The following is an 88,569-nucleotide window of genomic DNA, read 5'->3' on the forward strand; positions in this document are numbered from 1 at the left end:
CCACGGCCCGGCGGTGTGCCACCGCGTCGGCGCCGGCCTCGGCGAGCATGCCCCCCGCACCGGCCACGGTCGCCCGGGCGATCAGCGTGGCGAGCTGCGCGTCCAGACCCAGCTCCACCCCCGCATCCGCCATGGCCTCGGCGAGGTAGAACGCGTAGGCGGGGCCGGACCCGCTGACGGCCGAGAGCGCGTCCACCTGGTGCTCGGGGATCTCCACCACGGTGCCGGCAGGCGCCAGCAGCTGCCTGGCCCGCTCCATGGGCTCCGGCCCGGCAGCGGACCCGGCGGAGACGGACAGCACACCCCGCCCGAGGCGCGAGGGAGTGTTGGGCATGGAGCGGATCACGGGCTGGCCGGCGGGCAGTGCCGCCTCGATCATGGCGATGGACACGGCCGCGGCGACACTGAGCACCACGGCGCCCGGCGCCAGGGCGTCGGCGATCTCCCGGGCCAGGGGCACGATCCCCACCGGCTTGACGCCCAGGACCACGATGTCGGCGTCCCGGACCGCCCTCGTGTTGGCGTCGTCGTCCGCCCCGGGGGCGAGCGCGTCGATCCCGTGGCGTGCGCGGAGTTCCTCTGCCCGCTCGGGGCGGCGCAGCGTCGCGGTCACCCGCGCGGGGTCGAGGCCGGCTCCCAGCAGGCCTGCCAGGATGGACTCGTTCATCGATCCGCATCCCAGGAAGGCGATGCGCAGGGAGGTGTCGGAGGTCATGGCCCCATCCTGCCATGAGCGGTTAACAGGCTACTCACAGCCTGCTCGCGGTTTCGTCACAAGGTCGGGTCCTACGGTAGGAACTACCTCATGAAGGTGCGAGTGATGAAGAACCGGAAATTCCTGATCCGGTCGGCGTCGGTGGCAGCAGATGATTCCCCCAACATCTGCAGGTCCACCGGCGCCATCTCTTTTGACGGGTCATGTGCGGGCGCCCCCGTACCGGCACCCCTGTGGTCCCGATGATCGTGGTTCGAGCTGATGCCGCCCTGGCGGCTGTCGCCCCGGTGGCTGTCGTCTCAGTGGCGCAGGTGCGTCCGCGCGAAGCGGAGGGTCTCGGCGAGCCACTCCTCCCGCTCCCCGGCGCCGCGCGCCCGCCGGGTACTGACCTCCACCGCCACCACGCCGTTCCAGCCGGTGTCGGCGAGGTGACCGAGCGCCTCGGCGCACCGCTGCTGGCCCTGCCCGGGCAGGAGGTGCTCGTCCTTGCCGTTCGGCGTGCCGTCGGTGAGGTGCACATGCGCGAGACGGCTGCCCAGTCTCCGGATCTCCTCGTAGGAGTCCATCTCGGCGATCGCCGCGTGGGAGAAGTCCCAGGTGACGTGCTCGTACGGTTCGGGCACCGGGTTCCAGTGCGGAAGATACGCCTTGGCCTCGCGGCCCCGCACCTTCCACGGGTACATGTTCTCGACGGCGATCTCCACGCCGTACTCCTCGGCGATCCGGGTGATCCCCTCCGGGAACTCCTCGGCGTAGCCGGTCTGCCAGCGGAACGGCGGATGGGTGACCACGGTCCGCGCACCCACCTCCACCGCCATGGCAGCCGAGCGCTCGATCTTGGTCCACGCCTTGCCCCAGACCTGCTGCGTCAGCAGCAGGGTGGGCGCATGGATGGCCAGGATGGGCTGCTCGTACTGTTCCTTGAGCACGTTGAGCCGGCCGGGGTCCTGGCTCACCGCGTTGTTCGTGACCATCACCTCCACGCCGTCGTACCCGAGGTCCTGGGCGAATGCGAAGGTGTCCGTGACCGTGAGCGGGTAGACGGAGGCGCTGGAGAGTGCGACCGGGATGACGCCGGGGCCGGACGCGTCCATGTCAGACCCCCTCGGAGACGGGTGTACGCCGGATCACGTCGAGCTGGCTGTGCCCCACGCCCGCGCCGGTCAGCGGCTCCTCGGCGTCGAACATCTTGGTGTCGAAGCGCCGGAGCAGCAACCCCTCACGGAGGGCCCACGGGCAGATCTCCATGGACTCCACACCGAACAGTTCCAGGGCGCACTCGGCGACCAGGGCTCCGGCCAGCACCTGCGGGGCGCGCAGTTCGGAGACGCCGTCGAGGTTCGCCCGGTCGGCGCTGCTCATGGCTGCCAGGCGCTTGGTCCACAGCGTGAGGTCGGTACGCCGGAGCTCGCGGCGCACGAACGGACCCGCGGCCGACGGCGCAGCACCGGTGAGGCGCGCCAGCGACCGGAAGGTCTTGGACGTCCCCGCCACGAGGTGCGGTGACCCCAGGTGCGAGAACTGCGGCACGGCGTCGTTGAGCACCTCCCTGATGTAGCGGCGGAGCTTCTTCGCACTCTTCGCCGACGGCGGGTCCTCGGGCAGCCAGTCACGCGTGAGACGCCCGGCCCCGAGCGGCACGGACAGCGCCACCGCCGGCAGCTCGTCCGTGCCCATCGCCATCTCGAAGGAACCACCGCCGATGTCGAGGTTGAGGATCGACTCCGATCCCCATCCGTACCAGCGGCGTACCGCCTGGAAGGTCACCGCCGCTTCCTGGTCCCCGGAGAGCTCCTGGAGGTCGACGCCGGTCTCCGCGCGTACCCGGGCCAGCACCTCGCTGCCGTTGGCGGCCTCCCGGATGGCCGAGGTGCAGAAGGCCAGGAAGTCCTCGGCCCGGTGCCCGGACGCGAAGGCCCGTGCCTCCTGGACGAACCCCACCAGTTCGTCCTGGCCCTCACGCGAGATGTTGCCCGCGGCGTCGAGGTAGGTGACGAGCGAGAGCGGTTTCTTGTGGGAGGCGAAAGGCACCGGCCGGCCGCCGGGGTGCGCATCCACGAGCAGCAGATGGACCGTGTTCGATCCTATGTCCAGTACACCTAGCCGCATCGTTCCCGCACTTCCAGTTCTCGTCCCGCCATCATCGGTTCCGTCATCGAGGGGGTACGGGCTACTTGCCCGCCGCCACCTTCCGCTTTGCGGGCGCCCGCCGTGCGGTCTTCTTCGGCGCCGGGCCCTTGGCCCGTTTGTCGGCGCGCATCTCGACCGCCTGCTCGCGCGTCAGCCCCTCGATCGCCATGGACCCCGGGATCGTCACGTTGGTGGTGCCGTCGGTGACGTACGCACCGAAGCGGCCGTCCTTCACCACGATCGGCTTCTCGCTCACGGGGTCGTCGCCGAACTCGGCCAGCGGCGGGGTGACCGTGCGGCCACCGCGCTGCTTGGGCTGACGGTAGATCTCCTGCGCCTGCTCGAGGGTGATCGTGAAGATCTCCTCCTCGGAGCCGATGGAACGGGAGTCGCTGCCCTTCTTCAGGTAGGGCCCGAAGCGGCCGTTCTGGACGGTGATCTCCTTCTCGTCCTCGTCCGCGCCGAGCACCCGCGGCAGGTGCATGAGGCGGAGCGCCTCCTCCAGCGTCACGGTGTCCACGGACATGGACTTGAAGAGGGACCCCGTGCGGGGCTTGACCTTCGCGGGCTTCTTCGGCGGCTTCGGCTTGCCGTTCTTGTAGTACTCCACGGGCTGTGCGGCGAGCTCCTCGGCCGTCACCTCGGGGATCAGCTCGATCACGTACGGCCCGTACCGGCCGTCACGCGCCACGATGGTGCGGCCCGTCTCGGGATCGGTGCCGAGGGCACGCTCCTGCGAGGTCGGCGTCTCCATCAGCTCGATCGCCTTCTCGGCGGTCAGCTCGTCCGGTGCCAGGTCCTCGGGCACGTTGGCGCGCTGCGGTTCCGTGCCCTCCGGGGCGTCGGCGGGCAGCGGCTTCTCCAGGTACGGGCCGAACTTGCCCACCCGCAGCGTGATGCCCTCGGCGATCTCCACCGAGTTGATCCGGCGGGCGTCGATCTCGCCGAGCTCGCTCACGATGGTGTGCAGGCCGGTGTCCTTGCGGTCCCCGTAGTAGAAGGAGTTCAGCCAGTCCACCCGGCCCGTCTCCCCTCGGGAGATGCGGTCCAGGTCCTCCTCGAGCTCCGCCGTGAAGTCGTAGTCCACGTAGTCGGTGAAGTGCTCCTCGAGCAGCCGCACCACCGAGAAGGCGATCCAGCTCGGCACGAGGGCCTGACCGCGGGAGCTGACGTAGCCGCGATCCATGATGGTGGACATGGTGGCCGCGTAGGTGGAGGGACGACCGATCCCGCGCTCGTCCAGCACCTTCACCAGGGACGCCTCGGTGTAGCGCGGGGGCGGCGAGGTCTCGTGGCCGATCGCCTCGATCGCCGTCGCCCCCAGGGCGTCACCCTTAGCGACGTTCGGCAGGCGCGTGCCCTGGGCGTCGTCGTCGGCCCCGTCCTCGCCCCGGACGGCGTCGCGGCCCTCCTCGTAGGCGGCCATGAAACCGCGGAAGGTGATCACGGTGCCGGAGGCCGAGAACTCGGCGTCCCGCCCGTCCGCGCTGACCGCGCCGAGGCGCAGCGACGCCGTGGAACCCTTGGCATCAGCCATCTGGGAGGCGACCGTGCGCTTCCAGATCAGCTCGTACAGCTTGAACTCGTCACCGCGCAGGCCCTGTGCCACCTGGGCGGGCGTGCGGAAGGAGTCACCGGAGGGGCGGATGGCCTCGTGGGCCTCCTGCGCATTCTTCGCCTTGCCCTTGTACACACGGCGCGCCTCGGGCACGTACTCCGGACCGTACAGCTCCGAGGCCTGACGGCGGGCGGCGTTGATCGCCTGGTCGGAGAGCGACGACGAATCGGTACGCATGTAGGTGATGTACCCGTTCTCGTACAGGCGCTGCGCCACCTGCATGGTGACCTTCGAGCTGAAGCGCAGCTTGCGGGCCGCCTCCTGCTGCAGGGTCGACGTCGTGAACGGCGCGGCCGGACGGCGCGTGTACGGCTTCGTGTCCAGCGACCGGACCGTGAACGTGGCGCTCTCCAGCCCCGTGGCGAGCGAGCGCGCGGAGTCCTCGTCGAGGCGTACGGCGTTCGCGGCCTTCAGCTCACCGCGGTCGGAGAAGTCCTTGCCCGTGGCGACACGGTTGCCGTCGACGGCGACCAGCTTGGCCGGGAACGCGGCGCCCTTGCCGGTCTCCTTCGGCGTGAAGATACCGGTCAGGTCCCAGTATGACGCCGTCCGGAACGCCATGCGCTCGCGTTCGCGCTCGACGACGAGGCGCGTGGCGACGGACTGGACGCGCCCGGCGGAGAGGCCCCGGGCCACCTTGCGCCACAGGACGGGCGAGATCTCGTACCCGTACAGGCGGTCGAGGATGCGGCGGGTCTCCTGGGCGTCCACCATGGGGATGTCGACGTCGCGCAGCTCACCCATGGCACGGGTGACGGCTTCCTTGGTGATCTCGCCGAAGGTGAGCCGGTAGACGGGGACCTTGGGCTTGAGCACCTGCAGCAGGTGCCAGGCGATGGCCTCGCCCTCACGGTCCGCATCGGTTGCGAGGTAGAGCTCGTCGGCGTCCTTCAGTGCCGCCTTCAGCTCCGCCACGGTCTTCCGCTTCTCCGGGGACACCACGTAGTACGGTTCGAAGTCCCTCTCGAGGTCCACCGCGAACTTGCCCACCGAGGACTTCTTGAGTTCCGCCGGGAGGTCCGAGGGCTGCGGGAGGTCCCGGATGTGCCCCATGGAGGCAGCGACCTGGAAACCCTCGCCGAGGTACCCCGAGATGCTCTTGATCTTGCTCGGGGATTCGACGATGACGAGTTTCTTGCCGTGCTTCTTGTCCGTGGCCTTGGTGGGCACTTCACTCCTATATATGCGTGCAGCGAACGCGTGCAATGCCGCAGCAGGTGGAACGTGTCCCGGTCCGGACGCCCTGCCGGGCCTCATCTCACAGTATGCGTGATGGATACCTGCACAAGGGTAATCGCTGGGCTCAGCGGGCAGGAACCAGGAAACCCTCGCGGACGAGCTGCTCCACGTCCACCAGCAACCCCGAGACGAAGGCGGCATCGGGGCGCTCCAGGAGCATCGCGAGCGCCCCGGCGATCTGCCCGGCCGTGAGGTCGCCGTCGCACGCGGACACGAAACCGGCCAGCTCCGTGCTCAGCAGCGTGGTGCGCCGCAGTCCGGCCCCCTGCCGCAGCAGGATGACCCCCGGGTGCTCCGCCCCGGGCCGCTGGTGGCGTTCCTCGGTGACGTCGTCGGCCACGAGCAGGAACTCCTCGGCGATCCCGCTGCCGGAGGACGCCTGCTCCGTGTGGGCGGCCAGCCAGTCGCCCCGCTCGACGGCGGCCGCCAGGTGCGGGCCCACCGGCTGCTCGATCTCGTGGGTGATCTCCTCGAACGTGGCACGCACGAGCCCATGCGGGTCCCGCGGTCTGCGCAGCCACACCGAGCCGAACCCGATGCCCTCCACGTCACGGGAGGCGAAGTCGGCGAGATACGCGGCGAAGCTCGCGAGGTAAGCCGCCCGGTCGCGGTTCTCGGCGGCGTCGCGGAGCCACGTCTCGGCGTACTGCAGGGGGGTCAGCTGCTCACGCTGGATGAACCAGGCGTCGACGCCGCTCGGCACGAAGGCGCGGACCCGGCGGTCCCAGGGGGCACCCTCCGGGATCTCCCAGTTGCCCAGGATCTGAGCGGCCCCACCGGGTGCGAGGACGCCGGGCAGCCCGCCCACGAGCCCCTCCACGATCGCGTCCCCAGCCAGTCCGCCGTCGCGGTAGGTGTACGCCTGCTCCTGCGTGGCGCGCGGGGTGATCACGAACGGCGGGTTGGACACCACGAGGTCGAACTGCTCGCCCTGCACGGGCTCCAGCAGACTGCCCCGGCGCAGGTGGACCCGGGGACCGGGCGCCTGCGGGTCGATGCCCAGCGCGGGCGCGTTGAGCAGCAGGTTGAAGCGGGCGAAGGCCAGGGCCCTCTCGGAGATGTCGGTCGCGGTGATGTGGCGCACGTGCGCGAGCAGGTGGAAGGTCTGGATACCGCAGCCGGTCCCGAGGTCCAGGGCGCGGTCCGCCTCCGTGCGGATCACGGTCTGCGCGAGCGTGAGCGATGCACGCCCGATCCCGAGGACGTGGTCGTGCCGCAGGCGGCCCGGCCGCAGCTCCGAGCCGAGATCGCTGGACACCCAGAGGTTGCCGCCCACGTCGGAGCCGTACGGGCGCAGATCCACGGCGGCACGCCACCGGGCGCCGCCTGCGGGCAGGTCCGGCTCTGCTGATTCCGATACTGCTGTGGCCGACGAGCACCGGGCGTTCTCGCGCTGCGCGATCCTGTCAGGGCGGTCGGCCTCCGGCGTACCGACCCCGCCGGCTCCCACCTCCACCCGCTCGACGAGCCGCAGGCGCTCCAGGCCGGCCACGCCGCTCCCGGGGAAGGCTTCCGCGAGGTCCTCCTCGGGAAGCGTCTCGCCCAGGAGCCACAGCAGCACCGGGACGGCACGTGCCCTGTCCCCGCCGCGGGACCGGCCCTGTGCCTCCAGCAGCGCCGCGGCGAGTTGCCCCCGCCCGAGGGCGTCGTAGGCAGCACCGCCGAGCAGCTCCTCGACGCCGTCCACCGTGTAGTCCAGGGCCTCCAGCTCCCTGGCCAGCACCTCCAGCGCCGGCAGGTCCCGGCTCGACGGCGCGGTGGGGACGTCGTCGTCGAACTCGACCGCACCGCTCGGAGCCGGCATCACGCGGCGCTCGCTGCGGTGGCCTCGGCGTCGTCGGTCTCGCAGCCCTGCGGACACCGCAGGGTGACCGGGTCGGCAGCGCACGCAGCGCAGTAGAGGGTGAGGTTGCGGCAGGTCGGCTCGGAGCAGTTCTCGAACTTGTTGGTGGGCGTCCCGCAGCGCACGCACTTGCCGATCCTCACGGCGTCCTCGCTGAACTCGAGGTGCATCCGCTTGTCGAAGACGTAGAGCGAGCCCTCCCAGAGCCCTGCGTCCCGGTACCGCTCGCCGTAGCGCACGATCCCGCCGTCGAGCTGGTACACCTCGTTGAAACCGCGGGCGACCATCAGGCTGGAGAGCACCTCGCAGCGCACCCCGCCCGTGCAGTAGGTGACCACGGGCTTGTCCTTCAGTTCGTCGTACTTCCCGGAGTCGAGCTCGCGGACGAAGTCGTGGGTGGTGCGGACGTCGGGGACCACCGCTCCCCTGAACCTGCCGATCTGCGCCTCGAGGGCGTTGCGGCCGTCGAAGAACACGACGTCGTCCCCCGCCGCGCGCTTCGCGTCCACGAGATCGTGCAGCTCCTCCGGCGACAGGTGCGTGCCGCCGCCCACCACGCCGTTCCCGTCCACCTTCAGCTCACCGGGGGCGCCGAAGGAGACGATCTCGTCGCGGACCCTGACGCTCAGGCGCGGGAAGTCCTCGGCGCCGCCGTCGGACCACTTGATCCCCATGCCCCGGAACCCCGGGTACTCCCGCGTGGTCTTCACGTACTGCTTCACGGCCCGGACGTCACCGCCCACCGTGCCGTTGATGCCGTGCTCCGAGAGGAGGATCCTCCCGCGGAGCCCCCACTTCTCGCAGAGTGCGCGCTGCCACAGGCGGATCGCCTCGGGATCGGGCAACGGGGTGAAGGCGTAGTACAGGGCGATACGGTTGGTCGACACGGATTCAAGCCTACGTCGCGTCTCGAAATGGTCACTGTTACGTGCACCCCGTGACCTGCGCGGCACCGGACACCTAGGGTTCAGTCCATGAGCGAATCCGCAGACACCGACCTGTTCCGGACCTGGCTCGCGGGCTGGGCGGCCTGCCGTGGGTACACCCCCGAGGACCACGACAGCAGTGTCTCCGTGCTCCGGCCCGATCGGGGGGAGGAGACCGAGCATTTCCTCGTCGAACCCGGCACGGAGGTGTTCCGCGCACTCGCCGCGGAGACGCGTCAGGACCCGGCGCGGGTCCTGACGGTGGCCACCCACCGGATGCTCGAGCTCGTCGACGAGGCCGGACGCCTGGGCCTCAGGGTGGTCGACCGGAGGCAGTCCCTGATGCGCATGGACATGCACGGGCAGGACGTCGAGGATCCCCGTGCGCCCGAGGACGGCATCACCGTCGAGCGCACGCGGGAGGGCGCCTGCCGCCACGTCACGGTGCACGTGGACGGCGAGGTCGCGGCGCGGGGCTCCGTGTCGGTGGTCGGCGAGTACGCGGTCTACGACCGCATCGAGACGGAGGAACGCTTCCGGCGGAGGGGCCTGGGGACGTTCGTGATGCGCGCGCTCACCGCAGGGGTGCTGGAGGAGGACATCACCACCGGGCTGCTCATGGCGTCCGCCGACGGCCGGGCGCTCTACGAGTTCCTCGGGTGGCAGTACCTCGTCGACGTGTTCGTCGTCAGAGGATAAGCGCCTCCCCCGCCGCGGGTTGCAGCACGGCGGTGGCACAATCGACGCGTGGCCACGCAGGATGCACTGATCTCCCTGCTCGGGGGCGGACCCGACCCCGAGCAGCTGCTGCACGTCCGCGAGATCCCGGCACGAGCGGCGGAGCATTCCCCGTGGCCTGCATGGGTGCATCCCGAGGTGGTCGAGGCGTTCCTCACGCACGGGGTCCGCGAGCCGTGGCGCCACCAGGCGGCGGGAGCCACATCCGCGCACGACGGCGAGCACACCATCATCGCCACCGGGACGGCCTCCGGGAAGTCCCTCTCCTACCAGCTGCCGATCCTCGACGAGATCCATCGCAGTGAGCTGGCCGGCCGGGTCACCCTGGCCCCGAGCGGTTCCGTGGCCCTCTACCTCGCGCCCACCAAGGCACTGGCGGCGGACCAGCTGTCCGCCGTCAACGCACTGGACCTGCCCACCGTACGTGCGGAGACCTACGACGGCGACACCGAATCCGGTGCCCGCCGCTGGATCCGCGACCACGCCAACCTGGTGCTCGCGAATCCGGACATGCTGCACCACGGGATCCTCCCGAACCACACCCGGTGGGCGCGGTTCCTCCGCCGGCTCAAGTACGTGGTGATCGACGAGGCGCACAGCTACCGGGGGATCTTCGGTTCCCACGTGGCCAATCTGCTGCGCCGCCTGAAACGGATCTGCGCGAGCTACGGCGCCCACCCGGTGTTCATCGGGGCGTCCGCCACCTCGTCCGACCCGTCGGTGTTCTTCGGGCGGCTCATCGGCGCCCCGGCCCGCGCCGTCACCGAGGACAGTTCGCCGCACGGCTCCACCACCGTGGCCTTCTGGGAGCCGCAGCTCACCGGGACACGGGGCGAGAACGGCGCACCGACGCGGAGGACCGTCATCGCCGAGACCTCCGACCTGCTCGCCAATCTCGTGTCCGCGCAGGTGCGCACCATCGCGTTCGTCAAGTCCCGACGAGGCGCGGAGAGCATCGCCCAGACGACGCAGCGGATGCTCGAGGAGGTCCATCCCGGCCTGCCGCACCGCGTCGCCGCGTACCGCTCCGGCTACCTGCCCGAGGAACGGCGGGCGCTCGAGACGTCCCTGCGCAGCGGCGAGCTCCTGGGCGTCGCCAGTACCTCCGCCCTGGAACTCGGCATCGACATCTCCGGCCTCGACGCCGTCCTGGTGGCGGGATGGCCGGGTACGCGGGCGTCCCTCCTCCAGCAGATCGGCAGGGCCGGAAGATCCGGTCAGGACGCCGTCGCCGCCTTCGTGGCCGGTGACGATCCCCTGGACACCTACCTCGTCCACCACCCGGAGGCAGTCTTCGACCTCGCGGTGGAGGCCACGGTCATCGATCCGGCCAACCCGTACGTCCTCGGCCCGCACCTGTGCGCCGCAGCCGCCGAGCTGCCCGTCACCGAGCAGGACCTGGCACTCTTCGGTGCCACCGCCGAGGAACTGCTCGGCACGCTGTGCGCCCAGGGGTTCCTGCGGCGCAGACCCGCCGGATGGTTCTGGACCTACCCGCAGAGTGCTGCCGGCATGGTGAATCTCCGGGCGGACGGTGGTGGGCCCGTCAACATCGTGGAGGCCGGATCCGGTGCCCTGCTCGGCACCATGGGCTCGCCCCAGAGCCATTACCAGGCGCACGCCGGAGCCGTGTACGTCCACCAGGGCCGTACGTACGTGGTGCAGGAACTGGACGAGGAAGCACACAGCGCCGTGGTGTCCCGCGCCTACCCCGACTACTACACGCAGGCGCGGGACGTGACGCAGATCGAGGTGATCGGACGGGACGTCAGCACCCTGTGGGGTGGTGTCCTCGCGAACTTCGGGGACGTGAAGGTGACCACCCAGGTGGTGTCCTTCCAGCGGAAGGCCTTCTCCTCCAACGAGGTGCTCGGCGAGGAGCCGCTCGAGCTCGGGGCCAGGGACCTCTTCACCAAGAGCGTGTGGTTCGAGATCAGCCCCGGGCTCCTGGAATCGGAGGGGATCCTCGCCGACGAACTCCCGGGCGCCCTGCACGCCGCCGAGCACGCAGCGATCGGACTGCTGCCCCTGGTGGCGTCGAGCGACCGCTGGGACATCGGCGGGGTGTCCACCGCACTCCACGCGGACACCGGGATGCCCACCATCTTCGTGTACGACGGCCATCCCGGAGGGGCCGGGTTCGCGGAGCGGGGTTTCGAGGCCGCACGGACCTGGTTGTCCGCCACCCGCGATGCCATCGAGGCCTGCGAGTGCGACTCCGGATGCCCGTCCTGCGTGCAGTCGCCCAAGTGCGGGAACCGCAACAACCCGCTCAGCAAGGGTGGGGCCGTCGCGGTGCTGTCCCTCATCCTCCGGGAAGCGGGCGGTGCCACGGACCCGGTGAAGGTGGAGCAGTCGGCGGAGTAGCGGTCCGGGCCCGGCGCCGCGCATCGACGGCGCACCTCCGACGCGGATCACGGCGGCGGCCCGGCTCGTGCTGCGCCCTGTGCGTCCGGGGGGATCCCGGACGGGGGTACGACCCCCCGGATGACCGCCGTTCCGGGCCCGGTGGTACCGAGGGCGCACTCCTGGATCTCCGCCCCGTGATGTTCCGCCACCTCCTCGGCCGCGGCGCACGGGTTCCCGCCGGTGATCCCCCGCACGGCATCGGCCGCCGCCAGTGCGGCGAGATCGGCGGCCGTCGCGGCTTTCGACGCAGCCGAGGCCGCCTGCAGCAGGAGTGCCGCCGAGGCGATGAGTACGAGAGCCAGCAGCGCCAGACCCGCCATCAGCAGCGTCCCCGCACCCCGTTCGGTATCGGCCGGGGTCTTCTCCCCGCCCCGCTCCCCGTCCTCGACGCGCTTCCCCGGCGGTCCTCCGACCGCTGACCTCGCGTTCCCCTCACCCACCGTGCTCGTCCTTCCCGGATGCCGTCGCCTCGAGGGTGATCCCCAGGAGTCCGACGAGCGGCGTCTCCCCCTCGGTCCGCACCTCCACGGTGATCCACCCGGCAGCAGCTCCCACCCGGGTGCGGGCGCCGGATCCTGCCAGACGCTGCACCGTCTGCTCCACCGCGGCCATGCTCTCCCCGCGCATCGCCTCCCGGGCTCCGGCACGCGCGGCCTCCTCGATCCGGAGCTGGACCGTCCCCACGTGAGCGGTGCCCAGCAGCAGGGCGAGCAGGACGACCAGGGCGGGAAGCACCACGGCGATCTCCGCGGTGACCGCGCCCCGCTCGCCGTGATCCGCAGCGCGGTGGCCGGCGTCGACCGCCCCCGCCGTCCCGGGCCGATGGCGACCCCGGGAGGGACGAACACTGCCCCGTCCCGTGCCCGCCGTCGGGCGCTCCCCACCCTGGTCGCAGACCATCAGCCGAAGTTCAGTGCGGAGGAGATGAGGGACATCAGCAGCCCTCTGATCTCGCCGCTGGAGAGCACCGCCACGAGGAGCGCAGCGAACCCGACGGCAGCGAGGGTGGCGATCGCGTATTCCGCGGTGGCCATCCCGGCTTCCCGGTCCAGCAGCCCGCCCTGTCGGCGTCGGAGCGCCCGGACGGAGGAACGCCTGCGCCGGTTCTCGGCACGGCGGTCGGCGCGGTCGGCGGGATGAGGCTCCACGAGGCCGAGCTGCCGGACCTCCGGCAGCCGGGCACCGTGATGATCCTGCGCGGGATGGTGCCGTCCGATCCCGTGCGGTCCGGCCTCGCCGGTTCCGTTCCGCTGGACGAACGTGGTTCCACCGGTCTGCCTGGGCTGGGTCTGCGAGGACATGGGTTCTCCTTCGATCGATGTAGGACACCGGGTCCTACGGGTGGTGAGCGGCGGGTGCCGCGGACTCCACTGTGCCGAGCGTCTGCAGGCCTCCGGACACGGGAAGCGGCTAAGTGGATAACGCCCGTGCACATCCGTCCCGGGCGGGTCAGAGCGCGGGGAGGAGACCGATGACCACCGGGACCACGCCCAGGCAGATGAAGGCCGGCAGCGAGCACAGGCCGAGGGGCAGGACGAGCTGCACCCCGAGCGCCGCCGCCCGCCTGTCCACCTCGCGGTTGTGCCGACGCCGCACCTGGTCGGCCTGGGCGTGCAGGAGTCCCGCCGAGGGCGCACCGGTGGCCGTGGCGAAGTGCAACCCCTGCCGCACCTCCAGGAGGACACGACGCCCTGCATCGGGGCGACGGCGACCGGGTCCGGCACGGGTGGTGGACCTTCCGTCCCACTCCGAGAGGCCCACCTCCCAGGAGGAGTCCCAGGACGCCCCGAGGCGCCGCGCCGCGCAGACCCGTGTCAGGCAGACACCGATCCGCGGATCGCAGGAGTCGGCGACGAGGACGAGGGCGCTCTCCACGGTGGCCCCGGAGAAGAGCATGGCGGCCAGCAGATCGAGGATGAGCGGGGCATCGCCGATGCCGTGCCGCTCCTGGGCACCGGTGGGTCGTGAGGAGCTGCGCAAGCGGGCCGAGGGGGTCAGGAGAACGACCGCCGCGGAGGCCAGCAGTACGCCCACGACCACGCCGACGCTCGCGGCGCCACTCCCGTCGCATGCTGCCCGAGCCGGGTGGACCACATCCGGGCGATGACCATCAGCAGGATCCCGGCCGCGAGCGCGAGCCGGCCCGCACCGGTCCCCAGGAGGACGGTGAGGGGGTTGATCCCCAGTGCGAAGGCGAGGACCAGGCCCACGGCGGGGAGCCAGGCGAGGGGGAGCACCGTGGCTCGTGGCCCTGCCGGGGCCGTGGCCCGGGCGGGCGCGCCGCCCAGCCCGGCATCCGCCTGCCCCGCGTAGTGCTCCAGGATCCCGGCCAGGGGTGCGCCACTGCGTTCGGAGATCTCGAGGCAGGCGGCGAGGTCCGCCCAGAGTCGCGCCGTACCCCTGGTGAGAGCATCGGAGCCTCCCACCCCACCGGTGGGACCGGCGCTCTGGCGGAGTGCTTCGGGGACGCTCAGCCCGAGGTCCGCGGCTCGGCGGGCCGGGGCGAGGCGGGGGAGCACGGCGTTCCCGAAGGCGCTGCCGCTCGCCGCGTAGACGGTCTCGATGCCGGCCCACGGCGCACTCGGGGGCCGCCCCGCCTTCAGCAGGCCCGCGAGCTGATGGACGAACAACGGGATCTCGTGCAGATCGGTCCTTCCCGAGGCGCCCCGCCACCAGCGGTCCCGGGAGGACGGCGGCCGCGTGGGATGCCGCCCCGCGGGTCCGCCGGAAGCCCTGCCCCGGAGGGGGCCCTGCCGGGGCGACGCGGTCGGCCCCAGCAGCAGGAGGGCGGACGCGGTGACCAGGAGCGCGGAGACCAGCAGACCCGTCACGGATCCGTCCCCACCGCGCCCACCCGGGCCGCGAAGTCCTCCCAGCCCTCGGCGCGCTCACAGGTCGATCCCGTGTCCACGAGGACGGGCCGCCCCAGCAGCCGGTTCGCGGATGAGAGCTCCGGGAGGCTGATGCCCCCCCCCCGCCGCCCTGCTGCGCCCCTGACGACGTGGACCACGGCGTCGAGCGCGCTCGCCGCCTGCAGGGCCAGGGCCTCGGGGGACAGACCGGCCAGCGCTGCGAGGGCGGCCAGCCTCGCCGGGACGGCTTCGGCGGAGTTGGCGTGGAGGGTCCCGCCCCCGCCGTCGTGCCCGGTGTTCATCGCGGCGAGCAGTTCGCGGACCTCCGCACCCCGGCACTCGCCCACCACGAGGCGGTCCGGTCGCATCCGCAGTGCCTGCCGGACCAACTCGGTGAGATCCACCACGCCGGATCCCTCGAGATTGCCGTGACGTGACTGGAGACCGACCGTGTGGGGGTGTCCGGGGTCGAGTTCAGCGGCGTCCTCGACGAGGACGATGCGCTCGTGGTGCCCGGCGAGCCCCAGCAGCGTGGACAGCAGCGTGGTCTTGCCCGTCCCGGTGGCGCCGCTGATGAGGAAGTTCGACCGGCACCGCATCATCAGGGTCAGGGCCTCGGCCATGGGCGGCGCGATGGTCCTACGGTCGATCAGCTCGGCGAGTGAGAACACCCGCGGGCGCCGGATCCTGATCGAGAGCAGCGCCCCACGGGTGGAGAGGGGCGGAAGTCCCGCATGGATGCGCACCCCGTCGAGCCGCACGTCCACCGCCGGTGAACCGTCATCGAGACGGCGGCCACCGGCGGCGACGAGACGGACGGCGAGGGCCCGCACGTCCTCCTCGGCGGGGAAGAGCCGTCCGATACGTCGAGGACCCGCGGGTCCGTCCACCCGGACGTCGTCGGGTCCGTTCACGAGGATGTCGGTGACGGACTCCTCGGCCAGCAGGTGCTCGAGCGGGCCGATCCCCTGGAGCTCGGCCCTGACCCGGTCCAGCGCCGACAGCGTCCCCTCCGATCCCAGGAGCCTGCCGCTGGATCCCACCGCGTCGGCGAACGCGGCCCCCGTGGCCTGCACGTCACCGGCCAGCACCGCCCTCCGGACGGTGTCCACCATCGACGCGGCGGCGGGATCGCAGGATCCGCCGCGTCCGGGGGGACCATCCGTCCGCCGCGTCGCGACAACACCGAACGGCACCCCGGGGCCCGCGACGGAGGTCCCGGCGGCGGCCCGCAACTGACGCCGTGTGGGGACGGCAGGCACCTCGCCGTCGTTCATGCCGCCCCCGCCTCCGTACCGGCGAGGATCCCGCGGACCACCCTCCGCACTCCCCGCGGCAGAGGGAGATCGAGCAGGCGTCGTCCCGCCTCCGCCTGTGCCACGCCTCGTACGCTGGGCAGATACGCCAGCGGCCCCGCCTGGCCCAGCATCTCGGCGGCGAGCCAGGTGTCCAGTCCGTCGAGGACCGGCCCGCGCAGCACCACCGTGACGGGGAGGGCACCGAGGACCTGGAGGAGTTGTGCGGCAGCAGCCACTCCTCGCGGCCGAGCCGGGGCCAGGAGAACCACCCGGTCGCAGGCCGACAGCAGTTCCTGGTACAGCTGACCGGTGCCGCCCAGGTCGACGAAGCTCGCGGCGTAGGCTCCGCGGGCTGCTTCCAGGACGGCCCCGGCAGAGACCATGCCGTGCTCCCCCCAGCCGTCCGACCGGCGCTGATCCGCATGGGACAGCACGGCGAGTGATCCGACGGTCGGCAGCGCCGCAGCGAGCTGTTCCGCGCCGAGCGTCCCGCGGATGCCGCCCAGATCGTGCCAGCGCACACCGGGGTGCTCCTCGATCCCGAGGGCGAGGTCGAGCCCGCCGCCGTACGGATGGCCGTCCACCAGGAGCACGGCACCGGTACCGGCGGCCCGCTCGCGTGCGCACCAGGTGGCGAGCGTACTCACCCCGCTGCCACCGGCGGCACCGAGGAACCCCGTGACGGTCCCCGTCGCCGCCGGGCTGAGGCGTTCCGCGAGATGCTCCGCGAGCCAGCCGACGCCCTGCGGAAGGATCACCACGCTCGCAGCCCGGAGCGCCGCGGCACCGGCCCACGCCCCGGCCTGGTCATCGGCCGCACCGACCACGATCACCTCCCGGGACCCGTACACCGCAGCCGGCTGCTCCGCACCGACGAGGAGCACCACGGGGTCGAGCGCGAGGGCCTCGGCCGGACGGTCCGCGAAGACCGGTGGCACACCCACCGCCGCACAGGATCGCGCCACCTGGTCGCGCAGGAACTGCGAACCACCCACGAGGACCACCGGGCGGCGCCCGTTCGGCGTCCACGTCTGCTGCGTCATGGGTACAGCGTCCCGGGCGGCACGCCGAGGAGCACTGCGATACGCGGCTATGTGGACAAGCCGGGCGATTGCAGGAATGACACCGTCACCGCCCAGAATGTGCTCATGTACATCGCCGTGGGGTCAGTGCCGTCGGGCAGGGACGGCGGCACCGTGCACGCACTGCAGGCCCTGGATGCCACCGGCGAGCGCCCCGGGGATCAGGAGGTCCCGGGACCCGGGAACCTCCCGGCCGCCGTCGCCCGGGCCGAGCACCGCCGTCCGCGCTGGATCTGGGGCAGCACCCGGCCCGTGTACCCGGCCCTCCTCACCGCGGGGGTGACGGTGGACCGGTGCTGGGACCTCGAGCTGACCCGGACCATCCTCACGCACTCGGGATCCTGCCGCCCCTCCCCCTACATCGACGCGTTGCGCACCGCTGCCCCGCGGATCGACGGCGCCGACCCGCCACGACTGCTGCTCCCGCCCCCTCCGCCACCGAACCAGCAGTCCCTGTTCGAGGACCCCGCACGGACGTCCGGTCCTGCCCTCGAGGAGGTGATCGGGCAGTTCCGGGACCAGAGCGCCGCGATGGCGGACGCCGCGGAGCCCGGCCGGCTCAATCTCCTCGTCGCGGCCGAATCCGCCGGCTCGCTCATCGCCGCGGAGATGGAGCACTGGGGCCTGCCGTGGCGCCGGGACATCCATGAGGAACTGCTCGAACGCCGGCTCGGCCCCCGCCCACCGGACGGTGCGCGCCCGCGTGAGCTGGAGCGCCTCGTCGGTGAGCTCCGGGACGCGCTCGGGAACCCCGGGCTGAATCCGGACTCGCCTCAGGACCTCCTGCGTGCCCTCCACCGGGCGGGTGTCGAGGTGAGGACCACCCGGTCCTGGGAGCTGGAACAGCACCGGCACCCGGCGATCATCCCGCTCCTGGCGTACAAGAAGCTGTCCCGGCTGCTGAGCGCCAACGGGTGGAACTGGCTCGATGCGTGGATCCACGACGGGCGGTTCCGCCCTGAGTACGTGGTGGGCGGGGTGGTGTCCGGGAGGTGGGCGTCCCGCGGTGGAGGTGCACTGCAGATCCCCCGCGAGGTGCGCGACGCCGTACGCCCCGACGACGGGCACGTCCTGATCGTCGCCGACGCCGCGCAGCTCGAACCACGCGTCCTCGCGGCCCTGGGACGCGACGCCGCGCTCGCCACCGCTGCGCGGGGGAAGGACCTCTACCAGGGCATCGCGGACCAGGGCTTCGACGGGGACCGCGCGAAGGCCAAGCTGGCGATGCTCGGGGCGATGTACGGTGCCACGAGCGGTGAGTCCGGCCAGCTGATGCCCCGGTTGGCGCGCGCCTACCCGCAGGCCATCGCCGTCGTGGAGGCAGCGGCGAGAGCCGGCGGGCCCGGGGCGGCCGTGGGCAGCCACCTCGGCCGGGGTTGCCCGCCCGCCTCGGCGGAGTGGCTGGCACGGCAGCGCACGACGACGGCGGAGGAGCAACGCCGTGCGGACGGCGCCGCGCGGGCCCGCGGACGTTTCACGCGGAACTTCGTGGTGCAGGCGTCCGCCGCGGAGTGGGCGCTGTGTTGGCTGGCCGAGATCCGGCGGAGGCTCGCCGCAGGCCCTGTCCCGCAGCCGCGCAGCCGGATCGCCTTCTTCCTCCACGACGAGGTGGTGCTCCACGTCCCCGGGGAGTTCGCCGCGGAGGCCACCACCGTGCTGGAGGACGCGGCGCGTGCGGCCACGCGTCTGCTGTTCGGTGAGATCCCCCTCGATCTTCCGATCACCACGGTCGCCGTCGGGTCCTACGCCGACGCCAAGTAGACGGCCCACCCCACCCTGCGCACGGGTCCGGGCGGGGATGGTGGTACTTGTCCACACAGCGCGGCCCCCGCCCCCGCCGCTGCATCGGGGCGGCTACGGTGGCAGCACGGACGAGGGAGGGGAACCGACATGACCGTACTGAGGATCGACACGGACCGGTACGCCGAAGCGGCCGCGCTGACCGCGGCCGCGGGGCAGCAGCTGGCGGACGCGGCCGGGACAGCGGGCACTGCCCTCGGCGGTGCCCGCGGCATGGCGGGGGGGGACACGCCCGGGGCCGGCTGGTCCGCGTCCTACGACCCTGCTGCCCGCGACGTCCTGTCGGCCTGCCGCGACCTCGCCCTCGCCTCGGCGGACACCTCCCGGGCGCTGGATCTTTCCGCAGGCGCCTACCTCAGCGCCGAGCACATCGCCGCCGGGGGGCTCTCCGCGCTGGTCGGACCCCATGCGCCACGGTCCGTGGACGTCCCCGCCGCCGCCCTCCTCCCCTCCGCGGGCGAGGGCAACCCCGGGTGGCCCCCGCCCTGCTGGGACATCGTCGCGGGGATCGCCGGTGTGGTGTGGCCCTCGGGCGACCCCGCGCTCCTCCGCTCGGCCGCCCGCACCTGGGACGTACTCGCCGACGAGGTGGGGAGGGGCGTCGACGGTCCTGCGGCCTCCGCCCGGCACACTCTCGACGGGCTGCTGGCGGAGGATCTCCACCTCTACCGGGAGAGGAGCCTCGAGATCGAGGCGGCGGGACGCCTGGTGGCGGACGCATCGAGGGACATCGCCCGGGGATGCGGGTCCCTCGCGTCGGCGATCGAGGAGGCGCACCAGGAACTGCTCGACGAGACCCGCTCCTTCGCCCTCGAGTGCGGCACCCTCGTCGCGGTGGGCACCGCGCTCAGCCTGGTCACGCTCGGGGGATCGGCGGCCGTGACAACCCTGGTGGGAGCCGCCCGTACCGCCCGGATGGTGCTCCGCGTCCACGAGGTCCTGGCCCGCCTCGCCGCCCTCGCCCGGACCGTGTCGATCGTGGTGGCACGGTTCCCGGGGGCGGGCCGGCTGACGGCCGGGCTCCGCGTCCTCGCACCCCCGCGCCTCCTCGCGTCCTCGCAGGTCACCGCGGTGCGTTCCGCGGTGGCCTCCTGGTCACGGGCCGCCCTGACGTCACGAACCGCGTCCCGCCTGGCACCGGCCGTACGCATGATCCGTCCGCTGGGAGCGGCGGGACTCCGGGGCCTCGACTCCAAGGCCGTGCCGGTCGCCCGGCCCGGCCCCGCCGAGCTGGTGGCCGGCCGACTGTCCTACCAGGTCCGGCGCACCGTCCTCGGCTCCAGGGCGGTGCGCGGCAGTGAGACGGACCAGGCGTTCGCCCTGCTGCGGGCCTCCCCCCTCGGCAGCGTGCCGGCGGTCGCCGTCGCCGAACGGGTCATCAGGGGCAAGGATCGCGTGGACGCGGCAGAGGGCCTGCTCGCCCTCCCGGGAACCATCAGGAACCGCACGGCACCGTACCGGCCCGCACGGCTGTCGCCGGATGCGACGGGGCCCGGGCGTCTCACAGCGGGGCGGGGATCTCCCGCCCCGCATCCCCGGGCCGGGGCCAGCCGGGACCCTCGAACATCGACTCCAGCAGCATCGCCGTGAAACCCCAGACCACGGCCTCCGGCAGGATGAAGGCCGGCGTGCGGCTGGTCAGGCCGTTGCGCCGGACGACCGCCGTACGCCTCCGCCCGGGATCGAGCAGCGCGCTCACGGGAGCCCGGAACACGAGCTCGGACTCGGCCGTGTCCACGGCGTGGACGGCCGATTGCTCCGCCCACCAGCCGAGCACAGGGGTGACCAGGAAGTTGCTGACGGGCAACCCGATCTCGGGGAGCCCCCCGAGGACCTCCACCCCGTGTGGGTCCAGCCCCGTCTCCTCCTGCGCCTCCCGCAGCGCGGCCGCCGTCTCGTCGAGATCGTCCTCGTCGATCGCGCCTCCCGGGAAGGCGACCTGGCCCGGGTGGTGGTTCAGGGAACCGGCCCTCATCACGAACAGGAGGTCGAGGTCGCCGTGATCCGCCGTCCTCGCAGGGCCCCGTGCGGCGGACGGCGGGACCGCGCGATCCTGTGGCATGGCTGCGCGCTCCCCGAGGAGGATCAGCACCGCGGCCCGGCGCGCCGTCGCCGGATCCAGGACGGCGAGCTGCCAGCTGTCGCGCGCCGGGAGCGAGCTGCCGGGTCCGGCCATGGACTCCGCCCAGGCCCGCAACTCGTGATAGGCACCCACCGGACCCTCCGGACCGGACGGCACCGGCCCGGCCACCCGCTCAGGCACTGAGTCCGTGACTGGCTTCACGGAGCTCGGCGCGGGTCCGGCCGGCCCTCATGAGTTCCAGGAGTTCCTCGCGGCCCGGGGCCAGTTCGTACTTGAGGAGCTTGGCGGCCTTCATGGGGTCGGTCTCGCCCTCCCCGTAGGACGGGCACAGCGCCGCGAGCGGGCACACACCGCAGGCCGGTTTCCTCGCGTGGCAGATCCTGCGTCCGTGGAAGATGACCTGGTGGGAGAGCAGTGTCCAGTCCCGGGGTTCGAACAGCGCGCCCACCTCGTGCTCCACCGTCACCGGGTCGTCCGCCGCCGTCCAGCGGAAACGCCGTGCGAGCCGCCCGAAGTGTGTGTCCACGGTGATTCCAGGGACACCGAAGGCATTCCCGAGCACCACGTTGGCTGTCTTCCGCCCCACCCCGGGCAGCGTGACCAGGTCCTCGAGTCTTCCCGGGACCACGCCGTCGTACTCGTCGACCAACCGGCGGGACAGCGCGAGCAGGCTGTTGGTCTTGGCCCGGTAGAACCCGGTGGGGCGGATGATCTCCTGCAGCTCGGTCTCCTGCGCCTCGGACAGGGCACGGGCGTCGGGGTAGCGCTCGAAGAGGGCCGGCGTGGTGAGGTTGACCCGCACATCGGTGGTCTGGGCGGACAGCACCGTCGCCACCAGCAGTTCGAAGGCGTTCCGGAAGTCCAGCTCGGCCACCGCGTAGGGGTAGGTCCCGCCGAGGATCCGGCCGATCTTCCGTGCCCGTCGTTTCAGGGCGACCGGGGACTCGTCCCCGGTGCTCGATCTCCTGCCTGCCACGGGCATGGTTCCTCTCGGCGGTGCTTCCGGTACCGGCGGGTGCCGGCAGCGGGTGTCGCGTCAGTCGCGGGGGGCGCGTTCGATGTTGCCGAGGTCCCGCAGTACCCCCATGGCTCCCGTGCGCTTGTCCTGGACCAGGAACTCGTCCCCACGATCCTCGATGCCCACCTCCCAGTCGCCGGGCTCCAGTGTGAACACCTCGTGCCCGGTCTGCTCGTCGTACACCGGGCGGGAGGATCCGACAGCGAACCAGAAGGCCTCGACCACGGGTTCCTCGGCCGCCGTCCGGGTCGCCGTGATGGGCTCCTGCCGGACACGATCGGCCGTACGGTCGGGACCGGCGTCGGCGCGGTTGGTGTCCGGGCGTGCGTACTCCTCGGGTACCGCCTCGTGGACCCGGGTCTCGTCGGTCCTGGACACCACGGGTTCCACCGCGGTGGCGTCATCGGTCTCGAGCGCGTCGGGGATGCGCGAGGAGCCCTGGGCCGCGGACGAACCGCCGCCCACCCGTCCGTCGTGGCCGGCGGGGGAGGCTGCGTCCTGCGGCTGCTCCTTCGGATCGTCGTCCACCGGGGCCGGCCCGGCGCGCAGCCCGGACGGGCCCGCGCCGCGGCGCCGGCGCCGATCACACCGGCACCCCCTGCCCCGTACAGCCCGGCCCCGTTCTGCCGCACCCCGGCCGCTGCCGGATTCACCGGGCTCGCGTCCCGCCGGTCCGCGGGGACGCGGACGGCGGACGATGCCGTGGTCGAGGAAGCGGTGGTCGAGGGAACCGTGGAGGAGTCCGCGGGTGATCCGGCCGCCACCTTCACGGCGGGCTTCTCCGCGCGGGGACGGGGGCGTGCGGCAGTCATGGGACGGGCCAGCGGATGTGCGGGTACCTCCGGCCGGTCGATGAGGTCGTTCTTGAGCACCGGCAGGAACGGGGCCAGGACGGTGGCGGCCAGCATCAGGATCGCGCCGAGCAGGCACAGGAACGGACCGATGTGGAACACCATGACCGTCTGCAGGAAGAAGAACGTGGTGGCGAGGACCGCGGAGACGGAGGCGAACTGGTCCACCGAGAGCGAACCGACCCGGAGGCCGGCGGCGCCCAGGCGGCGGCCGGCGAGCAGGGCGAGCGCGGCCACCGGGACGAGGATCCCGATGCCGATGAAGAAGAGGGACGTGCTGTTCCAGAAGTTGCTGTAGAACACCAGACCGTCGACGTAGGGCAGGAGCGTCCCGATGAACAGGAGCAGCACACCTCCGCCGAAGATCAGCTCGCGGAGGGTGAAGGGACCGAGGACCGCCTCACTGGGACCGGCGGCAGCACCGGGTGTGCCCCCGGGCCCCGATCCCGTACCGGTCGAGGTGGATCGGGCGGAGGACGGTGAGCCCCCGCTGTCGGTGGGACGCTGCCACTTCGATGCTTCCGTCATTTTCTCTACTCCCGTTCATAGCGGTGGTTCCCGGCACCCCGCGATCGCCGGGACTTCTCCCGGCTCCCAGCCTAGTCACCGTGTCTGTGCTTCTCCATCACCGGGATCGTCGCCACGAGCCGCTCGCCGCACGATCGCGGCAGTTCATCCGGTTCCTGTGACGGCAGACACACCGGGCTCCCCCGGAGTGGATAGGCTTCCCCCAGCACACGGATCAGCGAACACCTCACGGAAGGGGTAGTACATGAGCACCCACCAGCAAGGCGATGCCTTCGAGAACCTGCTGCGCGAGGACCGCCGGTTCCCGCCGAGCGCGGAGTTCGCGGCCGCCGCGGTGGCCCAGCCCGCGCTGTACGAGGAGGCCCGTGAGCAGGGTGCGGAGTTCTGGGCAGGGCAGGCGAGGAAGCTGCTCACCTGGGACACGGATTTCACGCAGACACTGGACTGGTCGGACGCTCCGTTCGCCAAGTGGTTCGTGGGCGGCACCGTCAACGCCGCGTACAACGCCCTGGACCGGCACGTGGAGGCGGGGCGGGGGGACCGGGTGGCCATCCACTTCGAGGGTGAGCCCGGGGACACGCGCACCATCACCTACGCGGAGCTGACCGAGGAGGTGAAGCGGGCGGCCAACGCGTTCGAGTCCCTCGGGGTGCAGAAGGGCGACCGCGTGGCGGTCTACCTCCCGATGATCCCCGAGGCGGTGGTGACCATGCTGGCCTGCGCCCGCATCGGCGCCGTGCACTCCGTGGTGTTCGGCGGCTTCTCCGCGGACGCCCTGCGCAGCCGGATCGACGACGCCGAGGCCAGGCTCGTGGTCACCGCCGACGGCACCTACCGGCGGGGGGAGCCGCGTGCGCCCCAGCCCGCGGGGGCCGGCGCGCTGGCGCGGGCGGGCCACACGGTGACGAACGTCGTCGTGGTCCGCCGGAACGAGCAGCCGGTGGAGTGGACCGAGGGGCGTGACGTGTGGTGGCACGACGTCGTCGACGGCGCGAGTGCCGAGCACACCGCGGTGCCGCACGACGCCGAGCACCCGCTGTTCATCCTCTACACCTCCGGGACCACGGGAAAGCCGAAGGGCATCCTGCACACCACCGGCGGGTACCTCACCCAGACGGCCTTCACGCACCTGAACACCTTCGACCTCCGCCCCGAGACGGACGTGTTCTGGTGCACGGCGGACATCGGCTGGGTGACGGGGCACAGCTACGTGGCCTACGCGCCGCTCGTGAACGGCGCCACCCAGCTCATCTACGAGGGCACGCCGGACACCCCCCACCAGGGCCGCTGGTGGGAACTCGTGCAGAAGTACAAGGTCTCCATCCTCTACACCGCCCCCACGGCGATCCGCACCTTCATGAAGTGGGGGCGCGAGATCCCGCAGCAGTACGACCTCTCGTCCATCCGGGTGCTCGGATCGGTGGGTGAACCCATCAACCCCGAGGCCTGGATGTGGTACCGCGAGGTCATCGGCGGCGGGAACGTGCCGATCGTGGACACCTGGTGGCAGACCGAGACCGGCGCGCACATGATCGCCCCCATGCCCGGGGTCACCGCCACCAAACCCGGATCGGCACAGGTGGCGGTGCCCGGCATCGCGATCGACGTGGTGGACGAGCTGGGGAAGCCGGTGCCCGACGGCTCCGGTGGCTACCTCGTGATCCGGGAACCGTGGCCGTCGATGCTGCGCGGCATCTGGGGGGACCCGCAGCGGTTCAAGGACACCTACTGGTCGCGCTTCGACGGCATGTACTTCGCCGGCGACGGAGCGAAGAAGGACGACGACGGCGACCTCTGGCTCCTCGGCCGGGTGGACGACGTCATGAACATCTCCGGGCACCGGCTCTCCACCACCGAGATCGAGTCCGCGCTGGTCAGCCACCCCTCCGTGGCCGAGGCCGCCGTGGTGGGCGCGAGCGACGAGACCACGGGCGAGGCCGTGGTGGCCTTCGTGATCCTGCGCGGCTCCGCGAAGGACGACGACGACATCGTCACCACCCTGCGGAACCACGTGGGCAAGGAGATCGGGCCGATCGCCAAGCCGCGGAACATCCTGGTGGTCCCGGAGCTGCCGAAGACCCGCAGCGGCAAGATCATGCGGCGCCTGCTCAAGGACGTGGCCGAGGGCCGCGAGGTGGGCGATGCCACCACGCTCTCGGACCCGACCATCATGCAGCAGATCGCCGTCTCGCTCCGGAAGTGACGCCGGACGCACCCCGGGGGTGGAGCGCCCGGAGCGGCACGGCATGAGGAAGGCCCCCGCAGGTGCGGGGGCCTTCCTGGTTCCCGCTCATGCGGGAGACCTGCGGGGGGTCCCGCGAAGTGGGGAACCCGTGCTCGCGAGGGGTGTCAGCCGATCGTGGCGTCCACGGTGACGTCGATGTTGCCGCGGGTGGCGTTGGAGTAGGGGCACACCTGGTGGGCCTGCTCCACGAGGGAGTCGGCGGTCTCCTGGTCCACGCCACCGATCTCCGCGTGCAGGGCCACCGCGAGCTGGAAGCCGCCGGCGTCGGTGGGGTTGATGCTCACCTCGGCCGTCACCGCGGTGTCGCTGATCTTGGCCTTGCTGCGGCCCGCCACGAGCTTGAGGGCGCTGTGGAAGCAGGCGGCGTAGCCGACCGCGAAGAGCTGCTCGGGGTTGGTCGCACCACCGGCGCCGCCCATCTCCTTGGGAACGGCCAGGTCGACCGCCAGCTGGCCGTCGTCGGTGCGTGCCTCGCCGTTGCGTCCGTCGCCGGTCGCCGTCGCCACTGCCGTGTAGAGAGCACTCATGGTGTCGATCCTTTCGTCCCGGTGACCTCGGTGGCCGCCGTCCTTCAAGTAGACTAACTAGTAACTCTACCGTCGGCAAGTTCCTGCTCCGTCGGGCTCTTCGTCAGAATGGAGCATGATGTCCGCCCAATCCCCCGTCCGCGCCCGCATCCTCGATTCCGCCGGCCGCCTGTTCGGCGCCGACAGCATCCGCTCGGTCAGCGCCGACAAGGTGATCGCCGACGCCGGCACCACGAAGGTGACCTTCTACCGGCACTTCCGGTCCAAGGACCACCTCGTCGTGGCCTATCTGGACGGTCAGCTCGACGACCTGCGGGCCGCAGCGGAAGCACAGCGGACAGCGGGTGGCGACGCCTGCGCCGTCCTGCTCCGGCTCGCCGCGGCCAACGGGGAGATCGCCTGCCGACCCGGTTTCCGCGGCTGCACCTTCATCAACGCGGCTGCGGAGTACCCGGCGGACGGCGTGGTGCGGGACGCCGTGGAGCGGTACCGGACCTGGTTGCACGAGGTGGTGACGGGCCTCCTCGTCGAGCTCGGCGCGGACCACCCCGACGTGGTCGCGGATCAGCTCATCATGCTGCGCGACGGCGCCATGGTGCACGGGTTCATGGGCGACCCGGCCGCCGTCGCCGATGCCCTGGTCACCGCGGGCCGCGCGATCATCACCGCCCATCTCCCGGCGCAGCAGCACCCCTGAGGGCTCCCGGCCCGGAGCGGTCGTCCACCGGTGTGACGTTCGTCGTGATCGCTGGCCCGGGTGGGTGGGCGAGAGGACAATCTAGGCGTGTCCACTTCTGTTCAGCAGCCCCCCGTGTCGAATCCCAGGATGGCCCGCCGCGTCGCCGGCGCCTCCTTCGTGGGGACGGCTCTCGAGTCCTACGACTTCTACGTCTTCGGCACCGCCGCCGCCTTGATCCTCGGGCCGGTCTTCTTCCCGGAGCAGGACGCCCTCACCGCCACCCTGTCCGCCTTCCTCGTCTTCGCGATGGGCTTCGTCGCCCGCCCGATCGGGGCCGTCCTCTTCGGGCACCTGGGGGACCGGATCGGCCGCAAGCGCACCCTCATCTGGACCATCCTGCTCATGGGTCTGGCCACCGGATCCATCGGGCTGCTCCCGGACTACGACACCATCGGGGTGTGGGCTCCCGTCATCCTCACGGTGCTCCGCCTGCTGCAGGGGCTGTCCCTGGGAGGCGAGTGGGGCGGGTCGATCCTCATCGCCACGGAACACGCCGAACCCCGCAAACGCGCGCTCTACGCCTCGATCCCGCAGCTCGGGTCCCCCGTGGGCACCATGCTGGTCTCCTCGATCTTCCTCCTCCTCACCCTCCTGGTACCCGAGGTCATGACCGGCTGGGGCTGGCGCATCCCCTTCCTGCTCGCCTTCCCCTTCCTCGGCATCGCGATCTACCTCCGCCTCGCCATCGACGAGACCCCGATCTTCCGGGAGGCCACCCGCACCCGGGCCATCAAGCGGGTCCCGTTCCTCGAGGTCATCCGCTCCCAGCCCGTGGCCATCGTGGTGGCCACCGCCTCCGCCGTCCTCGGCATCGGCTCCTACTTCCTCATGACCACCTACACGCAGGCCTACGGCACGGACACGCTCGGGCTCTCCCAGGCCACGGTGCTCAACGCCGCCCTGGTGGGCTCGATCCTGCAGCTGGTCACCATCCCGTCCTTCGGCCTGCTGGCCACGCGGATCGGCTCCGCGAAGGTGGTGGCCGGCGGCGCGCTCGGCACGGCCCTGATCGCCTTCCCGCTGTACTGGGTGATCAGCGTCGCCACCGAGCCGATGTACATCGCGGCGATCATCCTGGGCGGCATCCTCCCGACGGCCAGCTGGGCGGCGCTCGGCGGGCTGATGGCGGACATCTTCAAGCCCGCCACCGCGTTCACGGCGCTCTCCTTCGCCTACAGCCTGGCCGCGATCGTGGCCGGCTTCGCGCCGTCGATCACCCAGCGCTTCGGCATCGCGACCGACGGCGCCTGGTGGCACCCCGGCGTCGTGCTGGCCACCATGAGCCTCGTCACCGTGATCGGGGCGCTCGCGGCCGTCCGTCTGCGCGCCCGGCTGGCGGAGTCGGAGGACCCGCTGGTCCGTACGGCATAGTGGGGGCATGAGCCCGGAGCGCACCCCCAGCATCCTCGTGGTCAACGGACCGAACCTGAACCTCCTCGGCACGCGGGAACCGGCCGTGTACGGCAGTGCCACGCTCGACGACGTCATCCGCCTCGCCACCGAGACGGCACGGGCGCACGGCTGCACCGTCACCGCGATGCAGTCCAACCACGAGGGCGTCATCATCGACGCCATCCACGCGGCACGCCCGGGGACGGACGCGATCGTCATCAACGCCGGCGCCCTCACCCACACCTCGATCGCGATCCGCGACGCGCTGGCCGCCGTCGCCCTCCCCGTGGTGGAGGTGCACATCAGCAACGTGCACCGGCGGGAAGAGTTCCGCCACGTCTCCTACATCTCCGGTGTGGCGGACGCGGTGATCGTGGGGGCCGGCATCGACGGCTACCGCCTCGCGGTGGACCATCTCGCATCGAGGCTCACGGCCGGAACCCCACCGCAGGGCGCATCCCCGGGAAAGTAGTACCCGAGCGCTCCGATGGGCGCCCGCACCCTCCCGGATAGGGCACCATGGTGCTATGACGGACATCACCCCCGCCGGCCCGGCCCAGCCGGCAGCACCTGACGCCCCCCTCCTCGAGGTACGCAACCTCGCGGTCACCTTCCGCACCACCCACGGCGAGGTCCAGGCGGTGGAGGATGCCAGTTTCACCCTGCAGCGCGGCAGCGCCCTGGCGATCGTGGGTGAGTCCGGGTCGGGGAAGTCCACCACCGCGATGGCCTGCATCGGCCTCCTGCCGGGCAACGGCGCGGTGTCCTCCGGCAGCATCCTGTTCGAGGGGCAGGAACTCGTGGGCCTGCCGGAGTCCCGCATGCGCTCCATCCGCGGCCGGGCGATCGGGCTGGTGCCCCAGGACCCGATGTCCAACCTGAACCCGGTGACCAAGATCGGCACGCAGGTCGCCGAGACGCTCCTGGTCCACGGCATGGCCACCAAGAAGAACGTCAAGCAGCGCGTCATCGAGGTGCTCACCGCCGCAGGCCTGCCCGACGCCGGTGAGCGCGCCAAGCAGTACCCGCACGAGTTCTCCGGGGGCATGCGCCAGCGGGCCCTCATCGCGATCGGGCTCGCCTGCCGGCCCCGCCTGCTCATCGCGGACGAGCCGACGTCGGCCCTGGACGTCACGGTGCAGCGCACCATCCTGGACCAGATCGGCAGCATGACCGACGAGCTCGGCACCTCGGTGCTGCTCATCACCCACGACCTCGGCCTCGCCGCGGAGCGCGCGTCCCAGCTGGTGGTGATGCACCGTGGCCGCGTGGTGGAGACCGGGCCGGCACAGCAGCTGCTCAACGATCCGCAGCACCCCTACACGCAGTCCCTCGTGCGCGCGGCCCCGAGCGTGGCCGCGGTCCGCCTGCGCCCCGGCACCTACACGAACGACGCCGGGACGCGCCTGAAACTCGCCGAGGCCGTGTTCGCGGAGCACGAGGCGGAGCACCACCTGTCGGCGGACGCCCCGGCACACACCCCGTCCGACACCCCTGCCCCGGAGGAGCAGGGGCAGCAGTCCACCGGCGCCCACGCGGCGTCGTCCTCCACCCGCCCGCACGCGGCGTCGTCCACGGCCGGCCCGGAGAGTGCACCCGCGAACATCGTGGAGATCCGGGACCTGACGAAGATCTACAAGCGCCGTGGCAGCAAGGAGGACTTCTACGCAGCGAAGAACGTCACGCTGGACGTCCCCCGCGGCCAGACGGTGGCGATCGTGGGCGAATCGGGTTCGGGCAAGACCACCACGGCCCGCATGCTGCTGAAGCTGATCGAACCGACCTCGGGCACCATGACCTTCGACGGGCAGGACGTGGCCACCCTGGACAAGGCGCGGCTGAACGACTTCCGCCAGCGGGTGCAGCCGATCTTCCAGGACCCCTACTCCTCGCTCAACCCGATGTTCACCATCGAGCGGATCGTCGAGGAGCCCCTGAACGCCTACAAGCGCGGATCGAAGAAGGAACGCGCCGCCCGGGTCCGGGAGCTCATGGACCAGGTCTCGCTCCCCCAGAACGCGCTGCGCCGCTACCCGGCGGAGCTCTCGGGCGGTCAGCGCCAGCGCGTCGCGATCGCCCGGGCGCTGGCGCTGCAGCCGGAGCTGCTCGTGTGCGACGAGCCGGTGTCCGCCCTGGACGTGCTGGTGCAGGCGCAGATCCTCAAGCTCCTCGGCGACCTGCAGTCCGAGCTGGGCCTGAGCTACCTGTTCATCTCCCACGACCTCGCGGTGGTGCGCCTGATCTCCGACTACGTCTGCGTGATGAAGGACGGCGAGCTGGTGGAGGCCGCGAGCTCGGAGGAGGTCTTCTCCAACCCCCGGCACCCGTACACGCGGAAGCTCCTGGCCTCCATCCCGGGCAACGAGCTGAACATCGAGGAGCACCTGGCGTCCTAGGAGGTCTCACCAGCCGATTGCATCGAAGGCGTCCTGCAGCTTCCTGCCGCGCTGCGGGTCGAGGGACGCAACCCAGGCGATCCGGCCGGCGAGGTGCTCGAGGAACCGGACCCGGCCACGGCGCTGCGACTCCGGCCCGTGCACGCGGCAGTTGTGGAGGATCGCCTTCAGGGCGTCGTATTCCTTCCGCGGTACGTTCGGATGGCGGTTCACGACGACGCCGGTGACCTGCTGACGCACGGAGGCACCGCGGATGCGCGTCTTCGGCGGATTCACCCGGTGCCCCTCGGCGGTGACGATGCGCTCCACGCCACGGACGAAGGCGTGGGCACGGCGCGCGAGGGACGCGGGACCGCTGAACGCGAGATCGTCGGCGTAACGCGTGTAGGTGGCCCCGGCCGCCTCCGCCCAGCCCTCGAGCCGAGCATCGAGCCTGCGCAGGCTCAGGTTCGCGAGAGCGGGCGACGACGGCGCACCCTGGGGCAGGTGCGGTGCCCGCAGCGCCTGCGTGAGCCGGGAGCGCTCCTCCGGCGTCCCGCCGTCGGGCATGGCGCGCAGCACCCGCTCGGGAACCGCGTGGGTGCATAGGCCGGTCAGCGTATGTGCCACGGCCTCCGGGTACCCCGCCCGCCGGAGTACTCCGAAGATCCGCCCCGGGGGCACGCTGGCGAAGAAGGAGACGAGGTCGAGCGCGATCACGACGTCGGACCCCGTGTGCGCGGCCGCGTGCGTGCGGGCGCTGCGGCCCGGGACGAACCCGTGGGCGGCACCGTGCAGCGGCAGGGGCGTGAGGATCCGGTCCAGCACCCTGCGCTGGACGGTGCGGAGCCTGATCCCCGGGATCTCCAGGAGGCGCGGGGTACGTCCTGGACGGACCTGCCACGCGTGGCGGTAGTGCCGGAGCGCGGGCTGCGGGGTGCGCTGGTTCCAGGACCGCGTGTCGGCGAACCAGTCCAGCTCCCCCGGGGTCAGCCGAAGTTCCCGCGCGAGCTCCCCGAGGTCGTGGGTGTCCGCCGGCGCGTCCTCGAGGAGGAAGTGGGACGGAGCGAGCGGGGTCCCCGCGGCTGCGGCCCTGGCGACGGCCTCCTCGAAAGCGGGCGCGCGCTCGATCCAGGCGGCGAGCTCGCGCGGAGCACCGGCCGGACGTCGGGGGTGGCCGGAGAGCACCGTGCGGACCAGCGGACCGAGCCAGCGCCGTCGTGCTCCCAGGAGGTCCGCCCCGGCCGCGAGGAGGTCCTCGCGCTGCCAGGTCGGTGCGTCGAGGAAGGCCCGCGCCAGCAGGCGGGCCATCCCCGGCCCACCCGGGGCAGGACGGCGACGGAGTATGAGTGCTGCAGGTGAGACGTCGGAGAGCCGCGGTGTCCTCGGCGATGGTGACGCCGTCGATGTCACCGGAGCGGGGCGCGGAGGATGCGGCGCCGCCGCGTCGGGAGCGTCGTCGCCGGGGCGAGGTGCGCCGGGGCGAGGTGCGGGGCTGCTCATCGGCTCCCCCTGGACCTCGTGGACGGTTGGGCAACCTGGGTGGCTGCTGGGCGGATCCCGGCCGACCTGTCCTGCTGTTCGGGCACTGTGCTGCGCGGAGCGCAGTCAGGTGCCCGAGGCGCCCTGTGCTGGTCGATCTGCGTGCCCCGGGGTAGCCCCGGAGAGGAACGCGCACCGCGTGCGTGCTCCGCCTCGGCCGGGATCCGTTCACGTCACCCTAGCAAGGTGCACCCTCACAGGTCACCGGGCGCCGCCCATGGGACAGGCACGGGCGCAGCCGTGCTGCAGATCCTCGGTGGCGTCCATGACGGTTCGGGTACGTGATCGGTCCTCGATCACCCGGCGCAGCCGTTCACGGGTAACGTCCAGGTGAGGGGGACGGAGCGGCGCAGGATCGTGTCCGGGATCCCCCGGCGTCCCACCCCTTCTCCCCGAGGAACACCATCCGTGCGCAGCCTTCCGACACTCATAGCCCTCAGCGCCGCCAGCGTGGTCCTCGCGGGCTGCTCCACCACCGCGGTGGGTTCCCCGGAGCCCGATGCCTCCGCATCCTCCTCCGTGACGGCGTCGCCGTCCTCGACCCCGGCACCCCCGACGGCGTCGCCCTCCACCGCTGCGCCGTCCTCCACCCCGGCAGCGCCGTCGACCACGCCGTCGACCACACCGCCCGGTACCCCCGTCCCGACGGCACCGGCCGAGAGCGTGCCCGGAACCGTCGAGCCCGCCCCGGCGCCCCCGGCCCCGGTGTCACCCCCCGCCCTGCAGCCCGAAGCTCCCGAGAGTTCCGTCCCGCCGGCACCCGCGGCGGAGTTCGCCGTCACTCCCGGCCAGGAATGGGGCGAGGTCACCATCTCCGTCCCGCAGGAAGCCTCCATCAGGGTCGACGGCAGCGGGTACCAGCCCGGGCAGGAGGTCACTCTCATCCTCGGGATCTACCAGAGCGACGGATCGGTGATGGATGATTAGATCGTCAATGCCGATGCCGCCGGGAACTACAGCACCGTGATCACCCTCCCCGCCGATCTCGAGCCGAGGACGTACGGCCTCCTGGTCATCATCTCGGACGGGAGGATGGGCGGGCCGGAGTTCGAGGCGTCGAAGCGCTCCGTGGTCATCGAGGTCGTCGCGCCCTAGCTGCACCGTGGCCGCGCATCACGGATCCGCCGTCGGGCCCTACGTCCGACGGCGGCCGAGGGGTTCAAGAGTGACGTGCAGGGGAGAACGGCGTCACCTCCACCCCACCCATGACGGAAGCGGCCATCCCCGTCACCGGGGATGGCCGCTTTCGTGCCCTACAGAGGACTACTTGCGGCGCGTCTTCGGATCCAGCGCCTCGCGGAGGGACTCACCGAGCAGGGTGAAGCCGAGCGCCGTGATCGCGATGCATGCTCCCGGCAGGAAAGCGAGCTGCGGGGCGATGGCGAGCTCGGACTGCGCGTAGGTGAGCATGCGCCCCCACTCGGCGGTCTGGGGCAGCCCTCCACCGAGGCCGAGGAAGGACAGCGCAGCGGCGTCGATCACGGCGGTCGCGAGCGGCAGGGGGGCCTGCACGATCACGGGGCCCATACTGTTGGGGAGCGGGTGGCTCATGGTGATCGTCCTGCGGCTGAGCCCCAGGGTCTGGGCGGCCAGGATGTAGTCCGCCCCCCGCTGGGACAGCATGGAGGACCGCAGGAGCCGCGCGAAGATGGGGACCTGCGACACACCGATGGCGATCATGATGGCGTACGCGTTCTGACCGAGTACGGCGGCGATGCTGACCGCGAGGAGCAGGTTGGGGACGGAGAGCAGGATGTCCACGAACCGCATGATGACGTTGTCCACCCAGCCGCCCAGCCCACCGGCCAGGACGCCGAGCAGCATGCCACCCGCCAGCCCCAGGGCCGTGGAGATGACGCCGATCAGCAGGGACGCCTGGGCGCCCCAGATGAGCTTGCTGAGCACGTCCCCGCCGAAGCGGTCCAGCCCCAGCGGGAAGCCGTCGAGCTCCCCGGGGCCCGGGATGGTGGTGGGGGTGATGGAGGTGCGCCCGGGGAGGTCGTTGCCGCCGTAGGGCGCGAGGAGCGGGGCGAGGATCGCGACGAGCAGGAAGACGCCGATGATGACGGCGCCGGCGATGGCCGCGGGATTCCTCCGCAGCCGCAGGAAGGCGTCCCGCCAGAGCCCGGTACCTCGGCCGGAATCGATGGCGGGGTCGTTCGGCGCGGCGGAGCCGCCGGCGGCGGGGGGCAGGATGGTACTCATTGCACACGCACCCTCGGGTCGATGACGGAGTAGGACAGGTCCACGATCAGGTTGATCAGGGCGTAGAGGATGGCGATGAAGATGATGAAGCCCTGGAGCACGGGGTAGTCCAGCCCGAAGATCGCGTCCCGCAGGAACCGGCCGATCCCGTTGAAGGCGAAGACCGTCTCCGTGAGCACCGCACCCGAGATCAGCAGACCCAGCTGGAGGCCGATGGTGGTGACCACGGGGAGCATCGCGTTCCGCAGGATGAAACTCCCCCGGATGGTGCGCTCCATGAGGCCCTTGGCACGGGCGGTGCGTACGTAGTCGGCGTTCTGCACCTCGAGCACGGAGGCCCGGGTGATGCGCACGATGATCGCCAGCGGGATGGTGCCGAGGGCGATCCCGGGGAGGATCAGGTGCTGCAGGGCGTCCCACGCGGCGTCGTACTCACCCGTGAGCACGCCGTCCAGCACGTAGAACTGGGTGTAGTGCGTCGCGTCGATCCTCGGGTTCTGCCGCCCGTCCGGCGGGAGCAGCGACCATTGGATGGCGAAGAGGTACTTGAGGATGAAGGCGAGGAAGAAGACGGGGACCGTGATGCCGATCAGGCTCAGCACCACGGAACCGTGGTCCAGGATCCGGCCGTAGTGACGCGCGGCGAGGTACCCCAGCGGGATGCCGATGCCGATGGCGAAGATCAGGGCCACGATGGTGAGTTCCATGGTGGCCGGGAACCGGGTGGCGAACTCCTCGAGCACGGGGCGTCCGGTGTTGATGGAGACGCCGAAGTCACCGCGCAGCAACCGGCCCATGTAGGTGAGGTACTGCACGGGGAGCGGGCGGTCGAACCCGTAGAGCTCGTTGACTCGGGCCACCGCCTCGGGCGTGGCCTTCTCCCCCAGCAGGGCCGTGGCCGGGCCGCCGGGAAGACTGCGGACCCAGAGGAACAGCAGGATGGACAGGCCGAAGAGGGTGGGGATGAGCAGCGCTATCCGCTTGCCGATGACGCGTAACACGGGTAGTCCTTCCGGATGGTCCGGCGATCACCGGACAGATGTAGTACAGCACGCCAGGAGCCGGCCCCCGGGTGGGGGCCGGCTCCATCGGTTCTGCGGCGCTGTTACTCGCTCAGCTCGATCTCGGAGAAGACCTCGTCGCTGACGGGGCTCGCCGGGTAGGAGGTGACGCGCGGTGCGAAGGCCAGCGAGGGGGCCGGGTGGGCCAGCGGGATGGCCGGGTTGAACTCGGCGATCTGCTCGTTGATGTCCTTGTACAGCTCCGTCTGCTCGCCGCGGTCGCTGGTCCCGCGGGCCTCGTCCAGGGCCGCGAACAGCTCGGGGTTGTCGAAACCGAACTCCGGCTTCTCCCGTCCGAAGAAGACGCCGATGAAGTTGTCGGTGTCGTTGTAGTCGCCGGTCCACCCGAGCAGGTGGAGACCGTGGTCGGCGGTGCCCTGGACCTGGTTCAGGTAGTCGGGCGACCACGCGGCGGGAGCCGGGTTGACCCGGATACCCACGTCGCTGAGCTGCGCCTGCAGGTTGGTGAAGACCTGCTCCGGCGTGGGCATGTACGGACGGGAGACGTTCGTGGGGTAGTTGAAGGTGATCTCGAAGCCGTCGGGGTACCCCGCCTCGGTGAGGAGCTCGCGCGCGCGCTCCGGGTCGAAGTCGTACGTGGTGACGTCCTCGTTGTAGCCGTCGACCACCGGCGGGATGAACTGCGAGGCCACCTCGGTACCCTCGGGCAGGGTCTGCGAGACCAGGGCCTCCTTGTCGATCGCGTGGGCGATGGCCTCACGCACCAGGGGGTCCTGCAGCTCGGGGATCTGCTGGTTCATGCCGAGGTACAGGATGGTGAACGGGTCGCGCGGGACGATGTTGTACCCGGCATCCTTGAGGGACTGCGTGTCCGCCGGCGCCACGAGGTCGTAGCCGTCGATCGTGCCGGCCTCGAGGGCCTGGCGGCGTGCCTGGGGGTCGTCGATGATCCGGAACGTCACGTCGCTGATCTGACCCTGCTCACCCCAGTAGTCCGGGTAGGCGGAGAGCTGCAGCTGCTCACCCACGGACCAGGAGTCGAACGTGAACGGCCCCGTACCCACCGGGTTGCCCAGGGCGTACTCGCTGAGCGAGGGGGTGTCCTCGGTGCCGCCGATCTCGTCCGCGGAGAACTCCTCCAGCGCGGTGGGGCTCTGCATGGCGAAGGCGGGCAGGGAGAGCGCCGCGATGAAGCCGGCGAACGGCTGCGCGAGGTTGATGGTGGCCTCGTTGTCGCCGGAGGCCTCGCAGGACTCGTAGACGGCGTCCTCGGGGCTGTCCGCGAAGCCGCGGAACAGCGAGTTGTAGTAGTAGGAGACCGTCTCCGCCTGCTGGATGCCGGTCCAGTTGTACCAACGGTCGAAGTTGTAGCAGACCGCCTCGGCGTCGAACGGGGTGCCGTCGTGGAAGGTGACCCCCTCCTTGAGCTGGAAGACCGTGGACAGTCCGTCCTCGGAGGTCTCCCACGACTCCGCGAGCAGCGGCGCCGGGTTGGCCGTACCGGGCTCCACACCCACCAGGCCCTCGAAGATCTGCCGGCTGACGCGGAAGGACTCGCCGTCGCTGGCGAAGGCGGGGTCGAGCGACTTCGGGTCCGAGGAGGCCGCGAAGACGAAGCTGGAGTCCACGGTGGACTCGCCCTCCGCGCCCGTGTTCTCCTCGCGCTCGCTCTGCACGCAGCCGCTCAGCAGAAGTGCTGCGATGGACATTCCTGCCGTGAGGGCGGCGCGTTTGCGCACAGAACCTGCGCCCTGCACTGCGGTGCCTCGGTTGGACATCATTACTCCCTGGTCAACGAGTGAATTCTGGCGGACGAACCGCTCTCCATGGGGTACCGCGCAAGGCAGCTCCACCATGTTCCGTGTGATGAGCGTAACTTCCGCCAGAAGCCACTTCGTTACTTTTGGGGCCAGGATGGTTACGATTTGGTCTCGAGAGTCTTCCGCCGGGCAGTTGTCACCTCCCGGAAACGTCGGTGTAACAGGGGGATCGATGACGGCCGGGACCAGCACCACCGCTGCACGCTTCCGGCGCTTCGCGGAGATCGAGGTGCGGGGCGTCTCACCGCTCTACGAGCAGTGGTGCCTGGGCATCAGTACCGATCCCGAGCTCCTGACCCTCCTCGACCACCTCCCCTCCCCACGGCGCCAGCCCAACCTGCTGCTCGGGGCCGCACGCCTGGCCGGGGTGCCGCTCGAGGACTACCGCTCCTTCCGGCGCTTCGTGCTGCAGCACTGGGAGACCATCCGCCGAACGCTGGAGACCCGGACCACGCAGACCAACGAGGCCGGCCGGTGCGCCGTCCTGCTCCCGCTCCTCACGCAGATCGGCGCTGCCGAGGGCAGGCCGCTGGCCCTGATCGAGGTGGGTGCCTCCGCGGGGCTCTGCCTCTACCCGGACCGCTACGCCTACCGGTACTCCCCCGGCCCCCACCTCGCACCGGCCTCCGGTTCACCCATGCCTGCCCTGGACTGCCGGGTGAGCGGACCGGCACCCCTGCCGAGCGCGCTCCCGGAGATCGTCTGGCGGGCGGGTGTGGACCTCAGCCCGCTGCGCGCGGACGTGCCCGACGACGTCCGCTGGCTGGAGGCGCTCGTCTGGCCCGGGCAGGAGCACCGCACCGAGCGGCTGCGCGCCGCCCTCGGCGTGGTCCGGAGGGAACCACCGCTGCTCGTCGAGGGGGATCTCAACGAGGAGATCGCGCCGCTCGTGGCCCGCGCACCGCAGGACGCCGTCGTGGTGGTGTTCCACACCGCCGTCCTCGCCTACCTCGACGCCGCGGGCCGGGCCCGCTTCGCATCCACGATGACCGGCCTCACCGGGCAGCGGGAGAGGCCGGTGCACTGGATCTCCAACGAGGGCGCGGGCACCCTGACGGGCGTGGCCGGAGCGCTCGGGAAGAGCCCCGGGGAACGGGACGGCTCGTTCGTGCTGCGGCACGACGGGCGGACGGTGGCCCGCACCGGGCCCCACGGACAGTACCTCGACTGGCTGCCCTGAGACGTCAGCCGCGCGTGCACCGACCTGCGGAGACGGGCTCGCTCAGGCCGGGGGCGCCCAGGGCGATGGGGCGCAGCTCCTCGAGGGAGAGTGCATAGCCCACCGGGGCGTCAGCCGTGGACTTCGCGAAGACCACACCGGCAACGCGTCCCTGCAGATCCAGCAGCGGCCCCCCGGAGTTCCCCTGCTGCACGTTCGCGGCGAGGCTGTAGACCTGGAGCGGCTGGGGGTCGGCGCCGTAGATGTCGTTCACGAGCACGGGCGAGAGACTCTGCACGCTCGCGGGCTGGATCCGGTAGGGACCACCTGCGGGATACCCGGCGAACGCCGCCGTCGCCCCGCTGTCCAGCTCCTCACCGAGCGGGAGCGGGGACGCCGGCAGGTCGTCGACGGCGATCACGGCGATGTCGCGGGCCGTGTCCAGCTGGACCACGCGCCCCTGCCGGGCTCCTGCTCCGGGCACCTCCACCACCGGCTGATCCACCCCGGCCACCACGTGGGCGTTGGTGATCACGCGTCCGGGGGCGACGACGAACCCCGACCCCGTCTGGTTCTGCCCGCACTGGAAGGCGGTACCGGTGATCCGGACCACGGAAGAGCCGGCTGCGGTGAGCTCCGGGGTGTCCACGGAGGCATCGGGGATCTGGGCGGGGACGGCGGGACCTACGCCCTCGAGGAGGGTGGGGATGCCGTCGTCCACCGCGATGCTCCGCAGCTGCGCCATCCAGGAGCGCACGGGGGCAGGGGTGGTGGAGTCGATGGCACGGATCACCTGCGACCCGGCGATCTGCTGCGACAGGAAGGGCGCCCCGAGGGTACCCACGCTGAACGCGAGCATGGAGAGCACGAGCGCTGCGACCACCACGTTGACCACCCCACCGAGGAGCCGGTCCACGAAGCGCAGCGGCGGGAAGTCGGACCACCTGCGGATCGACGCCCCGAGCGCGGAGCCGATGCCCTGACCCACGACGATCAGGACGATCAGGGTGCCGATCACGGCAATCAGGCGCCACGGGTTCTGCGGGACCCACTCGCTCACCAGCGGGATGGCGAAGAACGCCGCCACCGCACCGGCCACGAACCCGGCGATCCCGCCGAGGGTGACGAGGAAGCCGTTGCGGAGCCCGGCCACGAGATAGCCGAGGAGCACCACCACCAGCACGAGGTCGAGGACCGTGAACCCCTCGAGACTGATTTCCGACACGAACACTCCCCTGGCTGTGATCGCCGGAGGGGACAGCCCGTCCGGCACGTGAGCGATTCTAGCCGCGAAGCATGGGAGCGCCGTGGGAGCGGGTCCCACGGCGGATCACCGGAACCTGTATCAGTCGTCACATCTGCTCCGGTACGGCAAGATGGACAGTAGACGACCGAGCGGATCGCCGCCCCCACGAAGCATCAGGAGAATTCATGGACATCGAGGTACTGCGCCGGGCGCCCCTCTTCGCGACACTGGGCGACGACGTCTTCGCCGCCCTCACCGACGAGCTCACCGAGGTGGATCTCCCGCGGGGCTCCTCCGTCTTCCGGGAGGGCGACCAGGGCGATCAGCTGTACTTCATCGTCTCCGGCAAGATCAAGCTCGGCCGCACCGCCCAGGACGGCCGGGAGAACCTCCTGGCGATCCTTGGCCCCGGCGAGCTGTTCGGCGAGATGGCCCTCTTCGACCCGAGCCCCCGCACCGCCACGGCCACGGCCGTCTCGGAGACGCGGCTGGCCGGACTGAGGAACGAGAACCTCCGCACCCTGCTGGAGACCCGCCCGGAGGTGTCGGCGCAGCTCCTGCAGGCCCTGGCACGCAGACTCCGCCGCACCAACGAGTCCCTCGCGGACCTGGTCTTCTCCGACGTGCCCGGCCGCGTGGCGAAAGCACTGCTGGACCTCGCCGACCGCTTCGGCAGGCCCGCCACGGACGGCATCCTGGTGGCTCATGAGCTCACCCAGGAAGAGCTGGCGCAGCTGGTCGGCGCCTCCCGCGAGACGGTCAACAAGGCGCTCGCCGAGTTCGTGCAGCGTGGCTGGCTCCGCCTGGAGGCGCGCGCCGTCGTCATCCTCGACATCCAGCGGCTCCGCCAGCGCAGCCGCTGACCTTTCCCCCTCCATGCGGAAGGCATCCGCCCGGTGGGTGGGTGCTTTCCGCTGTTCTCCCTGCTCGGCGGGAGAGCCCTTCAGCGTCCGCGCTGCGCCGAACCGCCCTCGGTGAGCCGGGGGCACTCGACCTCCAGCATCAGCGTCCCCTCCTGCTCGGCGAGGTGCGGGTGGTAGACCTTCACGGGCCGCTTGTGGGAGAGGTACGCCACGCAGCCGCGCGAGGACCCGATCTTCTCGAGGATCACCTCCACGGCGGGAACCGCGAGATCGCTGAGCGTCCGGCCCACGCTGTTCTGCTGACCGATCTCGTCGCCGAGCCGGGTGGTGTCGCGCTCGGCGATCTCACGAGCCGCCCAGCGCCACCCACCCCACACGCCCTTGCTGTCCAGGATGCTGGGTTCCTGGTTCACCGGTTGCGCAGCGGCGAAGTAGTGGGTGTCGAAGCGGCGGTGCGCGAAGTCCGGGGTGAGCCAGTGAGACAGCGGCTTGATGAGATCGGTCCGGACACCGAGCCCGCGGCGGCCGAGGATGTCCGCGAAACGGCACTCGCCCTCGTTGATGGCCTCGCGCGCCCTCATCCACTCCTTGGCCTGCGTGCCCTCCACCAGGGACGACGCGTCCGGGCCGGCGAGCAGCACACCGGTCTCCTCGAACAGCTCACGGATCGCGCAGAGCACGTGCCGGCGGGCGGCCCGATGGTCCTCCATCCCGAGAGTCTTCGCCCACAGGGAGGGGGACGGACCGAACCAGCGGACGTCGTCGTCGTCGGACTCGTCGACACTCCCGCCGGGGAAGCCCACCACCCCGAGCGGGGACTCGCCACGGCGGTAGGAGAGATACGTCTCGGTGCCGATCGCCCGGTCACGCAGGAGGACCACGGACGACGCCGGGCGGGCGGCGAGGGGGGTGCGCTCACCGTGCTCCACCCAGCTCTGCGCCGCGCCACGCTGGTCCGGGGGCACGGGGAAGTACCTGGTGCTGAGACGGTCCACGGGCTAGACGAACTCCGCGACGAGCTCGACCTCGACCGGCGAGTCCAGGGGCAGGACGGCCACACCCACGGCGGAACGGGCATGCACACCGGCGTCACCGAACGCGTGGCCGAGCAGCTCGGAGGCACCGTTGATCACCCCGGGCTGGCCGGTGAAGGAGGGGTCGGAGGCCACGAAGCCCACCACCTTGACGATCCGCGTGACCCGATCCAGGTCCCCGATGCGGCTCTTGACGGCGGCGAGCGCGTTCACGGCGCAGGTAGCGGCGAGTGATCGGGCGGTTTCCGCGTCCACGCCGCCGGGCGCGCCGACCTTGCCCGAAGCTGTGAGTTCGCCCCCAATGAAGGGCAGCTGGCCGGAGGTGAACACCAGCGTCCCGCTGGTCACGGCGGGGGCGGACGAGGCCCCCGGCGCAGCCCCTCGGGAAGGGGGATGCCGGGCGCCGCGAGACGTGCCTCGACCGCCGACTGCCCCGGATTCGCGGGTGACACCGTCAGTTCTTCTCCCGCTTGAGGTAGGCCACGAGGCCCTTGCCGTCGGGACCGGGGACCACCTGCACGAGCTCCCAGCCATCGTCGCCCCACTGATCGAGGATCTGCTTGGTGGCGTGGATGATGAGTGGAATCGTGGAGTACTCCCATTTCGTCATGGGAAAAGGGTAACGCGTGCTTGTAAACTGGAATAATGGCCGCTCGCAAATCACCCCTCTTCGACACGGCAACCACCCTCGGCAAGATCGTCGCCTTCCTCGGGATCAGCGCGCTCGCCGGAGTGCTCGCCGCCGGACTCCTCGTTCCCGTGGCAGCAGCTGCCGGGACCGGCGCCACGGCGTCCATCGACTTCTTCGAGGAACTCCCCGCCGAACTGGAGCGCGGGGCCCTGGCCCAGCCCAGCACCATCGTGGCGGCCGACGGCTCCCTGATCGCCACCCTGTACGAGGAGAACCGGCAGCCGATCACCCTCGACCAGGTGTCGAAGCCCATGATCGACGCCCTGATCTCCATCGAGGACTACCGCTACTACGATCACGGCGGAGTGGACATCGAGGGTGTGCTCGGAGCCATCGCCAGCAACCTGTCCTCCGACACCACCCGCGGGGCCTCCACGCTCACGCAGCAGTTCGTCACGAACGTCCTGATCGACGAGGCGAACCGGAATGACGAGACAGCTGTGTACAGCGGCAACAAGACGGTGGGCGACAAGCTCCGGGAGATGAAGCTGGCCATCGCCGTGGAGAAGGAGATGACGAAGGACGAGATCCTCGAGGGGTACCTCAACATCGTCCAGTTCAGCGGGACGAGCTACGGGGTGCAGGCCGCTTCGCAGTACTTCTTCGGCGTGGACGCCATCGATCTGACCATCCCGCAGAGCGCACTGCTCGCCGGTGTGGTGAACGGACCTACCTACTACAGTCCCACCGAGAACCCCGAGCGGGCACTGGAGCGTCGGAACCTCGTCCTCGGGGCGATGCTGGAGCACGGCAAGATCACGCAGGAGGAGTACGACGCCGCAGTGGCCACGGATCTGGGCCTCAACCTCACCCCCACGCTGAGCGGCTGCGTCGGCGCCGAGCAGGCCCCGTACTACTGCGACTACGTCACCCACCTGATCATGAACGACCCCGCCTACGGCGAAACCATGGAGGACCGTCAGGACACGCTCTACCGCTCTGGGTTGACCATCAGGACCACGCTGGACTCCCGCGTGCAGGCAGCCGCCCAGACCGCCGTGGTGGAGACCGCCAACCCCGACACCACGGACGGCCGGGTGGGGCACACCATGACGAGTCTGGATCCCAAGACCGGCAACATCCTCTCCATGGCCCAGAACACCCGGTACGACCCCGCCGAGGGGCAGGGCAACACGGTGCTGAACTTTAACGTGGATGAGTTCGACAACGCCGATTCCTCCAAGCCGCTGGGAGGTGGCGGCGGGTTCCAACCGGGTTCCACCTACAAGCCCTTCACCGTCGCGGCATGGCTGGAGGACGGCAGGAGTCTCAATACGGTGGTGAACGGCAGCAAGCGTACTTACCCGCAAGGTGATCGGTGGCGTGCGAGTTGCGCTCCCGGGGGAAACTTCGAGATCTTCGAAGATGACGGCTACACCCCGCAGAACTACGGCGACATCAACTACCGCAACACCACCGTGCTCGAGGGTCTCGCCCAGTCGTTCAACACGATCACCATGTCGAGCGCCCGGGAGCTCGACCTGTGCCGCATCCGCGACATCGGGTTCGATCTCGGCGTCCACGACGCCAAGCGGACGGACGGCGAAGAGGGCCGCTTCAACTTCCGGCCCGCATCACTCATCGGTGGCGGTGGCGAGGCGGCTCCGCTGTCCATGGCCACCGCCTACTCGGGCTTCGCCAACGACGGCATCGTCTGCACCCCCCGTGCGCTCACCGAGGTCACGGCCGTGGACGGCACCAGCTACCCGGTGCCCCCAGTCACCTGCGACCGCAAGATCTCCGCGGACGTGGCCCATGGCGTGAACACCGCGACGCAGGAGGTCATGAAGACCGGGTCCGGATCGGTTCTCCAGTACGGCGGCATTCCCATGGCGGGCAAGACCGGTACCAACGACGCCCGGTCGCAGACCTGGTTCATGGGCTACAACTCCGGGATGGTCACCGCCAGCTGGATCGGCAACTGGCAGGGCGAAGGGGAGAACAGTGGCCTCGGGGGCTTGCAGATCGGCGGTCAGGTGTACCCCGAGATCGACGGTTCCCTGATCGCAGCCCCCTCCTGGGCACGGTTCATGCAGCAGATCCCGGGCCTCTACGTCGGGGAACCCTTCGCCAACCCGCCGGCCCGCATGCTCGCCTATGGCCAGAGCGTCAACGGCAACCAGAACAACCCGGCACGCCCAGGACGCCCCGGTAACGGCACCACCGGTACCGGCGGAACTGGCACCGGCGGCGTGCTCGGTGGTACTCCTGGAGGAAACATCGGGAACACCATCCCCAACAACGGAGGAAACGGCTAGCGTGCAATCGACTCGAACACCCCGGAGCGGGGCACCGCTCGGCTGGGCCGCAGGACTCACCCTGACCGCCGCGGCCGCCACCTTCGCCTACGCCGCCACCGTGGAGCGCACGCTCTACCAGGTGCGCAAGGAGACGCTGCCCATCCTCCCGGCCGGGTCCACCCCCCTGCGGGTGCTCCACCTCTCCGACATCCACATGGTGCCCGGCCAGAAGTCGAAGGCCGACTGGCTGGGCAGTCTTGCCAGCCTCAGCCCGGATCTCGTGGTGAACACCGGCGACAACCTGAGCCACCGGAAGGCCGTGGGTCCGCTGCTGGAGGCGCTGGAGCCGCTGCTGAAGTTCCCCGGCGTGTTCGTCCCCGGGTCCAACGACTACTACGCGCCGGAGTTCAGGAACCCCCTGCGCTACTTCGCCGGCCCCTCGCTCGCCCCCAAGGAGACCGAGCGCAGGGAACTGCCGTGGACCGAGCTGTTCAGTGCCTTCGGCGCAGCCGGCTGGGTGGACCTGACCAACCGTTCGCAGTCGATCGGCTTCGGCAACCTGCGCATCGACTTCACCGGCGTGGACGATCCCCACATCGATCGCGACCGGTACTCGCCCTACCCCTCGGGCAGCAGCACCTCCGCCGACGCCCCGCACATCCGCGTGGCCGTGGCCCACGCACCGTACCAGCGGGTGCTCGACTACTTCACGGAGGGCGGCGCGGATCTCATGCTCGCCGGTCACACGCACGGCGGACAGGTCTGCGTACCGGGCTACGGGGCACTGCTGAGCAACTGCGACCTCGCCACCTGGCGTGCGCGTGGCCTCACCGACTGGGACCACGCCGGGCGTACGGTGCCGCTGAACGTCTCGGCGGGCATCGGCACGTCCCGGTTCGCGCCGGTGCGGTTCGCGTGCAAGCCGGAAGCCGTGCTCCTCACCCTGACACCCCGGGGTACCCGCTAGGACAGTCCTGCCTGCTGCGCGACTCCGAGTGCGTGATCGGCGTCACGACTCTTCTGGCCTACGATGGTTGCCAAGAGCCACGATCGTCGATCACCGAAGAGTTGGCATGAGAAATCAGAACACGCTGTGGCAATCCCTCGGCAGGTTGTACCCGCACGTCCGCCCGATCATCCCCCGCCTGGTCCTCGGTCTGCTCTGCGCGCTCGGGGCCAGCATCATGGCGCTGGCCATCCCGCAGGTGCTGCGCGTCCTCATCAACGATGCGCTCGCCGCCGGAGGTGCCGCGCGGACCGTGTGGGTCGCGTCCGGCGTCGTCCTGCTCCTCGGGGTGCTCGAAGCCACCTTCGTGGCGCTGCGCCGGCAGTTCGTGATCACCCCGGCCACCACGGTGGAGACGAACATGCGCACCTCCTTCTACCGGCACCTGCAGAACCTGACGGTCGAGTTCCACGACCGCTGGGGCAGCGGCCAGCTGCTGTCCCGGGCCATGAGCGATCTGAACCTCATGCGCCGGTGGATGGCCTTCGGGCTCATCATGCTGGTGGTCACCTCCCTCACCGTGGTGATCGGCGTGACCATCATGTTCTTCACGAGCTGGCCGCTAGCGCTGATCTTCACCGCCGCCGCCGTACCGCTGATGATCTACGGCTACCGCTTCCGTACCTCCTACAGCCGGGTGTCCCGCAAGAGCCAGGACCAGGCCGGCGACCTCGCCACCACGGTGGAGGAGTCGGTGCACGGCATCCGGGTGCTGAAGGCCTTCGGCCGCAGCCGCGAGGCGCTCGAGGACTTCGAGGAGCAGGCCGAGGAACTGCGCGACACCGAGATCGTGAAGGCGCGCTCGCTCGCCACCTTCTCCATGATCGTGATGCTGCTGCCGGAGCTGGCCCTCGGCGCCTCCCTCGTGGTGGGCATCGTCCTGGCGGCGAACGGCGACGTGTCCATCGGCGCACTCGTCGCGTTCTTCGCCACGGCGGCCGCCGTGGCCGGGCCCGTGGAGTTCATCGGGCCGCTCCTCGCCATGACCTTCACGGCGAAGACCGCAATCGACCGGCACTACGAGGTCATGGAGGCGGAGAACACCATCACGGATGCCGCCGAGCCCGTGCACCTCACCGATCCACGCGGCGCGCTGGTGCTCGACGCCGTCCACTTCCGGTACCCCGACGCCGAGGAGGGCACGCGCGACGTGCTCGACGGCGTGGACCTGGAGCTCCGGGCCGGTGAAACCATGGCGCTGGTGGGCGTGACTGGGTGCGGCAAGAGCACGCTGCTGCAGCTGGTGCCCCGGCTCTACGACGTCACCGCAGGGAGCATCCGGATCGACGGCGTGGACCTCCGCGACCTCGAGCTGGACGAGCTGCGCTCGCTCGTGGCCGTGGCCTTCGAGGACACCACCCTGTTCTCCAGCTCCGTCCGCGACAACGTGCTCATGGGCTCCCGCACCGAGGGCGCCGAGGCCGAACGCATCCTCGCCGAGGCACTCGAGGTGGCCCAGGCGCAGTTCGCCGACACCCTGCCGGAGGGTATCGACACGCTCATCGGCGAGGAGGGGCTCAGCCTCTCGGGCGGGCAGCGACAGCGCATCGCCCTGGCCCGCGCGATCGCCGCGCATCCCACCGTCCTGGTGCTCGACGACCCGCTCTCGGCGCTCGACGTGACCACGGAGGAACTGGTGGAGGAAGGGCTGCGCGCCGTGCTGAGCTCCACCACCACGTTGATCGTGGCCCACCGGCCCTCCACGGTGGCACTCGCGGACCGCGTGGCCCTGCTGCAGGGCGGCCGGATCACCGACGTCGGGACGCACTCGGAGCTGCTGGCCCGCAACGAGCACTACCGGTACGTGATCGCCAGTCTCGACGACGAAGAGGTAGCGCTCGACGACGAGGAGACCAAGGTGCCGGGCAGCATGGGACGGCCGGAGCACGACGACGAGGAGGCACTGGCATGAGGCGCACCACGGCAGCACCCGGTGGCGCACCGGAGCCGGACGGAGCCGCTTCCTCGGGTGTGGCCGACGAGGACGACGTCCTCCTCGACCGCGAGCGCAGCAGGGCCGTCCGGGCCAGGTCCTTCCGGCTCCTCGGCTCGCTCATCCGCCCGAACCGCCGGCAGTTCTCCTGGACCGTGCTGCTCGTGGTCGTCTCGCAGGCCGCCCGGGTGGCCGGGCCTGCGATCATCGCGTTCGGCATCGACCGCGCCCTGCCCGCCCTGCTCGACGGCGACCCGGTGCTGCTCTGGGTGGGCGGCGGCACCTACCTCCTGGCCGCGGTGCTCGCCTCCGTGCTGACCGCGGGGTACGTGCGGGCCACGGCGCAGCTCAGCCAGACCATGCTGCTGGACCTCCGCGTCCGGGTGTTCCGGCACACCCAGCGGCTGAGCCTGGAGTTCCACGAGAAGTACACCTCGGGGCGCATCATCTCCCGTCAGACCTCCGACCTCGAGGCGCTGCGCGAGCTCCTGGACTCCGGGATCAGCTCACTGGCCTCCGGAGCCATGTTCATGCTCTTCACGGCGGTCACCATCTTCGCGCTGGACTGGCGCACGGGCCTGCTGATCCTCGTGGCGGCGATCCCCATGTTCCTCCTCTCCCGCTGGTACCAGAAGCACTCGCAGCTCGCCTTCCGTGCCAGTCGCGTGGTGTCCGCGCGGCTGATCGTCCACTTCATCGAGACCATGACCGGCATCCGCGCCGTCAAGGCCTTCCGCCGCGAGGCCGTCAACGCCCGGCGGTACGACGAGCTGGCGGAGGACTACCGCAGGGTCACCGTGCGCTCCATCAACCTGAACGGCATCTTCCAGCCGGGCCTGGTGCTGATCGGCAACGTCACGGTGGCCGTGGTGCTGGTGTTCGGCGGCTTCCGCGTGCTCGGCGGCACGCTCGAGGTCGGCGCGCTCCTCGCCCTGCTCCTCTACAGCAAGCGCTTCTTCCAGCCCGTGGACCAGATGGCCATGTTCTACAACTCCTTCCAGTCGGCGTCCGCCGCGCTCGAGAAGGTCTCCGGGCTCCTCGAGGAGGAACCCACGGTGCGGCCCCCGAGGAATCCGGTGCCGCTGCCCCACCCCCGGGGCACGATCCGCTTCGACGACGTCCGGTTCCGGTACGGGACCGGACCCGTGGTGCTGCCCACCCTGGACCTGACCATCCCGGCGGGCCAGACCGTGGCGCTGGTGGGCAGGACGGGCGCCGGGAAGTCCACGCTGGCCAAGCTGATCGCGCGCTTCTACGACGTCTCCGAGGGGGAACTGACCCTCGACGGCGTGGACATCCGCGAGGTGGACCCCACGGACCTGCGCCGCGCCGTGGTGATGGTCACGCAGGAGGCCTTCCTCTTCAGCGGCTCCGTGGCGGACAACATCGCGCTCGGCAAGCCCGAGGCCACGCGCGCGGAGATCGTGGCGGCGGCACGCGCGGTGGGTGCCGAGGAGTTCATCAGCGCGCTCCCCGAGGGTTTCGACACCGATGTGAACAAGCGCGGCGGGCGGGTCTCCTCCGGCCAGCGGCAGCTGATCAGTTTCGCCCGCGCCTTCCTCGCGGACCCCGCCGTCCTCATCCTCGACGAGGCCACCTCCTCCCTGGACATCCCGAGCGAGCGCCTGGTGCAGGAGGGGCTGCAGAAACTCCTCGGCAACCGCACCGCGCTGATCATCGCGCACCGGCTCTCCACCGTGGCCATCGCGGACCGCGTGCTCGTGGTGCACGACGGCGCCGTGGTGGAGGACGGCACGCCGGCCGATCTGATCGGCGGCACGGGCCGGTTCGCGACGCTGCACGCCGCGTGGAAGGACTCCCTGGTCTGAGACCCGCACCCCGGTTTCCCTCTGCCCCTGGTCCTCGGCTACTCTTGGACAGTTGCGGTTCCGGAGGTCCTCCGGGCGCAGCACCGGGGTGTGGCGCAGCTTGGTAGCGCGCGTCGTTCGGGACGACGAGGTCGCAGGTTCAAATCCTGTCACCCCGACCGGAAGTACACAGATGAAAGGCCCGTCGGCATCAGCCGACGGGCCTTTCATGCGTCCGAGGCCCCGCCGCGCGACGACCGCGTTCGTCCTGTGGCGTCGCTCCCGCGTTCTCGGGCTCAGGGGGCGTGTCGCACCGGGACCCGCCGGTTCGTGCGCGCTCCCGCCGCAGAAGCCGTGAGCGACGACGCCGATTGCGGTCGGACGTGCCCCGGTCGGGCGTTGTGGCGCGCGGGCGGCACATCCGACGAGGCGTCGTCAGGCGAACATACGCCCCGTCAGCCGCTCGTACGCCTCGACGTACCGCGCCCGGGTGCGCTCCACGACGTCGTCGGGCAGCGCCGGCGGCTCGGACGAACGGTCCCAGCCGGAGGCGTCCGAGGTCAGCCAGTCCCGCACGTACTGCTTGTCGAAGGACGGCTGTGCCTGACCGGGTGCGTACAGTGCCGCGTCCCAGAAGCGGGAGGAATCCGGGGTGAGCACCTCGTCGCCGAGCGTGATCCGCCCCGTGGCGGGGTCCAGGCCGAACTCCACCTTGGTGTCCGCGAGGATGATCCCCCGCTGACGGGCGATGTCCTCCGCCGTCGTGTAGATCTGCAGGGTGAGGTCGCGGAGCCGGGCCGCGACGTCGCTGCCCACCGCCTCGACCACGGCGGAGTACGCGATGTTCTCGTCGTGCTCGCCCACCTCGGCCTTGGCCGACGGCGTGAAGAGCGCCGGCTCCAGGCGCGAGCCGTCCACGAGACCCTCGGGCAGCGGCAGGGAGCAGACCGTCCGCGAGTCCCGGTACTCGAGCAGCCCGCTGCCGGTGAGGTACCCGCGGGCGATGCACTCGATCGGGTACATGGCGAGCTTCCGGCAGATCATGGCACGGCCCTCGACGGCGGTGGGCACTCCCCCGGCGGCATCGGCCGCGATCACGTGGTGGGGCACACCGCTCAGCCGCTCGAACCACCACAGGCTCAGCTGGGTCAGCACGCGCCCCTTGTCGGGGATCTCGGTGGCGAGCACGTGGTCGTAGGCGCTGATGCGGTCGCTGGCCACCACGAGGACGGTCTCGCCCTGCCCGTCCTCCGGCTCGTACAGGTCGCGGACCTTGCCCGAGTACACGTGGCGCCAGCCGGGCAGGTCGAGGTGCGCTGGGGCGAAGGCGCTCACAGCGACGCCGCCGTGGGCCCGGTGACCTCGATCTCGCCGCGGGCCGCCCTCAGGGCGATGTCCGTGCGGTGGTGGCCGCCCTCGAGCTCGATCAGCGAGATGCTCTCGTACGCGGTGGCGCGGGCCTCGTCCAGGGACGCACCGAGTCCGACGACGGCGAGCACCCGTCCACCGGAGCTCACCACCTTGCCGTCCTGCAGCACCGTTCCCGCGTGCAGCACGGAGGCGCCGTCGATCTTCGCGGCCTTCCCGAGGCCCTTCACGCGCCGTCCGGTGACGGGTGTGTCGGGGTAGTTCTCGGAGGCGAGCACCACGGCCACGGCGGTCTTCGGGGACCAGTTGAGCTGGTCGATCGTCTCCAGACGGCCCTGCGCGGCGGCGAGCAGCACTCCGCCGAGCGGGGTGGTCAGCCGCGCGAGGACCGCCTGGGTCTCCGGGTCCCCGAAGCGGGCGTTGAACTCGATGACGCGCATCCCGCGCGAGGTGAGGGCCAGCCCGCAGTAGAGCACGCCGGCGAAGGGCGTGCCGCGGTGGGCCATCTCGTCGATCACGGGCCGGGCCACACGCTCGATCACCTCGTCCACGAGACCCGGAGGCGCCCACGCGAGTGGCGAGTACGCGCCCATGCCTCCGGTGTTGGGGCCCTCGTCGCCGTCGGAGAGGCGTTTGAAGTCCTGGGCGGGGGCCAGCGGCAGCACCGTCCGGCCGTCCGAGAGCACGAAGAGGGAGACCTCCGGGCCGTCGAGGTACTCCTCGATCACCACCGTGCCGCCGGCCGCGAAGCAGGCCGAGGCGTGGGCGCGGGCCTCCTCGAGGTCGGAGGTCACCACCACGCCCTTGCCCGCGGCGAGGCCGTCGTCCTTCACCACGTAGGGGGCGCCGAACGTGCACAGCGCCTCGTCGGCCTCCGCGTCCGTGGTCGCCACGCGGGCCATCGCGGTGGGCACGCCGGCAGCCGCCATGACCTGCTTGGCGAACGCCTTGGACGCCTCGAGCTCCGCGGCGGCACGGGTGGGACCGAACACGGGGATGCCGGCCTCCTGCAGTGCGTCCGCCACGCCGTTCGCGAGCGGGGCCTCCGGGCCGATCACCACGAGGTCGAGGGCGAGGCGCTGCGCGAGCTCCGTGACGACGGCGGGATCGTTCGCGTCCACGGGGTGCACGGTCACCTCCCCGGCGATCCCGGCGTTGCCGGGGGCCGCGTGGACCTCCTGCACCAGGGGGTCGGCCACCAGGGCCCGGACAAGAGCGTGTTCGCGGCCGCCGGGGCCCAGTACGAGAACCTTCACAGTAGAACAGCGTACTGGAGGTGCCCGGGGCTCCTGCGGGTGGGCCGGACCCGCACCACCCATACCTCGCGGGTGCTTCTCCGAATACCTCGCATGAGCAACTCGACCCCCTCCCGTCGCGGACAGACCGCCCTCGCCGCCCTCGCCGGCATCATCGCCGCCGGTGTGGTGCTGGGGGTCGCGGAACTCGCCGGGGCGTTCTTCCGGGCCAGCGCCACCCCTGTGATCGCCATGGGGTCCACCTTCATCGACTTCACGCCGCTGTGGCTGAAGGAATTCGCGATCGACACGTTCGGCACCAATGACAAGCTGGCGCTGTTCGTGGGCATGGGCGTCACCATCACCCTCCTCGCAGCCGTCCTCGGCATCGTGGCCTATCGCAAGTGGGCGCTCGGGGTGGCCGGTGTCCTGCTGATGGGCGCGATCATCCTCGCCTGTGTCCTCACCCGCGCCGGGGCAGGTGCGGCGGATGCCCTGCCCACCGTGCTCGGCACGGCCGCAGGGCTCCTGGCGCTGCGGTGGCTGATCGCCCGCCTGCACCACGCCGCCGTCGGAAGCACTGCCGGAAGTACTGGTGGGGGCGCCACGGACGGCACACAGCGCACCGGCGTCGCGGAGCCGGTCGGTACGCGCGACGACGCCGCTCCCGCCGCCACCGCGGTCCGCAACCCCCGCAGCACGTCGCGTCGCGGGTTCTTCGCGGCGGCCGGCCTCACCGCCGTCGTCGCCGCGGCGGCAGCCGGTGGTGGCCGCCTCCTCGCGACGGCGCGGAACAACGGGACCGCAGCGCGGGCGAACCCGCAGTTCCCAGCCCCCGCCAGCCCGGCCCCGCCGCTGCCCGCCGGCGTGCAGTCCCCCGTGGAGGGTGTCACACCGTTCATCACGCCCAACGGTGACTTCTACCGGATCGACACCGCGCTGAGCGTGCCGCAGCTGAACGCCGATACCTGGGAACTGCGCGTGCACGGCATGGTGGAGGAGGAATTCACCCTCAGCTTCCAGGACCTGCTGGACGCCGACCTGATCGAGCGCTACGTGACCCTGACCTGCGTGTCCAACCCCGTGGGCGGCGATCTCGTGGGCAACGCCAAGTGGCTCGGCTACCCGCTGCGGGACGTGCTCGCGCGGGCCAGGCCGCTGGAGGGTGCGGACATGGTGCTCTCCACGAGCTCCGACGGCTTCAGTGCCTCCACCCCCCTGCCCGTGCTGCAGGACGACCGCGACGCGATCCTCGCCGTGGCCATGAACGACGAGCCGCTCCCGGTGGAGCACGGCTACCCGGTGCGGATGGTGGTACCCGGCCTCTACGGGTACGTCTCCGCCACCAAGTGGGTGGTGGACCTGGAGGTCACCCGGTTCGAGGACGCGACGGCGTACTGGACGGACCGCGGCTGGTCGGAGAAGGGCCCCATCAAGACCATGACCCGCGTGGAGGTGCCCCGCTCCTTCGCCTCCGTGCCGGCGGGCAGCGTGATGATCGGCGGCGTGGCCTGGGCCCAGCACCGCGGGATCAGCGAGGTGGAGGTGTCCGTGGACGGCGGGGACTGGCAGCCGGCCACCCTGGCCGCCGAGGCCTCCGTGGACACCTGGCGCCAGTGGTCCTTCGAGGCCCGGCTCGACTCCGGCTCCCACACCGTGCGGGCCCGCGCCACCGACCCCGAGGACGGCGTGCAGACCGAGGAGCGCGCCGACACCGTACCCGACGGCGCCTCCGGCTGGCAGACCGTGCAGTTCACCGTGGACTAGGACCACGCCCGAGCCGAGGGCACCCTCCCTCACAGATCTGCGCCCGCCGGATGACCGTTCCCTCCGGCGGGCGCAGTCGTACCCGCCGGAGCCGCGGCGCATGAGGAATACTGGGGGCATGCCCTCCACCTTCACCACGGCGGACGCCGTGGATCTCGCCGTCCTGGAACGCAACGGCTTCGTCGAGTCCCGCCACGTGGGTGCCGCCGTCGTCCTCGCGGCGGACGGCACCGTGGTGACCGAGCTCGGCGACATCACCGGACCCGTCTTCCCGCGCTCCACGCTCAAGCCGTTCCAGGCCCTGGCCAGCATGAAGGCCGGCGTCCCGTTGCGCGGACCGCAGGTGGCCCTCGCTGCGGCGAGCCACGTGGGCGCCAGGGAGCACACGGACGTGGTGCGCACCATGCTCGACGCCGCCGGGGTCACCGAGGAGCACCTGCAGTGCCCGGAGGACTGGCCGCAGGACGAGCAGGCACGCAACGAGCTGGTCCGCAGCGGCAGGGGCAAGCAGCGCATCGCGTTCAACTGCTCCGGCAAGCATGCGGCCTTCCTGTGGGCCTGCACCGAGAACGGCTGGGACACGGACACCTACCTCGACCCCACCCACCCCCTGCAGCGCTCCGTGGCGTCGGTGATCGAGGAGTACACCGAGGAACCGGTGGCCGCGTGGGGCGTGGACGGCTGCGGTGCACCCGTGGCCGCGGTGTCCCTGACGGGCCTGGCACGGGGCATCGGGCGGATGGCGAAGGCGCCGTCGGACAAGCACGCGGACGCCCGCGCGGCCACGATCACCACCGCCATGCTGGACTATCCGTGGGCGGTGCACGGCGAGGGCCGGGAGAACTCCGTGGTCATGGAGGATCTCGGGGTCCTGGCGAAGAGCGGCGCCGAGGGCGTCCTGGTGCTCGCCGCGCCCACGGGCGCCTGCCTGGCCCTCAAGATCCTCGACGGCAGCTCCCGCGCGGCCACGCTCGTGGGACTGACCCTCCTCGCCGCCTCCGGCGCGATCGACGCCGACAAGGTGGGCGCCGTGCTCGAGAAGGTGGTGCAGCCGGTGCTCGGCGGCGGGCGCCCGGTGGGCAGCCTGCGCCTGGCCGCCCCGGTCCTGGCCCTGCTCGACCGGTAACGGCCGCACGATGGCTCGACGACGCATCTCCGGTGAGGACGGCCACCGGGCCCTCGCCGCGGTGGAGGGCGGTTCCGCCGTCCGCGCCGACCTCGCCACCGCCGTGCGTTTCGCCCTGGAGGAACTCGCCGCACTCGCGCCCGGCAACAGCGTGGGGGGGCGCGTGCCGCCCTTCGGTGTCCCCCAGTGCGGGGCGGGGCCCCGCCACACCCGCGGTACCCCGCCGAACGTGGTGGAGACGGATGCCGCCACCTGGCTGGCCCTGGTCCGCGGGAAACAGACCTGGGCGGAGGCCGTGACCGCCGGCAAGGTCGCGGCGTCGGGTTCCCGCGCCGACCTCGAGGCGTGGCTGCCGATCTTCGGCCGCACCCCATGAGCACGGACCGGACCGCCGCGGCAGGAGCCGGTGGTGATGCGCCGGGTGGCCTGCCGTCCGAGGTGGGCCCGGACGCGCGGACCGGTTCGAGGGTACCCGGGCGGCTCCGGGATCCTCGATCGCAGGGCGCCGAGGCGCGCCGTCGGCCGGGCCGGGCGGTCGCCGCCCTCCGCCGGGAACCGCCGTCGGCCTGGCTGCTGGGGCTGGCCGCCCCCGCGCTCTACTGCCTCTTCTCTGTCACCCAGTGGAACCGGCTCGCCTCGCCGTCCTGGGACCTCGGGATTTTCACCCAGCTCGCCAAGGCCTACGCGGGTGCGGGCGCCCCGATCGTGCCCATCAAGGGCGAGGGCTTCAATCTCCTCGGTGACCACTTCCGCCCCCTGCTGGTGCTGCTCGGCCCCGTGTACGCGGCCGCGCCGTCGGGTCTCACCGTGCTCCTGGTGCAGGACGTGCTCTTCGGCCTCTCCGTCGCGGTGGTGACCCGGGTGGGCCTGCAGTTCCTCGGCCGGGCCGCGGGGCTGGGCCTCGGGGTCGCCTACGCCCTGTCCTGGGGCCTGCAGACCGCGGTGGCCGCGCAGTTCCACGAGATCGCGTTCGCCGTGCCGCTGCTCGCGCTCGGCCTCGAGGCGGTGCTGCGGCGGCGCGTGGTCCCCGCCGTCGTGTGGGGCGGGCTGCTGGTGTTCGTCAAGGAGGACCTCGGGCTCACCGTGATGGCCCTGGGGCTGGTACTCGCCTGGCGGCTCAGGTCCCGAGCCGGATGGTGGCTCGCGGCCTGGGGAGCCCTGTGGCTGGTGCTCTCGGTCCGGGTGATCCTGCCCGCCCTGAACACCGGGGGCCAGTACGACTACTCGGACCGCATCGACGTCGGCGCGATGCTCGCCGACCCCGGGAGCGCCGTCGTCGACCTCGTGTCGGGGCCCGCGAAGTACCAGACGCTGCTGCTGCTCCTGGTGGCCGGCGGGGTCCTGTTCCTGCGCTCACCGCTGGCCCTGGTGCTGGTACCCACGCTGCTGTGGCGGTTCGTCTCCGGCGAGGACGTCTACTGGGGGCCCGAGTGGCACTACAGCGCCGTCCTGATGCCCGTGCTCTTCCTGGCGCTCGCGGACGGCGTGCAGAACCTCCGCAGCAGCCCGCTCCGCCCGCTGCGCACCGTCGCGGGTCTCGGCGTCCCGGTGGCCCTCGTGGCGGGTCTCTCGCTGCTGCCCTCCTCGGAGTTCGCGGCGCTCGCCGACGCGGACACCTACCGGCAGTCGCCGCGCTGGGACGCCGCCCACCGCATGATGGAGCTCATCCCCGAGGACGCCACGGTGGAGAGCGGCGTGGTGCTCATGGCGTACCTGGTGCCGGAGACCCGCGTGTACTGGCTCGGCAATGCGAACCCCGCGCCGGACTACCTGATCGTCGACGCCGAGGACTGGAGCTGGGGAGGCACCCGGCCCGCCGACGCCGTCGCGCATGCGGAGCAGCGCTTCCCCGGCACGGAGTACACCCTGGTGTTCGACGACGCCGGGTACCAGCTCGTCGAGCGGCGTCGCTGAGTCCCGCTAGCCTTGGACCATGACCTCCGAGCAGCCCTCGACGAACGGCATCCCCGAGCAGCCCGACCTGCGGGGAGCGGTGCCGGCCGCCGGGCAGCCGACCGCGGCGGACCGGGCCGCGGCCGCGGGGCCGTCGCCGCGGGCGGCCCCGCCGCCATCCCCGCCGATGCCTCCGCCGACGGTCCCGGTCCCGGTCCCGGTCCCGGTCCCGGTCCCGGTCCCGGTCCCGGTCCCGGTCCAGCGGCGGACCCCGGGCCGGGACCGTCCGCTGCAGCGCCTTCCGCCTACCGTGAGGTGACCGTCCGCAGGGCGCCGAAGTTCATCCCCTTCATGGTGGTGGGCGCGCTCCTCGGGTTCCTCGCCGCGCTCGTGATCGCCTACACCGGGGAGCAGGATCCCACCCTGACGCGCGAGTCCGTCCTCGGGTTCTTCACCGTGGTGCTCGCCCTGCCGGGGCTGCTCCTGGCGGCCCTGCTGGTGCTGGTGTTCGACCGGCGCAGCGTCAAGCGTGCCGAGCGGGCCCGGGCCGAACGGACCGAGGACGATACCTGAGGCAACGGGATTACCGGATCCGCTAACGGAGGGGTACCCGGCTGTCGAGAGTGTGCACGGGACATCCGACACCCGGGTGCCGTGCAGCTCGATGGAGGACAGTGTCATGAAAGCATTTGCGTGTGGGGACGTCGTACCGGGCTGCGACGCCCGCTGGGTCTGCAGTTCGGAGGACGAGGTGCTCGCGCAGGTCGCTTCGCACGCCGGGGTGGTGCACGGTCTGACCCAGGTCTCCCCCGAGATGGTCGGCGCGGTCCGCGCCAACATCGCCACGGTCTGAGACCACGGCCCCGGTGCAGCCCTCCGAGCAGGAGATCGACGCCGCCGAACTGGCGTCCGCGTGCCGTGGGGAGGGCATCACCTCCGCGTACCAGCCGATCATCGACACCGTCCGCGGGTCGGTGGTCGGCTACGAGGCGTTGATCCGCTTCCCCGGGTACGAGGTGAAGGACCCCGAGGTGTGGTTCGCCCGGGCACGCCGTGACGGGTACGGGGCGGAGCTCGAGGCGGCGGCACTGCGCAGTGCCTTCCGGCAGCGGAGCGCCCTGCCGGGCAACTGCTTCCTCACCGTGAACGTCTCCCCTCCCCTGCTCGCCACCCCCGCCGTCCGGGCCGTGTGGGCCGAGCAGGGTCACCTCGGCGGTGTCTTCGTCGAACTGACCGAACAGGCGGCGATCGACTCCTACGTGGAGCTCGAGCCGCATCTGCAGTCGCTGCGGTCCGCGGGTGCGATGATCGCGATCGACGACGCCGGATCCGGGTACGCGGGGCTCCAGCACCTGCTCGCAGTGCGGCCGGCCATGATCAAGCTGGACCGCGAGCTGGTCCGCGAGGTGGACCTCGACGAGGCGAAACGGGCCCTGGTGGAGATGCTCGGCATCTTCGCGAACCGGGTGGACGCCTGGATCCTCGCCGAGGGCATCGAGCGCGTGGAGGAGCTCGACACCCTCGCCGCCCTCGGCGTCCCCCTGCTGCAGGGGTACCTGCTCGGACGTCCCGGCCCACCCTGGCAGGAGGTGGACCTCGACGTCGCGCTCCGCCTGTCCGGCCGGCCGCAGCCGGTCGCGGCGTCCACCGTACGCGGCGTCCTGGAACCCGCCACGACGGCGGGCTCGCTCACCGAGGCCACGACGCGCTTCGAGGCCGACCCGCAGCTCACCGACCTCGTGCTCCTGGACGGGCACCGCCCCGTGGCCGTGCTGTCGGAGGAGGAGGCCCGGTTCGGCATGTTCCGTCCCGGGATGATCGTCAACGTGGACACCCGGATCGGCGAGGCGCTCTCGCGCTCGATCACCCGGGAGCGCTCCGACCGGTTCTCCCCGCTGCTGGTCACGGACAACGCCGGCCGGTACGTGGGAGTGGCACGCCTGGAGCGGTTGATCGGCAGGATCGCCTCGGAGGACACCGCGTCCCTGCGCTGAGAGCCGGAGGACAGCCCCATGGGAGGCCCACCCCTTGGCACCCCGTGCGAGAATGGGGCCATGGTGCGCGGCGACGGACAACTCTCCCACGATCTTCTCCCCGGCGAGAAAGGACCACAGGATGCCTGTGGTGTCTTCGGTGTCTGGGCACCCGGCGAGGAGGTGGCCAAGCTCACCTACTACGGGCTGTACGCACTGCAGCACCGCGGCCAGGAGTCCGCGGGGATCGCCACGAGCGACGGCGCCCGCATCAACGTCTACAAGGACATGGGCCTGGTGTCCCAGGTCTTCGACGAATCCACCCTCAACACCCTCGCCGGGCACATCGCCGTCGGGCACTGCCGCTACTCCACCACCGGTTCCTCGCACTGGGCCAACGCCCAGCCCACCCTCGGCGCCACCGCCGCCGGCACGGTGGCCCTGGCGCACAACGGCAACCTGACCAACTCCGCCGAGCTCTACCAGATGGTCCTCGACCGTCACGGCAAGCCTCGCGCCGGTGAGCTCGCGCAGGGCAACACCACGGACACCGCCCTGGTCACGGCGCTCCTGGCGGGGGACGACGACCGCTCCCTGGAGGAGACCGCGATGGAGCTGCTCCCGAGCATCCGCGGCGCCTTCTGCTTCGTGTTCATGGACGAGGGCACCCTCTACGCCGCACGCGACGCCTACGGGGTGCGCCCCCTGGTGCTCGGTCGGCTCGAGCGCGGCTGGGTGGTGGCCTCGGAGCAGGCCGCACTGGCCACGGTGGGTGCGAGCTACATCCGCGAGATCGATCCCGGCGAGTTCATCGCCATCGACGAGGACGGCGTGCGCAGCCGCCGCTTCGCCACCCCGACGGCGGCCGGCTGCGTCTTCGAGTACGTGTACCTGGCCCGTCCCGATGCCTCGATCGCCGGCCGCTCGGTGTACGAGTCGCGGGTGGAGATGGGCCGCCAGCTGGCGCGGGAGAACTCCGCCGTCGCGGACATCGTGATCCCCGTCCCGGAGTCCGGTACGCCGGCCGCCGTCGGCTTCGCCGAGGAGTCCGGCATCCCCTTCGCCCACGGCTTCGTGAAGAACGCCTACGTGGGGCGCACGTTCATCCAGCCCAGCCAGACCCTGCGCCAGCTGGGCATCCGGCTCAAGCTCAACGCGCTGGAGTCCGTGATCCGCGGCAAGCGCATCGTCGTGGTGGACGACTCCATCGTGCGCGGCAACACGCAGCGGGCCGTGGTCCGGATGCTGCGGGAGGCCGGCGCAGCGGAGGTGCACGTGAAGATCTCCTCGCCCCCGGTGCGCTGGCCCTGCTTCTACGGCATCGACTTCGCCTCGCGGGCGGAACTGATCGCCAACGGCGCCCTGGTGAACGAGATCAGCTCCTCGATCGGCGCGGACAGCCTCGCCTACATCTCCGAGGACGGCATGATCGACGCCACGCAGCAGCCCCGCGAGCGCCTCTGCACGGCCTGCTTCACCGGGCAGTACCCGATCGAACTGCCGGAGGAGGACCGCCTCGGCAAGAACCTGCTGGAGCGGGTCGATCCCGCGGACAAGCCCGGGGCCACCGGGTGCGACCCGGGCCCGGACGCGGAGTTCGAGCCCGTCCTGACCGCTGAAGACAGGAAAGAGCGAGTATGAGCATGCCGTCCGGACCCATCACCTACGCCTCCGCCGGCGTCGACGTCGAAGCGGGGGACCGCGCCGTCGAGCTCATGAAGGACGCCGTCCGGGCCACGCACGGCGCGCAGGTGCTCGGCGGGGTGGGCGGTTTCGCGGGTCTCTTCGACGTCTCCCGGCTCCTCACCTACACGCGACCGCTCCTGGCGACGTCCACCGACGGCGTGGGCACCAAGGTGGCGATCGCGCAGGCCATGGACATCCACGACACCATCGGGTTCGACCTCGTGGGCATGGTGGTGGACGACATCGTGGTGGTGGGCGCCGAACCACTGTTCATGACCGACTACATCGCGTGCGGCAAGGTGGTCCCCGAGCGCATCGCGGACATCGTGCGCGGCATCGCGGCGGGCTGCTCGGTGGCCGGGACCGCCCTGGTGGGCGGGGAGACCGCGGAGCACCCGGGGCTGCTCGGCGAGCACGAGTACGACGTCGCCGGTGCCGCCACGGGCGTGGTGGAGGCGAGCCGCGTTCTCGGCCCCGAGCGGGTGCGCGAGGGCGACGTGGTGATCGGCATGGCCTCCTCCGGCCTCCACTCGAACGGGTACTCGCTGGTACGGCGCGTGATCAACCAGGCCGGGTGGGCGCTGGACCGGCAGGTCTCCGAACTCGGCCGCACCCTCGGCGAGGAACTCCTGGAACCCACGCGCATCTACGCCGCGGACTGCCTGGCGCTGGCCCGCAATGACGCCGCCCAGGTGCACGGCTTCAGCCACGTCACCGGTGGCGGACTCGCGGCCAACCTGGCCCGTGTGCTCCCGCGGGGCCTCGAGGCCACCGTGGACCGCTCCACCTGGGAGCTCCCGCCGATCTTCACGCTCGTGTCCCAGCTCGGCTCGGTTCCGCTGCCGGACCTCGAGCGCACCCTCAACCTCGGTGTCGGCATGGTGGCGATCGTCGGGGAGGAGGGCGCCGACGCGGCTCTCCGGCAGCTGAACGACGCCGGTCTCCCGTCCTGGACCATGGGTACCGTCGGGACCGCCGGCACGGGGAGCACCGACGGCCCGGACTACGTGCAGGGCGCCAAGGGCGTGGACGGCGGCGCGGGCCGGTTGCTGGGCGCCTACGCCTGAGCGGGTCTGCACTGACACCTGGCCCGGCGCGTCGGCCGGGACCCGGCCGGACAGGCTCAGGGGCCGGGACGGTCATCCCGGCTCCGGCCCCTCGGAGGGCTCGAGACACCGCGATACCGCGTCGTCAGCGTGCGGCTCGGGACGACCACGGGCCATCGGTCGCACCGCCTCCGCGCTGGTGGAGCGATGGGTGCATCCGGATGCCGTCTCCGAGGTGGACCATGCCCCTGGGTCGTCGCCTCCGAGGCGAGCGAGGCAGCAGGGCGGCCCAGGAGCGAGGATGCGGACCGGGGACGGCGGTGGCGATCGTGAGGCCCTACCGATGGACAGGTGACCGGCGACTGGGGTCCGCCCACGGAGATGGTCCTGCGAACGGCACCCAGCAGGTGCGGAGGCTGCTGCACGGCACCCCTCGGGCGGTGGACCACGGACGTCAGCCCCGGGTTGCCGATGCGGTGACCGGAAATGTCATCGATCGTCCCGGACCGGCCGGGGTGTGGAACAGCGCCGCGGTGTGCTCGGACCCGGTCGCGGGAGGAGGGGCTTGACTCCGCGCTCATAACCAATATGTTTGTGACTACAACATATTGGTCACACCTTGGAGCACTCAATGACGATCGAGCCCACCCGCGACGACAAATTCTCCTTCGGACTCTGGACGGTGGGCTGGGAGGCCCAGGACCAGTTCGGCTCCGCCACCCGGGCACCGCTCGACGTCGTCGAGGCCGTGAACCGCCTGAGCGACCTCGGCGCCTACGGACTGACCTTCCACGACGACGACCTGTTCCCGTTCGGCTCCAGCGCCGGCGAGCGGCAGGCGCAGATCGACCGCCTCAAGGGCGCCCTCGACTCCACGGGACTGGTCGTCCCCATGGTGACGACGAACCTGTTCAGCCACCCCGTGTTCAAGGACGGCGGTTTCACGAGCAACGACCGCGGCGTGCGCCGCTTCGCCCTGCGGAAGGTCCTGGACAACATCGACCTCGCCGCGGAGCTCGGCGCGAGGACCTTCGTGATGTGGGGTGGGCGCGAGGGCAGCGAGTACGACGCCGCCAAGGACATCCGTGGTGCCCTCGAGCGCTACCGCGAGGCCGTGAACCTGCTGGGCGACTACGTCACCGACAAGGGCTACGACATCCGCTTCGCGATCGAGCCCAAGCCCAACGAGCCACGCGGGGACATCCTGCTCCCCACCCTGGGTCATGCCATGGCGTTCATCGAGACCCTCGAGCGCCCGGAGCTCGTGGGCATCAACCCGGAGACCGGCCACGAGCAGATGGCCGGGCTGAACTTCACGCACGGGATCGCGCAGGCCCTCTACCAGGGCAAGCTCTTCCACATCGACCTCAACGGCCAGCGCAGCATCAAGTTCGACCAGGACCTGGTCTTCGGGCACGGAGACCTGCAGAACGCGTTCTCGCTCGTGGACCTGCTCGAGAACGGCGGGCCCGCCGGAGGCCCCACCTACGACGGGCCGCGCCATTTCGACTACAAGCCGAGCCGCACCGAGGACATGGACGGCGTCTGGGACTCGGCTGCAGCCAACATGCAGACCTACCTGCTGCTCAAGGAGCGCGCGGCGGCCTTCCGCGCCGACCCCGAGGTCCAGACGGCACTCACCGCATCGCGCGTGTCCGAGATCAACGAGCCCACGCTGAACGAGGGCGAGGGCTACGAGGCCCTGCGCGCGGACCGGGCCTCCTACGAGGACTTCGACGCCGATGCCTACTTCAACGGCAAGGGCTTCGGTTTCGTGAAGCTCCAGCAGCTCTTCATCGAGCACCTGCTCGGAGCCCGCTGACCCATGGCCCTCGTCGCCGGAGTCGATTCCTCGACGCAGAGCTGCAAGGTGGTGGTGCTCGACGGCGCGACGGGGGCCGAGGTCCGCTCCGGCCGCGCCGCCCATCCCGAGGGCACGGAGGTGGACCCTGAGGCCTGGTGGCGGGCCCTGCTCCCGGCCCTGGCGGACGCCGATGCCCTGGCGGACGACGTCGGGGCGCTGGCGATCGCGGGCCAGCAGCACGGCATGGTGCTGCTGGGCCGCGACGGGCGCGTCCTGCGCGACGCCCTGCTGTGGAACGACACCAGGTCCGCCGGTGCCGCCCGGGACCTGATCGACGAGCTCGGCGTCGACGACCTGGTGGCCCGGACCGGCTCGGCGCCCGTGGCGTCCTTCACGAGCACCAAGGTGCGGTGGGTGCGCGACTCCGAGCCCGACGTCGTGCCGTCGATCGCGGCGGTGGCGCTCCCCCACGACTGGCTGACCTGGCGGCTGCGCGGCTTCGGCCCCGCGGAGGACTCCCCCCTGGGACCCGTGCTGGAGGAACTGGTGACCGACCGCTCGGATGCGAGCGGCACCGGGTACTGGGACCCCGCCGAGGGGGCGTACGACCTCGACCTCTTCCGGCACGCACTGGGGCGTCCCGCGCGTGAGGCCCGCGGCGGCGGGAGCACCGGGGACGACGGCGATGAGGCACCGGAGGTCCTCCTGCCCCGCGTCCTGGCGGCGGATGCCTCCGCGGGCGAGGTGCACCCCTCCTATCTCGCGACGGAAGGACACCGGGTGATCCTGGGTCCCGGCGCCGGGGACAACGCGGGTGCCGCGCTGGGGCTGGGCGCCCAGGCGGGCGACGTCGTCGTGTCCCTGGGGACCAGTGGCACGGTCTTCGCCGTGGCGGCGGACCCGGTGGCGGACGCCTCCGGCACGGTGGCCGGGTTCGCGGACGCCGGCGGTCTCTTCCTGCCCCTCGTGGCCACCCTCAACGCCGCCCGGGTGCTCACCTCCGTGGCCGGCCTCCTCGGGGTGGACCACGACGGCCTCGCGGCCCTGGCGCAGGAGGCGGCACCGGGTTCCGGCGGCGTGGTCCTGGTGCCGTACTTCGAGGGGGAACGCACGCCCAACCTCCCGAACGCGAAGGCCAGTTTCCACAACCTCAGCATCGCCTCCGCGACCCGCGCGAACATGGCCCGCGCCGCGGTCGAGGGCATGCTATGCGGACTGGCGGACGCGCTCGATGCCGTCCGGGTCACCGGCGTGGAACCGGTGAACCTCCTGTTGATCGGCGGTGCGGCACAGAACGCGGCGGTCCAGGAGGTGGCGGCCCAGGTGCTCGACCTCCCCGTCCGCATCCCGGCACCGGGCGAGTACGTGGCCCGCGGCGCTGCCGTGCAGGCCGCCTGGGTGCTCACCGGGGAGCGGCCGCGCTGGAGGGTGGACACCGTGGAGGACCGCGCGGCGGACCACCGGCCGGTGGTCCGCGAGCAGTACCGGGCAGCCGTGGGGACGGTGGCCTTCCCGGCCTGACCACGCGACGGTCACCCGGGACGGCGGGACGGCGGGACGGCGGGAAGGCCGGGACGACGGGAAGGCCGGGACGACGGCGATGCGAGGCACCCACCCGGGAGGGGGGGGGGCCTCGCACCGCCTCTCGGGTGGATCAGCGACCCGAGGGGGGGAGCAGCGGCCCGAGCGCAGGTCCACTCCCACCTGGTCCACCCTGCGGTGGAAGGACATCCCGGCCTTGCCGCCGAGGACCGCGGCCAGGGGCGGGACGCGGGGCGCGACGGCCGGGCGAGGAGCCCGCCGGTGGTCAGTGCATCCCGGTTGAACTGGATGCTGGGGGCACCATCCAGGGAGGAGAGCACGTTGTACTGGTCACCGGCCACGACGGCGAGGATGGCCAGGACGATCGCGATGATGATGCCCCACAACCAGACGGCCAGGCCCTGCTTGGCGCCGTCGAAACGCGCCATGCGCCCTGCGACGTAGCCACCGCAGTAGTAGGCGATGAACAGGATGACCGCGAGGGCGATCCCGCCGGCGATCCCGATGGTCTGTGCGTTCTCGGTGGCCCGGTCCGCGGCATCGTTCACGCCACTGCTGTTCGAGGCCCCGACGCCGATGCCGACCGCCGTAGCGAGGGCGCCGAGGATCACGGTGAGGCCGATCGCGGTCAGCCAGCCGAAGAACGCCGAGCCGAACTTGATGCCGCCGAAGCGCTCCCGTTCCGCTGCCACGACGTCGTTCCGCCGGCTCTTCGGGGTACTCGCGCCCGAGGTGTTCTCTGCTGCCATGATGTTTCTGCTCCTTCGTAGTCGTCGCACTCCCTGTGTTGGCAGTGCCTTCCGGTAAAGTAAGCCTGCTTACTACCGTGGGGGTTCGAAGAGCTGAATGCAAGAAACTTCTTTTGCCCTGTGTGCAACGGGTTCGCTTGCGCCTCATGATCCACCCTGCCCACCGACCCCGTTCAGGAGACGCACCCATGACCACAGAGCACAGCGGCACCGGAGGAACCCCTGCACGGCGGGTGGCGGTCCTGGCCAGCAGCGGGGGCAACCTCCGCAGCCACGGCGGGAACGACCCTGCCATGCTGATCCGGGACGTGTCCCGCCAGCTGGACGCCGCCGGCTTCGTCCTCGGGGCGGTCCAGTTCGTGGCCACGCAGGCCTCCATGGACGGCATCGCGCAGGACGCACCGGCACAGCTGTGGAGCCTCGCACCGAGCGGCCCCGAGGTCACCGCCGCCGGCACCCTCGCGGAGATCAACGTACGGGCACGAGAGCAGGACGCCGAACTCGCCGTACAGGTGGAGTCGGGGGAGATCGACGGCCTGATCCTCATGAGCGCCGACCCCGCGGACACCAACGCGCGGACCCTCCGGGCAGCCGCCCGCCTCGGGATCCCCGTGGTGGGCACCGGCGGCAGCTCCATCGCGGAGGCACAGCGGATGGGCGTGAACGTGGTCTCCGCCTCGGGAACCACCGGGACCACGAGCACCACCCGCGCCGTCTCCTACGTGTCCGGGTTGTCGAAGACGTGGGACGTGAAGTACCGGGCGGCCCTGGGAGGATCGGGCGCCGGTGCCGGCCCCACGGAGGAAGCCGCCTGGCGGCGCATCAGCGTCCGCGGGATCATGGTGGGCAGCATCCCGGCGTTCATCGCCCTCGCCCTGGTGCTGGCCCTCAGCAGGATCCCCGTGCTGGCCGATCTCACCGAGGTCTTCGACGCCCTGATCGCCGGTCTGCCCGTCGTGGTGGCCGCAATGGCCGCCCGGAAGGTCTCGGGCCTCGACGAGGTGGGACTGGTGGCCGGTGCACTGGCCGGCATCCTGTCCGCGCGGGGCGGCATCCTCGGAGGACTGGTCGGCGGGATCCTGGCCGGCCTGCTGGCCGCCTACCTGATCAACCGGACCCTCTCACGGAGCTTCCCGGCCACCACGGCGAACATCGTGACGGGCGCCCTCGCCGGGCTCCTGCCCGGCCTGGTCGTGTACTACCTCCTGGCACCGTTCACGAGCCTCCTCGGAGACGGGGTGCGGATCGCCATCGAGGCCGCCCTGGAGTTCAGCCCCCTGCTGGCGGGCGCCCTGGCGGGTCTCGTGATGTGGCCGGCCATCATCGGCGGCGTCTACCACTCCGTGATCCTCCCCCTCGTGCTGCTCGAGATGGGGCAGAAGGGCACCAGCTTCTTCGGGGCCATCGACATGGTGGCCCTGGTGATGGTGAGCCTCGGCATCACGCTCGCGAACGTGGTGAAACCGCGTTCCAGCGGGGAACGCGCCCTGGCCGGGTCCGGCGCCGGCGTCAACTTCTTCTTCGGCACCTTCGTGGAGGCCTCCTACCCCTTCATGTTCTCGGACAGGAGGATCTTCGCCGTCGCGATCGCCTGCGCCACCACCGGCGGTGCCCTCGTGGGGGTGCTCGGCACGGAGGCCTCCGCCTACCTGCCCGCCGTCGTCGCACCCTTCATCGCGACCAACCCCGCAGGTATGGTCGTGGCCATGACGGTGACGGCCGCCCTCGCCTTCGCCCTCACGCTCCTGGTCAACGTGGCGCACCTGCGTGCGGAAGCCCGCGCCGGAGCCCCGGTCGGTTGAGGCGCCCGGCGGCCCCCGGACCCGAAATCGTGCACCCTGTGGCTACGATGGATCCCGGACCGGGCACACCGCCCGGTCCCGACGGACCGAGGAGGAGTCAGACCGTGCGGTCCACCTCCGGCAGCATGAACGGTTCGGAGGGTCTCCGCAACCACAACCTCTCCCAGCTCCTGACCATGGTCCACCGCAGCGGACCGATCTCCCGGTCCGAGCTGACCCGGCGCAGCGGTCTCAACCGCTCCACGGTGGGAGCACTCGTCTCCACGCTCGCCGGGCGACGCCTCCTCCAGGAGACCGAGCCGGTGGGCGTCGGCCGGGTCGGGCGGCCGAGCCCGATCGTCCGGGCGAACCCCGGGATCGCGGCGATCGCCGTGCATCCCGACATCGACGCACTGACCGTCGGCGTGGTGGGCCTCGGCGGTCACGTCCACGGACGCCTCCGCAGGGAGACCGACGGGCTCCCGACGCTCGAGGACTCCGTACGCCTCAGCCGGGAGCTCGTCGCGGAGCTGCACCCGCACCTGGCCTCCGTGGAGCGCGTCCTGGGCGTCGGGATCGCCCTGCCCGGTCTCGTCAACGCCGGCGCCGGACGGGTGCTGATTGCCCCGCACCTCGGCTGGCGGGACGCCGATCTCACCTCGCCCTTCGGTGAGGCGCTCGGACTACCCGCGGTCGCGGCGAACGACGCCGCGCTCGGTTCCCTGGCCGAGAGCATCTTCGGCGCGGCGGTGGGAGCGCAGGACACCCTCTACCTCAACGGCAGTGCCAGCGGGATCGGCGGGGGGATCGTGGCGGGCGGCGCCCCGTTGAGCGGAGCCCGCGGTTACGCCGGTGAACTGGGACACACGCTGGTACGTACGGACGGCTCCCGCTGCCACTGCGGGCGCTCCGGCTGCCTGGATGCCGAAGTGCGCCTGGAACGGCTCCTCGACGCAGCAGGGGTGACCGGCGGCGGGGTCGAAGCCCTCGAGGCGGTCCTGGCGACGGATCCCGGACCCGCCGTCCGCGCCGAGGCGGAGCGCCAGCTCTCCCTGCTCTCCGTGGCCCTGGTCGACTGCGTGAACATCTTCGACCCGGCGCTGATCGTGCTGGGCGGATTCCTCGCCTCCCTGTTCGAGTACGACGGCGCCCGGCTCACCGAGCACGTGAACGCGGCGTCGCTCGGCGGCGGCGTGATGGTGCGCCGGGCCGCGCTCGGGCCCGAGCTGCTGCTCGTGGGCGCCGCGGAGATCGTCTTCGAACCCCTCCTCGCCTCGCCCTGACACACGCCATGCGCCCGGACGGACCCGGACGTCGGTGCCACCGGGATCCAGACCACGACGTACGGCACACCCTCCCCGGAAGGGGATGATGCGCCGTAGGTGGTTCACGGAGGAAGGACGGTCCCGGCCTCAGCCGGTGCGCCGGGAACCGGTGTCCTCGCCGTCGTCCTCGAGATCGTCGGCATACTTGTCCGCGTACTCCGAGTAGTCCGGTTCCACCGGCTCGCTGTGCTGACTGGACGGACGACTGTCCGGACCCCTCAACTCTCGCTGCAGTGCCGAATAATCGGTGGACGGGCTGAAGTACTTCATGTCCCGTGCCTGCTTGGTGGCTTTCGCCTTCTGACGGCCGCGCCCCATGGCGTGACCCCCTTTTTGCGTCGATCCGGAGGTGGTCACTGGGGCACGAGGCCCAAGGCTGCAGCGAGGCCCCGGAGTATTCGGTCAATTTGTCGTAAGTATAGGTTACATGTTCTCACCCGGCCCGGAGCGCCGGCACTCCGGGTCCTGGAAGCCCGAGGATCCGCGGACGGGTGGCGTCGTCCGGTCCGGGGCCGTCCGCGCAGCGTCCCGGGGGTCCGCCGGGAGGGGATTGTGGATAGAGTCGAGGCCACGTCCAGGACGTGCTGGTCACGACCACCTGAAACCGAGGAGACAGCGCCCATCATGAACCACGAGGAACAGGCACCCGGCCCCGTCGAGCGCAGCGCCGAACCGGATCTGGTGGATCCCGACTCGGTGGTCCTGGACGAGGGCGTCATCTCCGCCGAGGCGCTCGAACCCGAGCTGTTCGTCTCGCCGGACACCCTGGAGCTGCCGGAGCCCGTGCTCGGCGCCGTGGAGATCAGCCGGGACACGGCCGAGGCCGCCTCGCTGGACGCCGCCGCCGCCGAGGCCATGGCGGGGGCCGCTGGGGCGGAGAGGGCCGGCACCCTGGTGGGCGGCCCGCTGCCCACGGACACCCCGGCCGGCGGCGCGGCCCCGGACGGGACGTCACCGGCGGGAGGACGGGCGGGCGACGCGGCGGACACCACCCCCGACACCACCCCGGGCCCCGGTGGGGCAGCGGCACCCCTGCCCGACGAGGCGCCCGCCGTTCCCGCACCGGACCCGGAGGTGCCCCCGGTGAAGCCGGTGGACCATCCCTCTCCCGAGGAGGTCATCGCCGACTCCGCGACAGGCGCCTCGGAGGACGCCACACCCCACCCCGAGCCGGACGAGATCCTCGCCGAGGGCCGCAGGAACGACGCCGCCGGCCCTGCGGGGACTTCCTAGCGTGCGGCGCTGACCCGCAGACCGTCGACGCCGGGGCCCTCCCCGTCCGGTCGGTCCACCACCACGGTGTCGCCGTCCACGATCCGCCCGGCCAGGATGCCGCGTGCCAGGCGGTCGCCGATCTCGCGCTGGACGAGCCGCCGCAGCGGCCTCGCGCCGTAGGCCGGGTCGAAGCCGGTGAGCGCCAGCCACTCACGGGCCGCCGGGCTGACGTCGAGCTCGAGCCGGCGGTCCTGCAGCCGGGCACCGAGCGCGGCCACCTGCAGTTCCACGATCCGGCCCAGTTCGTCGAGACCCAGGGGCTCGAAGACCACCACGTCGTCGAGCCGGTTCAGGAACTCCGGCCGGAAGCTCGCGTTCACCGCGGCCAGCACGCCTGCCCGCTTCGCGTCGTCGTCGAGCGACGGGTCCACGAGGAACTGCGAGCCGAGGTTCGAGGTCAACACCAGGATCACGTTGCGGAAGTCCACCGTGCGGCCCTGGCCGTCGGTGAGCCGGCCGTCGTCGAGCACCTGCAGGAGCAGGTCGAAGACCTCGGGGTGCGCCTTCTCCACCTCGTCGAGCAGCACCACGCTGTACGGACGGCGACGAACGGCCTCGGTGAGCTGGCCGCCCTCCTCGTAGCCCACGTACCCCGGGGGCGCTCCCACCAGGCGTGCCACGGAGTGCTTCTCCGAGTACTCGGACATGTCGATCCGGACCATGGCGCGCTCGTCGTCGAACAGGAAGTCGGCGAGCGCCTTCGCGAGTTCGGTCTTGCCCACCCCGGTGGGTCCGAGGAAGAGGAAGGAACCGGTGGGGCGGTCGGGGTCCGCCACCCCCGCGCGGGCACGGCGAACGGCGTCGGACACGGCGGCCACCGCGCGCCGCTGGCCGATCAGGCGCGCCCCGATGGCGTCCTCCATGGCGAGGAGCTTCTCGCTCTCGCCCTGGAGCATGCGCCCGGCGGGAATGCCGGTCCACGCGGAGATCACCTCGGCGATGTCCTGCGCCGTGACCTCCTCGGCCACCATCAGCTCGGGGACGTGGGACTGCTCCTCGGCGGCCTGGGCCTCACGGAGCTCGCGCTCCACGGAGGGGATGCGGCCGTAGAGGATGCGCGAGGCCGCCTCGAGGTCCCCCTCGCGCTGGGCCCGGTCCGCCTGCGAGCGCAGGTCCTCGAGCGCGGCCTTCAGGTCGCCCACCCGGTTCAGTCCCGCCTTCTCGGCCTCCCAGCGGGCGTTGAGGGCGTCGAGCTCCTCCTGGCGGTCGCCCATCTCGGCGCGCAGCGACTGCAGCCGTTCGATCGAGGCCTCGTCCTTCTCACGGGAGAGCGCCATCTCCTCCATGTTCATGCGCTCCAGGGAGCGGCGGAGCTCGTCGATCTCCACGGGCGCGGAGTCGATCTCCATGCGCAGGCGGGAGGCGGCCTCGTCCACGAGGTCGATCGCCTTGTCCGGGAGCTGCCGGCCGGGGATGTACCGGTGGGACAGGGTGGCTGCGGCCACGAGTGCGGAGTCGGCGATGGAGACCTTGTGATGTGCCTCGTAGCGCTGCTTGAGCCCGCGGAGGATCCCGATGGCGTCGGACACCGATGGCTCACCCACGTAGATCTGCTGGAAGCGTCGCTCCAGGGCCGGGTCCTTCTCCACGTTCTCGCGGTACTCGTCCAGCGTGGTGGCGCCGATCAGGCGCAGCTCGCCCCGGGCCAGCATGGGCTTGAGCATGTTGCCGGCGTCCATGGAGCCCTCGGAGGCACCCGCCCCCACCACGGTGTGGAGCTCGTCGATGAAGGTGACCACCTGCCCGTCGGAGCCCCTGATCTCCTCGAGGACGGCCCTCAGGCGCTCCTCGAACTCACCGCGGTACTTTGCGCCGGCGATCATGGCCCCGAGGTCCAGGCTGATCAGGGTCTTGCCCCGCAGCGACTCCGGGACGTCGCCGGCCACCATGCGCTGGGCGAGGCCCTCGACCACGGCGGTCTTGCCCACACCGGGTTCGCCGATGAGCACGGGGTTGTTCTTGGTGCGCCGGCTCAGCACCTGCACCACGCGGCGGATCTCGGCGTCACGCCCGATCACCGGGTCGAGCTTGCCGCTGCGGGCCACCTCCGTGAGGTCCACGCCGAATTTCTCGAGGGCCTGGAAGGTGTTCTCGGGATCGGCCGTGGTGACGCGGCGGTCGCCTCGCACGCCGGGCAGCGCGGAGGCGAGCGCCTCCCTGGTCAGCCCGGCGTCGCGCAGGATGCCCCCGGCGGATCCGGTGTCCGCCGCGAGTCCCAGCAGGAGGTGCTCGGTGGACACGAACTGGTCCCCCAGCGTCTCGGCCTCCTGCTTGGCGGCATTGATCAGCTGCAGCGCCCCGCGGGAGAACTGCGGCTGCGCGACGGAGGACCCGGACGACGACGGCAGGGCCTTGATCGCGGAACTGGCCCGCACGCTGACGGCGTCGGGATCCGCGCCGGCGGCTCTCAGGAGGGCGACGGCGATGCCCTCGCGCTGGTCCACGAGCGCCTTCAGGAAGTGGGGTGTGTCGATCTGCGCATTGCCCGCCGTCGAGGCGTTCATGGCGGCGGCCGAGAGCACCTCTCGGCTCTTGGTGGTGAAATTCGTGTCCATGGGGGTGTCCTTTCTGTACCTGGCGCCGGGGGCTCCGTGCAACTACCTTGAGTGTACCTGACTCAACTTTGAACGGGTGCTGATCATTCCCCGATCCGCCGGTGCGGAGTTCCTCTCCCGGAATGGTTCGCACAACGGATCGGACATGCAGGTACCGTCCCGACATGCACCGCCGGAACGGTGCCGCCGGGTGGTCTCGGACATAATGGGTCCCATGGGGAACCTCCGCCGCGCCACGACCGTCCTGACCACGGCAGTACTGGCGCTCACGCTCGCGGCCTGCACCGATGACCGGCCGACCGCCGAGGACGCCGCACGGACCCTCGCGGAGGGGCTGTCCCGGCTCGACGTCGGACGTTCCTCCTTCGGCTCCACCGAGTCCGCCGCGGTGACCGCGGAACTCGCCGGAATCACCGACGGGTTCGCGCCGGGGAGCCCGCAGGTCACGGTCGCGGGTGTCGAGGAGACCGGCGACGACACCGCCACGGCCACCCTCGACTACACCTGGGACCTCGACGCCACCGACGCCGACTGGACCTACAGCACCACGGCGGCACTCACGCGCGTGGAGGACGCCTGGCAGGCGGACTGGTCCCCCGCACTGTTCGTCCCGGACCTGCTGCCCGGGGAGAAACTGACCCTGACCACGGTCCCGGCGGACCGCGGGGACATCACCGGTGCGGGCGGCGAGGTGATCGTGACCGAGCGGCCCGTCCTCCGGGTGGGCATCGACAAGACACTCCTGGCGGAACCCGAGCAGGCGGCGTCCGCGCGGAGCCTCGCGGAACTCCTGGACCTCGATCCCGCGGACTACGAACAGCAGGTGGCCGCCGCCGGGGCGGAGGCGTTCGTGGTGGGCCTCGTGCTCCGTGACGATCCGAGCCGCACCGTCACCGACGCGCAGATCGACGCGATCCCCGGAGCCCTGCGGCAGGCAGCCACCCTCGAGCTCGCCCCCACCCGCACCTTCGCCCGCGAACTCCTCGGGAACGTCGGCGAGGCCACGGAGGAACTCGTGGAGCAGTCCGACGGCGCCATCCGGGCGGGGCAGATCACGGGATTGAGCGGTCTGCAGCTGCAGCACGAGGCACTGCTCGCAGGCACCCCGGGGGTGACCGTCAGCGCTGCGCCGATCGAGGACCCTGCCGCCCCCGCCCAGCAGCTCTTCAGCACGGCACCGGTGGACGGCGAGGACCTCGCCCTCACACTCGACCCCCGGTTGCAGAGCCTCGGTGAGGAGGTGCTCGCGGAGGAGCCCTCCGCGTCGTCGATCGTGGCCCTCCGCCCCAGCACGGGCGAGATCCTCGTCGCCGCCAACGGCCCGGGCAGCGAAGGGCTCCAGACGGCGCTGCTGGGCCAGTACCCGCCCGGCTCCACGTTCAAGGTGGCCACGAGCCTGGCACTGCTGCGGGAGGGCTTCACCCCGCAGACCCCCACGCAGTGCACCGAGGAGGTGACCGTGGACGGACGCCAGTTCAACAACGCGAGCACCTACCCCGAGCAGTTCGTCGGCACCATCCCGCTGCTGGAGACCTTCGCCCAGTCCTGCAACACGGGATTCATCTCGGCGCGGGAGAGCATCACGCAGGCCGAACTGGCCGCGGCCGCCGCCGATCTCGGCATCGGCGTCGAGGCCGGGATCGGCACGCCCGCCTTCTTCGGCTCGGTACCCGCGGACGCCGGGGAGACCTCGCACGCGGCCTCCATGATCGGTCAGGGGGAGGTTCTCGTCTCGCCGCTCTCCCTCGCCACCATGGCGGCCTCGGTGGGGGCCGGAGCCCGGGTCACCCCCACGCTCCTCTCCGACGCCGACCCCGCCACCAAGACCCCGGGTCCGACGGCGGATGCCGCACCGGGTGCTCCCGCCCCTGCACCGAGCGCCCTGACCGCCGGGGAGACCTCCACCCTGCGGACCCTCATGGCCGCCGTCGTCGAGCAGGGGGGTGCGCAGCTCCTGCAGGACGTGCCGGGTGAGCCGGTCCTGGCCAAGACCGGGACCGCGGAGTTCGGCGCCGAGACTCCCCCGCGCACCCACGCCTGGGTGGTGGCGCTGCAGGGGGACCTCGCCGTCGCGGTGTTCGTCGAGGAGGGTGAGCTCGGCTCCACCTCCGGCGGACCCCTGATGCAGGCGTTCCTCACGGGCGCCTCGTCCTAGCCACATACTGTCCGGAGTCATCCACATCGAGGGATCGGGGGATCCACTCACCGCACTGCTCGCAGTACCTTGATCATGCCCCGGGCGGGAACACGTCCCCGCCCGGATTTCTCGAAGACCGTTGAAAGGGTCGTCAGTGGATCTCACGTTCATCCCGCTCATCATCGGCGCGGTGGTGGTGCTCGTCATCATCGGCGCCGTCATCGTCCTCGCCCGGATGGCACTGCACATCGCCAGCCCGGACCAGGCGCTCATCATCTCCTCGAAGGACAGCAAGGGCCAGCCGGATCCGGACAGCCAGCGCGTGGTCTTCGGCCGTATCTTCATCAACCCGTTCGCGCAGCGCGCCTACCCGCTGTCCCTGGCGTCCCGCCAGGTGTCACTGCGCATCGAGGGCATCTCGAAGAACGGCATCAAGCTCCACCTGACCGGGGTGGCCCAGGTCAAGGTGGGCGGTGACGCCGACGCCGTGCGCAAGGCGGCCCAGCGTTTCCTCAACCAGCAGGACGCCATCGACCACTACACGCAGGAGACGCTCTCCGGTTCACTGCGCTCCATCGTGGGTACCCTGACCGTGGAGTCGATCATCCGCGACCGCGCCACCTTCGCCAAGAGCGTGAAGGAGGAGGCCGAGCACTCCATGCACAACCAGGGCCTGGAGATCGACACCTTCCAGATCCAGTCGGTCGACGACGACTCCGGGTACCTGAGGAACCTCGGCCGCCCCGAGGCCGCGTCCGCGGAGCGCAACGCGAAGATCGCCGAGGCCCGCTCGGTGCAGGAGTCGGAGCAGGCCCGCGCCGTCTCGGACGAGCAGGTGGCCCTCGCGCAGCAGCAGCTCACCATCCGTCGCGCGGAGCTCAAGGAGGAGGCCGACGCCCGTCAGGCACGCGCCGACGCCGCCGGGCCCCTCGCCAAGGCCGAGCAGCAGGAACAGGTCATCGTGCGCGAGCAGCAGGTCGCCCTGCGCCGCGCGGAACTGCGCGAGCGCGAACTCGACACCGAGGTCCGCAAGCCGGCCGACGCCGACAAGTACCGCCTCATCCAGCAGGCCGACGCCAAGCTCGAGGAGCGTCGCCGTGCTTCGGAGGCCACCGAGATCGAGGCGCGCGTGGACCTCGCCAAGCGGAAGCTCAGTGCGGAGGGTGACCGGGTGGCCGCCGAGGCGGACGCCGCCGCCAACACCGCCCGCGGTAACGCCGAGGCCGCGATCAACGAGGCCAAGGGACGTGCCGAGGCATCCGTCATCGCGTCCCGCGGTGCAGCCGAGGCCGAGTCCGCCGAGGCCCGGGGCAAGGCGGAGGCCGCCGGTATCGCCGCGCAGGCCGAGGCCTACGAGAAGTTCAACCAGGCCGCCATCCTCTCGAAGGTCCTCGAGGTGCTCCCGGCCATGGCACGCGAGATCGCGGCTCCGATGTCCGCGATCGACACCATGACCGTGGTGTCCAACGACGGCGCGAGCCAGCTCAGCAAGAACGTCTCGAGCGGTGTCCAGCAGACCACCCAGATGGTCAAGGACACCACCGGGCTCGACATCATCGGCCTCGTCGGTGATCTGCTGAAGAATGCGGACAAGCCGCGCGGGAACGGCCCCACCGGCCCGCCGGTGCCCTCGGACGGCGAGTAGCACTCCCTGTCCGAGGCGGGGCCCCGGGGGCCCCTCCGGCGGCGCCCCCCCTGGGTACGGCGTCCCCACCCGGGGCCGCCGTACCCCCGCAGTCCCGTCCGACGACGCCCGCAGCCCCCGTGACGAGGGAGATGGTCTCCGTGACCCATCCGGTCCAGCAACCCCGCTTCCGTCCGTCCCGGCTCCCGGAGGGCATCGTCCTCGTGGAGTGGGCGCCGCGGATCCGGTTCACGGACGAGGACGCCGCCGCCGTCATGTCCTACGTGCGCGGCCTCGACGCCCGTCCGCTGCCGATGCTCGTCCGTCCGCAGGGCATGCTCACCATCTCGCGCGGCGCGCTCGACGCCTTCGCCGGCACCCGCTGGGTCTCGGCCATGGCCGTGACCGGCCGATCGCTCATCGACGGGTTCCTCCTCGGGATCTACCACGAGGTGTACCGTCCGCGCTTCCCGGTCCGTCATTTCGACGAGGAGTCCAGGGCGATCAGGTGGCTGCGGGCCCAGGACCGCTGACAGCCGGGCCCTGACGACCGACCGACCGGCCCCACCACCGGCGGGGACAGGACGGCCCGGAACCGTGCGAGGGTGCAGTGGACGATCGTGGAGCGGTGGTCCTCAGCGGTAGGTGGGCAGATAGGTCCCCGAGGGGACGATCACCTTCCCGAGCGGCGCCAGGGACACGGGGATCAGCTTGAGGTTCGCGATCCCCAGGGGGATGCCGATGATGCTGACGAACATCGGGACGGCCGTGAGCACGTGGCCGATGGCGATCCAGATGCCGGCCACGAGCAGCCAGATCACGTTCCCCACCGCGGAGATCCCGCTCACCCGCCCGCCCCGGTGCACCACCATCTGACCGAACGGCCAGAGCGCGTAGACGCCGATCCTGAACGAGGCGATGCCGAACGGGATGGTCACGATCAGCACGCAGCAGATGACGCCTGCCGCGAAGTAGCCGAGCGCGAGCCAGATCCCACCGAAGAGCAGCCAGATCACATTCAGGATTGCGTTCATGGGCCCATTGTCCCGCACCCCGCGTCCCACCGCACCGGGATCGACGTGGATGCGGCGCCTGATGGCGAGCTTGCACCGGGATCAGGAGCGGGATCGAGGCCGTGAGCGGGACGCCGGACATGTCCCGGATGCGGCACGGGCCCCCTCCCCGGGGGGGGAGGGGGCCCGTGCCGAACCGGGGGTGCTAGCGGGAGCGGCGGTCGTTCGACGCCGGTGCGCTGGCCCTGCGGGAACCGCCCGAGGAGCGGCGTGCCCCTCCCTCGGCGCGGGGGGCCGAGGAGGAGGTGTGGACCCGCTGGCTACCGCCGGCGGCCGGGCCACCGGCGGAGCGGCGTGTGCCGTCACTTGCACGCTGTCCGGATGCGGGGCGACGGCTGCGCGTGCTGGTCTCCGACGAGGTGCGCGGTTCCGCGGAACGGCCTCCCGCGCTCCCCGAGCGGGGGGCGTCCGAGCCGAAGCGGGGGGCCTGCGGCTGGTCCTTGCGGCGCTCCGACCGGTTGCCCTGCGCCGCCTGCGGTTCAGCGGCGACGCGTCCGCGCCCGCCCCGTCCGCCGCGCCCTCCGGCGGACGGCGACGCCGTCCCCCGTCGCGCACGCTTGCGCTCGGCGTTGGCACCGGTGGAGGAACCGGCACCGCGGGCGCTCTCGCGGGAGGCGAGGAGCGCGGCGCGGGTGCGGGGGTCGATCTTGTCGGCCAGCTCACCGGTCAGCGAGAGCACCAGGGGCGAGGTGGCCTTCACGTTCTCGAACGCGACGTCTACGCCGGCGGCCTTCATCAGCTTCTGGACCTCGGACTTCTGCTCGGGCAGGGTGATCGTGACCACCGTTCCCGAGGAACCCGCGCGCGCCGTGCGGCCTGAGCGGTGGAGGTAGGCTTTGTGCTCGGTGGGCGGGTCCACGTGCACCACGAGCTCGACGTCGTCCACGTGGACACCGCGGGCGGCGACGTCGGTGGCCACGAGGACGCGGACGTCACCCGAGGAGAACTCCGCGAGGTTCCGGTCACGGGCGTTCTGCGACAGGTTGCCGTGGAGGTCCACCGCGGGGATCCCGGCGTCGGTCAGGGTCTTCGCGAGCTTGCGGGCGTGGTGCTTGGTCCGCATGAACAGCAGGCGGCGCCCGGTGCCCGAGGCCAGCTGCACGATCAGCTGCTTCTTCTGGGTCTGGTCGCCGATCAGCAGCACGTGGTGCTCCATGGTGGTCACCGCGGCCTGCGGGTCGTCCACCGAGTGGGTCACCGGGTTGGTCATGTAGCGGTTGACCACCTTGTCCACGCCGTTGTCCAGCGTGGCGGAGAACAGCAGGCGCTGACCGTCGGCCGGGGTGGTGTCCAGCAGCTTCTTGACCACGGGCAGGAACCCGAGGTCCGCCATGTGGTCCGCCTCGTCGAGGATGGTGATCTCCACGGACTCGAGGGTGATGAGCTTCTGGCGCATCAGGTCCTCGAGGCGCCCGGGGCAGGCGATGACGATGTCCACGCCCGCGCGCAGCGCCTTCTCCTGGCGCTGCTGGGACACACCGCCGTAGATCACCGTGGTGTTGAGCCCCAGTTCCTTGGCCAGCGGCTCCACCGTGGCGTTGATCTGGGTGGCCAGCTCGCGGGTGGGAGCGAGCACGAGGGCCAGGGGGCGGCCCGGCTTGCGGCGGTAGGCCGCTTCCTGCTCGGACAGGCGCGCCACCATGGGCAGCGCGAACGCCAGGGTCTTGCCGGAGCCGGTACGGCCACGGCCGAGCACGTCGCGCCCGGCGAGGGAATCGGGCAGGGACTTCACCTGGATGGGGAAGGGTTCGGCGATACCCTGCGCGGCGAGGTTCTCGACCAGCGCCTTGGGCACACCGAGGGCGGCAAAAGTAGTCATGTAGTTAGCACGAACTTTCTTCTCATTGTCCCCGGCACCGGTCGGCACGGGGGTTCGCCGAAGAAAAGTCACACAGTGTCCTCCGCGCTCACGCTTCGAGCTGGTGCGGGACAAAAGGATGCGTTCATCGACGCAGGCTGCGCGGTTCAACTGACGGACGGGGTCCGTGGTGCGCAGGCAAGTCCGGTCAGTTTATCAGCAGCGTCGCGGGATGACCGCATCGCGAGCGCGCCCGCGGGTCCTCCTGGCCACGCGGTACACCCGGGGATAGCGTCGAGGAGGGCCCGCGCGCACGCGCAACCGGGTCACCGTTCCCACGAGCAGGAAGGATGCCGCCATGGCGAAGCTGGACCTACGGACGCAGGTGATCGGGAGGGTGCTGGGCCGGGTGTCGCTGACGGACAGGAGCGACGAGGAGGTCCTCGCCGCCCAGCAGCGCGTCATCGGCCACAACCCGGTGATCGATCTGCTGCTCGGTGGTGTGGCCCCGCGCGTGGAGGTCGACGACGACACCGCCGCCGGGTCCGCCGGGCGAGTCCCCGTACGGAGGTACCGCCCCGCGGACGCCTCCGGCACGCTGCCGCTGGTGGTCCTGCTGCACGGCGGCGGCTGGGCCACCGGATCGCTCGACACCTACGACTGGCTGGCCAGCACCATCGCCGCCGAGGCACACGCCGTCGTCGTCTCCGTGGCCTACGGTCTCGCTCCCACCCACCGCTGGCCGGTCGCGGCCGAGGACTGCTACGCGGCGCTCGCGGACCTGGTGGACCGCGCCCCGGAATGGGGGGCCGACGGCGGGAACGTCGCGGTGGTGGGGGACAGCGCGGGCGGCAACCTGGCGGCTGTGGTGACCCTGATGGCGCGGGATCGTTCCGGGCCGCCGATCGCGTTCCAGGGGTTGATCTACCCGTCCACGGACCTGACCTCCACGGGTGGCTCCATGGACGAGAACGCGCACGCCCCGATCCTGACCAAACGTGACGCCATCGCCTTCCGCGACCGCTACGCCCCCGATCCCGCGGACCATTCCCACCCCTACGCCTCCCCCCTGCTGGCACCTGATCACCGGGGCCTGCCGACGGCGCTGATCCAGGTCGCCGAGCACGATCCCCTCCGCGACGACGGGCTCCGCTACGCCGATGCGCTCCGGGCCGCGGGCGTGGAGGTGCGCCTGACCACCTACGTGGGCATGCCGCACGGGTTCCTCGCCTTCCCGCGCCTCTTCCGCAGCGCCCCGCAGGCCATCGGGGAGCTGTGTGCGGAGCTCCGCCTGCACCTCGGCGCCGACGCCTCGGTGGCGGCTAGCGCCGTACCCGGTGGAGCGGGCCGGTAGCCTTGGGGGTGATGGATTCCCCCGCAGAAACCCCCGACCAGCCGTTCCGCAGCCACCCCGTCTCCTTCGTCCGGCGGGGTTCGCGCCTCCAGGGCCGGCGTCGTGAGGCCTGGGACGACCTCGCGGAGCAGTTCCTCGTCGCGGTGCCCCGCGTGGCGGACGCCGACACCTCCGTGGCCCCCGGTTTCGTGCTCGACGTCGATGCCGCCTTCGGCCGGTCCGCGCCCCTGGTGATCGAGGTGGGCTCCGGTCTCGGGGAGGCCGTCACCCACGCCGCCGAGCTCGAACCGGACCGCAACCACCTGGCCCTCGAGGTGTACCGGCCGGGTCTGGCCCAGACCATGCTGCGGATCAGCCAGCGGGGCCTCACCAACGTGCGGGTGGCCCAGGTGGATGCCGCCGCGGCCTTCGCGGGGATGATCCCGGCGTCGTCCGTGGCCGAGCTCCGGACCTTCTTCCCCGACCCCTGGCACAAGGTGCGCCACCACAAGCGCCGCCTGGTCAAGGAGGACTACGTGGAGCTCGCCGCCCGCGTACTCGCCCCCGGCGGGATCTTCCGGCTGGCCACCGACTGGTCCAGCTACGCGGTGCAGATGCGCACCGTGATCGGAGCGAGCGGGTACTTCGAGAACCTGCACGACGGCGAGCGCACGGGTGCGGACAGCCCGCTCACCCAGGTGTGGGAGAGCGGTGTGGAGTCCGTGGTGGGCGGTGCCCCCGTGCGCGAGGGCAAGGACCCGGTGAGCACGGGCAACACCGGGGTCAACGAGGGCGTCGACACGCTCGGCGGCTGGGCGCCCCGCTTCGAGGGCCGGCCCCTCACGAGCTTCGAGAACAAGGCGCTGACCGCCGGCCGGATGGTCTTCGACCTCGGCTACCGTCGCCGCTGAGAGCCGCCCGCCGTGTCCCGGGTGAGCCTGCCCCTGCGCCGTCGGAGCTGCCGGGCACTCCTCCCCCGATGAGCACCGGCACATGGTCCGGGCACGAGAGGGGATCCCCGGCATACCGGCGGATCCTCCTCGCCCTCCTGTGCGCCGGCGTGGCCACGTTCGCCCAGCTCTACTCCTTCCAGGGCGTGCTCACCGGGCTGGCGTCCGAGTTCCGGGTGTCCCCCGCGGACGCCGCACTGACCATCTCCGCCGCGACCCTCGGCCTGGCGCTCGCCGTGCTCCCGTGGTCCGCCGTGGCCGACCGCGTGGGACGCCGGCGCACCATGGCGTGGGCCATCGGGGCCGCCGTCGTGCTCGGGTTCCTGGCCGCGTTCGCGCCCTCCTTCGGCGTGCTGATCACCCTCAGGTTCCTCGAGGGCGTGGCGCTCGGCGGCGTCCCCGGCACGGCGCTCGTGTACCTGCACGAGGAGGTCCGGGAGCTGCACGCCGCGGTGGCCGCAGGGACCTACATCGCGGGGACCACGCTCGGCGGGTTGAGCGGGCGCCTGGTGGCCGGGCCGCTCGGGGACCTGCTGGGGTGGCGGGCCGGGGTGCTGTCCGTGAGCGTCATGGCGGCCGCCGCGGCCATCGCGTTCCTGGTGCTCGCACCGCGACCTCGCGGATTCTCCCCCGGCGTCCCCGGCGGCCCGTCGCTGGCCTCCCGTGTGGCGCTCAACCTGCGCTCCCCCCGGCTGCTGGCCGTCTACGCCCAGGGGTTCCTGCTCATGGGCGGCTTCGTGGCGGTCTACAACTACCTGGGGTTCCACCTCGAGAGCCCGCCGTTCCTGCTGCCCGCGGCCCTGGTGAGCCTGTTGTTCCTCGCCTACCTCGCCGGCACGGTGCCCTCGCGGGTGGCCGGCGGCCTGACGGTGCGGTTCGGGCGCCTGCCGGTGCTCCTCGCTGCGGCCCCCGTGTCCCTGGCCGGCCTCGCGCTGACCCTCGCGGGCTCGTTGCCCCTCGTGGTGCTCGGACTGGTCGTCTTCACCGGCGGGTTCTTCGCCTCCCACTCCGTGGCGTCCGGGTGGACACCGCTGCTCTCGGGCACGGGCCGCGCCCAGGCGTCCGGCCTGTACAACTTCGCCTACTACGCCGGGTCCAGCGTGCTCGGCTGGGTGGGCGGGCTGTGCTTCGGACGCTTCGACTGGCCCGGCGTCGTGATCCTCACCGGCGCCCTGGTGGTGCTCTCCGGCACGATCGCCGTCGTGGCCCTGCGGGGAGCGCCCGGGGGCACGGCACCGCACCGCCCTACATGAGCTGCGGGCAGCCTGATGCGGTGTGGACGCCGCGCAGATCCGCCGTCACGCCGGGCAGTAGCTGAAGAGCGAGCGCTCGTACTCATCCGGCGTGTCCGCCGCCGGTTCACCGCAGGCGATGAAGGAACCGCGAAGATTCTCCTCGGCGGTGGAGTGCAGCTCTCCGGAGCCCACGAGCTCACCGTCGCAGTCCAACGCGAAGGTCGCCGTGAACTGCTCCAGGCGATAGCCCAGTACATAGGTGCCGGGTGCAAGGTCGGAGAGCGCGAACGAGTCGAAGTTCTCGGGCGAGGAACCGATGTCCTCCAGCGACGTCTGGCCGGTCCGGGAGAAGTCCTCGACGAGGAAGTCCACCGCGGGGTCGTCGTGCGCCACGCCGCCGGGGTATTGCACGGAGGACACGTACGGGACGGGTGATCGGACGTGCTCCGCGATCCGTTCTCGGCGACCGTCAGCACACGGTACCCAAGGTCCGTCATCGGGGCCTCGGCCATGGGCTTCCACGTCACCTCGGTATCCGTGACCGCACATTCCTGGGACTGCGCCGACGGCGATCCGGGGACGGGCGGGCCATCCCCCTCCGAACAGCCGATCAGTGCATTCGCCATGAGCCCGGACAGCACGATGCCCGCTCCGATTCGTCCACCCATGATCTCCCCTCGAGTAGGTCGTGACCGACCACCCTACGCAGGTGACCTCCCACGACGTCGACCGGGCGGGTCCTCCCCGCGGCAGGATCGTCCGCGGTCACGCCCCCCGGACCGACGGCGGACGCGGCGCCCCTGCTGCGAGCCAGGCGCCGAGATGAGCCGGGCGGGAGAAGGCCAGCACCGGGGGCATGGACGGATCGGCGACGATCCGCTCGATCGCGCGGCGTTTCCCGGAGAAGCTCCTGAAATGCCATGCGATGATCGAGTCCCTCGCCAGCGCACGCCGCAGCGTCTCCCTGTTCCCGTTGCACACCAGCTCCCCCGAGACGACCCGGTGCAGTGTCCGGCGCAGGAGCCGCCCGAGGGAGAGCCACCTCGGGTAGTCGAGGAACACGATCAGTTCCGCGCGGTCCAGCACCAGGTCGCGCCACGAGGAGTAGGCGCTGTCGAGGACCCAGCGGTCCTGCGCCACGAGGCCTGCCGCGATCCGGCGCTGGTCCTCGGCGGCGCGGCTCTCCCATCCGGGAAGCCACCCGAGATCCTCGTCGGCGAAGAACGCCGGCATCCCGGACACCGCGGCGTACGCCCGGGCAGCCGAGGTCTTCCCGCTGCCGGTCACTCCGTGGAAGAGGACCCGCCGCGCACAGTCCACCGTCATACCGGAAGCGTATCCCCGGCCCACGCACTAGAGTGCAGCACTATGCCGATCACCCTGACGCGCCTGGATCCCACCGGCGAGGATCACGACGCGCTCGTGGACTTCCTGACACGCAACGAGTTCCCGTTCCACGTGAATCACCGCTGGACGAGGGAGGCCGTGGAGACCTCGACAGCAGGCGGCGCCTTCCGGGACGAGGACAACGACTCCTTCTGGCTCGATCACGAGGAGCACGGCCGGATCGGCTTCCTCCGGCTGGAGGACCTCGGCGAGGACAGTCCGCTGTTCGACCTCCGCCTCGACGCACCCTTCCGCAACCGCGGGCTCGGGGCGGACGTGCTGAGGGCCGTGAGCATGCACGTCTTCACCACCCTGCCGCGCGTCACCCGGTTCGAGGGGCAGACCCGCGAGGACAATGTGGCCATGCGGAAGATCTTCCTGCGCTGCGGCTGGGTCAAGGAGGCGCACTACCGGGAGAGTTGGCCCGTGGACGGCGGCCGGCCCCTGGCCTCGGTGGCCTACGCCGTGCTGCGGCGGGACTGGGAGACCGGCCGGACGACACCGCTCGTCTGGGACGACCTCCCCGGGTGAGGACCCCCGGCACCCGGGGGCATGTGCCATCGCGGCGGTAGGATGACCGGGACAATCACCGGAAGCTCCCCGAGGTGGCGCATGATCGAGATCCTGAATTCGTCCGAACTGTCCCGGGCCCGGGAGACCGGCGCCCTGGTGGCGCACATCCTCCAGACCCTGAAGCAGCGCACCAGGGTGGGTACCAACCTGCTGGAACTCGACCGCTGGGCGGCCGCCATGATCGTCGAGGGCGGCGCGGAGTCCTGCTACGTGGACTACGCACCGTCCTTCGGGCGGGGGCCGTTCGGGCACTACATCTGCACCGCGGTGAACGACGCCGTGCTCCACGGACTCCCGCACGACTACGTGCTGGCCGACGGCGACCTCCTGACGCTCGACCTCGCCGTCGTGAAGCAGGGCATCGCCGCCGACTCCGCCATCAGCTTCATCGTGGGTGAGTCCCGTCCGGAGGAGAGCGTGGCACTGATCAGGACCACGGAGCGGGCGCTGCAGGCGGGGATCGCCGCGGTGGCGCCGGGAGCGCGCATCGGCGACATCGCCCACGCCATCGGCTCGGTCCTGACGGACGCGGGCTACCCGGTCAACACCGACTTCGGTGGACACGGCATCGGGTCCACCATGCACCAGGACCCCCACGTCCCGAACACCGGCCGGCCGGGCCGGGGGTACGTCCTGCGTCCCGGGCTCCTGCTGGCCCTGGAGCCGTGGATCATGGTGGACACCGCCGCGCTCGTCACCGACGCCGACGGCTGGACCCTGCGGAGCGCCACGGGCTGCCGCACTGCGCACAGCGAGCACACGGTGGCCGTCACCGAGGACGGCGCGGAGATCCTGACCCTGCCCCGGTAGTGCGCAGACCACCGCCGCGGACCCGTCCCCCTACCCTGGGCGGGGGCGATCGCATCTGCCCGGGACCCCGCACCGGCATACTCGCCGCATCAGGTGCCCGCCCGGTAGATTCGGAGGCGTCGGAGCAATCGGACCGCTCGAGGCGGATCCTGAGGAGGAAGCGGTCACGATGGGGCTTCTCGGACGGAGGACCGCCGGTCGGCGTGGCGGCAAGGACCCCATCGCCGTGTTCTGGCAGTGGTGGGCCGAGGAGGGTGAGGCCCTGCTGACCTCGGCGACCCGCGCCGGCGACTTCGACGCCTACGTCACGGTGATGTCGCAGCGGGTACGGGGCATCGCCCGCGGTCTCGAGTGGGAGACCCGCACGGGAACGGCGTCCGAGCACACGCTCTGCGTCTCGAGCGGCGGGGATGCCTCGCTGCGCCCGGTCGCGGAGCGCTGGTACCGCGCCTCCCCTCCTGCCAGCCCCCGGTGGGACTTCGTGCCCGCCCGGAACGCGCAGCCGGCCATGCTGAACTCGACCATCTCCTACCGCGGGAAGACCTTCGACCTCAGCCGCACCCGCGTCCATGCCGCGGTGACGCGCGCCGGTGACAGCCTGATCGTCTCGGTGTACAACCCGGGCTTCACCGGGCAGTGGGACGACGAGTACGGTCTGTGCGCGCTCCTGCTCGAATGGCTCCTCGGCGAGGACGACGTGGAGCGCTGGGTCGAGCGGATCGACTGCATCGTGCACGACGTGGTGGACAGTCTGCCCGCCGCCGACCTCCCGGCCCGCGTGGCCGAACTCGCCGAGGGATTCCCGGCCCCGCACCTGATCCGCATGACCGGCACACTGGGCTCCGGGGCCCCGATCCTGGTGCGGGCGCTGCGGCCGCTGCGCTGGATCGACCACCCCCACTTCGACCTCCACAGCGCCGTCCGCATCCCCTTCGGGGCAGACGACGACGGACTGCCCCTCCCCGGACCGCTCGAGGAGATGCGGGCCCTGGAGGACGGACTGGCGCGCTCGCTCGGGATCCGCGGCATGCTCGTGGTCGCCGAGACCTCCAGGGGCGTGCGGACCCTCCACTTCTACACGGACTCCGAGGACCAGAACGGGCGCGACGTGCTGGACACCGCGGTGCGCGGGCAACGCACCATCAGCGTGAAGCACTCCCTCGACCCGGGGTGGAAAAAGGTCCGGGACTTCGCCTGAGCCCGGTCGCGGCTCCGGGTGGGGTCAGAACGACGACGACGGCAGGTCGCGCTCCCCCTCGCGGATCGCGGTCACGATGCGCGCGGCCACGTCCACCGGGTCCTTGCCGCGGGGCAGCCGAGGGGCTTCCCCGGCGATGGGCCTGCCGGCCAGCCCGGTCTCGGTGTGCGGGGGGCGGGCGTCCAGCACCCGCACGCCCTGCTTCCGCAGTTCCAGCGTCAGCACCTTGCCGTAGGCGCTGAGGCCGGCCTTCACCGCGGAGTAGGCGGCCATCCCGGCGGTGGGGCTCTCGGCCACCACGGCGCTGATCTGCGCCACGAAGGAGTCCCGGGGAAGCCGGGGAGCCACGTCGCGCATCAGGCGCATGTACCCCAGGAGGTTGACGAGCACCAGTTCGTCGAGGACGTCGTCGTCGATCTCGACCGCCGGGCCGAAGGCCACCACGCCGGAGGCGAACACCACGCCGTTCAGTTCCCGGCCGTAGACGGCGGCCGCGATGTCCGCGGGGCCCGCGGGCTTCCCCCGGAGGGCGGCCGCCCGGCCCGCCCCGCCGTCGCCGAGTTCCTCCGCGAGCCGCCCGAGCTTTTCCGCCGACCGACCGGACAGGGTGAGCTGCGCACCTGCAGCGACCAGCTGACGCGAGATCTCGGCCCCCAGCACTCCGGTGGCTCCGACGACGAGGACGTGGGCACCGCTCAGCTCAGTCATGGGCCGAGTGTAACGCGCCGGCACTCAGGCGGGCCTCAGTACTGCGGCGGGCGCCCCGGACCTCTCCTGCGCTTGAGCTCCTCGAGCTCCTGCTGCGCCGCGGCATCCGCCTCGAGCTCCTCGAAGGCCTGCTGGAGGCGGGGTGAGGACGGGTCCGTCCAGGACAGTTCCTCACGCGCCTGCGCCTGCGCCTCGTAGCGCCGCACCTCCAGCTCGGCGTTGCGGCGCGCAGCCTCGATGGCCGCCGCCTCCCGCGAGGAGGACGCGAGGGCGTCGTGCACGCCGATCGCGGCCTGCGCCGCGGCCCGCCGCGCCAGCATGGCGTCGTACTCCATGGCGTTCTCCTCGACGCGGCGCTCCAGGCGCTGCACGTCCTCGTGGAGGCGGCGTGCCTGCTGCTCCGCCTCGTGGAGTTGCTGCGTGAGTGTCTCCAGGCGCCGCCGGGCCACCATGGACTCGCGGATGGCGGACCGCGCGGCGTCGTCGTCACCACGCTGCACGGCGGCGGACGCAGCCGCCTCGACACTGTTCAGGTAGGCGGCGGCGTCGTTCGCGGCCGGGCCCACCCGGTGGGGGTGGGCGGCGACGTCGGCCGCACCGCGACGTGCCCGGTCCAGCAGCTCACGCTGGGCGAGCTGGGCGCTCTGCTCCTGCACCCGAGGATCCTGCTTGGCCTCCGCCGCGGCACTGCGATTGGCCCTGACGATGCGCGTGATACGACGTTTGAACGACACGTGGACCCCCGTCCGGTATGGATGTCTGACGCTACCCGATGGAACCGCTCATCAGCCCTGCCGTCCCCCGTACGTGTCCCGCCAGGTACCCATGGCGGAGATCTCGTGACGGAGCCGGCTCGTGGCCTGCTCGAGCTGCCGGGTGTCCACCGAGCGCGCGGTCTGCAGCAGGGACCGGCGGAGCTCGGCGGAGAGTTCGTCGAGGGCCTTCGCCTGCGCGGAGAGATTGGTGGTCAGCTCCTGCTTCAGCTCCCGGTTCGGCTCCCGGTCCGCCACCTTGAGGAGATTCTCCAGCGACGCCGCAGCACGGTCTATCTCGGCGGCCGCCCTGGGCAGTTCGCCCACGGGGCGTCCCTGCTCGGCGGCCTCGGTCAGCGCCAGGTGGGTGGCACGGGAGGAACGTCTCAGCTCGCCGATCAGCCGTGCGGGCTCCCGGGTGAGCTTGTCCGGTGCGTAGGCCCGGGCCGCCAGCACACCGCGGTCCCGGGTGCGCTCGATGATGCGTGAGCGCCGGACCTTCCGGACCACCAACCAGCCCGTGACGCCGGCCCCCGCGCCGAGGGCCGCGACGATGCCCGCCCCGACCGCCAGCGCCTCCAGGATGAGCTCAGTCATGGCGAGGCTCCCGGCTGTGTCCCATGTCCTCAGTCTGCCCCTGTCGGGGAACGATTCCAACCGGCCCGGCACCGCCGACGAGCAGCGGGGCGGCCGGGGCGCCCCCCGGGCGCCCCGGTCCGGGGGGGCGCGGGGAGGAGCGAGCGGGCATTGTGGGCACGCTCGGGCGTCCAGACCACGAGGGCCTGGCTCCGCGGTCTGGGCCTCTGCCCGCGGGCGAGCGTCACGACGTCCCCGGCGGGCCCCGCCGCGAAGACCCGCCCCGGGCCGGAGTACCTCCTCCGCGAGGCGGG

78 protein-coding genes, 1 tRNA gene and 2 pseudogenes are annotated in these 88,569 nt (G+C 71.4%); 42 read left to right on the forward strand and 39 right to left on the reverse strand.

Going from position 1 to position 88,569, the window contains the following annotated elements; translation table 11 throughout:
• The 6 genes from AC792_RS14370 to trhO form a co-directional block, all read right to left on the reverse strand.
• The coding region (locus tag AC792_RS14370; protein ID WP_049831181.1) for a pyrroline-5-carboxylate reductase family protein at positions 1 to 715 on the reverse strand (715 nt) is incomplete at its 3' end.
• A 299-nt stretch (positions 716 to 1,014) separates the two neighbouring features.
• Positions 1,015 to 1,809 (reverse strand): sugar phosphate isomerase/epimerase family protein, encoded by a 795-nt coding sequence (locus AC792_RS14375; RefSeq protein WP_049831182.1) that lies wholly within the window; start codon positions 1,807 to 1,809, stop codon positions 1,015 to 1,017.
• 1 nt (position 1,810) lies between these two features.
• Complete coding sequence (locus AC792_RS14380; RefSeq protein ID WP_049831183.1) at positions 1,811 to 2,824, reverse strand: Ppx/GppA phosphatase family protein; 1,014 nt, start codon at positions 2,822 to 2,824, stop codon at positions 1,811 to 1,813.
• Positions 2,825 to 2,885: 61 nt separating this feature from the next.
• Positions 2,886 to 5,633: a type I DNA topoisomerase gene (gene topA, locus AC792_RS14385; protein ID WP_049831184.1), complete on the reverse strand. Its 2,748-nt coding sequence runs from the start codon at positions 5,631 to 5,633 to the stop codon at positions 2,886 to 2,888.
• 133 nt (positions 5,634 to 5,766) lie between these two features.
• The gene (locus AC792_RS14390) at positions 5,767 to 7,506 is read right to left on the reverse strand and encodes a DUF7059 domain-containing protein (protein ID WP_049831185.1); all 1,740 of its coding nucleotides are present in this window, start codon (positions 7,504 to 7,506) and stop codon (positions 5,767 to 5,769) included.
• Positions 7,506 to 8,432: an oxygen-dependent tRNA uridine(34) hydroxylase TrhO gene (gene trhO / locus AC792_RS14395; RefSeq protein WP_049831186.1), complete on the reverse strand. Its 927-nt coding sequence runs from the start codon at positions 8,430 to 8,432 to the stop codon at positions 7,506 to 7,508. Before trhO ends, AC792_RS14390 begins: the two co-directional genes overlap by 1 nt.
• 87 nt (positions 8,433 to 8,519) lie before the next feature.
• On the opposite strand from trhO, the gene AC792_RS14400 reads away from it, so the two are divergent.
• On the forward strand, positions 8,520 to 9,170 hold the full coding sequence (locus tag AC792_RS14400) for a GNAT family N-acetyltransferase (RefSeq protein ID WP_049831187.1): 651 nt from the start codon (positions 8,520 to 8,522) through the stop codon (positions 9,168 to 9,170).
• Positions 9,171 to 9,218: 48 nt separating this feature from the next.
• Positions 9,219 to 11,576: a DEAD/DEAH box helicase gene (locus AC792_RS14405; protein WP_049831188.1), complete on the forward strand. Its 2,358-nt coding sequence runs from the start codon at positions 9,219 to 9,221 to the stop codon at positions 11,574 to 11,576.
• A gap of 47 nt (positions 11,577 to 11,623) precedes the next feature.
• Here the strand turns inward: AC792_RS14405 and AC792_RS14410 are convergent, their stop codons facing one another.
• The 7 genes from AC792_RS14410 to ssd form a co-directional block, all read right to left on the reverse strand.
• Positions 11,624 to 12,058: an Rv3654c family TadE-like protein gene (locus AC792_RS14410; RefSeq protein WP_235436803.1), complete on the reverse strand. Its 435-nt coding sequence runs from the start codon at positions 12,056 to 12,058 to the stop codon at positions 11,624 to 11,626.
• Positions 12,051 to 12,518, reverse strand: a complete 468-nt coding sequence (locus AC792_RS14415; protein WP_200903421.1) for a TadE family type IV pilus minor pilin — start codon at positions 12,516 to 12,518, stop codon at positions 12,051 to 12,053. Before AC792_RS14415 ends, AC792_RS14410 begins: the two co-directional genes overlap by 8 nt.
• Positions 12,518 to 12,919, reverse strand: a complete 402-nt coding sequence (locus tag AC792_RS17830) for a DUF4244 domain-containing protein (protein ID WP_049831189.1) — start codon at positions 12,917 to 12,919, stop codon at positions 12,518 to 12,520. The genes AC792_RS14415 and AC792_RS17830 overlap by 1 nt, the downstream gene beginning before the upstream one ends.
• Before the next feature lie 148 nt (positions 12,920 to 13,067).
• On the reverse strand, positions 13,068 to 13,652 hold the full coding sequence (locus AC792_RS14425) for a type II secretion system F family protein (protein WP_152916250.1): 585 nt from the start codon (positions 13,650 to 13,652) through the stop codon (positions 13,068 to 13,070).
• Positions 13,613 to 14,449, reverse strand: a complete 837-nt coding sequence (locus AC792_RS14430; protein WP_049831191.1) for a type II secretion system F family protein — start codon at positions 14,447 to 14,449, stop codon at positions 13,613 to 13,615. The genes AC792_RS14425 and AC792_RS14430 overlap by 40 nt, the downstream gene beginning before the upstream one ends.
• Positions 14,446 to 15,747, reverse strand: coding sequence for a TadA family conjugal transfer-associated ATPase (locus AC792_RS14435; RefSeq protein ID WP_442853626.1), 1,302 nt, complete (start codon positions 15,745 to 15,747; stop codon positions 14,446 to 14,448). Before AC792_RS14435 ends, AC792_RS14430 begins: the two co-directional genes overlap by 4 nt.
• The gene (gene ssd / locus AC792_RS14440) at positions 15,744 to 16,811 is read right to left on the reverse strand and encodes a septum site-determining protein Ssd (protein WP_049831192.1); all 1,068 of its coding nucleotides are present in this window, start codon (positions 16,809 to 16,811) and stop codon (positions 15,744 to 15,746) included. The genes AC792_RS14435 and ssd overlap by 4 nt, the downstream gene beginning before the upstream one ends.
• 105 nt (positions 16,812 to 16,916) lie before the next feature.
• Between ssd and AC792_RS14445 the strand changes: the two genes are divergently transcribed.
• On the forward strand, positions 16,917 to 18,611 hold the full coding sequence (locus AC792_RS14445; protein ID WP_049831193.1) for a bifunctional 3'-5' exonuclease/DNA polymerase: 1,695 nt from the start codon (positions 16,917 to 16,919) through the stop codon (positions 18,609 to 18,611).
• A gap of 129 nt (positions 18,612 to 18,740) precedes the next feature.
• Positions 18,741 to 20,240, forward strand: a complete 1,500-nt coding sequence (locus tag AC792_RS14450) for a hypothetical protein (RefSeq protein ID WP_049831194.1) — start codon at positions 18,741 to 18,743, stop codon at positions 20,238 to 20,240.
• Here the strand turns inward: AC792_RS14450 and AC792_RS16610 are convergent.
• The 3 genes from AC792_RS16610 to AC792_RS14465 are packed head-to-tail and all read right to left on the reverse strand — an operon-like array spanning position 20,152 to position 22,279.
• The gene (locus AC792_RS16610) at positions 20,152 to 20,865 is read right to left on the reverse strand and encodes an NUDIX hydrolase (protein ID WP_235436809.1); all 714 of its coding nucleotides are present in this window, start codon (positions 20,863 to 20,865) and stop codon (positions 20,152 to 20,154) included. The two genes, AC792_RS14450 and AC792_RS16610, sit on opposite strands and share 89 nt — an antisense overlap.
• A gap of 40 nt (positions 20,866 to 20,905) precedes the next feature.
• A complete protein-coding gene (gene nth, locus AC792_RS14460; protein ID WP_049831196.1) occupies positions 20,906 to 21,715 on the reverse strand; it encodes an endonuclease III in 810 nt (269 codons plus the stop codon).
• A 54-nt stretch (positions 21,716 to 21,769) separates the two neighbouring features.
• Positions 21,770 to 22,279: a hypothetical protein gene (locus tag AC792_RS14465; protein ID WP_160317653.1), complete on the reverse strand. Its 510-nt coding sequence runs from the start codon at positions 22,277 to 22,279 to the stop codon at positions 21,770 to 21,772.
• Positions 22,280 to 22,453: 174 nt separating this feature from the next.
• Here AC792_RS14465 and AC792_RS14470 point away from each other — a divergent pair, with 174 nt between their 5' ends.
• Both AC792_RS14470 and acs read left to right on the forward strand, forming a co-directional pair.
• Positions 22,454 to 22,900, forward strand: a complete 447-nt coding sequence (locus tag AC792_RS14470) for a hypothetical protein (protein WP_160317654.1) — start codon at positions 22,454 to 22,456, stop codon at positions 22,898 to 22,900.
• A 474-nt stretch (positions 22,901 to 23,374) separates the two neighbouring features.
• Positions 23,375 to 25,333, forward strand: a complete 1,959-nt coding sequence (gene acs / locus AC792_RS14475) for an acetate--CoA ligase (protein WP_049831199.1) — start codon at positions 23,375 to 23,377, stop codon at positions 25,331 to 25,333.
• 146 nt (positions 25,334 to 25,479) lie between these two features.
• Here the strand turns inward: acs and AC792_RS14480 are convergent, their stop codons facing one another.
• Positions 25,480 to 25,902, reverse strand: a complete 423-nt coding sequence (locus tag AC792_RS14480; RefSeq protein ID WP_049831200.1) for an organic hydroperoxide resistance protein — start codon at positions 25,900 to 25,902, stop codon at positions 25,480 to 25,482.
• A 115-nt stretch (positions 25,903 to 26,017) separates the two neighbouring features.
• Between AC792_RS14480 and AC792_RS14485 the strand changes: the two genes are divergently transcribed.
• The 4 genes from AC792_RS14485 (at position 26,018) to AC792_RS14500 (ending at position 30,429) form a co-directional block, all read left to right on the forward strand.
• Entirely contained in the window at positions 26,018 to 26,599 is a 582-nt protein-coding gene (locus AC792_RS14485) for a TetR/AcrR family transcriptional regulator (protein WP_049831201.1), read from the forward strand.
• A 129-nt stretch (positions 26,600 to 26,728) separates the two neighbouring features.
• Positions 26,729 to 28,012: an MFS transporter gene (locus AC792_RS14490; protein WP_049831202.1), complete on the forward strand. Its 1,284-nt coding sequence runs from the start codon at positions 26,729 to 26,731 to the stop codon at positions 28,010 to 28,012.
• A 7-nt stretch (positions 28,013 to 28,019) separates the two neighbouring features.
• The gene (gene aroQ, locus AC792_RS14495) at positions 28,020 to 28,505 is read left to right on the forward strand and encodes a type II 3-dehydroquinate dehydratase (protein WP_049831203.1); all 486 of its coding nucleotides are present in this window, start codon (positions 28,020 to 28,022) and stop codon (positions 28,503 to 28,505) included.
• A gap of 55 nt (positions 28,506 to 28,560) precedes the next feature.
• Positions 28,561 to 30,429 carry a dipeptide ABC transporter ATP-binding protein gene (locus AC792_RS14500; protein WP_049831204.1) on the forward strand — a complete coding sequence of 623 codons (1,869 nt, stop codon included), beginning with the start codon at positions 28,561 to 28,563 and terminating at the stop codon, positions 30,427 to 30,429.
• Positions 30,430 to 30,435: 6 nt separating this feature from the next.
• On the opposite strand, the gene AC792_RS14505 is transcribed toward AC792_RS14500, so the two are convergent.
• Positions 30,436 to 31,719: a reverse transcriptase family protein gene (locus AC792_RS14505; RefSeq protein WP_049831205.1), complete on the reverse strand. Its 1,284-nt coding sequence runs from the start codon at positions 31,717 to 31,719 to the stop codon at positions 30,436 to 30,438.
• A gap of 527 nt (positions 31,720 to 32,246) precedes the next feature.
• Positions 32,247 to 32,834 carry a hypothetical protein gene (locus AC792_RS17120; RefSeq protein ID WP_152916251.1) on the reverse strand — a complete coding sequence of 196 codons (588 nt, stop codon included), beginning with the start codon at positions 32,832 to 32,834 and terminating at the stop codon, positions 32,247 to 32,249.
• A 79-nt stretch (positions 32,835 to 32,913) separates the two neighbouring features.
• On the opposite strand from AC792_RS17120, the gene AC792_RS17955 reads away from it, so the two are divergent.
• Positions 32,914 to 33,045 carry a hypothetical protein gene (locus tag AC792_RS17955; protein ID WP_268753390.1) on the forward strand — a complete coding sequence of 44 codons (132 nt, stop codon included), beginning with the start codon at positions 32,914 to 32,916 and terminating at the stop codon, positions 33,043 to 33,045.
• A gap of 168 nt (positions 33,046 to 33,213) precedes the next feature.
• On the opposite strand, the gene AC792_RS14520 is transcribed toward AC792_RS17955, so the two are convergent.
• The 3 genes from AC792_RS14520 to AC792_RS14530 form a co-directional block, all read right to left on the reverse strand.
• Complete coding sequence (locus AC792_RS14520) at positions 33,214 to 34,155, reverse strand: ABC transporter permease (RefSeq protein WP_049831208.1); 942 nt, start codon at positions 34,153 to 34,155, stop codon at positions 33,214 to 33,216.
• Positions 34,152 to 35,156, reverse strand: coding sequence for an ABC transporter permease (locus AC792_RS14525; RefSeq protein WP_049831209.1), 1,005 nt, complete (start codon positions 35,154 to 35,156; stop codon positions 34,152 to 34,154). The genes AC792_RS14520 and AC792_RS14525 overlap by 4 nt, the downstream gene beginning before the upstream one ends.
• A 104-nt stretch (positions 35,157 to 35,260) precedes the next feature.
• Entirely contained in the window at positions 35,261 to 36,955 is a 1,695-nt protein-coding gene (locus AC792_RS14530; RefSeq protein WP_082177782.1) for an ABC transporter substrate-binding protein, read from the reverse strand.
• Positions 36,956 to 37,169: 214 nt separating this feature from the next.
• Between AC792_RS14530 and AC792_RS14535 the strand changes: the two genes are divergently transcribed.
• On the forward strand, positions 37,170 to 38,177 hold the full coding sequence (locus AC792_RS14535) for a DUF2332 domain-containing protein (RefSeq protein WP_049831211.1): 1,008 nt from the start codon (positions 37,170 to 37,172) through the stop codon (positions 38,175 to 38,177).
• A gap of 4 nt (positions 38,178 to 38,181) precedes the next feature.
• On the opposite strand, the gene AC792_RS14540 is transcribed toward AC792_RS14535, so the two are convergent.
• A complete protein-coding gene (locus AC792_RS14540; protein WP_235436821.1) occupies positions 38,182 to 39,381 on the reverse strand; it encodes a MarP family serine protease in 1,200 nt (399 codons plus the stop codon).
• A gap of 206 nt (positions 39,382 to 39,587) precedes the next feature.
• Here AC792_RS14540 and AC792_RS14545 point away from each other — a divergent pair, with 206 nt between their 5' ends.
• Positions 39,588 to 40,265 (forward strand): Crp/Fnr family transcriptional regulator, encoded by a 678-nt coding sequence (locus tag AC792_RS14545; RefSeq protein ID WP_049831212.1) that lies wholly within the window; start codon positions 39,588 to 39,590, stop codon positions 40,263 to 40,265.
• Positions 40,266 to 40,345: 80 nt separating this feature from the next.
• Here AC792_RS14545 and AC792_RS14550 read toward each other — a convergent pair whose 3' ends face one another.
• The 3 genes and pseudogenes from AC792_RS14550 to AC792_RS17125 form a co-directional block, all read right to left on the reverse strand.
• Positions 40,346 to 41,260 (reverse strand): NUDIX hydrolase, encoded by a 915-nt coding sequence (locus AC792_RS14550; RefSeq protein ID WP_049831213.1) that lies wholly within the window; start codon positions 41,258 to 41,260, stop codon positions 40,346 to 40,348.
• A gap of 3 nt (positions 41,261 to 41,263) precedes the next feature.
• Positions 41,264 to 41,757 (reverse strand): annotated as a pseudogene (locus tag AC792_RS14555) (RidA family protein).
• The gene (locus AC792_RS17125) at positions 41,754 to 41,909 is read right to left on the reverse strand and encodes a DUF4177 domain-containing protein (protein WP_120147317.1); all 156 of its coding nucleotides are present in this window, start codon (positions 41,907 to 41,909) and stop codon (positions 41,754 to 41,756) included. Before AC792_RS17125 ends, AC792_RS14555 begins: the two are co-directional and overlap by 4 nt.
• A 35-nt stretch (positions 41,910 to 41,944) precedes the next feature.
• Here AC792_RS17125 and AC792_RS14560 point away from each other — a divergent pair, with 35 nt between their 5' ends.
• The 5 genes from AC792_RS14560 (at position 41,945) to AC792_RS14580 (ending at position 49,156) form a co-directional block, all read left to right on the forward strand.
• Positions 41,945 to 44,248 (forward strand): transglycosylase domain-containing protein, encoded by a 2,304-nt coding sequence (locus tag AC792_RS14560; RefSeq protein ID WP_049831214.1) that lies wholly within the window; start codon positions 41,945 to 41,947, stop codon positions 44,246 to 44,248.
• A 1-nt stretch (position 44,249) separates the two neighbouring features.
• The gene (locus AC792_RS14565) at positions 44,250 to 45,197 is read left to right on the forward strand and encodes a metallophosphoesterase (protein WP_200903424.1); all 948 of its coding nucleotides are present in this window, start codon (positions 44,250 to 44,252) and stop codon (positions 45,195 to 45,197) included.
• 106 nt (positions 45,198 to 45,303) lie between these two features.
• Positions 45,304 to 47,148: an ABC transporter ATP-binding protein gene (locus AC792_RS14570; protein ID WP_049831215.1), complete on the forward strand. Its 1,845-nt coding sequence runs from the start codon at positions 45,304 to 45,306 to the stop codon at positions 47,146 to 47,148.
• A complete protein-coding gene (locus AC792_RS14575; protein WP_049831216.1) occupies positions 47,145 to 48,998 on the forward strand; it encodes an ABC transporter ATP-binding protein in 1,854 nt (617 codons plus the stop codon). Before AC792_RS14570 ends, AC792_RS14575 begins: the two co-directional genes overlap by 4 nt.
• Before the next feature lie 84 nt (positions 48,999 to 49,082).
• Positions 49,083 to 49,156: transfer RNA gene (locus AC792_RS14580), tRNA-Pro, on the forward strand.
• Positions 49,157 to 49,412: 256 nt separating this feature from the next.
• On the opposite strand, the gene AC792_RS14585 is transcribed toward AC792_RS14580, so the two are convergent.
• Together AC792_RS14585 and purD are read right to left on the reverse strand one after the other, a co-directional pair.
• Positions 49,413 to 50,312: a phosphoribosylaminoimidazolesuccinocarboxamide synthase gene (locus AC792_RS14585; RefSeq protein ID WP_049831217.1), complete on the reverse strand. Its 900-nt coding sequence runs from the start codon at positions 50,310 to 50,312 to the stop codon at positions 49,413 to 49,415.
• Positions 50,309 to 51,601 carry a phosphoribosylamine--glycine ligase gene (purD, locus tag AC792_RS14590; protein WP_049831218.1) on the reverse strand — a complete coding sequence of 431 codons (1,293 nt, stop codon included), beginning with the start codon at positions 51,599 to 51,601 and terminating at the stop codon, positions 50,309 to 50,311. Before purD ends, AC792_RS14585 begins: the two co-directional genes overlap by 4 nt.
• A 93-nt stretch (positions 51,602 to 51,694) precedes the next feature.
• On the opposite strand from purD, the gene AC792_RS14595 reads away from it, so the two are divergent.
• The 12 genes from AC792_RS14595 (at position 51,695) to AC792_RS14640 (ending at position 64,396) form a co-directional block, all read left to right on the forward strand.
• Positions 51,695 to 53,347, forward strand: a complete 1,653-nt coding sequence (locus tag AC792_RS14595; protein WP_049831219.1) for a molybdopterin-dependent oxidoreductase — start codon at positions 51,695 to 51,697, stop codon at positions 53,345 to 53,347.
• A 118-nt stretch (positions 53,348 to 53,465) separates the two neighbouring features.
• A complete protein-coding gene (locus AC792_RS14600) occupies positions 53,466 to 54,473 on the forward strand; it encodes an asparaginase (RefSeq protein ID WP_049831220.1) in 1,008 nt (335 codons plus the stop codon).
• Positions 54,474 to 54,483: 10 nt separating this feature from the next.
• Positions 54,484 to 54,849, forward strand: coding sequence for a sterol carrier family protein (locus tag AC792_RS14605; RefSeq protein WP_049831221.1), 366 nt, complete (start codon positions 54,484 to 54,486; stop codon positions 54,847 to 54,849).
• Positions 54,846 to 56,387 (forward strand): DUF2079 domain-containing protein, encoded by a 1,542-nt coding sequence (locus tag AC792_RS14610; protein WP_049831222.1) that lies wholly within the window; start codon positions 54,846 to 54,848, stop codon positions 56,385 to 56,387. The genes AC792_RS14605 and AC792_RS14610 overlap by 4 nt, the downstream gene beginning before the upstream one ends.
• A gap of 19 nt (positions 56,388 to 56,406) precedes the next feature.
• Entirely contained in the window at positions 56,407 to 56,685 is a 279-nt protein-coding gene (locus AC792_RS17380; protein ID WP_160317655.1) for a hypothetical protein, read from the forward strand.
• Positions 56,682 to 56,939: a hypothetical protein gene (locus AC792_RS14615; RefSeq protein WP_049831223.1), complete on the forward strand. Its 258-nt coding sequence runs from the start codon at positions 56,682 to 56,684 to the stop codon at positions 56,937 to 56,939. The genes AC792_RS17380 and AC792_RS14615 overlap by 4 nt, the downstream gene beginning before the upstream one ends.
• A gap of 106 nt (positions 56,940 to 57,045) precedes the next feature.
• On the forward strand, positions 57,046 to 57,219 hold the full coding sequence (locus AC792_RS16615; protein WP_082177783.1) for a DUF1059 domain-containing protein: 174 nt from the start codon (positions 57,046 to 57,048) through the stop codon (positions 57,217 to 57,219).
• Between the two features lie 13 nt (positions 57,220 to 57,232).
• Positions 57,233 to 58,360, forward strand: coding sequence for an EAL domain-containing protein (locus tag AC792_RS14620; protein WP_049831224.1), 1,128 nt, complete (start codon positions 57,233 to 57,235; stop codon positions 58,358 to 58,360).
• Positions 58,361 to 58,420: 60 nt separating this feature from the next.
• On the forward strand, positions 58,421 to 59,980 hold the full coding sequence (purF, locus tag AC792_RS14625) for an amidophosphoribosyltransferase (protein WP_049831225.1): 1,560 nt from the start codon (positions 58,421 to 58,423) through the stop codon (positions 59,978 to 59,980).
• The gene (gene purM / locus AC792_RS14630; RefSeq protein WP_049831226.1) at positions 59,977 to 61,092 is read left to right on the forward strand and encodes a phosphoribosylformylglycinamidine cyclo-ligase; all 1,116 of its coding nucleotides are present in this window, start codon (positions 59,977 to 59,979) and stop codon (positions 61,090 to 61,092) included. Before purF ends, purM begins: the two co-directional genes overlap by 4 nt.
• 610 nt (positions 61,093 to 61,702) lie before the next feature.
• Positions 61,703 to 62,893 (forward strand): xylose isomerase, encoded by a 1,191-nt coding sequence (xylA, locus tag AC792_RS14635; protein WP_049831227.1) that lies wholly within the window; start codon positions 61,703 to 61,705, stop codon positions 62,891 to 62,893.
• A 3-nt stretch (positions 62,894 to 62,896) separates the two neighbouring features.
• Positions 62,897 to 64,396 (forward strand): xylulokinase, encoded by a 1,500-nt coding sequence (locus AC792_RS14640; RefSeq protein ID WP_049831228.1) that lies wholly within the window; start codon positions 62,897 to 62,899, stop codon positions 64,394 to 64,396.
• An 11-nt stretch (positions 64,397 to 64,407) separates the two neighbouring features.
• Here AC792_RS14640 and AC792_RS14645 read toward each other — a convergent pair whose 3' ends face one another.
• Positions 64,408 to 65,166, reverse strand: coding sequence for a hypothetical protein (locus tag AC792_RS14645; RefSeq protein ID WP_235436823.1), 759 nt, complete (start codon positions 65,164 to 65,166; stop codon positions 64,408 to 64,410).
• A 188-nt stretch (positions 65,167 to 65,354) separates the two neighbouring features.
• Between AC792_RS14645 and AC792_RS14650 the strand changes: the two genes are divergently transcribed.
• The gene (locus AC792_RS14650) at positions 65,355 to 66,968 is read left to right on the forward strand and encodes a PTS sugar transporter (protein WP_049831229.1); all 1,614 of its coding nucleotides are present in this window, start codon (positions 65,355 to 65,357) and stop codon (positions 66,966 to 66,968) included.
• 104 nt (positions 66,969 to 67,072) lie between these two features.
• The gene (locus AC792_RS14655; protein ID WP_160317656.1) at positions 67,073 to 68,230 is read left to right on the forward strand and encodes an ROK family protein; all 1,158 of its coding nucleotides are present in this window, start codon (positions 67,073 to 67,075) and stop codon (positions 68,228 to 68,230) included.
• Between the two features lie 129 nt (positions 68,231 to 68,359).
• On the opposite strand, the gene AC792_RS14660 is transcribed toward AC792_RS14655, so the two are convergent.
• The gene (locus tag AC792_RS14660; protein WP_049831231.1) at positions 68,360 to 68,590 is read right to left on the reverse strand and encodes a DUF3073 domain-containing protein; all 231 of its coding nucleotides are present in this window, start codon (positions 68,588 to 68,590) and stop codon (positions 68,360 to 68,362) included.
• A gap of 306 nt (positions 68,591 to 68,896) precedes the next feature.
• On the opposite strand from AC792_RS14660, the gene AC792_RS14665 reads away from it, so the two are divergent.
• Positions 68,897 to 69,505, forward strand: coding sequence for a hypothetical protein (locus AC792_RS14665; RefSeq protein WP_049831232.1), 609 nt, complete (start codon positions 68,897 to 68,899; stop codon positions 69,503 to 69,505).
• Here AC792_RS14665 and clpB read toward each other — a convergent pair.
• Complete coding sequence (gene clpB / locus AC792_RS14670; protein WP_049831233.1) at positions 69,502 to 72,102, reverse strand: ATP-dependent chaperone ClpB; 2,601 nt, start codon at positions 72,100 to 72,102, stop codon at positions 69,502 to 69,504. The genes AC792_RS14665 and clpB overlap by 4 nt on opposite strands.
• A 214-nt stretch (positions 72,103 to 72,316) precedes the next feature.
• Here clpB and AC792_RS14675 point away from each other — a divergent pair, with 214 nt between their 5' ends.
• The 3 genes from AC792_RS14675 (at position 72,317) to AC792_RS14685 (ending at position 76,396) form a co-directional block, all read left to right on the forward strand.
• Entirely contained in the window at positions 72,317 to 74,257 is a 1,941-nt protein-coding gene (locus AC792_RS14675; RefSeq protein WP_049831234.1) for a penicillin-binding transpeptidase domain-containing protein, read from the forward strand.
• A 136-nt stretch (positions 74,258 to 74,393) separates the two neighbouring features.
• Positions 74,394 to 75,884: a flotillin family protein gene (locus AC792_RS14680; RefSeq protein WP_082177784.1), complete on the forward strand. Its 1,491-nt coding sequence runs from the start codon at positions 74,394 to 74,396 to the stop codon at positions 75,882 to 75,884.
• A 140-nt stretch (positions 75,885 to 76,024) separates the two neighbouring features.
• Entirely contained in the window at positions 76,025 to 76,396 is a 372-nt protein-coding gene (locus AC792_RS14685; RefSeq protein WP_152916255.1) for a DUF7793 family protein, read from the forward strand.
• A gap of 102 nt (positions 76,397 to 76,498) precedes the next feature.
• Here AC792_RS14685 and AC792_RS14690 read toward each other — a convergent pair whose 3' ends face one another.
• On the reverse strand, positions 76,499 to 76,897 hold the full coding sequence (locus AC792_RS14690; RefSeq protein WP_049831236.1) for a YccF domain-containing protein: 399 nt from the start codon (positions 76,895 to 76,897) through the stop codon (positions 76,499 to 76,501).
• Positions 76,898 to 77,081: 184 nt separating this feature from the next.
• Positions 77,082 to 78,755 carry a DEAD/DEAH box helicase gene (locus AC792_RS14695; RefSeq protein WP_049831237.1) on the reverse strand — a complete coding sequence of 558 codons (1,674 nt, stop codon included), beginning with the start codon at positions 78,753 to 78,755 and terminating at the stop codon, positions 77,082 to 77,084.
• A 337-nt stretch (positions 78,756 to 79,092) separates the two neighbouring features.
• Between AC792_RS14695 and AC792_RS14700 the strand changes: the two genes are divergently transcribed.
• From AC792_RS14700 to AC792_RS14710, 3 genes are all read left to right on the forward strand, one after another.
• Positions 79,093 to 80,088 carry an alpha/beta hydrolase gene (locus AC792_RS14700; protein WP_049831238.1) on the forward strand — a complete coding sequence of 332 codons (996 nt, stop codon included), beginning with the start codon at positions 79,093 to 79,095 and terminating at the stop codon, positions 80,086 to 80,088.
• Positions 80,089 to 80,099: 11 nt separating this feature from the next.
• On the forward strand, positions 80,100 to 80,978 hold the full coding sequence (trmB, locus tag AC792_RS14705) for a tRNA (guanosine(46)-N7)-methyltransferase TrmB (protein ID WP_049831239.1): 879 nt from the start codon (positions 80,100 to 80,102) through the stop codon (positions 80,976 to 80,978).
• A gap of 68 nt (positions 80,979 to 81,046) precedes the next feature.
• Positions 81,047 to 82,270 (forward strand): MFS transporter, encoded by a 1,224-nt coding sequence (locus AC792_RS14710; protein ID WP_049831240.1) that lies wholly within the window; start codon positions 81,047 to 81,049, stop codon positions 82,268 to 82,270.
• Positions 82,271 to 82,315: 45 nt separating this feature from the next.
• Here AC792_RS14710 and AC792_RS14715 read toward each other — a convergent pair whose 3' ends face one another.
• On the reverse strand, positions 82,316 to 82,672 hold the full coding sequence (locus AC792_RS14715; RefSeq protein ID WP_049831241.1) for a hypothetical protein: 357 nt from the start codon (positions 82,670 to 82,672) through the stop codon (positions 82,316 to 82,318).
• 345 nt (positions 82,673 to 83,017) lie between these two features.
• Complete coding sequence (locus tag AC792_RS14720; protein ID WP_049831242.1) at positions 83,018 to 83,578, reverse strand: adenylate kinase; 561 nt, start codon at positions 83,576 to 83,578, stop codon at positions 83,018 to 83,020.
• Between the two features lie 42 nt (positions 83,579 to 83,620).
• Between AC792_RS14720 and AC792_RS14725 the strand changes: the two genes are divergently transcribed.
• The 3 genes from AC792_RS14725 (at position 83,621) to AC792_RS14735 (ending at position 86,219) form a co-directional block, all read left to right on the forward strand.
• Positions 83,621 to 84,169, forward strand: coding sequence for a GNAT family N-acetyltransferase (locus AC792_RS14725; RefSeq protein ID WP_049831243.1), 549 nt, complete (start codon positions 83,621 to 83,623; stop codon positions 84,167 to 84,169).
• Between the two features lie 81 nt (positions 84,170 to 84,250).
• Positions 84,251 to 85,021 carry a type I methionyl aminopeptidase gene (map, locus tag AC792_RS14730; protein WP_049831244.1) on the forward strand — a complete coding sequence of 257 codons (771 nt, stop codon included), beginning with the start codon at positions 84,251 to 84,253 and terminating at the stop codon, positions 85,019 to 85,021.
• A 169-nt stretch (positions 85,022 to 85,190) separates the two neighbouring features.
• Complete coding sequence (locus AC792_RS14735) at positions 85,191 to 86,219, forward strand: DUF695 domain-containing protein (RefSeq protein ID WP_049831245.1); 1,029 nt, start codon at positions 85,191 to 85,193, stop codon at positions 86,217 to 86,219.
• A 24-nt stretch (positions 86,220 to 86,243) separates the two neighbouring features.
• Here AC792_RS14735 and AC792_RS14740 read toward each other — a convergent pair whose 3' ends face one another.
• The 4 genes and pseudogenes from AC792_RS14740 to AC792_RS17835 form a co-directional block, all read right to left on the reverse strand.
• Positions 86,244 to 86,927, reverse strand: a complete 684-nt coding sequence (locus AC792_RS14740) for an SDR family NAD(P)-dependent oxidoreductase (protein WP_049831246.1) — start codon at positions 86,925 to 86,927, stop codon at positions 86,244 to 86,246.
• Positions 86,928 to 86,962: 35 nt separating this feature from the next.
• Entirely contained in the window at positions 86,963 to 87,661 is a 699-nt protein-coding gene (locus AC792_RS14745) for a PspA/IM30 family protein (protein WP_082177785.1), read from the reverse strand.
• Between the two features lie 51 nt (positions 87,662 to 87,712).
• Positions 87,713 to 88,276, reverse strand: a complete 564-nt coding sequence (locus AC792_RS14750; protein WP_049831248.1) for a hypothetical protein — start codon at positions 88,274 to 88,276, stop codon at positions 87,713 to 87,715.
• A gap of 158 nt (positions 88,277 to 88,434) precedes the next feature.
• Positions 88,435 to 88,569 (reverse strand): annotated as a pseudogene (locus tag AC792_RS17835) (heat shock protein transcriptional repressor HspR); the annotation flags it as partial.

Origin of the sequence: Arthrobacter sp. RIT-PI-e (genome assembly GCF_001187915.1) — a bacterium.
GTDB lineage: Bacteria > Actinomycetota > Actinomycetes > Actinomycetales > Micrococcaceae > Arthrobacter_D.

Excerpts from the sequence above, each read along its gene's own strand:
- AC792_RS14490 (WP_049831202.1), top strand. The coding sequence starts at position 26,729 with ATGGCCCGCCGCGTCGCCGGCGCCTCCTTCGTGGGGACGGCTCTCGAG.
- AC792_RS14535 (WP_049831211.1), top strand. The coding sequence starts at position 37,170 with ATGACGGCCGGGACCAGCACCACCGCTGCACGCTTCCGGCGCTTCGCG.
- purM (WP_049831226.1), top strand. The coding sequence starts at position 59,977 with ATGAGCATGCCGTCCGGACCCATCACCTACGCCTCCGCCGGCGTCGAC.
- nth (WP_049831196.1), bottom strand. The coding sequence starts at position 21,715 with ATGCCCGTGGCAGGCAGGAGATCGAGCACCGGGGACGAGTCCCCGGTC.
- AC792_RS14735 (WP_049831245.1), top strand. The coding sequence starts at position 85,191 with ATGGGGCTTCTCGGACGGAGGACCGCCGGTCGGCGTGGCGGCAAGGAC.
- ssd (WP_049831192.1), bottom strand. The coding sequence starts at position 16,811 with ATGACGCAGCAGACGTGGACGCCGAACGGGCGCCGCCCGGTGGTCCTC.
- AC792_RS14505 (WP_049831205.1), bottom strand. The coding sequence starts at position 31,719 with ATGGCCCGCCTGCTGGCGCGGGCCTTCCTCGACGCACCGACCTGGCAG.
- AC792_RS14640 (WP_049831228.1), top strand. The coding sequence starts at position 62,897 with ATGGCCCTCGTCGCCGGAGTCGATTCCTCGACGCAGAGCTGCAAGGTG.
- AC792_RS14605 (WP_049831221.1), top strand. The coding sequence starts at position 54,484 with ATGGCTCGACGACGCATCTCCGGTGAGGACGGCCACCGGGCCCTCGCC.
- AC792_RS14435 (WP_442853626.1), bottom strand. The coding sequence starts at position 15,747 with ATGAACGACGGCGAGGTGCCTGCCGTCCCCACACGGCGTCAGTTGCGG.
- AC792_RS14545 (WP_049831212.1), top strand. The coding sequence starts at position 39,588 with ATGGACATCGAGGTACTGCGCCGGGCGCCCCTCTTCGCGACACTGGGC.
- AC792_RS14400 (WP_049831187.1), top strand. The coding sequence starts at position 8,520 with ATGAGCGAATCCGCAGACACCGACCTGTTCCGGACCTGGCTCGCGGGC.
- AC792_RS14660 (WP_049831231.1), bottom strand. The coding sequence starts at position 68,590 with ATGGGGCGCGGCCGTCAGAAGGCGAAAGCCACCAAGCAGGCACGGGAC.
- AC792_RS14560 (WP_049831214.1), top strand. The coding sequence starts at position 41,945 with ATGGCCGCTCGCAAATCACCCCTCTTCGACACGGCAACCACCCTCGGC.
- AC792_RS14740 (WP_049831246.1), bottom strand. The coding sequence starts at position 86,927 with ATGACTGAGCTGAGCGGTGCCCACGTCCTCGTCGTCGGAGCCACCGGA.
- AC792_RS14595 (WP_049831219.1), top strand. The coding sequence starts at position 51,695 with ATGAGCAACTCGACCCCCTCCCGTCGCGGACAGACCGCCCTCGCCGCC.
- AC792_RS14480 (WP_049831200.1), bottom strand. The coding sequence starts at position 25,902 with ATGAGTGCTCTCTACACGGCAGTGGCGACGGCGACCGGCGACGGACGC.
- AC792_RS14450 (WP_049831194.1), top strand. The coding sequence starts at position 18,741 with ATGACCGTACTGAGGATCGACACGGACCGGTACGCCGAAGCGGCCGCG.
- AC792_RS14645 (WP_235436823.1), bottom strand. The coding sequence starts at position 65,166 with ATGGCAGCAGAGAACACCTCGGGCGCGAGTACCCCGAAGAGCCGGCGG.
- AC792_RS14650 (WP_049831229.1), top strand. The coding sequence starts at position 65,355 with ATGACCACAGAGCACAGCGGCACCGGAGGAACCCCTGCACGGCGGGTG.
- map (WP_049831244.1), top strand. The coding sequence starts at position 84,251 with ATGATCGAGATCCTGAATTCGTCCGAACTGTCCCGGGCCCGGGAGACC.
- AC792_RS17830 (WP_049831189.1), bottom strand. The coding sequence starts at position 12,919 with ATGTCCTCGCAGACCCAGCCCAGGCAGACCGGTGGAACCACGTTCGTC.
- AC792_RS14390 (WP_049831185.1), bottom strand. The coding sequence starts at position 7,506 with ATGCCGGCTCCGAGCGGTGCGGTCGAGTTCGACGACGACGTCCCCACC.
- AC792_RS14485 (WP_049831201.1), top strand. The coding sequence starts at position 26,018 with ATGATGTCCGCCCAATCCCCCGTCCGCGCCCGCATCCTCGATTCCGCC.
- AC792_RS14690 (WP_049831236.1), bottom strand. The coding sequence starts at position 76,897 with ATGAACGCAATCCTGAATGTGATCTGGCTGCTCTTCGGTGGGATCTGG.
- AC792_RS14700 (WP_049831238.1), top strand. The coding sequence starts at position 79,093 with ATGGCGAAGCTGGACCTACGGACGCAGGTGATCGGGAGGGTGCTGGGC.
- AC792_RS14710 (WP_049831240.1), top strand. The coding sequence starts at position 81,047 with ATGAGCACCGGCACATGGTCCGGGCACGAGAGGGGATCCCCGGCATAC.
- AC792_RS14695 (WP_049831237.1), bottom strand. The coding sequence starts at position 78,755 with ATGACTACTTTTGCCGCCCTCGGTGTGCCCAAGGCGCTGGTCGAGAAC.
- AC792_RS14375 (WP_049831182.1), bottom strand. The coding sequence starts at position 1,809 with ATGGACGCGTCCGGCCCCGGCGTCATCCCGGTCGCACTCTCCAGCGCC.
- AC792_RS17120 (WP_152916251.1), bottom strand. The coding sequence starts at position 32,834 with ATGAGAGTGACCTCCTGCCCGGGCTGGTACCCGCTGCCGTCGACCCTG.
- AC792_RS17380 (WP_160317655.1), top strand. The coding sequence starts at position 56,407 with ATGACCTCCGAGCAGCCCTCGACGAACGGCATCCCCGAGCAGCCCGAC.
- trmB (WP_049831239.1), top strand. The coding sequence starts at position 80,100 with ATGGATTCCCCCGCAGAAACCCCCGACCAGCCGTTCCGCAGCCACCCC.
- AC792_RS14675 (WP_049831234.1), top strand. The coding sequence starts at position 72,317 with ATGGGGAACCTCCGCCGCGCCACGACCGTCCTGACCACGGCAGTACTG.
- clpB (WP_049831233.1), bottom strand. The coding sequence starts at position 72,102 with ATGGACACGAATTTCACCACCAAGAGCCGAGAGGTGCTCTCGGCCGCC.
- AC792_RS14520 (WP_049831208.1), bottom strand. The coding sequence starts at position 34,155 with ATGAGTACCATCCTGCCCCCCGCCGCCGGCGGCTCCGCCGCGCCGAAC.
- AC792_RS16615 (WP_082177783.1), top strand. The coding sequence starts at position 57,046 with ATGAAAGCATTTGCGTGTGGGGACGTCGTACCGGGCTGCGACGCCCGC.
- AC792_RS14725 (WP_049831243.1), top strand. The coding sequence starts at position 83,621 with ATGCCGATCACCCTGACGCGCCTGGATCCCACCGGCGAGGATCACGAC.
- AC792_RS14720 (WP_049831242.1), bottom strand. The coding sequence starts at position 83,578 with ATGACGGTGGACTGTGCGCGGCGGGTCCTCTTCCACGGAGTGACCGGC.
- AC792_RS14415 (WP_200903421.1), bottom strand. The coding sequence starts at position 12,518 with ATGGTCTGCGACCAGGGTGGGGAGCGCCCGACGGCGGGCACGGGACGG.
- AC792_RS14380 (WP_049831183.1), bottom strand. The coding sequence starts at position 2,824 with ATGCGGCTAGGTGTACTGGACATAGGATCGAACACGGTCCATCTGCTG.
- AC792_RS14530 (WP_082177782.1), bottom strand. The coding sequence starts at position 36,955 with ATGTCCAACCGAGGCACCGCAGTGCAGGGCGCAGGTTCTGTGCGCAAA.
- AC792_RS14570 (WP_049831215.1), top strand. The coding sequence starts at position 45,304 with ATGAGAAATCAGAACACGCTGTGGCAATCCCTCGGCAGGTTGTACCCG.
- purF (WP_049831225.1), top strand. The coding sequence starts at position 58,421 with ATGGTGCGCGGCGACGGACAACTCTCCCACGATCTTCTCCCCGGCGAG.
- AC792_RS14445 (WP_049831193.1), top strand. The coding sequence starts at position 16,917 with ATGTACATCGCCGTGGGGTCAGTGCCGTCGGGCAGGGACGGCGGCACC.
- acs (WP_049831199.1), top strand. The coding sequence starts at position 23,375 with ATGAGCACCCACCAGCAAGGCGATGCCTTCGAGAACCTGCTGCGCGAG.
- AC792_RS14600 (WP_049831220.1), top strand. The coding sequence starts at position 53,466 with ATGCCCTCCACCTTCACCACGGCGGACGCCGTGGATCTCGCCGTCCTG.
- AC792_RS14575 (WP_049831216.1), top strand. The coding sequence starts at position 47,145 with ATGAGGCGCACCACGGCAGCACCCGGTGGCGCACCGGAGCCGGACGGA.
- AC792_RS14610 (WP_049831222.1), top strand. The coding sequence starts at position 54,846 with ATGAGCACGGACCGGACCGCCGCGGCAGGAGCCGGTGGTGATGCGCCG.
- AC792_RS14500 (WP_049831204.1), top strand. The coding sequence starts at position 28,561 with ATGACGGACATCACCCCCGCCGGCCCGGCCCAGCCGGCAGCACCTGAC.
- AC792_RS14665 (WP_049831232.1), top strand. The coding sequence starts at position 68,897 with ATGAACCACGAGGAACAGGCACCCGGCCCCGTCGAGCGCAGCGCCGAA.
- AC792_RS14750 (WP_049831248.1), bottom strand. The coding sequence starts at position 88,276 with ATGACTGAGCTCATCCTGGAGGCGCTGGCGGTCGGGGCGGGCATCGTC.
- AC792_RS17125 (WP_120147317.1), bottom strand. The coding sequence starts at position 41,909 with ATGACGAAATGGGAGTACTCCACGATTCCACTCATCATCCACGCCACC.
- aroQ (WP_049831203.1), top strand. The coding sequence starts at position 28,020 with ATGAGCCCGGAGCGCACCCCCAGCATCCTCGTGGTCAACGGACCGAAC.
- xylA (WP_049831227.1), top strand. The coding sequence starts at position 61,703 with ATGACGATCGAGCCCACCCGCGACGACAAATTCTCCTTCGGACTCTGG.